The organism is Aeromonas salmonicida subsp. salmonicida (assembly GCF_001643305.1).
GTDB lineage: Bacteria > Pseudomonadota > Gammaproteobacteria > Enterobacterales > Aeromonadaceae > Aeromonas > Aeromonas salmonicida.
In genome coordinates this window covers 1-115,343 of the sequence record NZ_LSGW01000069.1, presented here as the reverse complement: position 1 = coordinate 115,343, position 115,343 = coordinate 1, and the positions used below count along the sequence as shown (strand labels likewise).

At 59.5% G+C, this 115,343-nt stretch carries 95 protein-coding genes, 1 tRNA gene and 3 pseudogenes (1 of these 99 running past the window's edge); 42 read left to right on the top strand and 57 right to left on the bottom strand.

Annotation, left to right across the window (positions count from 1 at the left end):
- Together asd and AXW79_RS12055 are read left to right on the top strand one after the other, a co-directional pair.
- Positions 1-131, top strand: the 3' portion of a protein-coding gene (gene asd / locus AXW79_RS12060) for an aspartate-semialdehyde dehydrogenase (protein WP_005310917.1). 985 nt of this gene lie to the left of the window's left edge; only the last 131 of its 1,116 coding nucleotides appear in the window; its start codon lies off the left edge, out of view; the stop codon is at positions 129-131.
- Between the two features lie 621 nt (positions 132-752).
- Entirely contained in the window at positions 753-3,533 is a 2,781-nt protein-coding gene (locus AXW79_RS12055; protein ID WP_011898797.1) for a M16 family metallopeptidase, read from the top strand.
- A gap of 138 nt (positions 3,534-3,671) precedes the next feature.
- Here AXW79_RS12055 and AXW79_RS12050 read toward each other — a convergent pair whose 3' ends face one another.
- The 3 genes from AXW79_RS12050 to AXW79_RS12040 form a co-directional block, all read right to left on the bottom strand.
- On the bottom strand, positions 3,672-4,835 hold the full coding sequence (locus tag AXW79_RS12050) for a trans-sulfuration enzyme family protein (RefSeq protein ID WP_005310919.1): 1,164 nt from the start codon (positions 4,833-4,835) through the stop codon (positions 3,672-3,674).
- Positions 4,836-4,931: 96 nt separating this feature from the next.
- Positions 4,932-6,002, bottom strand: coding sequence for an isopenicillin N synthase family dioxygenase (locus AXW79_RS12045; RefSeq protein WP_005310920.1), 1,071 nt, complete (start codon positions 6,000-6,002; stop codon positions 4,932-4,934).
- A 442-nt stretch (positions 6,003-6,444) separates the two neighbouring features.
- The gene (locus AXW79_RS12040) at positions 6,445-7,083 is read right to left on the bottom strand and encodes an NAD(P)-dependent oxidoreductase (protein WP_005310921.1); all 639 of its coding nucleotides are present in this window, start codon (positions 7,081-7,083) and stop codon (positions 6,445-6,447) included.
- Positions 7,084-7,184: 101 nt separating this feature from the next.
- Between AXW79_RS12040 and AXW79_RS12035 the strand changes: the two genes are divergently transcribed.
- Complete coding sequence (locus tag AXW79_RS12035; RefSeq protein ID WP_005310922.1) at positions 7,185-8,090, top strand: LysR family transcriptional regulator; 906 nt, start codon at positions 7,185-7,187, stop codon at positions 8,088-8,090.
- 85 nt (positions 8,091-8,175) lie between these two features.
- Here the strand turns inward: AXW79_RS12035 and AXW79_RS12030 are convergent, their stop codons facing one another.
- Positions 8,176-8,916 (bottom strand): SDR family oxidoreductase, encoded by a 741-nt coding sequence (locus tag AXW79_RS12030; protein ID WP_005310923.1) that lies wholly within the window; start codon positions 8,914-8,916, stop codon positions 8,176-8,178.
- A gap of 291 nt (positions 8,917-9,207) precedes the next feature.
- Here AXW79_RS12030 and AXW79_RS12025 point away from each other — a divergent pair, with 291 nt between their 5' ends.
- From AXW79_RS12025 to AXW79_RS12015, 3 genes are all read left to right on the top strand, one after another.
- On the top strand, positions 9,208-10,119 hold the full coding sequence (locus AXW79_RS12025; protein ID WP_005310924.1) for an AraC family transcriptional regulator: 912 nt from the start codon (positions 9,208-9,210) through the stop codon (positions 10,117-10,119).
- Between the two features lie 291 nt (positions 10,120-10,410).
- Positions 10,411-12,546 carry a TonB-dependent siderophore receptor gene (locus AXW79_RS12020; RefSeq protein ID WP_005310925.1) on the top strand — a complete coding sequence of 712 codons (2,136 nt, stop codon included), beginning with the start codon at positions 10,411-10,413 and terminating at the stop codon, positions 12,544-12,546.
- A gap of 95 nt (positions 12,547-12,641) precedes the next feature.
- Positions 12,642-13,406, top strand: a complete 765-nt coding sequence (locus tag AXW79_RS12015) for a siderophore ferric iron reductase (RefSeq protein WP_005310926.1) — start codon at positions 12,642-12,644, stop codon at positions 13,404-13,406.
- A 48-nt stretch (positions 13,407-13,454) separates the two neighbouring features.
- Here the strand turns inward: AXW79_RS12015 and AXW79_RS12010 are convergent, their stop codons facing one another.
- Entirely contained in the window at positions 13,455-14,375 is a 921-nt protein-coding gene (locus AXW79_RS12010; RefSeq protein WP_005310927.1) for a LysR substrate-binding domain-containing protein, read from the bottom strand.
- Between the two features lie 230 nt (positions 14,376-14,605).
- Between AXW79_RS12010 and metE the strand changes: the two genes are divergently transcribed.
- Together metE and AXW79_RS12000 are read left to right on the top strand one after the other, a co-directional pair.
- A complete protein-coding gene (gene metE / locus AXW79_RS12005) occupies positions 14,606-16,888 on the top strand; it encodes a 5-methyltetrahydropteroyltriglutamate--homocysteine S-methyltransferase (RefSeq protein ID WP_005310928.1) in 2,283 nt (760 codons plus the stop codon).
- A gap of 206 nt (positions 16,889-17,094) precedes the next feature.
- Positions 17,095-17,844 (top strand): substrate-binding periplasmic protein, encoded by a 750-nt coding sequence (locus tag AXW79_RS12000; protein ID WP_011898794.1) that lies wholly within the window; start codon positions 17,095-17,097, stop codon positions 17,842-17,844.
- 65 nt (positions 17,845-17,909) lie between these two features.
- On the opposite strand, the gene AXW79_RS11995 is transcribed toward AXW79_RS12000, so the two are convergent.
- The gene (locus AXW79_RS11995; RefSeq protein WP_005310931.1) at positions 17,910-19,076 is read right to left on the bottom strand and encodes a glycosyltransferase family 9 protein; all 1,167 of its coding nucleotides are present in this window, start codon (positions 19,074-19,076) and stop codon (positions 17,910-17,912) included.
- Between the two features lie 215 nt (positions 19,077-19,291).
- A complete protein-coding gene (locus tag AXW79_RS11990; protein WP_005310933.1) occupies positions 19,292-21,223 on the bottom strand; it encodes an amidohydrolase in 1,932 nt (643 codons plus the stop codon).
- Between the two features lie 179 nt (positions 21,224-21,402).
- Between AXW79_RS11990 and AXW79_RS11985 the strand changes: the two genes are divergently transcribed.
- Positions 21,403-22,083, top strand: coding sequence for a TetR/AcrR family transcriptional regulator (locus AXW79_RS11985; protein ID WP_005310935.1), 681 nt, complete (start codon positions 21,403-21,405; stop codon positions 22,081-22,083).
- Positions 22,084-22,162: 79 nt separating this feature from the next.
- Here the strand turns inward: AXW79_RS11985 and AXW79_RS11980 are convergent, their stop codons facing one another.
- The 3 genes from AXW79_RS11980 to AXW79_RS22285 form a co-directional block, all read right to left on the bottom strand.
- Positions 22,163-23,416, bottom strand: coding sequence for a D-amino acid dehydrogenase (locus AXW79_RS11980; RefSeq protein WP_005310937.1), 1,254 nt, complete (start codon positions 23,414-23,416; stop codon positions 22,163-22,165).
- A gap of 150 nt (positions 23,417-23,566) precedes the next feature.
- Positions 23,567-24,754 carry a cryptochrome/photolyase family protein gene (locus AXW79_RS11975; RefSeq protein ID WP_005310939.1) on the bottom strand — a complete coding sequence of 396 codons (1,188 nt, stop codon included), beginning with the start codon at positions 24,752-24,754 and terminating at the stop codon, positions 23,567-23,569.
- The gene (locus AXW79_RS22285; protein ID WP_005310941.1) at positions 24,754-24,897 is read right to left on the bottom strand and encodes a DUF2256 domain-containing protein; all 144 of its coding nucleotides are present in this window, start codon (positions 24,895-24,897) and stop codon (positions 24,754-24,756) included. The genes AXW79_RS11975 and AXW79_RS22285 overlap by 1 nt, the downstream gene beginning before the upstream one ends.
- Positions 24,898-25,351: 454 nt before the next feature.
- Between AXW79_RS22285 and AXW79_RS11970 the strand changes: the two genes are divergently transcribed.
- Complete coding sequence (locus AXW79_RS11970; RefSeq protein WP_011898792.1) at positions 25,352-26,737, top strand: tryptophanase; 1,386 nt, start codon at positions 25,352-25,354, stop codon at positions 26,735-26,737.
- A gap of 98 nt (positions 26,738-26,835) precedes the next feature.
- Here AXW79_RS11970 and pbpG read toward each other — a convergent pair whose 3' ends face one another.
- The 13 genes from pbpG to AXW79_RS11905 all read right to left on the bottom strand — a co-directional run bounded on the left by pbpG (position 26,836) and on the right by AXW79_RS11905 (position 41,954).
- Positions 26,836-27,756, bottom strand: a complete 921-nt coding sequence (gene pbpG / locus AXW79_RS11965) for a D-alanyl-D-alanine endopeptidase (protein WP_005310945.1) — start codon at positions 27,754-27,756, stop codon at positions 26,836-26,838.
- 428 nt (positions 27,757-28,184) lie between these two features.
- Positions 28,185-28,640, bottom strand: coding sequence for an NUDIX hydrolase (locus tag AXW79_RS11960; protein ID WP_005310947.1), 456 nt, complete (start codon positions 28,638-28,640; stop codon positions 28,185-28,187).
- Between the two features lie 122 nt (positions 28,641-28,762).
- Positions 28,763-29,953 (bottom strand): heme lyase NrfEFG subunit NrfF, encoded by a 1,191-nt coding sequence (gene nrfF, locus AXW79_RS11955; protein ID WP_005310949.1) that lies wholly within the window; start codon positions 29,951-29,953, stop codon positions 28,763-28,765.
- Complete coding sequence (locus AXW79_RS11950; protein WP_005310951.1) at positions 29,950-30,519, bottom strand: DsbE family thiol:disulfide interchange protein; 570 nt, start codon at positions 30,517-30,519, stop codon at positions 29,950-29,952. Before AXW79_RS11950 ends, nrfF begins: the two co-directional genes overlap by 4 nt.
- On the bottom strand, positions 30,516-32,465 hold the full coding sequence (gene nrfE / locus AXW79_RS11945) for a heme lyase NrfEFG subunit NrfE (RefSeq protein WP_005310952.1): 1,950 nt from the start codon (positions 32,463-32,465) through the stop codon (positions 30,516-30,518). The genes AXW79_RS11950 and nrfE overlap by 4 nt, the downstream gene beginning before the upstream one ends.
- Before the next feature lie 264 nt (positions 32,466-32,729).
- The gene (gene nrfD, locus AXW79_RS11940; RefSeq protein WP_005310954.1) at positions 32,730-33,680 is read right to left on the bottom strand and encodes a cytochrome c nitrite reductase subunit NrfD; all 951 of its coding nucleotides are present in this window, start codon (positions 33,678-33,680) and stop codon (positions 32,730-32,732) included.
- 36 nt (positions 33,681-33,716) lie between these two features.
- A complete protein-coding gene (locus AXW79_RS11935; protein ID WP_005310956.1) occupies positions 33,717-34,397 on the bottom strand; it encodes a 4Fe-4S dicluster domain-containing protein in 681 nt (226 codons plus the stop codon).
- On the bottom strand, positions 34,394-34,990 hold the full coding sequence (gene nrfB / locus AXW79_RS11930) for a cytochrome c nitrite reductase pentaheme subunit (RefSeq protein WP_011898789.1): 597 nt from the start codon (positions 34,988-34,990) through the stop codon (positions 34,394-34,396). The genes AXW79_RS11935 and nrfB overlap by 4 nt, the downstream gene beginning before the upstream one ends.
- A 53-nt stretch (positions 34,991-35,043) precedes the next feature.
- Positions 35,044-36,486 carry an ammonia-forming nitrite reductase cytochrome c552 subunit gene (nrfA, locus tag AXW79_RS11925; protein WP_005310960.1) on the bottom strand — a complete coding sequence of 481 codons (1,443 nt, stop codon included), beginning with the start codon at positions 36,484-36,486 and terminating at the stop codon, positions 35,044-35,046.
- 576 nt (positions 36,487-37,062) lie between these two features.
- Complete coding sequence (glpC, locus tag AXW79_RS11920) at positions 37,063-38,265, bottom strand: anaerobic glycerol-3-phosphate dehydrogenase subunit GlpC (RefSeq protein WP_005310962.1); 1,203 nt, start codon at positions 38,263-38,265, stop codon at positions 37,063-37,065.
- Between the two features lie 51 nt (positions 38,266-38,316).
- Positions 38,317-39,597 carry a glycerol-3-phosphate dehydrogenase subunit GlpB gene (gene glpB, locus AXW79_RS11915; protein WP_005310964.1) on the bottom strand — a complete coding sequence of 427 codons (1,281 nt, stop codon included), beginning with the start codon at positions 39,595-39,597 and terminating at the stop codon, positions 38,317-38,319.
- A complete protein-coding gene (gene glpA / locus AXW79_RS11910) occupies positions 39,594-41,288 on the bottom strand; it encodes an anaerobic glycerol-3-phosphate dehydrogenase subunit A (RefSeq protein WP_011898787.1) in 1,695 nt (564 codons plus the stop codon). Before glpA ends, glpB begins: the two co-directional genes overlap by 4 nt.
- Before the next feature lie 210 nt (positions 41,289-41,498).
- Complete coding sequence (locus tag AXW79_RS11905) at positions 41,499-41,954, bottom strand: YchJ family protein (protein WP_011898786.1); 456 nt, start codon at positions 41,952-41,954, stop codon at positions 41,499-41,501.
- 130 nt (positions 41,955-42,084) lie between these two features.
- On the opposite strand from AXW79_RS11905, the gene AXW79_RS11900 reads away from it, so the two are divergent.
- From AXW79_RS11900 to AXW79_RS11885, 4 genes are all read left to right on the top strand, one after another.
- Complete coding sequence (locus AXW79_RS11900) at positions 42,085-43,752, top strand: methyl-accepting chemotaxis protein (RefSeq protein WP_005310971.1); 1,668 nt, start codon at positions 42,085-42,087, stop codon at positions 43,750-43,752.
- A 105-nt stretch (positions 43,753-43,857) separates the two neighbouring features.
- The gene (locus AXW79_RS11895; protein WP_005310974.1) at positions 43,858-45,069 is read left to right on the top strand and encodes an ROK family protein; all 1,212 of its coding nucleotides are present in this window, start codon (positions 43,858-43,860) and stop codon (positions 45,067-45,069) included.
- Positions 45,066-46,649, top strand: a complete 1,584-nt coding sequence (locus AXW79_RS11890) for an ATP-binding protein (RefSeq protein WP_005310976.1) — start codon at positions 45,066-45,068, stop codon at positions 46,647-46,649. The genes AXW79_RS11895 and AXW79_RS11890 overlap by 4 nt, the downstream gene beginning before the upstream one ends.
- Positions 46,650-47,321 carry a response regulator gene (locus AXW79_RS11885; protein ID WP_005310978.1) on the top strand — a complete coding sequence of 224 codons (672 nt, stop codon included), beginning with the start codon at positions 46,650-46,652 and terminating at the stop codon, positions 47,319-47,321. It begins immediately after the preceding gene.
- Positions 47,322-47,402: 81 nt separating this feature from the next.
- Here AXW79_RS11885 and AXW79_RS11880 read toward each other — a convergent pair whose 3' ends face one another.
- The 6 genes from AXW79_RS11880 to AXW79_RS11855 all read right to left on the bottom strand — a co-directional run bounded on the left by AXW79_RS11880 (position 47,403) and on the right by AXW79_RS11855 (position 55,001).
- On the bottom strand, positions 47,403-48,935 hold the full coding sequence (locus AXW79_RS11880) for a tripartite tricarboxylate transporter permease (RefSeq protein WP_005310980.1): 1,533 nt from the start codon (positions 48,933-48,935) through the stop codon (positions 47,403-47,405).
- A 9-nt stretch (positions 48,936-48,944) separates the two neighbouring features.
- The gene (locus AXW79_RS11875; RefSeq protein WP_005310981.1) at positions 48,945-49,406 is read right to left on the bottom strand and encodes a tripartite tricarboxylate transporter TctB family protein; all 462 of its coding nucleotides are present in this window, start codon (positions 49,404-49,406) and stop codon (positions 48,945-48,947) included.
- Positions 49,407-49,448: 42 nt separating this feature from the next.
- A complete protein-coding gene (locus tag AXW79_RS11870) occupies positions 49,449-50,414 on the bottom strand; it encodes a tripartite tricarboxylate transporter substrate binding protein (protein ID WP_005310983.1) in 966 nt (321 codons plus the stop codon).
- Positions 50,415-50,654: 240 nt separating this feature from the next.
- The gene (locus AXW79_RS11865; protein ID WP_017412734.1) at positions 50,655-52,172 is read right to left on the bottom strand and encodes an MltF family protein; all 1,518 of its coding nucleotides are present in this window, start codon (positions 52,170-52,172) and stop codon (positions 50,655-50,657) included.
- Positions 52,173-52,466: 294 nt separating this feature from the next.
- Positions 52,467-54,152 carry an aspartate:alanine antiporter gene (locus AXW79_RS11860; protein ID WP_011898784.1) on the bottom strand — a complete coding sequence of 562 codons (1,686 nt, stop codon included), beginning with the start codon at positions 54,150-54,152 and terminating at the stop codon, positions 52,467-52,469.
- 773 nt (positions 54,153-54,925) lie between these two features.
- Positions 54,926-55,001, bottom strand: a tRNA-Asn gene (locus AXW79_RS11855).
- 133 nt (positions 55,002-55,134) lie between these two features.
- Here AXW79_RS11855 and uvrB point away from each other — a divergent pair.
- From uvrB to AXW79_RS11840, 3 genes are all read left to right on the top strand, one after another.
- Positions 55,135-57,147 (top strand): excinuclease ABC subunit UvrB, encoded by a 2,013-nt coding sequence (uvrB, locus tag AXW79_RS11850; RefSeq protein ID WP_005310988.1) that lies wholly within the window; start codon positions 55,135-55,137, stop codon positions 57,145-57,147.
- Positions 57,148-57,188: 41 nt separating this feature from the next.
- Complete coding sequence (locus AXW79_RS11845; RefSeq protein ID WP_085941618.1) at positions 57,189-57,413, top strand: YkvA family protein; 225 nt, start codon at positions 57,189-57,191, stop codon at positions 57,411-57,413.
- A gap of 175 nt (positions 57,414-57,588) precedes the next feature.
- A complete protein-coding gene (locus tag AXW79_RS11840; RefSeq protein ID WP_005310994.1) occupies positions 57,589-58,242 on the top strand; it encodes a DedA family protein in 654 nt (217 codons plus the stop codon).
- Between the two features lie 197 nt (positions 58,243-58,439).
- Here the strand turns inward: AXW79_RS11840 and dsbB are convergent, their stop codons facing one another.
- Both dsbB and nhaB read right to left on the bottom strand, forming a co-directional pair.
- The gene (gene dsbB / locus AXW79_RS11835) at positions 58,440-58,961 is read right to left on the bottom strand and encodes a disulfide bond formation protein DsbB (RefSeq protein ID WP_005310996.1); all 522 of its coding nucleotides are present in this window, start codon (positions 58,959-58,961) and stop codon (positions 58,440-58,442) included.
- Between the two features lie 392 nt (positions 58,962-59,353).
- Complete coding sequence (gene nhaB / locus AXW79_RS11830; protein WP_005310998.1) at positions 59,354-60,934, bottom strand: Na(+)/H(+) antiporter NhaB; 1,581 nt, start codon at positions 60,932-60,934, stop codon at positions 59,354-59,356.
- Between the two features lie 333 nt (positions 60,935-61,267).
- Here nhaB and fadR point away from each other — a divergent pair, with 333 nt between their 5' ends.
- Positions 61,268-61,981, top strand: coding sequence for a fatty acid metabolism transcriptional regulator FadR (fadR, locus tag AXW79_RS11825; RefSeq protein ID WP_005311000.1), 714 nt, complete (start codon positions 61,268-61,270; stop codon positions 61,979-61,981).
- A gap of 58 nt (positions 61,982-62,039) precedes the next feature.
- Here fadR and AXW79_RS11820 read toward each other — a convergent pair whose 3' ends face one another.
- The 4 genes from AXW79_RS11820 to AXW79_RS11805 form a co-directional block, all read right to left on the bottom strand.
- Positions 62,040-63,557 carry a SpoVR family protein gene (locus AXW79_RS11820; protein WP_005311011.1) on the bottom strand — a complete coding sequence of 506 codons (1,518 nt, stop codon included), beginning with the start codon at positions 63,555-63,557 and terminating at the stop codon, positions 62,040-62,042.
- A 10-nt stretch (positions 63,558-63,567) separates the two neighbouring features.
- Positions 63,568-64,839, bottom strand: coding sequence for a YeaH/YhbH family protein (locus AXW79_RS11815; protein WP_005311013.1), 1,272 nt, complete (start codon positions 64,837-64,839; stop codon positions 63,568-63,570).
- 25 nt (positions 64,840-64,864) lie between these two features.
- Positions 64,865-66,787, bottom strand: coding sequence for a PrkA family serine protein kinase (locus AXW79_RS11810; protein ID WP_005311015.1), 1,923 nt, complete (start codon positions 66,785-66,787; stop codon positions 64,865-64,867).
- A gap of 568 nt (positions 66,788-67,355) precedes the next feature.
- Positions 67,356-69,281: a RecQ family ATP-dependent DNA helicase gene (locus tag AXW79_RS11805; protein ID WP_005311017.1), complete on the bottom strand. Its 1,926-nt coding sequence runs from the start codon at positions 69,279-69,281 to the stop codon at positions 67,356-67,358.
- A 338-nt stretch (positions 69,282-69,619) separates the two neighbouring features.
- Between AXW79_RS11805 and sstT the strand changes: the two genes are divergently transcribed.
- The gene (gene sstT, locus AXW79_RS11800; protein ID WP_005311019.1) at positions 69,620-70,870 is read left to right on the top strand and encodes a serine/threonine transporter SstT; all 1,251 of its coding nucleotides are present in this window, start codon (positions 69,620-69,622) and stop codon (positions 70,868-70,870) included.
- A 514-nt stretch (positions 70,871-71,384) separates the two neighbouring features.
- Here the strand turns inward: sstT and AXW79_RS11795 are convergent.
- From AXW79_RS11795 to pabB, 3 genes are all read right to left on the bottom strand, one after another.
- Entirely contained in the window at positions 71,385-72,683 is a 1,299-nt protein-coding gene (locus tag AXW79_RS11795) for a serine/threonine transporter (RefSeq protein WP_005311021.1), read from the bottom strand.
- 215 nt (positions 72,684-72,898) lie between these two features.
- Complete coding sequence (locus AXW79_RS11790) at positions 72,899-73,465, bottom strand: CoA pyrophosphatase (RefSeq protein WP_005311022.1); 567 nt, start codon at positions 73,463-73,465, stop codon at positions 72,899-72,901.
- Between the two features lie 119 nt (positions 73,466-73,584).
- Positions 73,585-74,877 (bottom strand): aminodeoxychorismate synthase component I, encoded by a 1,293-nt coding sequence (gene pabB / locus AXW79_RS11785; protein ID WP_034281672.1) that lies wholly within the window; start codon positions 74,875-74,877, stop codon positions 73,585-73,587.
- Positions 74,878-75,172: 295 nt separating this feature from the next.
- Between pabB and AXW79_RS11780 the strand changes: the two genes are divergently transcribed.
- Positions 75,173-76,696 (top strand): fumarate hydratase, encoded by a 1,524-nt coding sequence (locus AXW79_RS11780; protein ID WP_005311025.1) that lies wholly within the window; start codon positions 75,173-75,175, stop codon positions 76,694-76,696.
- Between the two features lie 303 nt (positions 76,697-76,999).
- Here the strand turns inward: AXW79_RS11780 and AXW79_RS11775 are convergent, their stop codons facing one another.
- A complete protein-coding gene (locus tag AXW79_RS11775) occupies positions 77,000-77,491 on the bottom strand; it encodes a cell division inhibitor SulA (RefSeq protein WP_005311027.1) in 492 nt (163 codons plus the stop codon).
- 23 nt (positions 77,492-77,514) lie between these two features.
- Here AXW79_RS11775 and AXW79_RS11770 point away from each other — a divergent pair, with 23 nt between their 5' ends.
- The 3 genes from AXW79_RS11770 to AXW79_RS11755 all read left to right on the top strand — a co-directional run bounded on the left by AXW79_RS11770 (position 77,515) and on the right by AXW79_RS11755 (position 80,786).
- A complete protein-coding gene (locus AXW79_RS11770) occupies positions 77,515-77,721 on the top strand; it encodes a hypothetical protein (protein ID WP_005311029.1) in 207 nt (68 codons plus the stop codon).
- A 2-nt stretch (positions 77,722-77,723) separates the two neighbouring features.
- On the top strand, positions 77,724-77,921 hold the full coding sequence (locus AXW79_RS11765; RefSeq protein ID WP_005311031.1) for a DUF4250 domain-containing protein: 198 nt from the start codon (positions 77,724-77,726) through the stop codon (positions 77,919-77,921).
- Positions 77,922-78,308: 387 nt separating this feature from the next.
- On the top strand, positions 78,309-80,786 hold the full coding sequence (locus AXW79_RS11755) for a glycogen/starch/alpha-glucan phosphorylase (protein ID WP_005311034.1): 2,478 nt from the start codon (positions 78,309-78,311) through the stop codon (positions 80,784-80,786).
- A 63-nt stretch (positions 80,787-80,849) separates the two neighbouring features.
- Here AXW79_RS11755 and AXW79_RS11750 read toward each other — a convergent pair whose 3' ends face one another.
- Both AXW79_RS11750 and trxC read right to left on the bottom strand, forming a co-directional pair.
- A complete protein-coding gene (locus AXW79_RS11750) occupies positions 80,850-81,920 on the bottom strand; it encodes an SLC13 family permease (RefSeq protein ID WP_005311036.1) in 1,071 nt (356 codons plus the stop codon).
- Between the two features lie 164 nt (positions 81,921-82,084).
- Positions 82,085-82,513, bottom strand: a complete 429-nt coding sequence (gene trxC / locus AXW79_RS11745; protein ID WP_005311038.1) for a thioredoxin TrxC — start codon at positions 82,511-82,513, stop codon at positions 82,085-82,087.
- Positions 82,514-82,654: 141 nt separating this feature from the next.
- Between trxC and AXW79_RS11740 the strand changes: the two genes are divergently transcribed.
- The 4 genes and pseudogenes from AXW79_RS11740 (at position 82,655) to AXW79_RS11725 (ending at position 89,778) form a co-directional block, all read left to right on the top strand.
- The gene (locus AXW79_RS11740; RefSeq protein WP_005311040.1) at positions 82,655-85,468 is read left to right on the top strand and encodes a response regulator; all 2,814 of its coding nucleotides are present in this window, start codon (positions 82,655-82,657) and stop codon (positions 85,466-85,468) included.
- A 129-nt stretch (positions 85,469-85,597) separates the two neighbouring features.
- A pseudogene (locus tag AXW79_RS11735) lies at positions 85,598-87,321 on the top strand (ABC transporter transmembrane domain-containing protein).
- A gap of 76 nt (positions 87,322-87,397) precedes the next feature.
- Entirely contained in the window at positions 87,398-89,149 is a 1,752-nt protein-coding gene (locus AXW79_RS11730) for an ABC transporter transmembrane domain-containing protein (RefSeq protein WP_005311041.1), read from the top strand.
- Between the two features lie 155 nt (positions 89,150-89,304).
- Entirely contained in the window at positions 89,305-89,778 is a 474-nt protein-coding gene (locus AXW79_RS11725; RefSeq protein WP_005311043.1) for a DUF4442 domain-containing protein, read from the top strand.
- A 145-nt stretch (positions 89,779-89,923) separates the two neighbouring features.
- Here AXW79_RS11725 and ybcJ read toward each other — a convergent pair whose 3' ends face one another.
- The 4 genes from ybcJ to AXW79_RS11705 all read right to left on the bottom strand — a co-directional run bounded on the left by ybcJ (position 89,924) and on the right by AXW79_RS11705 (position 92,968).
- Positions 89,924-90,157, bottom strand: a complete 234-nt coding sequence (gene ybcJ / locus AXW79_RS11720) for a ribosome-associated protein YbcJ (protein ID WP_043151090.1) — start codon at positions 90,155-90,157, stop codon at positions 89,924-89,926.
- Between the two features lie 175 nt (positions 90,158-90,332).
- Positions 90,333-90,743 carry a MaoC family dehydratase gene (locus AXW79_RS11715; protein ID WP_005311047.1) on the bottom strand — a complete coding sequence of 137 codons (411 nt, stop codon included), beginning with the start codon at positions 90,741-90,743 and terminating at the stop codon, positions 90,333-90,335.
- The gene (locus AXW79_RS11710; RefSeq protein ID WP_005311048.1) at positions 90,740-92,524 is read right to left on the bottom strand and encodes a class I poly(R)-hydroxyalkanoic acid synthase; all 1,785 of its coding nucleotides are present in this window, start codon (positions 92,522-92,524) and stop codon (positions 90,740-90,742) included. The genes AXW79_RS11715 and AXW79_RS11710 overlap by 4 nt, the downstream gene beginning before the upstream one ends.
- A gap of 93 nt (positions 92,525-92,617) precedes the next feature.
- A complete protein-coding gene (locus tag AXW79_RS11705) occupies positions 92,618-92,968 on the bottom strand; it encodes a phasin family protein (RefSeq protein ID WP_005311051.1) in 351 nt (116 codons plus the stop codon).
- A gap of 306 nt (positions 92,969-93,274) precedes the next feature.
- Between AXW79_RS11705 and AXW79_RS11700 the strand changes: the two genes are divergently transcribed.
- The 3 genes from AXW79_RS11700 (at position 93,275) to pdxY (ending at position 95,835) form a co-directional block, all read left to right on the top strand.
- Entirely contained in the window at positions 93,275-93,838 is a 564-nt protein-coding gene (locus AXW79_RS11700; protein ID WP_005311053.1) for a VC2662 family protein, read from the top strand.
- 78 nt (positions 93,839-93,916) lie between these two features.
- Complete coding sequence (locus AXW79_RS11695) at positions 93,917-94,672, top strand: DUF429 domain-containing protein (RefSeq protein WP_011898780.1); 756 nt, start codon at positions 93,917-93,919, stop codon at positions 94,670-94,672.
- A 377-nt stretch (positions 94,673-95,049) separates the two neighbouring features.
- Entirely contained in the window at positions 95,050-95,835 is a 786-nt protein-coding gene (pdxY, locus tag AXW79_RS11690; protein WP_005311058.1) for a pyridoxal kinase, read from the top strand.
- 24 nt (positions 95,836-95,859) lie between these two features.
- Here pdxY and AXW79_RS11685 read toward each other — a convergent pair whose 3' ends face one another.
- The 6 genes from AXW79_RS11685 to cyaB all read right to left on the bottom strand — a co-directional run bounded on the left by AXW79_RS11685 (position 95,860) and on the right by cyaB (position 99,938).
- A complete protein-coding gene (locus tag AXW79_RS11685; protein WP_005311060.1) occupies positions 95,860-96,201 on the bottom strand; it encodes an antibiotic biosynthesis monooxygenase family protein in 342 nt (113 codons plus the stop codon).
- A gap of 117 nt (positions 96,202-96,318) precedes the next feature.
- Positions 96,319-97,437, bottom strand: a complete 1,119-nt coding sequence (locus tag AXW79_RS11680) for a glycerol dehydrogenase (RefSeq protein ID WP_005311062.1) — start codon at positions 97,435-97,437, stop codon at positions 96,319-96,321.
- Positions 97,438-97,682: 245 nt separating this feature from the next.
- On the bottom strand, positions 97,683-98,189 hold the full coding sequence (locus AXW79_RS11675) for a GNAT family N-acetyltransferase (RefSeq protein WP_005311064.1): 507 nt from the start codon (positions 98,187-98,189) through the stop codon (positions 97,683-97,685).
- A gap of 196 nt (positions 98,190-98,385) precedes the next feature.
- A complete protein-coding gene (locus tag AXW79_RS11670; RefSeq protein ID WP_005311066.1) occupies positions 98,386-98,778 on the bottom strand; it encodes an NUDIX hydrolase in 393 nt (130 codons plus the stop codon).
- Positions 98,779-98,803: 25 nt separating this feature from the next.
- Positions 98,804-99,316, bottom strand: coding sequence for a DUF4823 domain-containing protein (locus AXW79_RS11665; RefSeq protein WP_005311069.1), 513 nt, complete (start codon positions 99,314-99,316; stop codon positions 98,804-98,806).
- Positions 99,317-99,395: 79 nt separating this feature from the next.
- A complete protein-coding gene (gene cyaB, locus AXW79_RS11660; RefSeq protein WP_005311071.1) occupies positions 99,396-99,938 on the bottom strand; it encodes a class IV adenylate cyclase in 543 nt (180 codons plus the stop codon).
- A gap of 79 nt (positions 99,939-100,017) precedes the next feature.
- On the opposite strand from cyaB, the gene AXW79_RS22925 reads away from it, so the two are divergent.
- From AXW79_RS22925 to AXW79_RS11640, 5 genes and pseudogenes are all read left to right on the top strand, one after another.
- Entirely contained in the window at positions 100,018-100,326 is a 309-nt protein-coding gene (locus AXW79_RS22925) for a hypothetical protein (protein ID WP_129712415.1), read from the top strand.
- A gap of 41 nt (positions 100,327-100,367) precedes the next feature.
- On the top strand, positions 100,368-101,213 hold the full coding sequence (locus AXW79_RS11655) for a DUF5718 family protein (protein ID WP_005311073.1): 846 nt from the start codon (positions 100,368-100,370) through the stop codon (positions 101,211-101,213).
- A 139-nt stretch (positions 101,214-101,352) separates the two neighbouring features.
- Positions 101,353-101,685, top strand: coding sequence for a YnfA family protein (locus AXW79_RS11650; RefSeq protein WP_005311075.1), 333 nt, complete (start codon positions 101,353-101,355; stop codon positions 101,683-101,685).
- Between the two features lie 46 nt (positions 101,686-101,731).
- Positions 101,732-102,173: pseudogene (locus AXW79_RS11645) on the top strand (GNAT family N-acetyltransferase).
- 32 nt (positions 102,174-102,205) lie between these two features.
- Entirely contained in the window at positions 102,206-102,652 is a 447-nt protein-coding gene (locus AXW79_RS11640; protein WP_005311079.1) for an acetyltransferase, read from the top strand.
- A 71-nt stretch (positions 102,653-102,723) separates the two neighbouring features.
- Here AXW79_RS11640 and AXW79_RS11635 read toward each other — a convergent pair whose 3' ends face one another.
- The gene (locus AXW79_RS11635; protein ID WP_005311081.1) at positions 102,724-104,115 is read right to left on the bottom strand and encodes a DEAD/DEAH box helicase; all 1,392 of its coding nucleotides are present in this window, start codon (positions 104,113-104,115) and stop codon (positions 102,724-102,726) included.
- 228 nt (positions 104,116-104,343) lie between these two features.
- Positions 104,344-104,820 (bottom strand): glutathione peroxidase, encoded by a 477-nt coding sequence (locus AXW79_RS11630; RefSeq protein ID WP_005311083.1) that lies wholly within the window; start codon positions 104,818-104,820, stop codon positions 104,344-104,346.
- Between the two features lie 277 nt (positions 104,821-105,097).
- Here AXW79_RS11630 and AXW79_RS11625 point away from each other — a divergent pair, with 277 nt between their 5' ends.
- Both AXW79_RS11625 and AXW79_RS11620 read left to right on the top strand, forming a co-directional pair.
- Entirely contained in the window at positions 105,098-105,706 is a 609-nt protein-coding gene (locus AXW79_RS11625) for a 2OG-Fe(II) oxygenase (protein WP_005311085.1), read from the top strand.
- 191 nt (positions 105,707-105,897) lie between these two features.
- Complete coding sequence (locus AXW79_RS11620) at positions 105,898-106,887, top strand: D-alanine--D-alanine ligase (protein ID WP_005311087.1); 990 nt, start codon at positions 105,898-105,900, stop codon at positions 106,885-106,887.
- A gap of 62 nt (positions 106,888-106,949) precedes the next feature.
- Here AXW79_RS11620 and AXW79_RS11615 read toward each other — a convergent pair whose 3' ends face one another.
- A complete protein-coding gene (locus AXW79_RS11615; protein WP_005311088.1) occupies positions 106,950-107,363 on the bottom strand; it encodes a VOC family protein in 414 nt (137 codons plus the stop codon).
- A 165-nt stretch (positions 107,364-107,528) separates the two neighbouring features.
- Between AXW79_RS11615 and AXW79_RS11610 the strand changes: the two genes are divergently transcribed.
- Positions 107,529-108,293, top strand: a complete 765-nt coding sequence (locus AXW79_RS11610) for a tRNA-uridine aminocarboxypropyltransferase (RefSeq protein WP_005311089.1) — start codon at positions 107,529-107,531, stop codon at positions 108,291-108,293.
- A 198-nt stretch (positions 108,294-108,491) separates the two neighbouring features.
- Entirely contained in the window at positions 108,492-109,271 is a 780-nt protein-coding gene (locus tag AXW79_RS11605; RefSeq protein ID WP_005311090.1) for a TSUP family transporter, read from the top strand.
- A 48-nt stretch (positions 109,272-109,319) separates the two neighbouring features.
- Here AXW79_RS11605 and AXW79_RS11600 read toward each other — a convergent pair whose 3' ends face one another.
- The gene (locus tag AXW79_RS11600; RefSeq protein ID WP_005311091.1) at positions 109,320-110,207 is read right to left on the bottom strand and encodes a LysR family transcriptional regulator; all 888 of its coding nucleotides are present in this window, start codon (positions 110,205-110,207) and stop codon (positions 109,320-109,322) included.
- A gap of 57 nt (positions 110,208-110,264) precedes the next feature.
- The gene (locus tag AXW79_RS11595) at positions 110,265-111,182 is read right to left on the bottom strand and encodes a DMT family transporter (RefSeq protein WP_005311092.1); all 918 of its coding nucleotides are present in this window, start codon (positions 111,180-111,182) and stop codon (positions 110,265-110,267) included.
- A 122-nt stretch (positions 111,183-111,304) separates the two neighbouring features.
- On the opposite strand from AXW79_RS11595, the gene AXW79_RS11590 reads away from it, so the two are divergent.
- The 3 genes from AXW79_RS11590 (at position 111,305) to AXW79_RS11580 (ending at position 115,036) form a co-directional block, all read left to right on the top strand.
- Positions 111,305-112,225, top strand: coding sequence for a helix-turn-helix domain-containing protein (locus AXW79_RS11590; protein ID WP_043151092.1), 921 nt, complete (start codon positions 111,305-111,307; stop codon positions 112,223-112,225).
- Between the two features lie 262 nt (positions 112,226-112,487).
- A complete protein-coding gene (locus tag AXW79_RS11585) occupies positions 112,488-114,125 on the top strand; it encodes an ATP-dependent endonuclease (RefSeq protein ID WP_005311094.1) in 1,638 nt (545 codons plus the stop codon).
- A gap of 191 nt (positions 114,126-114,316) precedes the next feature.
- On the top strand, positions 114,317-115,036 hold the full coding sequence (locus tag AXW79_RS11580; protein ID WP_005311095.1) for a hypothetical protein: 720 nt from the start codon (positions 114,317-114,319) through the stop codon (positions 115,034-115,036).
- Between the two features lie 109 nt (positions 115,037-115,145).
- Here the strand turns inward: AXW79_RS11580 and AXW79_RS11575 are convergent.
- A pseudogene (locus tag AXW79_RS11575) lies at positions 115,146-115,343 on the bottom strand (IS630 family transposase); the annotation flags it as partial.

Genomic DNA, 115,343 nt, shown 5'->3' with positions numbered 1-115,343 from the left:
CGGTCGGTCGTCTGCGCAAGCTCAACATGGGCCCGGAATACCTGGCCGCCTTCACCGTGGGTGACCAGCTGCTGTGGGGCGCCGCCGAGCCCCTGCGCCGCATGCTCAACATACTGCTAGCCCGTGGCTGACGTTGATAGGCAATGGATAATGAAAGGACAGGGGGCTCAGGCCCCCTGTTTTTTTGCCTCTTTTTTATATCGACGCTGTGTGCCAGCCAGGGCAGGGCTATGTCGGCGGTGTTGTCCCTTGTATTGACACCGACTGTTTCGTTATTAAGTGAACGGGTAGCATCACTTCGCAACCCATTATTTTTCTCTGGCTCAATAGCCATGTTTCACTATTTTTCATGCAGTATCCGTTCACGGCCTGAGTTGCCGAAAGCAGGGATGATTCATCTTTATTTGAAATAATGGACGGGCTGGCCGCTATTAAGCTGCTGCCCTTGTTATCTTATGGTTTGTTACAAATGAGGGCGCCCGCAGGATATCCCTCAAGACTCCGATTGATTACACTGGCGGCCTTGGCCCCTCGTGCCCTTTGTATGCCGATATGTCACCACGAAACTATGCATCGATGTGGCATCCCTGTGGCTGTCAGTGAGGCGAGGGCGTGCTGATCGGGCACCATGGCCAGATATCCCTGCAGATAAGCAGATAAATTGCGGCGCAGCTGGCGACTGATATGAATATGAAATAAGTGCAACAACAGAAAACAATAATAATGTTCAGGCTTGAGAATTGGGACATAACATGAGAGTCGTGTGGAGTGTATTGTATTTCTTCAGTGTTGTTGCCCTCGCTGGTCCAGTGCTGGTCAAGGAGCAGAAAAAGGGCAGCAATCCGCTGATGGTACCCTATCAGCAATATCGGCTGGATAATGGCCTGACGGTGATCCTGACGCAGGATCACTCCGATCCTCTGGTCTATGTAGAGATGAATTATCGGGTCGGGTTGGCCGAAGAGGCGCCGGGCCAGTCCGGTATGGCCCACCTCTTTGAACACATGATGTTCCAGGGCTCGGCCCACGTGGGGAAGCTGGGGCATACCCGTCTGTTGCAACAGGTGGGGGGGCGCGGCATCAACGGGCTGACGACGCGGGATCAGACCCGCTATTACCAGACGGTGCCGGCCAACCAGTTGGAAAAAGTGCTCTGGCTGGAGTCGGATCGGATGGGCTTTCTGCTCGATAACCTCTATCAGCAGAAGTTTGATGCCAAGCGTGACGTCGCCAAAAACGAGCGAGCCGAGTTTGTCGACGGGCCAGCCTATGGTCGGGTGCCGGAGGTGCTGAATCGGACCCTCTATCCACCCAATCACCCCTACTTCAATACGCCATTCGGGCGAGTCGAGGATCTGGATCGTCTCACTCTGGAGGATGTACGCCAGTTCTTCCTGCGCTGGTATGGCCCCAACAACGCCACTCTGGTGATAGGTGGCGATATCCAGCCGGCGCAAACCCTGGCCTGGGTCGAACGGTATTTCGGCACCCTGCCTACAGGCCCCAAGCTGTCCCGTTCAGTGACCCGGCCTGTTGCCCTGAAAAAGAGCCGCTACCGCACTCTGGTTGATCAGGTCGCTGAGCCCATGCTGGTGCTGGCCTATCCCACCATCTCTGCCCGGGAACCCGGCTTTGAAGCCCTGGACCTGCTGGCCGATCAATTGGGTGGCTCAGCCAGTGGCGTGCTGCAACAACAGCTGCAACAAAGTGGCAAGCTGGTATCTGTCTTTGCCAACCATGAGTGCGGTGTGCTCGCCTGCATGCTGGTGATCAGGGCGATCCCCAATCTGGCGCAGGGGGCGGAGCTTGGGCCCATCAAGAACGAAATAGACAATGTCATCGCCCGTTTTGCTCGGGATGGGGCCTCCAAAGCCCAGATCGACCACTCGGCCAATGCCTTGCGTGCCGATCTCATCTGGTCGCTCGACAGCGTGGCCGGCAAGGCCGAGCAGTTGAGTACCGGGCATAGCCTGTTTCAGGATCCCAATTATTTTCATCGCTATCTCGAGCGAATAGCGAGGGTAACACCCGCCGATCTGCAGCGGGTGCTGCAGCGTTATGTACTGCAAAAACCCAGGGTGGTGCTGAGCGTAGTGCCCGGGGATCACCTCGAATGGCAGGCAGGCCCGGCCAATTTTGTCGAGCCGCCCCCCTTGCCACCGAGCTTGTCCCACACCCGGCTGGTCCCTCGTCTTGTCGAAGAAACTCTCGACAGGCGCAAGATGCCCGCAAGTGGCGGGGCTCTGGCGGTGCCCATACCGACCCTGTGGCAAGCCAGCCTGGGGGATAGGGTCTCACTGCTCGGCCACTACAGCGACGAGGTGCCAGCTTTTGTCATGAGCATACATTGGCCCGGCGGACGCAGGGCCGAGCCGGATGGCAAGGCCGGACTGGCGGAGCTGACAGCCGGCATGCTCTTCCAGGGCAACGAGCATTGGCAGCTGGCCTCCATTGAGGAGCGGGCACGTCAGTTGGGCGCCAGACTCAGTTTTGGTCATGATGGTAGCCACAGCACTGTCTGGATACAGGGCGTGACCTCCCACTTTGACGAGACGCTGGCCCTGGTGCGGGAGCTGCTGCTTCAGCCTGCCTTGCGCCCGACGGACTTCCAGCGCATCAAGCTCGAGACCCGGCAATGGCTGAAACAACAGGCAAGGGATCCGCAGTGGCAGGCCGACCAGCAGTTTTATGCGCTGATTGACGGCCTGGCCAGGGTACCAGATCCGCAGGCCCAGTGGCAGACGCTGACCCTGGATGACGTGCGAGCCTTCTATCACTCCGTGTATCGCAGCGGTGAGGCCCGGGTCGTAGTGAGCGGCGATCTGGCGCAGGAGAAGGTGGTGAGTGCACTCTCTTTTCTGGTTGAGCCAGAGGGGCAGTCGCCCACCTTGCAGCCACTCGGGTTTACCGGCCAGCAGGCCAGACGCGCCATCTATTTGGTGGACAATCCCGGTGCCAGCCAGAGCCTTGTTCGCATGGGCCGTCGTGCCATGGCGAGCGATGCGGTTGGCGAGCAGTTTCTGGCCCGGTTGATGAACGCTTCTTTGACTGAGCGTCTCCATATTCGGCTGAGGGAAGAGCTGGGGTATACCTATGGCATCCACCCCTCATTCAATGGCAACAACAAGGCGGGTTATTTCTTGCTGGAGAGCAGTGTGCGCACCGACGTCACTCGGGCCGCCTTGCAGCAGATCTTGCAGGAGCTCGATAAATACCAGCGGCAGGGCCCCACCCGGCTGGAGGTGCGAACCCTGCGTGAAGGTGTGCTCAACCGTCAGGCGCTGGATTACGAGACACTGCCCCAGGAGGTGGATTACATGTTGCCCATCTTGCTGGATCAGTGGCCGCAAAATTACGTGGAGCAGCGGGTGCAGGCGGTCAGCCAGCTGTCGGCGTTGACCCTGAGAGACCTTGCCCGGCGCTGGCTCGATCCCGATGACATGGTGATAGTGGTCGTGGGGGATGCCAAGATACTGGCCCCTGAACTCGCGACCTTGGGCTGGCCGGTGAAGCGGGTGGCGCTCGGTTTCTGACATCGACTGTTGGCTCGCCACGCCATCAGCTCGTGCCGGCAGTCAAGTAGCCATAAAAGAGCCCGCCCCATCACAGCGATGGGGCGGGCTCTTTGTACGTCAGATTGTCTGTCAGCCGTAAAGGTTAGCCTTTGTCCGTCAGACGAGGGCCAGTGCCGCTGCCAGATCGGCGATCAGATCGTCGGCGTCCTCCACGCCAATGCTGAAGCGGATGAGATCGTCATTCACCCCGGCGGCGAGACGGCTCGCTTCATCCATGGCGGCGTGGGTGGTGCTGGCCGGATGGCAGGCCAGGCTCTCGAGATCGCCGAAGCTCACCGCCTGCACGAACAGTTGCAGGTTGTCGAGCAGGGTGGCGCAGCGCGCAAAGCCCCCTTCCAGCTCGATACTGATCATGCCGCCAAAGCCGCTGGCGAAGGCGCCGAGGGCATCGTGGCCCGGGTGGCTGACGAGGCCCGGGTAGATCACCTTCTTCACCGCCGGGTGAGCGGCCAGGAAGTCGGCCACTTTCTGAGCGTTGTGCAGGTGGGCATCCATGCGCAGGGGTAGGGTCTTGACTCCGCGCTGCAGCAGGTAAGCCTCCTGCGGGCCTATGGGGGATCCAATGTGCTTGAGCGCCACGGTGCGGATGGATTTCATCAGCGCGTGGGAGCCGGCCACTACCCCGGCGATGATGTCGCCGTGGCCGCCTAGATATTTGGTGCCGCTGTGCATCACTATGTCGATGCCAAGCTCGAGTGGGCGCAGCAGATAGGGGGTGAGGAAGGTGTTGTCACACACGCTGATGGCACCCACCTTGCGGGCCGCTTCCACTACCACCCGCGGATCCACCACCTTGAGGGTGGGGTTGGTCAGGGTTTCGAACAGTACCACCTTGGTGGCGGGACGAATGTTGGCCAGCAGATCCTGATCGCTCTCATAGGCGGTGACCTTGATGCCGGCACGGCTGAAGGTCTGTTTCAGGAAGGCATCTGTGCCGCCGTAGAGCGGACCTATGTAGGCCACCTCATCGCCGCTGTCGGCCAGGGCATACATGATGGCGCTCACCGCCGCCATGCCGCTTGCCACCACCAACGCCTCGTCGGCGCCCTCAAGGGCCGCCAGTTTTTGCTCCAGCTCGGCTGTGGTGGGATTGCCAAAGCGGCTGTAGATGAAGCCGGGGGCCTGACCCGCGAAACGCTCCTTGCCCGCCTGGGCATTGAAGTAGCTGAAGGTGCTGCTCTGGTAGAGGGGGGTGGTGAGGGCGCCGGTCTGGGGATCGATCCGTTGGCCGCTGTGCACGCTCATTGTCTTGAATTTCATTCTATTACTCCGTCATTGCCAGGCTGTGGCTTAACTGCTTGTGTCATCCGGGTGGCGGGACGCCACGGCATCCCCCGTTTAATAGGTATGGCAGAGTCAGGCTGGCTGCGGTTCGCGCCGCTCGCTGCTTGTTGTCTGCCCGCTTGCCATCTGTTCGTTGGCTGAAGCCGGGTCGGCGGTATAGTGGCGCGCCGCCACATCCGGGTGGGAGCGCAACCGTCCTTTCAGCACGTTTTCCCCCACCTGATAGAAGAGCGGGTTGGCGGGGTCGCTCTCGGGGCCTTGCGCCTGCGCTGCCAGACTCGGCGACAGGGTCAGCAGCGGCACAGTGGCATCGAGCCGCGCCGCCATAAAGAAGGCGCAGGAGAGGCGCGATACCCCCGGCGGCGGGCTCACCACCCTGTGCAGGGTGGCCTTGAGGTAGCCGTTGGAAGCCAGCTCAAGCAACTCGCCGATGTTGACCACCAGGGCCCCCGGCAGGGGCGGCGCAGGGATCCAGCCTGCCGCCGTCTCCACCTCAAGCCCTGAGTGATCGTCCTGCATCACCAGGGTCAGGTAGCCGGGATCCTTGTGGGCGCCCACTCCCTGGCTGCTGCTACCTGCTTCGCGCCCCGGATAGTGGATGAGCTTCATGTGCTGGTAGGGCTTGCCGCGAATGCTGGCATCGAACACGCCTTGCGGCTGCGCCAGCACCTCGGCGAAGGCGTCGAGCAGGGTGAGGGTGATGTCGCTGAGGCGCTCCTGCCAGGCCAGCAGCTGCGCTTTCATTTCGGGCAGGGCTGCAGGCCACTGGTTGGGGCCTATCAGCCGCTGCCAGGGGGCATGGATCTCGTCTTTTGCCAGCGCAGGCGTCTCATTCATGATGTCGAACTGCTCGCGCCGGTCCGGCCGCTGGCGGGTGAGTTCGGCGCCCACCTGGTTGTAACCGCGAAAATGGGGAGAGTGTACCATCTGCACTGCCCGTTTTTCCTGTTCCGGCAGGGCGAAGAAACGGGCCGCCAGCGCCAGGGTCTCTTGCTGTTGCGCCTCGCTCAGGCCATGGCCTGTCAGATAGAAAAAGCCGATGTCGCGGGCCGCCCGGCCAAGCTTGGCCAGCATGTGGCGACGAGCCTCGGGGTCGCCACCAAGGGCGGCGAGATCGATGAGCGGCAGTGGTGAATGTTCCATGTGCACCTCCTCATTTTCTGAGTATCGGGGCTTTCCCGACGACTCAGTGCAAACATGACAGCGCGGGTCGGTGGTGATACACCGGGCCGACCGGTAAAGATGGCGCCATTTGGATTGAGGGTGATGCTACTGTTCGGTGCTGTAAGACGGAAACAACAAATTATTCTTAGTTATATACAAAAATCGAAATAGAATTCGATGCCCGTTCGGGTGGGTGTTTATTGAGCGGTCCACTGAGCTGTGTTCCGACTGCCCCATCAGCACAGCGGGCCCCCGGCTATTGCGAGAACAAGCGGCTGGCTGGCATAGCGTTCACTGGCGGGAGTGGGCCGGGCTATCGGAGACACGAAACAAGAAGGGAGGCTGATGCCTCCCTTCTTGTTTCGTGCTTTGAGCAGGGATCAGGCAATGGCCTGATCGGTGAGGGTGCTCAGTTACCCACTCAGTAGCCCAGAGTAAAGCGCTGGCGCAGGTGAGCCGGTTTTTCCACCTCGTTCAGCACGCCATCGGCCAGATCGCCGACCGTGATCCCGGCAGGCTTGTCACCGCTAAAGAGCACCTGATCGCCACCGAGGTGATAGCTACCGCGCTTGTCGCCGGGCTCGAGGAACACGGGCGGGGAGACGAAACGCCAGTCGAGGGTGGTTTCACGGCGCAGGGCGGTGAGACCGTCGCGGGCCGCCAGTGCGCCCTGCTTCCACTCGGCCGGGAAGTCCGGGGTATCCACCAGCTGTACGCCGGGGGCGACTTCCAGACTGCCGGCACCACCGACCACCAGCAACCAGCTGTGGGCGGTCACGGCCGCCGCGACTATGGCCTTAGCTCCTTTGAGGTACTGGTCGTAGATGTCCGGTGCGGTCCAGCCCGGGTTGTAGGCGCTGATCACCCGGTCGTTCCCCTTGAGCACCTCGGCCAGTGCCTGTGGGTTCTGGGCATCTACCGCCACGGCGGTGACCTGCGGGTGGGCAGTGACTTTGCTGACATCGCGGACGATGGCGGTGACGTGATGGCCGCGGCTGACGGATTCATTGAGGATGGCTGTACCGACAAAACCGCTGGCACCGATCAGGGCAATTTTCATGGGTGATTCTCCTTCACTGTTGGAATGGGGCTATCCTACTCCGCCAAATGTGATTTAATAATCGACTGTAAAAGTGATTCACTTGTAAGCTGGATTTAATAATGGAACAGCTCAGACGTTACGCCATCTTCGCCGCCGTGGTAGAGGCGGGCAGCATGACGGGCGCCGCCAAGGCCCTTGGCATGACCCCCTCCGCCGTCAGTCAGCATATCAGCCAGCTGGAGAGCCTGCTCGGCCTCACCCTGCTGCACCGTTCCGCTCGTCGCCTCAATCTGACCGAGGCGGGGGAAGTGGTGTGGCAGGGGTGCCAGTCGCTGCAACAGACGCTGAACCAGACTGAGCTGCGCCTTTCCGAGGTGCGCGACAGCCTGCTCGGCGAGGTGCGGATCACGGCGCCCGTGGGGATGGCGGGTCAGCCGCTGGCGCGGGCCTTGTCGCCCCTGTTGCAGGCCCATCCCGGCCTGTGCATCCAGATCATCGCCGACGACGAGAAGCGGGATCTCATCGCCGAGCGAATCGACGTGGCGCTGCGGGTCGGTACCCTGTCCGACTCCAGCCTGGTGGCACGCAAGCTGGGTCAGACCCGTATGCTGCTGTGTGCCTCACCCGCCTATCTGGCGCGCAAGGGCACCCCACGCAGTCCGGCAGATCTGCTGGAACACGACTGGCTGGCGGCGGACATGCTGAGCGGGGGCCTGACCTTCTTCGACGACAAGGGGCAGGGTCACAAGGTCAAACCCAAGCCCAGAGTGGTGTGCAACAACGTGCTGCCGCTGCGCCAGTTCACCCTGGCGGGGCAGGGGGTCTCGTTGCAACCCGAGGGGGAAATCGCCGAGGATCTCGCCCAGGGGCGGCTGCTGGAGTTGCTGCCGGGCTTTCGGGTGCCGCCCATGGAGATCCACGCCATCACCCCGCAGCGGGAGATCCCGGAGAAGGTGCGGCGGGTGATCACGGCCCTGCGCAGCCACTTCGCCGAGCCCTCGGGGGCCGTGCCGGCGCGCCCCTGAGCCGGGTGGCAACTATCTCGTCCCGACTTGCAAACACAGAGGGCAGCCTGTTGGCTGCCCTCTGTCATTCGCCTTGATCCCGGCGCTATTTCATATAAAGGCCGCCGTTGATGGCCAGGGTTTCCCCCGTGATATAGGCGCCCGCTTCGCTCGCGAGAAAGGCCACTGCGGCGGCGATCTCCTCCGGCTTGGCGAGGCGGCGCATGGGAATGTCGGCCTTGATGCTGTCGAGGATATCGCTGCGGATCGCCTCCACCATGGGGGTGGCTGTGTAACCGGGGGCGATGGCGTTGACCGTGACCCCGAAGCGGGCCCCCTCTGCCGCCAGCGCCTTGGTAAAGCCCAGCATGCCCGCCTTGGCCGCCGAGTAGTTGACCTGACCAAACTGTCCCTTCTGGCCGTTGACCGAGGAGATGTTGATGATGCGGGCATCGCGCTGCTCGCACATGGCGTCGAACAGCGGCTGGGTCACGTTGTAGAGGCTGCACAGATTGGTGTGGATCACCTCGAACCACTGCTCCGGCGCCATGCGCTTGAAGGCGCCATCCCGGGTGATGCCGGCGTTGTTGACCAGCACGTCCACTCGGCCCTCGTCTTGCAACAGGCGGCCCAGGGTTTCACGACACATGGCGGTGTCGGCCACGTCCAGCGGCAGCAGCCGCACCTGATCCGGCCGATAGCCCTGCTCCCCGTACCAGTCGTGGGCCGCCACACTGTTGCCGCTGGAGTGGGTGGCGATGATGCGATACCCCTGAGCCAGCAAGGCAGTGGTGATGGCGGATCCGATGCCGCCACGGGCTCCGGTGATCAAGGCAATTTTTTTCATCTTGGCTCTCCCTGATAAAGATTCGAACGAGGACTTTATGGGCTTTCAAATCTAATTGATATATTTGTTTTCAAACAATCTGACAGGGAAACGCGTCACTTTTGTGACAGTCTGACAACCTGGCTTGACGGCCTCGTTGAAGGTATAGGTGAGCGCGCGGGGTTGAGCCACAAACAGGACGTGCGCTGTTCACCGGTGGCAGCAGACCACTTGCCGCCGGGGCAGCGGCCATGTTTAATGTGGCCACTTGGGCGAGCGTGCCCCTCTGCTGGCAGCGATCCCGACCACCCAATGACACCGACCTTCCCCCTCGCATCCCCTGGCCATGCGCCACAGGCGAGCGCCCATTTCACCCGCATCGAGCGGGTGCTCGACTACATCCACGGGCATCTGGATCACCCCTTGTCGCTGGAGCAGCTGGCCGAGCAGAGCTGCTGGTCGCGCTGGCAGTTGCAGCGGGTCTTCTTGCACGAGACAGGGCTGACGGTGGCCCACTATGTGCGCGAGCTCAAGCTGAGCCTGGCGGCGGAGGCGCTGCTCACGAGCCGCCAGCGGGTGCTGGATCTGGCGCTGAACTACGGATTTGGTTCCGAGGTGAGCTTCAGCCGTGCCTTCAAGCAGCAGTTCGGCTGCTCGCCGCTGGCCTATCGCAAACGGGGTCTGCGGCTGGGATTGCGCACCCCGCTGGTGCGAGCGCCTATGCTGCTTGCCAATACTCCCCGACTGGTGCAGGTAAGGGTCGAAAGCCAGCCGGGTTTCATGCTGCAGGGGGTCAAGGGGCTGATCCGCGGGCTCTTTGCCAGCTCACCCGATTTTCAGCAGACGGTGCCCGCCATCTGGCGAGCCTTGCGCAGTGCTGGCGGCCTGGACAGGGCCCGCGATCTGATCGGCGTGGTGGATGTGTCAGGGGCTGGGGAGCAGCTGGCCTACTGGGCGGGCGTGGCGGCAGAGGAGGGGAGAGAGCCGCCGAGCGGGCTGGCTCGTCTGGCCATCCCGCCCCAGGAGTACGCCGTGCTTACCCACGTCGGCCCCATCAGTCAGCTGGGGCAGACCCTCAACTGGTTTATCCTGCACTGGCTGCCCGCCTCGGGTTATCGGGGGCTGGATGGTTTCGAGCTGGAGCGTTACGCCTTAGGCTTCGATGGTCTGCAACCCGATGCCCAAATGGAGTACTGGTTGCCCATAGCCCCCCGCCTGGGCTGAACCCAGTGAGTCGTTTAGCGGCAGGGCGCCATCGTCCGGCCTGTATCAAGCACAGTGGCACCCCGCCATTGGCTGCCATCTCATTAAAGCCTGCCTTTAGAAAAGATATCCATTTGAATTCAGTGTCTTCCTCCATCGACATAACAGGTCGTCGAATGGGGCTTTTCTTGTCCCTCTTTTGCCCTTCTTCCTGCCGACATGCCCCAAATTGTTAATTCGAGAGCAAATTTGCACAATAAAATGCAAATGAGATTTGTTACCATTAACTTGTGCCAAGCAGTCGAGGATCAGATGCAACTTGTTCACCCCCCATTGACCCTGGTCGCCGCGACCATCTCCGCCCTGTTGGCCGGCCCTGTGCTGGCCGCCCCCACGTCCAATGCGCAAGGCGCGGTGGCCGATGAAACCCTGACGGTACTGGGCCAGACCTATCGCAACACGGCGACCAAGACCCGGCTCGACCCCATGGAGACGCCCCAGGCCATCTCAGTGGTGGACGGCGAGACCCTGGAGCAGCGTGGTGTGAGCTCGGTGAGCGAGGCGCTGCGCTATGTGCCCGGCGTCAATACCGAGCTGCGCGGCGGGGCGGTCAACCGGCTGGACCTGTTCAATATCCGTGGTTTTGACAACTACCAGAATTTCTACGACGGCCTCTTGTTGCAATACAACGACTGGAACCTGCAACCCCAGATAGATCCGGTGGCCATCGAACAGCTGGAAGTGTTCAAGGGGCCGACCTCGGTGCTCTACGGCAGCATGCCGCCGGGGGGCATGGTCAACCTCATTGCCAAGCGGCCGCAACGTGAGGCCAGACACAGCCTCAGTGTGGCGACGGGCACCGGCACCCTCAAGGAGCTGACCCTCGACAGCACGGGCGCCATCAATGAGCAACTTGCCTATCGGCTGGTGGGACTGGCCCGCCAGAAGGAGGGGCAGGCGGTGACCTCACAGGAGGAGCGCTATGTGTTCGCGCCATCGCTGGACTGGCAGTTGAGTGATCGCACCCTGCTCAACCTGAATCTCTACTACCAGAAAGATCCGCAAGCGGGCATCTACACCACAGTGCCGGCCAGCGGCTCGGTCAAGTTCAATCCCCTGGGCCAGCTTGGCAGTGACAGCTTCCTCGGCGACGAGAACTGGAACCACTACAGCCGGGAGGTGACCCTGCTTGGCTACAAGCTGAGCCACGACTTCAACGACAACTGGCAACTGCTGCAAAACGCCCGCTACATGGACGCCTCTGCCAACCAGCAGAACACCTATAACGCAGCGCTGGCGGCGGACCACCGCACTCTGGCCCGCAATGCCTATCTGACCGATGAAGAGTCCAGAGGCTTTGTCATCGACAACCAGTTGGCAGGCAAGGTGATGACCGGCAGCGCCCGGCACAACCTGTTGCTCGGGGTCGATTACCAGTATCTGGATGCCCGCATTCTCTACCGGGACACCCTCGACTATTCCGCCCCCGCCATCGACATCTTCAACCCGAACCACAGCCAGATAGTGCCGGGGGCGCTCACCTTCAACTATCAGGACAGCAAGACCATTCGCCAGTCCCAGACCGGCGTCTATCTGCAGGATCAGGTGCGACTGAACAGGCTGGTGGCCATAGGCGGTGCCCGCTACGACAGCTACCGGATGGACACCGACAGCCAGACCCTCTATCAGGGAGCGGCGAGCAACACCCTGGCCCAGATTGATCAGGACAACCTCTCCTTCCGTCTCGGCGCCCTCTATGAGCTGGATGGCGGCTTTTCCCCCTATGTGAGCTATGCCGAGAGCTTCGAGCCGGTAGCGGGGGCGGACAAGAGCGGCAAGGCTTTTGATCCTGCCACAGGCCATCAGTGGGAGGGGGGGCTCAAGTATCTTTCCGAGGACATGAGCAAGACCTTTACCGCCTCGGTCTTCCACATCACCAAGCAAAATGCGCTGGTGACGGATCCGGACAACGTCTATGGGCCCAAGCAGCAGACCGGCGAGATGGTCTCCAGGGGCGTCGAGCTGGAGGGGCGCGTCGATCTCACCAGCCAGCTGGATCTGGCGCTGAGTTATACCCGCCAGGACATGGAGATCACCCGCGATACCACCAGCCTGCAGGGCAAGACCCCGGTCTGGGTGCCCAAACAGATGGCATCCCTCTGGAGCAACTACCAGCTGGATAACGGTTTACGGCTGGGGGCGGGTCTGCGTTACGTGGGGGAGGCACAGCTTGATGCAGCCAACACGGACAGGGTACCGGATTACCTGCTGATGGACATGGCGGCGTCCTACGATCTGGCCCAACTCAGCCAGCGTCTGAAGGGGGTGGAGGCCTCGGTGAGTGCCAGCAACCTCTTTAACAAGACCTACTACTCCTGCTATGACCAGAACAACTGCTGGTTCGGGGCAGAACGCAATATGGAGGCGCGACTCAAATACGTATTCTGACCCTGCGCCCCGGGCCAGTCCCGGGGCCCGCTGCACCACTGGCAGTCAGCGATAATCGCCAGTTTACTGGGGCCGGTGGACTTGAGGAATTGACCATGGATACACAGGCTAGTGCGCTTGCGGATCATGGTGCCCTGTTTGCCGTCGCGGCCGGGGTTATTCCTTCGCTCAAGGGGCGGCTGGCGGGAGTGGGGGACAGGCCTCATCTGCTGGCGGCTCCCCCCCATTCAGCCCCTGCCGAGGTGGCGGCGGCGCTATATGATCACTGGCGGCTGGCGCACCCTGAGGCGGGGCCGGCCTACTGGCTGACCCGCAGCTGGGGCATGCTTTGCTGGCAATCCCTCTATCTGACCATGGCGGCTGTTTATCGGTTGAGCGCCGTCCCCGCCGTCGATCGCATGGGGCAGGACTATCAGGATGGCGTGGTATCCGGTTTTACCCTGCCGGCCGACCCCATGATCAAGGGGGACGTCAGTCTGTTGATCAAGGTGGCTGGCGAGCGGCTGCAAGCCCACTGGCAGGCGCTGTTCGCGCTGCTGGGCGGGGTGCAGCGTCTCAGACCGGGTTTCGTGCGCCCGCTGCTGGCCGATGATCTGCTGGCGGCCCTGGTGCGGGTGCCTGACTTTTTCACCCATGTCAGCCGTGAGGAGGTGAGCGAACATGCGCCGCGCTGGCTCGCCGCCTGTGGCCTGCCAGCCGAGCATCTGGCGGGGTGGCGTCCGGCATCGATCCCGGCCGATACGCTGTCTCCCGGTTATGTGCGCCAGCGCTGCTGCCTGCACTACAAGCGCCGCGATGGCGAGCTCTGCGCCAACTGCCCGAGGCGACATGGCGCCACCCACTGCCAGGACGAACCCTGAGGGTGCTGGCTCCCCGACTCATCGCAAGCCGCCTCAGGGGCGGCTTTTTTACGCCTCCTTCTGCTCACCCATCTTGCTGCGAATGCGCTCGAACAGGCTCTGCAAACAGGGCTGATCCTTGTCGGCGGCGCGCACGGCCCCATACATGTGGCGGCGCACACCATTGCCGAGTGGCCTGGCCTCAAGCAGTCCCTGGCGCACGAACTCCTCGCTGGCCCAGCGTGGCAGGGCGGCGACCCCGAGCCCGGCGGCGGCCATCTGCAGCATGACGGAGGTATTGTCCACCAGCTTGCAGCGGGCGGGCTCGACCCCGGCCGGTTGCAGGAAGCGGCTGAACACGTCCATGCGGGCCCGCTCCACCGGGTAGACCAGCAGCACCTCCTGCTTGAGATCCTCCGGGGTGATCCGGCCCTGGTGGCATAGAGGGTGATCCGGCGCCATCACCAGGGTGAGATCGAAGGCGAACAGCGGCTCGAAGTGGAGATCCCCGCGGGCCTGTACATCCGAGGTGAGCAGCAAGTCGAGCTGACCGCCGAGCAGGGCATTGATTGCATCAAAGCCGGGCACCGATTCCACCTCCAGATCCACCCCGGGCCACTGGCGACGAAAATCGGGCAAGAGCGGCAGCAGCCACTGAATGCAGCTGTGACAGTCCAGCGCCAGGTGCAACCGGCCCGCGTCACCGCTGTGCAGGGCCTGCAGCTGTTTCTCGGTCTGTGCCAGGGCGGGCAGCACCTGGCGGGCCAGAGCCAGCAACTGCTGGCCCGCCGCCGTCAGCACCAGAGGGCGGCTCTTGCGAAGAAAAAGCTCCAGGCCAAGACGGGTCTCCAGCTCTTTGAGCTGATGGGAGAGTGCCGACTGGGTCAGATTCAGGCTCTGCGCCGCGCCGGCCAGCGACCCTTGCTCGGCCAATGCGGCCAGGGTTCTCAAGTGTTTGATTTCCAGGCCTGAATTGCTTGGCACTGCCATGACGTGGCTCCTTGTTGCATCAGTTGAAGGCTTTCTTGCATATCCGTTGAACGCTCTCTTACATGTCCGTTGAAGAGGCTCTTGCACGCTAGTTGCGGATTATTTGAGAGCCAGTTGAAGAGTATTCAATAGCCAAGGCCACCTTATCTTGTCATTTTGGATGTGTAAACATCTGGATGGCCAAATCATCCAGTTTCCCATCAGATGAATGAGCATAAGGAATTGGACCTATGACACGAGCACACACACTGGGCTTCCCCCGTATCGGCGCCAAGCGCGAGCTGAAATTTGCCCTCGAATCCTACTGGCGTGGCGAGACCACCCAGGCAGAACTCATCGCCACCGGCAAGAGCCTGCGTGAGCGCCACTGGCAGGCCCAGCGCACCGCCGGGGTCAACCTGCTGCCGGTGGGGGATTTTGCCTGGTACGACCAAGTGCTCGGCACCAGTTTGCTGGTGGATGCGGTGCCTGCCCGTCACCGCCATGGGGATACCGATCTCGATACCCTGTTCCGGGTGGCCCGTGGCCGTGCGCCGACCGGCCCGTCTGCCGCCGCCGCCGAGATGACCAAGTGGTTCAATACCAACTACCACTACCTGGTGCCCGAGTTCAGCCGCGATCAGCGCTTCAAGCTGGGCTGGAGCCAACTGTTTGACGAAGTGGAAGAGGCCAAGGCGCTGGGGCTGCCGGTCAAGGCCGTGCTGCTGGGGCCCGTCTCCTACCTCTGGCTTGGCAAGGAGAAAGAGAGCGGCTTCTCTCGCCTCGAACTGCTCGATCGCCTGCTGATCGTCTATCAGGAGATACTGGCCAAGCTGGCCGCGCAAGGGGTGGAGTGGGTGCAGATCGACGAGCCGGCCCTGGCGCTGGACCTGCCGGACGAGTGGCGCCTGGCCTACCTCAACGCCTATGAGCGCCTGAGCGGCCCCTGCAAGCTGCTGCTCACCACCTATTTCGGCTCAGTGGCCCATCAGCGCGACATCATCACCAGCCTGAAGGTGGATGGCCTGCACCTGGATCTGGTGGCCGCCCCCGAGCAGCTGGAGACCCTGGTCCCGCACTTGCCGGCCCAGTGGGTCCTCTCGGCCGGGGTGATCAATGGTCGCAACGTCTGGCGTGCCAACCTGGCCAAGCTGGCGCCGACGCTGAAAGCACTGAAAGAGAAGCTCGGCGAGCGGCTCTGGGTTGCCTCTTCCTGTTCCCTGCTGCACAGCCCGGTGGACTTGACCCTGGAGCACGAGCTGGATCCCCAGACCCGCAGCTGGTTCGCCTTCGCCCTGCAAAAGTGCTACGAGCTGGGGCTGCTCTCCGACTACTTGGACGGAGGGGATCTGGACAAGATCACCGCTTACAGTCAGCCCCTCGTGGATCGGGAATCCGATAGCCGGGTCCACAAGAAAGCGGTGCAGTCTCGTCTGGCCAGCCTGACCAACAGCGATTTCGACCGCCAGAGTGCCTATCCGGTACGGGCGCAGGCGCAGCGCAATGATCTCAAGCTGCCGCTGCTGCCCACCACCACCATTGGCTCCTTCCCGCAGACCTCGGAAATTCGGGTGCTGCGTCAGGAGTGGCGGGCCGGTCGCATCGACGACAGTGCTTACGAGGCGGGCATCCAGGCCCAAATCAAGGATGCCATCGAGCGCCAGGAGGCCATCGAGCGCCAGGAGGCCATCGGGCTGGACGTGCTGGTGCATGGCGAGGCCGAGCGCAACGACATGGTGGAGTACTTCGGTGAGTTGCTGGACGGCTTTGCCATCACCCGCTTCGGCTGGGTACAGAGCTATGGCTCCCGCTGCGTCAAGCCGCCGGTGATCACCACGGATATCGACCGCCCGACCCCAATGACCCTCGAGTGGACCAAGTTTGCCCAGAGCCTGACCGACAAACCTGTCAAGGGGATGCTGACGGGGCCCGTGACCATTCTCTGCTGGTCCTTCCCGCGGGAAGACGTGAGCCGCGAGCAGTCTGCTCTGCAGATTGGTCTGGCCATTCGTGACGAGGTGGCGGATCTGGAAGCCGCCGGCATCAAGATCATCCAGATCGACGAGCCTGCGATCCGTGAAGGGCTGCCCCTGCGCAAGCAGGATCACCAGGCATATCTGGACTGGGCGGTGCGCGCTTTCCGCCTGAGCGCAAGCCCGGTGGTAGACAGCACCCAGATCCACACCCACATGTGTTATAGCGATTTCAACCTCATCATAGAGGCGGTGGCGGCGCTGGATGCGGACGTGATCACCATAGAGACCAGCCGCAGCCAGATGCAGTTGCTTGAAGCGTTCGAGCGCTTCAACTACCCCAACGAGATCGGTCCGGGCGTGTATGACATCCACTCACCGAACGTGCCGAGCCAGGGCTGGATTGAGGATCTGATCCGCAAGGCAGCCAAGCAGATCCCGGCAGATCGGCTCTGGGTCAACCCGGATTGCGGCCTCAAGACCCGGGGCTGGGAAGAGACGGAAGCTGCACTCAAGGTGATGGTCAATGCCACCAAAGCGCTGCGGACCGAGCTGGCCTGATCCCGGCAAGCGTGCAAATCAGAGTGAGAATCTAGAGTGAAAAACTAGCGTGTAGACCAAAGAACAGATCTGCACATAACAAAAGAGAACGGGCATAACGAAAGAGGGAAGGCGCAAGCCTTCCCTCTGTTTTTGTTGCCGCTTGCCCGCACCCGGCCTGCTTGCACTAGGCTCAGGTCAGGCTGATGTCGATGGGGCTGGAAAAGATGAAACCAGGAGTCTGGATCGGGAGTCTATGGGCGCTGTTGCTGACGACCTGCCCGCTGGCAGCGCCTGTTCCTGTGCTCAAAATGGTCTATTTCGATGATTTTGCCCCCTACTCCTGGCGGGACGAGCAGGGCAAGATGCGGGGCATCATGGTGGATGTGATGGACAGGGTCGCCAGTGAACTGGATATCAGGGTGAGCCACGAGGGGTATCCCTGGCGACGGGCCCAGAAGCGGGTACGTTCAGGCCAGGCCGACGGCTTTGTCACTGTGCCGACCCTGGAGCGACGGGGTTATACCCGGATAGTCGAAGAGCCGATCGCCTTCTCTGCACTGACGGTGTTCACCCAGGCAGGACACCCCGGGATGGCGCAGATCCAGCAGGCAAAATCCCTGGCCGATCTCAAGGGGTTTACCATTCTCGACTATATCGGCAATGGCTGGGGCAAGGAGAATCTGGCGGGATTCAAGGTCCATCTGACCATGAATGTGGATAACGTCTTCAAGATGCTCTCGGCCGGTCGGGGCGATCTGATGTTCACCGATTCCATAGTGGCCAACTTCAAGCTGAGCCAGCTGGGGCTGACCGGACAGATAGTCGAGGTGCCGCTCCAGCTGGGATTGACCCCGCTGACCCTCTGCATCGCCAACACGTCTCCTTTCCACCGCCGGGCCGCCGAGTTCTCCCGCGTCCTGGTCATGCTGCGCCAGAGTGGCCAGCTGGCCCTCATCGAAGCCCGCTATCGATAAGGCATCATAGCGGGGGGATACCCCGCCGAGTCATTGTTTCTCTTCATGTTCTCCGGGTCCTGGCGTTAAAACGGCTGGCTTTGGCCGCCCGTTTTAACGCCAAGGGGCAACCCGGTGCCGTCCAGCAAGAGAGCCCCGGATGCTGGCTGGTACTGCACGTGAGAGAGAGGGGCTTGCCGCTCCCTAGGTGTTTGCTGGCGCGCCAGCGTCTCGGCAAGCCAGTAGGCATCGAGGGCAATGGCATTGCGATCGTCGACCACTTGGTTGAGGTGCCGGGCCCCGAGGCAGCCGTAGCGCGCGGGATCTGTCTGGGTAAAGAGCCCGAGGCAAGGCACACCGCTGGCGGCGGCCAGATGAAGGGGGCCTGTGTCGCAGCTGACAAAGAGGGTGAGGCCGCCGGTGAAGCGGGTCAGTTCGCTTAAGGTGTGAAGGGATACCTGCATGTCGCCAAGCGGCGGCAAAGGGGAGGCAGGATCCGTGAGCTGGATCAGCAGGGCATCCGGGCTGTGGCGGCGCAGATCCCCGAGCAGCCGCTGCCATTGGGGAAGGGAGAGCCACTTGCCCTTGCGTGCGCCGGTGAAAAAGCCGATGAGGGGGCGGCCGGGATGAGCCTGTGCCAGCGCGGTCAGGTGGGGGCAGGCGGCATGTAGCTGACTACCCAGTTCAATCTGATCGGCCTGGCTGGCCTGCATGCCCAGCAGCTGCAGCGGTTGGTGAGCGTAGTGGCAGTGAGTGTCGGGCGCGATCAGCCGGTCAAACAGCACATCGCCTCTGGCATCGTCAAACCCCACCTTCTCGCTGGCCCGTACCCAGGCGGCGATCAGGTGATCCGTGCTGGAGGCAAAGGGCACATAGACACTGTCATAGTGTTGGCGACGCAGATGCCACAACCGGGGTAGTGCCGGGATAAGGTGCTTGCCCTGCAACCTGATCTGATGGATGCGCTGCAACTGCTTGTCGCCAAGAAAGGGAAGCAGTTGTCCACCGCTGCACACCAGTTCTATCTCGGCAAAAGGATGGGCGCGGCGCACCTGTTGCAAAAACGGCAGCAGGAACAGATTGTTGCCGATCCGGTTGGTGCTGCGGATGATGAGGATCCGTTGGGGTGGCTGGTTTGAGGCCGGCAGCTTGCCTCGTCTGGCAAGCCAGGCGAGGAGGGATCGCTCAAGCCCGGCCGTCCAGCAACGGCGCTGACCGTCGAAACGACGCAGGGCATCTCTGAGGGTGCTCATACAGGGTGGCTCCGTTCATGACAATGGCTGCAAGGTGACAGGGGATCCTTAAGCCAGTGTTAAGAGAGGAGGAAAAGAGGAAGAAAAAGGGCGGTATCTCGCGAGCCAAAGAGAGGTTCATCTGACGCAATAAAAAGAGCAGCCTGGGCTGCTCCTGCTTTCTGGCGTTGGAAAGGCCTGCCGCCTGCATGGTGCACGGCAGGGGTCTTGATGGCTCAGCGAGAGTAGACGGTTTCCCCCTTGAAGACAGTCAGCTCGACCTCGGTCTCGGCTATCCTGGCCGGTGTTCCGGCCTCGACCAGGGCGAACAGATCCCTGTCCAGCACGATGAAATCGGCGGACTTGCCTGTCTCGATGGATCCTGTGACGGCTTGCTGGCGTACTGCCTTGGCCCCATTGATGGTATAGGCCGCCAGTATTTCGGCGAGGGAGGTGCGCTGATGGGGGCGGTAATCCTCGCCATCGCCCGCCGCTTTGGCGATCCCTGCTGCCATGTTGACGAAGGGGCGGGGGTCCCGGCTATCCACAGGTGCATCGCTGCCTGCCACCAGGATGGCGCCCGCCTTGCGAGCATTCTCGACCGGATAGAGCGCATCGTGCAGGTAGCCGAGGGGGTCATACAGTGCCTCGCTCAAGGATTGTCCTGCCCTGGTCGGCTGGATGAAGGGGGTGACCAGCATGTCATAGGCTATCTGGGGCGTGGTCCAGGCATAGGTGAAGGTGAGATACAGCCCCAGTTCCCCCAGCCTTTTCTGATCGTCAGGGTGGACAACCTGCAGATGGGCCAGGGTATGGGGGATCCCCTTGTCACCATTGCTGGTACGGGCGGCCTGCAAGGCATCCAGTCCGACCCGGGTGCTGCGATCGCCGATGCTGTGCATATGAATGCTGAAACCCGCGTTATCGAGGGCGGTGACATAGTCCTTGAGGTCGGCATCCCGGTAATTGACGATGCCATTGCTGCCAGCATCCTCGCTGTTGGCGGTGATGGTCACCTGCTCTGTGGCAAGATCCATGGTCAGATGGGGGTGGTGATAGTTTTCAAGCATGCCTGCATTGGGCAGAAAGGGCGGTGTGGTGAAGGGATCTCCTTCCAGCACGCCATCGAGGAAGATCTTCACGGCATCGGCCTTGATCAGCGGATTGTCGGCAAAGGCGCTCCTGACCTGGCTGGCCTTGGCGAGGTGGCCGGCAATATCCAGCTTGCCGCTGTAGTCATCCTGGTGAAAACAGGTGGCGGCAGTGACGCGCATGTGCAGCAATCCACGTTTCTGCATGTTGAGCAGGCGCTGGCGGATGAAATCGGTGGCGCAGGCATCCTGGATCCCGGTTATGCCACGGGAAGCCATCAAGGAAGAGACCGCAGGCAATATCTTGTCATACTCTGCTGCCGCCTGTTCATCGCTGGCGTTGAGCACTGTGGTTTCCGGCACAGGAATGGCGTTGCGAGCCCCCTCCCTGATCACGCCACTGGTCAGGTCAACGTAGGGCTGAAAATGTGCAAACACGCCCCCCGGTGCCAGGGTCACATCGTTGAAACCCACTGTATTGCCATCCTGATCCTGCGCACTGGCCAGCGCTTGCGAGTTGTAGGCACTGGCATGACCATCGACCCCAAAGAGCACCACCGGATTGTCTGGCGCCGCGACATCCAGCGCGGCCAGCAGGGTGGCATGGGTCGCCGTCGGCGTATTGCCGTCGTAGGGCGACCATTGATTGACCACCAGCCAGTTTCCCTTGCCCGGGGCATAACGGGGCAGACATGTTTTTATCTTGTCCGCCAACTGATCCAGCGTGACGCTCTGACCATCGAGATCGCACATATCCAGTGCCACTGTGCCGAGCAGATGGATATGGTTGTCGTGCAGACCTGGCAATACCATCCGGCCTTTCAGATCCACCGACTGACTGCCGGCCGTCTGATAGGCCTTGGCCCCTTGCAGCGTGCCCACATAGAGAAACTTGCCATCGGCAACCACCATGGCCTCGGCGACCCTGCGTTGCCCATCCTGAGTGTGGATCTTGCCGTTGAGATAGAGGGTCCGTTGCGCTGTTGGTTCCGTGCTCTCCTGGTTGCAGCCGGTCAGCAGTCCGGCCATCAGCAGCAGCGCCGCGCTCAGTGTAAAACCTTGTTGCTTGCCATCCATATGCGATTGCTCTCCCTGGTTAGAATGCAGTTTTTACTGCAAATATGAGCACCTCTGTTTATTGCAGCTTCCGGGATAAATGCCAGCAATTACTGAAAATATTCTTTTTGACTTATATTTTCCTTGTTTCATCATGCAGTTATAAAACCATGCTTGGTGACCAAGGTGAGGGAGTACTCATGTCAGAACCGCCATTGCCCACCGATCTCTGTATGCGGCGCCAGCCCAGGCAGCAGCGCAGTCAGGAGACGGTGACCCGGATAGAGCAGGCCACTCTGGCGCTGTTGCAGGAGCAGGGATTTCTGGCAATCAATACCAACGCCATAGCGGCGCGAGCCGGGGTAGGGATCAAGTCGCTCTATCATCTCTTTCCCAACAAGGAGGCCATCATCTGCCGGTTGGCCATGGACTGGCTGGCGGCCGTATGCGCGGCGCAGGAAGTGATCCGCCAGGAGGCCAGCAGCTGGCCACAAACCTTGCAACTGCTGGATCAGGCGCTGGATGAGCTGGATACCCGCTTCGTTGGCTATGGCGCCTTGTGGCAGGCAATGGATCTGGTGCCGGCATTGCATGAGCTGGAGTGTGAGCATGAACGAGGTCAGGTGGCATTCTGGTCCGAGCGGCTGCGCCATTTCGGTTGCCGTTGGCCCGAGCCCGAATTGACCGCTCTGGTGCGATACCTCTACCGAACGGCAGATTTGGTGAAGCAGTGCGCCAAGGAGCAGGGAAGAGAAGGGCCGCAGATGTGGTTATTGCATCGCCAGTGGCTGGAACAGCTGGTGGCGGCGGCCATTGCCGAGCCAGACCCCGCCAGGGTGTGGCAGGCCATGCCGGGTTTGATGGTCAAGGCCGCTGACTGATATTGGCTAAATGCAAAGAGGGAGTGACCATGCACTCCCTCTTTTGTGTGTCTAGTCGACGGTCGTGACGGGCGCAGGCTTACCCGTAGCGGGCTAGGGTCAGCCCCTCGTCGCTGATGGCCGTCGAGCTGCCGCTGATCAGATCGCTCAGCAGCTGACCCGAGCCGGCTGCCATGGTCCAGCCCAGGGTGCCGTGGCCTGTGTTGAGCCAGAGTCCGGGGACCGGGCTTGGCCCCACCAGGGGAGTGCCGTCCGGTGTCATGGGTCGCAGTCCGGTCCAGAACTCGGCGCGGCTGATATCGCCCCCTTCGGGGAAAAGATCCCCCACCACCATGGCCAGGGTGTCGTAACGCTTGGGATTGAGTGCCAGATTGAAACCCGACAGCTCTGCCATGCCACCGACCCGGATCCGCTCGTTAAAGCGGGTGATGGCCACCTTGTAGGTTTCATCCAGCACTGTACTGCGGGGCACCGCATCGGCATCTGTCATGGGCAGGGTCAGGGAGTAACCTTTGACCGGATAGACAGGCAGATCGATCCCAAGCGGACGAAGGAAGCCGGTAGCATAGCTGCCCAGCGCGCAGACGATGGCATCTGCCTTGAAACGCTGCTCACCGGCCCGCACCGCCACGGCGCGCCCCAAAGAGAGCTCAATCTCGTCGATGGCGCAGTTGAAGACAAACTCCACCCCGAGTTTTTGCGCCTCGGCGGCCAGTGCCTTGGTGAAGCGGAAACAGTCGCCGGTTTCATCTCCCGGCAGGCGCAGGCCGCCCACTATCTTGCCACGTACCCGTGCCAATGCCGGTTCAACCCCTTCACAACCACTGGCATCCAGTGACTGATAGGGGACGCCATACTCTTCCAGCACCTCGATATCTCGTTTGCTGGCATCGAGCTGGGCCTGGCTTCGAAACAGCTGCAAGGTGCCGAGCTGGCGTCCTTCGTAGTCCAGTGCAAGCTCGTCTCGCAGCGTCTTCATGCAGTCGCGGCTGTATTCGGCGAGGCGTACCATGCGTCCCTTGTTGGTGGCATAGGCTGCCGGGGTGCAGTTGGCGAACATCTTCAGCATCCAGCGCAGCTGGAAAGGATCCGAGGTCGGGCGCACCGTGAAAGGCGCATGTTTTTGCAGCAGCCATTTGGCGGCCTTGAGGGGAATGCCGGGCGCCGCCCAGGGTGCCGCATAGCCGGGGGAGATCTGGCCGGCGTTGGCATGGCTGGTCTCCAGCGCCACCCCGTCCCGTCGCTCCAGCAGGGTTACCTTGTGGCCCGCTTTGGCCAGATACCAGGCGCTGGTCACACCGACCACGCCACCACCGAGTACCACTATGTCCATCTTGTCTCTCCTTGACTGGGGCCATCACCATAATCAGCCGCCACAGGATATTCAACTGGTATAGATATAATCGGAATATACATCTGGTTACAATTATTTAACTGGTTTTCAATGTCGGAATTGTCTGGTTTGATGGCATTAACTGTGGCATCAGAGCTGCTCGATATGGATCAGATGATGGGCCGCGGTTGTCAGGGTGGCCTGCTGCTGCACTTCCGTTTGACCATCCCAGTTGGCATAAGGGAGGGCGAGGCGAGGATTGTTGCCAAGCTTGTCCCGATTGCGCCATAAAAAGTGCCAGTAGAGGCTGTTGAACGGGCAACTGGTGTCACCGCTGCGGGCCTTGACGTCATAGTGACACCCTTTGCAGTAGTGACCCATCCGATCCAGATAAGCGCCGCTGCTGGCGTAGGGTTTGCTGCCCATCAGGCCGCCATCGGCAAACTGGCTCATGCCTCGGGTGTTGGGCAGCTCCACCCACTCGATGGCATCCACGTAGATCCCCAGATACCACTCATCGACCTCGTCCGGATTGATCCCCGCCAGCAGGGCAAAGTTGCCCGTCACCATGAGCCGCTGGATATGATGGGCGTAGCCGTGTTCCAGAGATTGCCGGATAGCGTGCCCCACGCAGGCCATGCGGGTTTCTCCATTCCAGAAGTAGGCGGGCAGTGGCCGGCTGGCTGCCAGAAAATTGGTGTGGCCAAGCTCGGGCATCCGCTCCCAGTAGAGGGCGCGGACAAACTCGCGCCAGCCGAGGATCTGGCGGATAAACCCTTCGACCTGTGCCAGCGAGATGGTGGCCCGGTTTTCGCTGTCAAAGTTCCAGCGCCCGCCAAGGGGCTTGCCCCCTTCATCGAGCAACACACCATATTGCTTGCGCAGAGCGCGGTAGAAAAACTCCATCCGGCTGTGGGGATAGCGCTGCCAGCCATCCCTCGGTGTGAGGAAATGTTCGCTGTCGACCTGATGGGCAGGCATGGCGAGCCCCGCGGCCCACTGTTCAAGCTGCGTGGCCAGCCGCCACTCATCCGGGCTCTGCCAGGCAAAGCGGCTGGCCTGGTGGTGGATAATCTGGGCATCGAGCAGGGCCGGCAGGTTCGGCCAGTGCTTGGTTTCATCCAGGGTGAGATAGCAGACTCTGTGACCCGCCTTGGTAAGGGCCGCGGCGAAGGCGCGCATGGCGGCGAAAAAGGCCAGCACCTTCTGACGATGGTGGCGGCAGTAGTCGGTCTCCTGGCGCAGCTCCGCCAGCAGATAGCAGACGTCGGGATCCGGTGTACGAAACCAGCTGTGACTGGCGTTGAGTTGATCACCGAGGATTAAACGCAGTTCCATCAGGTACTGGCTCCTTTCTGGTGGCGACAGCGCTCGCTGCAATAGCGAACCTCCTGCCAGTTGCGTGCCCACTTGCGTCGCCAGGCGAAAGGCCGCAGGCAGACGGGACATATTTTCTCGGGCAGATGGGGTTTGCGATGCATGATGGCTTCCGGGCCTTGGGTAATGACTGATATGGGTTGCACGTACGGAGCTTAACGAACAAGGAGGGTGGGCGGATCATCTACAACCCTTGCTTGCCGCACGCATGCGTACTTTGTGAGCAGGCGCACAGCGTGTCAGCGTACCCGTTGTCTGCGCGTTAACTAGCCGTTAACGTGGCGAGGCTGCCAGTTGGCAGCACTGCTTGGCAATCAAGATGGTTTGCCACCGACACAGTTTGCAACCAATACGGAGGGGAGTGATGCCTGTCATGACAGCTAGGCCCCGGGCAGCTTGCCTGCTCGCCCATTGGTATACCCGAGATCCCATTCTCACCTTCGATTTTCCTCACCGCTGACACCCTGCCATGCCTGGCGCGAGCGCAGCTCGCCTCTGACAACCTCTTGAACTTCAATGTGTCTGCAACACTGGCCTCGCGCCGGTGAGGAGTATTATATGCGTCGTATACCCGAACCCTTTCGTATCAAGATGGTCGAGCCCATCAAACAGACCACTGGCGCCGAGCGCCGCGCCGCCCTTGAGGCCGCTGGCTGGAATCCCTTCCTGCTGCTGGCCGAAGATGTCTATATCGATCTGCTGACCGACAGCGGCACGGGCGCCATGTCCGATCGCCAGTGGGCCGGCATCATGATGGGGGATGAAGCCTATGCGGGCAGCCGCAACTTCGTCGAGCTGGAGCGTACCGTGCGCGAGTTGTTTGGCTACCAGCATGTGATGCCCACTCACCAGGGGCGCGGGGCCGAGCAGATCCTCTTTCCCGAGCTGGTCAAGCGTTGCAAGGGCAAGGCGCCGGTCTTCATCTCCAACTACCACTTCGACACCACCAAGGCCCATGTAGAGTTGGCGGGCGAGCGGGCCATCAACCTGCTCACACCAAAGGCCCTCGACACCACTGCGCCTTATGCCTGGAAGGGGGATTTCGATCTCGGTCGCCTGACCGACACCATCGAAACCCTGGGGGCCGACAACGTGGCCGCTGTCATCATCACTGTCACCTGCAACAGTGCTGGCGGTCAGCCGGTCTCGATGGGCAATATGCAGGCTGTTTCCGAGCTTGCACGTCGTCACCATATTCCTGTGGTGATCGATGCCGCCCGCTTTGCCGAAAACGCCTGGTTTATCAAGGCGCGCGACCCGGATTACGCCAAGAGCAGCATCAAGGAGATAGTGCGCCAGATGTTTGACTTGGGGGACATGTTCACCATGTCGGCCAAAAAGGACGGGCTGGTCAATATCGGCGGTCTTTGCTGCTTCAAGGAGGGTCTCGACCTGTTCCGCTCGGTGCAGGTGCGCTGCGTGGCGATGGAGGGGTTCGTTACCTACGGCGGTCTCGCCGGCCGTGACATGGCGGCGCTGGCCATCGGCCTGCGGGAAGGGATGGACGAGGAGTATCTGACCTATCGCATCGGTCAGGTGGCTTATCTCGGCGAGCGGCTGGCCGAGGCGGGCATCCCAATCCAGACGCCAACCGGCGGTCATGCGGTCTTTGTGGATGCCAAGAAGCTGCTGCCCCATATACCGGGGGAGCAGTTCCCGGCCCATGCCCTGGCCTGCGCGCTTTATCTGGAAGGGGGTGTGCGCGGGGTAGAGATAGGCTCACTGCTGCTGGGGCGCGATCCGGCCACCGGCAAGCAGGAGGCGGCGGACTTCGAGCTATTGCGTCTCACCATTCCACGGCGGGTCTATACCCGGGATCACATGGACTATGTGGCTGATTGCCTCATTGCGGTCAAGACGAGGGCCAGCGAGATCCGCGGTCTCACCTTCGACTACGAACCGCCCCTGCTGCGCCACTTCACAGCCCGGCTCAAGCCGGTCTAAACAGGGCCGGTTTCTTGACCGGCACCATTGGCCACGCCAACAGCAAAGCCCCCGCACCAGTGGTGCGGGGGCTTTTTACATTGGGGGATGGACGCGGATTACTGGCTGCTAAACAACTTGGTCTGGGGGCTGGATTGAGCCGTCAGGCTGGTGCGCCCCGAGCTCTCCAGCCAGGACTTGATACGCTTGGCATCCGCCACCCTGGCATTGGGAGTATCGGCATTGAGCAGCACCAGGATCACCGGTTCGCGGTTGATCTGGGTTGCCATCACCAGACAGCGACCCGCCTCGCGGATGTAGCCCGTCTTGGAGAGGGTGACCAGCCAGCTGCCTTCGCGCACCAGTCGGTTGGAGTTGAGATAGTGCAGCTGGCGCTTGCCATTGCGTACCATGCGCTGCTCTGTGGCGGAGTATTGCCGGATCAGCGGGTAGGCCGAAGCGGCCGCCACCAGCTTGGCCAGATCATGGGCGCTGGAGACATTGCGCGGATTGAGGCCAGTGCTGTCTGCAAACTGGGTGCTCCACATGCCAAGCATGCTGGCCTTGGCATTCATCGCTTCGATAAAGGCGCGTTGCCCCCCCGGGTAGTGTCTTGCCAGGGCCGAGGCGGCGCGGTTTTCCGACGACATCAAGGCGATGTGCAGCATGTCGGCGCGGCTGAGGCGTGAACCTACCGCCAACCGTGAACCCGTGCCCTTGAGGCGATCCACGTCGGCCATGGTAACGGTGAGCGTCTCGGAGAGACGCTGATTGGCATCGAGCACCACCAGAGCCGTCATCAATTTAGTGATGGAGGCAATCGGCATCACACGGTTGGCGTTGCGCTCGGAGAGCACCTCGCCGGTGCGCGGGTTGGCGACCACGAAGGAGGCCGAACTCAGGGCCAGATCGCTGCGTTGTTCGAGAAAGCGATTGGGGGAGGGAGATGCTGCTGAAAACGGGTTGGCCTGGACGCTCTCCATGCTGACGGGAACGAGAAAGGCACCGAGCAACAGGGTAAGAAAAGGGCGAATAATCATGATTTGACGCTTCCGTACGACTGACAGGGGTATTTGGCTAGTTATATGACGGTAATTGACGCTTCACAACGTTTAACGGCCCGATATTTCATTTTTATGGGGCCTTGCGCCTTGATATACCCACGTTCGGGGCTATATCGCGACCAGTTCCATGAAGTATCGAGCCATGTATGGGTCTGATGGTCGTCAGAACCCGCTGTCATTGTGACGTGCTATGGTGGCGCACTATATGCCTGTTATGGCCATTCGTTACCACTTTTTTGTGCCCTGGAGGAGGCTGTCGCTCCCGACAGCCTGTTTATCACCCTGGCGCCGGGTAAAACGGTACCAGCGGGCAACCCTGAACAGACAGGCCACCCCTCGGAGAGGGGCGGCATCTTATCGTCGGAGTTGTGTGATGGCGCAGACGAGAAGAGCCCCCTCTGCGGTTACGAAGGGATAGTCACTTGCATCAGTGCCGAGGGGCTGTTTTCGACAAAATAGTGCCAGATGTGGTCATAGAGCGCCTTCTGCCCGGGAAAGCTCACCAGCGCCTTGGCTTCGGTGAGCGAACACCAGCGATATTCGGTGTGCTCGTCGTTGAGGGTGACCGCTTGATTGGGTGGGCAATAGACCACAAAGACCGGCACCACCATCACGGTATTCGAGGCCGATTCGTAAAACTGCTCAAGGTATTCGCCGCTGTATAGCTCTGTGACGGCGATGCCTGTCTCTTCACCCATCTCGCGAATAATGGTCTGCCAGCCGGTTTCACCCGCCTCAACCGTGCCCGCCACATGGCACCAGAAGCCGCCCTTGACCCGCTTCATCAGCAGTATTTTGGCTTGGCCATCGATTTCCGATAACGCCACACCGGAGACGGCGTGACAGCGAATGGGGATCATGGGGAAGGCTCCGGCGGTGGAATAAAGGGCTCGTATTGTTTGTCCTGGATTGGCGTGATGGCAAGCCATTTCCTGTTGATATTGGCCTGGACAACAGGGTGAAGGATGGCTCCTCCAACCCGTCAGCCCCCCATCATTTTTGCCGTCTGGATCGCCTCAATCAGCGCCGCACGGCTGATACGAGGGCGCTCGCTATCCAGCAGTTGTTGCCACAGGTCGATGGCCTGGCGGTAGCGGCCGTGCAGGAAGTGATCGGAGGCGAGCAGCATCAGGGCGCTCACTTCCCCTTTATCCTGCTTGAGGGCGCTATCGAGCAAGTGGCGCGCCTCTGGGGTGATCTGCTGGCCTGCCTGGTAGTAGCGCACAGTCGCCTGGGCAGCCAGGGTGGCGGCACTGGCGCCCCCTTCAAGCAGGGCGAGGCGCTGATAGGCAAGCCAGGCGTTGTCGTATTCATCCCGATAGAGATAGAGCTGCCCCAGTGCCGCCCAGCTGTCGAGGTCTTGCGGGTTGAGCAGCAGGGTTTGATGCAGATCCCCTAGCTCCTTGTCCTGCAGATCCCGCGGACTCAGCCCCGCCAGCGGATCGGGGCGTGACTGATAAGCCTGCCATGCCTGGTAGCGGCCGCTGCCGGCATAAAAGGCGGCGAGCCCGCCGACCATCACGATTCCGAGCAGCAGAAGGACGCCCTTGTGCTGCGTGTGGCTGCCGCAGTTGCCAGATCGATGGGTCAGCCGCTCGCGCAGGGCCAGCTCCGCTGCCGGCGTGGCATTGTCAAGATTGGCTGCGGTCAGCTCCTGATAGAGGGGATGTTCTGGGGGGAGACAGGTCTGCTCCCTGAGCATGATCAGGCGATTCAACTCACTGCGCGGGTTGGCCGCTTGCCTGCTGACAGAGCCGTTGAGCCGGACGGCCTGATCCCCTTTGGCCTTCAGACGGCGTCCCAGAGTGGTCAGCGCCAGTCCCAGCAACAGGAGGGGACCAGCCCAGAGCAGCAGGGTGCTGGCCTTGAAGGGGGGATCGTAGCGCACGAAGTCGCCAAATCGACTGGTCATGCGGGCGATCACCTGCTCGTCGCTTTGCCCCTCGTCCACCCAGCGGTAGACCTCGAGCCGCAGATCCCGGGCGATGGGGGAGTTGGACTCCACCAGGTTCTGGTTCTGGCATTGGGGGCAGCGCAGGGCGCGGGCGAGATCCTGGGCGCGGCGCTGTCGCTCCGGGTGCTGGAACTGATAGGTATCGACCCCGCTGGCCAGGGCGCCCACGCTCATACCGAGTACAAGCAGCAGGGGGCAGAGGATGACAGGGGTCTTCATGGTTTGCCCTCCTGCCCGGTGGTCGTTGAGGATGTCAGGGTCGTGGCGCGGGCGGCCTTGAGCTTTGGCACAAACTGGCGCTGCCAGATATCCGTGGTCAAGAGACCCGTGTGGCGGGTGAGCAGGGTGCCATCGGCGGCAAACAGATAGGTTTCGGGCGTGCCGTAGACGCCGAGCTCCAGCGCCAACTTGCCGTCCGAGTCCGCCAGCACGGCGCGATAGGGGTTGCCTGCCTCACCAAGCCAGGCACGCGCCGCTTCGCCCTTGTCTCTGTAGTTGAGCCCATAGAGGGGAACCGTGCTGGCCAGCTCGGCGAGCAGCGGGTGCTCGGCGCGGCAGTTGGGGCACCAGCTGGCCCAGACGTTGAGCACAAAGGGCTCTCCCTTGAGCTGGTCGGTGTGGACAAGCCCCCCATCCAGCAGGTTTTCGCTCTGCCACTGGGGCAGGGTACGCCCCAGGGTCGCCTCGTCCTGGCGGTAGGGATTGTTGGCAAGCCCCAGCCAAAGCAGGGTGCCGAGGCCCAGAGTCAGCAGCAAGGGGAGAAAAAGACGCAGGCGCGGGCTCATGGTGCCTCCTGTTCGCGCAGGGGCTGCGGGATCTTGGCTGGACGGGATACCAGCAACGGCTTGCGCCTGGACAAACGCAGGGCACCTCCTGCCATCATCAGCATGCCCCCCAGCCAGATCCAGCGCACCAGCGGCTTGTAGTGAAGGCGCATGGCGTAGGCGTCCGGCTCCATCTTCTCGCCGAGCACCACGTAGAGATCCCCAAACAGACCCCACTGGATGCCGGGCTCGTTCATGTTCATGGTGCGTACGCTGTAGTGGTGCCGCTCCGGCATCAACCGCGCCACCTCCTTGGCGCCTTTGTGCACGCTCAGCGTAATGCGCTCGGCAGTGTAGTTGGGGCCGAGCAGGGGCTCGCTCCCCTCATAGCGAAAGGTATAGGCGCCAAGCTGGTAGGGGCTGCCCGCTTTTAATACTGTGCCCCCCTCCTGGCTGTAGTGGCTCACCTGATTGATGCCAAGGGCACATATGGCGACTCCCAGGTGGGCGAGCAAACTCCCCAGCCGGTTGGCACTCAGGCCATGGGTCTTGAATGAGAAATTGAGCAACAGGCTTGCCACCAGCCAGAGACTCAGCACGTTGGCGACAAGGCCAACCCAACTGAGGGCGCCAAGATCGCGATACCCCAGGCTAAGCAGGCCGCCCCCGAGCAGACCTAGCAGAGGCGGCACTATCCGTTTGATGGGGGGGCTGGCCGCAAGACATTGCCAGCGCAGGCGCGGGATCTGGGTCATCAGTGCCATCAGGGCCAGGGCCAGGGGTACGAAAACAGCGTTGAAATATGGCGCACCGACCGAGAGCGAGCCCAGGTGCAGGGACTGGAACACCATGGGGTAGAAGGTGCCGAGCAACACGCAGGCGCAGGCCACGCTGAGCAGAAGGATGGCGGCGCCCAAGAGTCCCTCTTTTGACCAGAAGCCGAAGCGGGCGTAGGGGGCGCGGGTATCTGCCCGCAGCGCAAACAGGGTGAGCGCCGTGGTCAATAACAGGCCGAGCAGCAGCAAGAGGGTGAGGCCGCGATTGGGATCCACCGCGAAGGCGTGCACCGAGGTGAGCACGCCGGAGCGCACCACGAAGGTGCCGAGCAGGCTCAGGGCGAAGGTGAAGATGGAGAGCAGCAGCACGCCGTGGCCGTAAGCGCCGCGCTTCTCGCAGACGATGAGGGCATGCAGCAGGGCTGTGCCGAGCAGCCAGGGCAGCAGGGAGGCGTTTTCCACCGGATCCCAGAACCACCAGCCACCCCAGCCGAGCTCGTAATAGGCCCACCAGGAGCCGAGCAGGATACCGGCGGTGAGAAACACCCAGGAGCCCAGCGCCCAGGGTCTGCTCCAGTGGGCCACGGCGCCGTCCAGCCTGCCCGAGTGCAGCGCCGCCATGGCGAAGGCGAAGTTGACTGCAAAGCCCACGTAGCCGAGATAGAGCAGGGGCGGGTGAATGATGAGGCCTATGTCCTGCAACATGGGATTGAGATCGCGTCCCTCCAGGGGCCCCGGGAACTGCCGGTCAAACGGGCTGGAGAAGACAAGGGTATAGAGTCCAAACAGCCCCACTATCAGCCCCATGATGGCGAGCACCCGGGCACGGATCAGCGAGTCGACCTGCTGCGAGCAGAGCGCCACCAGGGCGCCCCAGAGCGCCAGCGCAAACACGAAGAAGAGCATGGAGCCTTCATGGCCGCCCCAGACCGCCGCCAGCTTGAAGCCCATGGTCAGGGCGCTGTTGGCGTGCTGAGCCACATAACTGACGGTAAAATCATCCCGGGCAAAGCAGCTGGCGAGCAGCAGCAGGGCAGCCCCCAGCAGGGCGGCATTGAGCAGTGCCAGCGGCTTGGCACAGCCCAGCAGAGGGGGCGATGCCAGCCTCAGGCCCAGCCAGGGCAGGGTGCCTTGCACCAGAGAGAGCGCCGTTGCCAGCAACAGTGAGAGATAGCCGAACTCCGCCAGCACACAACCTCCGGTTCCATCATGGGTTCATGTTATGCCGCAGCGTCCGCAGCAGGCGGGCGTTGGGGCATGACCAGAAAACAATTCGCTTAAAACAGACAAGCGCCAGTCGCCCAAGGCGGCTGGCGCTTGCGATCAGTTTCTCATACCACCGTCATCTGGCCGGCATACGAGGATGACGCAGCATCAGTCAGCAACCTGCCCATCAGGGTCATGCTGCAAGCCGACGTCGTATGGTCGCTTTTGCTACCCATCATGTATCTCCCTTTATACAACAGTCATTTGACCTGCATAGAGCACGAAGTAACGCAGCAGCAGTATCCCCATCAGGGTCAGGCTGCACACCAGCACCAGATGACCGTTGCGCTGGCGCATTTGTGCTGGTAGCAGGGAGAGCAACTGGGGCAGCAGCATGCCGAAACCCACCACACCAAGCCAGAACACCTGGGCCCAGAAGCCGCTGCCGATGGCGGCCCACATGGCCACCTCTTTCTGGCCACCACCAAAGTAGAGGCCGGTAAAGAAGCAGACCAGCAGCAGCACCTCTACCGCCAGCACGGGTCGCTCGAAGCCGTGCACAAAGCTCACTCCCTGGCTGTGGTGATCCTCATTGAAGAGAGTCACCGCCAGCAAGATGGTGGAGGCAATGCCTGAACTGATGCCGGAGACCAGAAACAGCACAGGCAGCACAGGGTTGTTGAGCAGCGGATAAGTCTTGAGCGCAGAGAGCAAAAAGCCGGTGTAGGCGCCGAGCAGCACGGCCAGCAGCAACAGCAGCGGCGCCAGCAGACGTTCGAATCTGGCCAGCAGGACTATCGTGCTATCCACGAAGGCGAACGTCTCCTTGAACAGGTGCCTGCGCAGTTCCTCGATCTCGCTGCGAAATACCACCGCCAGCCAGGCAAACAGCACCGCCATATAGAGCTGGAACAGCATGACCCCCATCGACATCACTGAGTCGAACTGGTAGTGGAACATCAGCTTCCAGAAGGTCCAGGGACGGGCCAGGTGGAAGATGAGGATCAAGAGCCCCAATATCACGCTTAGCGGTGCCAGAATGGCGGTCGCCTTGATGATGCCGCTCTCGCTGCCAGCCCCTTTGCGGCGCAACAACACCGAGAGGCTGGTGGCCCCGGCGGAGATGCCGAGCAGAAAGAGGTAGATGGCGATGGGCCAGTCCCAGACAAGGGAAGGAAAATGAAATGCGTCATGCCACATGGTTATTCCCTCCTTGGGTTACTGCCGCTTGCATGGTCATGAGGTTATCTCCCCTTTGGGCACACGGTACATCTTGGGCGAGGTGCCGAGCGCCTGCTTGTAGCGATAGGTGGTCTCCTTCACCAGCCGTTTGGCGATGGGGCTATCGGGATCATCCAGATTGCCGAACACCAGCGCCCTGGTGGGGCAGGAGGCCACGCAGGCCGGCTCCTTGCCCTGGGCCAGGTTGGTCTTGCGGCAAAAATCACACTTGTCGGCGACCTTGGTCACAGGGTTGATAAAGCGCACCTGATAGGGACAGGCGGCCAGACAATACATGCAACCGACACAGAGGTCCGGGTCCACATCGACGATGCCATCTTCCGCTCTGATATGGGAGGCACCGGTCGGGCAGACATGCACGCAGGGGGCGTTGTCGCAGTGCTGGCAGGACTTGCGAAAGAAGTGGTACTCGGCATCGGGGAATGTGCCTATGGGGTCGGAGCGGATGATCTCGAGCCGCGAGACCCCTTCCGGTACCTGATTCACCTCCCGGCAGGCATCCATGCAGGCGGTACAGCCGATGCAGGCCGCCTCGTCATGGATCATGCCGTAGCGTACCCCGTCTATGGTCTGGCTGTGGGAGAGGATGGCCGCGCTGGCACGCACGGGGCCCGCCATCATGATCAGCGCCCCCGCGCTCATGCCCGCCATAAAGTCACGACGAGAGCAGCTCATGGTGCCTCCTTGCTCACGCTCGCCTGCTGAGCGGTTGCCTTGGCCTCATGCTGCTTGCTATGGCAGTCGACGCAGAGCTTGATGCGGGACTTTTCCGGTATGCCCACCATGGGCTCCTTGGCCGGGTGCAGTGCATGACAGCTGGTGCAGGTGAGCCTGGTGGCGTGCACGTCGTGGGCCCAAAGCGCCTCGCGCAATGGCTTGGGTTCGTGGCAGCTCATGCAGACCCCGTTCTGCTCGGCGATGGGGTAAGCTTCCTTGCCTTGCGGAGGGTTGAAGCTGTCACTGAACCGCATCACATCCTTGACCCCTTCCCTGTGCTGGGGGGAGGGCTGGCCGTGGCAGTTGGTGCAGGTGACCGGCGCCAGGTTGTTGGGGTTGGTTGTCTGGCCATGTTTGCCGTGCATGCCGCTTGCCTGCTCCTTGTGGCAGTCGGTGCAGGCCTTGTCGGGGCTGCGTAAAAACTCAACTTCATGCGTCGCGGGCATGGCAGCGGGCGCGATCGCGGCGTCGCCCGCCTGTCCCTGCAGGCTGGTGAGCAGCATGGCTGCCATCAGCATCAGTCGTAAAAAATCCATTGTTAAATCACCCATAGGAAGCCTCCATCAGCTGCGGGCCCGACTTGGGGCCGGGCCCGCAGTCGCCGTTACTGTGCCAGCCGTCCGGCCGCCTTGGCCTCGGCATCCCAGGCGGGAACTGTGGTCTTGAGGAACTGGGCCTTGTCTGAGTTCATCTGTTTCATATCCATGCCAAGGGCGGCTTGCGCCTTCTCCTTGGTGGAGATGTCCGGCAGGGCGATCTCGTGACTTATCCCCTTGGTCGCCAAGAGGCGTGCCAGCTTGGTGCGGGCATCGGCGGCTTTATCCAGAGCTGTACCCAGCATGCGCAGTGCCACTTCCGGGGCGTGCATCTGCACCCCGTGGGAAGCGATGGAGAAGTCCCAGCGCCATTGGGCGTGACGGATGTCTTGCAGTATGTCTTTCATCTGCGCCTCGGTGGCGCCTGCATCCCAGGCCGCCTTGGCCTCGAAGTGGGCGTGCACCAGCTGCTTCTCGACCTTCAACTTGATCTCGGTCACCGCATCCTTGCGCTGCTGGACTATGCCTTGCAGCATCTCCTTGCCCTGGGTATGGCAGTTGCGGCAGGTCTGCTCGAAGCGATCGAAGGGGTTGCCGACCTTGTGATCCGTGTAGACCTTGCCCTGCTCGTTTTGCACCTTGGGCATGTGACAGTCGACACAGGCGACGTTGTTCTGGCCGTGAATGCCTGCGCGCCAGGTCTCGTATTCAGGGTGCTGGGCCTTGAGCATGGGGGTCTTGGAGAGGGCGTGGGTCCAGTCGGCGAAACCAATCTCGTCGTAGTACTGCTCCATCTGCTCAACCGTGGTGCCCTTGTCCCAGGGGAATTTCACCGCCTTGGTGGGGCCGCTGAAGTAGTACTCCACGTGACACTGGCCACACACCTGGGATTGCTGATCGAAACGTCCCTGCTCTTTGAACGGCTTGCCGATGGCGGTCATGGCGCGGTCGGCATAGGGACGGGAGAGGTGCAGGGCGGGTTTGCCCTCCTTGAACTCTTTCGACGCCGTGTCGTGGCAGTCGGCGCAGCCTATGGTGTTGACTATTTCCGACCCACCCTTGGCCCACATGCCCTTGAAGTAGCCATCTTCGCCTTTTTCATCGATGACGCGGGCCACATCCGGGCCTTTGCAGCTCCAGCAGGCCATGGGCAGGGGGCCATCCTCGGCGGTCTTGGGAGCGCCGGTGCGCAGGGTTTCCCGTACGTCGGTCAGGGCATAGAAATGGCCGCGGGGCTTGTTGTAATCCTTGGAGAAGGGATAACCCCCCCAGAGCACCACCATCTGCGGATCTTCGGCCAGGGCATCGGTGCGCGTCGCGCTCTCGCTGGTGCCTTTCCAGCTGCTGAACTGGTCGACGTGATCCTTGGCGAACAGCTCGCTGCGTGCCTCTATCTTGCCCTTGGGGGTTGCCTCATCGGCCTGTGCCAAGCCGCTGGCGCCAAAGCAGGTGGTAAGCAGCAGGGCGGCGAGGCCCAGTCTGGTCAGTCTGTTGTGTGAACTCACGATCATCACTCCCGAATCGATCTCATTGCCAAGCCTGACCGTTCCATCCTGGATGTGGGCATCAGCCCCCGCACTAGGCAGGAGCAGGCAGGCCGATTAATTGTTATTAGTGAATAAAACCCATGTAATATGCGATTGCTCGGGTTGGATATTACCAAATGGGTAAAATGGATGATGATTTATCAGGACTGAGCTTGCGCTAGATCAATTGCCTGGGGGAGCAAGTGCCGGAAATGAGATCCCGGTTAAATAATGAGAAAACTCAACTTATTGACGCGCTTTGCCAGCATGTCGTTGCACCTTGTTGGCAATGTTGGTTGGCATACCTGATGTGGCAAGGGTTGGCTTGAAATCGAGCATGTGACTTATCTATTTATGGGTATAGATTTGGCGGTGAATATTTATTCTGTATTTGGGTGGGTTCTGAACCCGGTGAGAGGCACAGGAGAACCAGATTCAATCATCTCGCCTCTGCCTGTCATTCGCGGCAGTTTATTTGCACCGGGTACGTTTGATGAACTTGCTGAAATGAAAGAGCCGGCATGGGCCGGCTCGTTGCGTGTCTGTCTGGGTGATCTGCGATCAGACCAGGGCCTGGGCCAGCAGATGGACGGGATGTTCACAGCGAAACTCTGTACTCATCTCGATCTGCCACTTGCAGGTCTCGCAGTCCGTGATGACCAGATCAGGCTTGAGGCGGTTTATCTGATCAAACAACCCTTCGCCTATGGCCTGGCTGGTCTCGTAGTTCTCGGACTTGAAACCGTAGGTGCCGGCGATGCCGCAGCACTGGGACTCCAGTACCGTCACCTTGACCCCGGGAATGGCGCGCAGCAATTCGAGGGTATAGATGACGCCGCCCATTTTCTCCATGTGGCAAGGGGTATGGTAGGCGATGTGCAGGTCCAGCGGCTTCATGGCCGGTTTGTTGCCCTTGTAAAACTCGTTCCACAGGAAGCGGGTCACCAGTGAGATGCGATCCCGCACCTTGTGATTGTCCTGCTCCAGCAGGTGGGGGTATTCGTCCCGCAGGGTGAAGCCGCAGGTGGAGGAGGTGGCCAGCAGCGGCATCTCGTTGCCCAGCAGCGTGTTCTCAAGCTGCTTGATGTTGAAGGCCGCCTGCTGCTTGGCCTTGTCCATGAAGCCGTTGGCAATCAGCGGTACGCCGCAGCACTTCTCCCGCTCCAGCAACTGCACGCCTATGTTCATGGCGTTGAGCACCTGCACCAGCTCCTTGCCGAGCTGCGGGTGGTTGTAGTTGACGTAGCAGCCGTGGAAATAGGCTATCTGGCGCTGATATTGGGCCTGGCTGGCTTTCTGCTTCTTGTACCAGCCGCGGAAGGTGCCCTGAGAGTATTTGGGCAGATCGCGGTGGGAGGAGACTCCCAGCGCCTTGTCCAGCACCAGCTTCATGGGCTTGAGGCCGGTGGTGAAGTTGACCACGGGGGCCATCAGGGTGGACATGCTGCCCATCAGGTCGGTGTGGGAGAGCACGAACTCGCGGATCCCGGGTTTGAAGCCGCTGTACTTGTCTTTGGCCTTGGCGATGATGTCGCCGATGCGCACGCCGCTCGGGCAGGCGACTTCACAGCGCTTGCAGTTGGTACAGTATTTGAGAGCGCTGTCGAACAGCTCCGGGCTCTTGATCCGCAGCCGCTCGCCATCCGGGCCCGCCTGTTTGGGGCCGGGGTAGGCGGGGTTGGCCTTGGCCACAGGGCAGTAGGCGGTGCAGACGGTGCATTTGATGCACTGATCGAAAGTTTGGTTGGCGTGATCCAGTAGCATGTCAGTTCTCCTCCCGGCGATGATGAAGACACGGGATATGGGACGAAGTAATCATTGGGCCGCGCCCAGAATATGGCCGGCGGCCTGCCAGCCGGTGGCAACGGCGACGCCGGATCCGGAGCCCTCTTTGATGGGGTCATAGTGAGCCAGCACGCTGCCCGCGCCATAGAGGTTGGTGAGCGGTTTGCCGCCGCGCATCACTCTGAGCTTGTCGTCGGTCTTGACCCCGAAGCCCATGAAGGGGTGGTGGTCGAACAGGCGGCGACCGGCCCAGGCATCGCGCTCCTCCAGACTCAACACATCGGCATTGAAGATGGGCTCGCGAATACCGCGCAGACGGGATTCGAGGCCGCGGCTGAAGAAGCTGCCGGAGGCGAGCACGAAATGATCTGCTTCAAACAGCTGATCGTCGCCGTTCTGGCTGTGTACACCGAGCACCTTGTCCCCCTCGTAACGGGCGCCAAGCACTCGCTCGCTGGTGAGGAAGGTACCGCCCAGGGCCTGGAAGCGACGCTTGAGCGCCTCTTGCATCCGCATGCCGATGAGTGACGGCGGCATGGTCGCCACCTCCTTGATGGTGCAGCCGGTGCGTTTTTCCAGTTCCGCCAGACGGGGGCCGACCAGCCCCAGTGACAGGCAGGCGGGCAGCACCACATGGCGGCAGCCAGGATCGCTGCTCTCGTGCACCATGCGGCAGATCTCGCGGGCCAGATCTGCCAGCAGATCGGGCTGGTCGCCCTTTTGTTTGTCAAACAGGCGGGCTATGTCGGCGGAGCGAAACTCGTGGGGATTACGGCTGAACTCGGCGAGCTGGGGCAGGCGAATTTCCCCTGTCATGATGCGACAGTGGGCGAAGCGCGGATGGGTCGCCAGATTGGCGGCCGCGAGCGCCGGGTGAAAGTCGCGAAACCCTTCCAGGGTCGCCAGCAAGATGGCATCGGGAGCCGGCGCATCCGTCTGGCAGGCGCAGGTGTGGGGCGACAGCCAGGTGGATTTCAGGGTGCCTATGGGGGTCAGCCGCTGGTGGTTGGTTTCCTGGCGAAACAGGGGCAGCCCCTGCTCGTGGCAGTGGCGCTGCAGATCGGCAAGGCTCGCCTCTATGTTGGTCAGGCCTACTTTGCTGTAAGGGTGATCCGGGTGCTCCGCCATGAAGGCGGGCAGGGCAGCGCGGGGATCCCCCTCGCTCTCGAGCAGGTCGATGGAGCCGGAAGAGAAGTGCAGGGCACTCTGGCCAGAGGCCATCAGCAGCGTCTTCTGACCCGCTTCGGCGAGGCGCAGCGCCGCCGAGAGACCCGCCATGCCGCCACCTATCACGATACTGTCAAATTTCATGACTGCACTCCTTGAGTCAATGTGGCCTGGCTGTGATCCTCTGTCCTGGTCACAGGGTCGAGGGGAAAGGGGGGCTCGGCCACCAGATGGGGCGCAGTCCACTCTCCCAGACCAAACAGCCCTTCATAAATCCAGTAGGTAAACTCCGCTTCCCGCAGGGCATCGCCCCACAGCACGGGGCGGGTACCCTTGTAACGTTCTTCCAGGAACTGGCGCAACATGACACAGGCTTCGCGGCCATCGGCCTTGCCATACTCCTGCATCAGACCGGCGGCCCGGTAGGCGCACAGCTCTCCCTGACAGGGGCCCATGCCGAGGCGCGTGCGGCGGCGCAGATCCACCAGGTTGTCCACGTCGAGCTCCCGCAGGGCGTATTCGATTTCGCCGGCTGTCACCATCTCGCATTCGCAGATGAGGGCGTTGGCCTTGGGGTTGTCACGAAAGAAGGCGATGACCCGCTCGCCGTGGCGATACTGGGCCGAGCCTTCTGCCGGGGCCGACAGACCGGGGGCGGACACTTTCTCCGGATCCCGCGAGCCGGGCAGGCTGAGTTCGGCGGTGCGGCACGGCTTGGTGTTGCCTATCTTCCTGGCGATAAGGTCGGTGGCCCACTCGGCCATCAGCCGGTAGGTCATCAGCTTGCCGCCGGTGATGGTATTGAAGCCCTGTAGCCCATCGCGCTCGGCATGATCCAGCAGCACTATGCCGCGGCTGATGTTGCGGCCGGTCTCGTCGCCATCCACCGCCACCAGGGGGCGAACCCCGGCGTAGGCGCGCAGCAGACGGGTGCGGGCCATGATGGGGGCGAGCTTGATCCCCTCACGCAGCAGCACCTCCACCTCGTCCGGATCCACGGTGAGCTGATCAATCTTGTGATAGTCGATGCGGCTTGAAGTGGTGCCGATGAGGGAGATGGTATCGCCAGGCACCAGTATGTCCGCATCCGCAGGTTTGCGAGCGCGGTTGAGCACCATCTGGTTGATGCGGTAATCCATGATGAGCAACGAACCCTTGGCCGGGAACATGCGGATGCCGAGATCGGCGTACTCGCAGATCTGTTGGCCCCAGATCCCGGCAGCGTTCACCACCTCCTGGGCCTCCACTTCGAAGGCTTCACCGGTGCGGGTGTTGATGGCCTTGACGCCATAGACTCTGTCCTGATTGCGCAGCAGCCCCAGCACCTTGCTGTGGGTGAAAATGCGCGCGCCGTGTTCCTTGGCATCCAGTACGTTGGCGGCGGCGAGGCGGAAAGGATCCACAGTGCCGTCCGGTACTTGAATAGCCCCTATCAGGGCCGGGTTGACGTTGGGCTCGAGGCGCAGCGCATCGGCCGGATCCAGCTGGCGTGTATCTATACCCGCCAGGGCGCAGGCATCCATAAAGGTTTTTTGAAAATTGATGTCATCTTCCGGCAGGGTGACGAAGAGACCGCCCGTGTCCTCGACGCAGTGGCTGGCGATCCGCTTGAGGATGCGGTTTTCCTGAATGCACTCGCGGGCGGATTCCGGATCCGTCACCGCATAGCGGGCGCCAGAGTGGAGCAAACCGTGGTTGCGGCCCGTGGTGCCGGCGGCGATGTCATCGCGCTCCAGCAGGATGCAGTCGATGCCGCGCAGTGCGCAATCGCGCATGATGCCGGCTCCGGTTGCGCCACCCCCTATGATGACGACTTGTGTGGTTATTCTTTTCATTCTTGCCCGTCTCATCTCTTCCAGATGGGAACAGTGTCCCTTACTCATGGGATGAAATGTTTGATATGGGCCAAATTAATGTTCGTAAACGCGCATAAATGACAAGGATATGAGCATTATGTGACGGGAGTCACAAGAGACAGCCGCAGGCGTCACCGGCGAACAAAGAAAAAGGGCGCCGAGCGCCCCAAAAGCTGGATGGTCGAGCCTTTAACCGCAGCACTTCTTGAACTTTTTGCCGCTGCCACAGGGGCAGGGGTCGTTGCGCCCTGCCTGCAGCGGTGCCGGATCCTGCTCGCCATCGGCATAGACCCAGCGCCCTTGATGGCGCACGAAGCGGGAACGCTCATGCAGGCAGTGGCGTTCATCTCCCTCCCGGAACCAGGCCTTGAATTCTACCATGCCGGTGTCGTCCAGCGGACCACCCTGAGCGGCGAGGATATCCAACCCGTCCCAGCGGGTGTCGGTCTGGGAGAGTTGATCTGCCGTCAACCCACCCAGATGATCAGGGTGCCAGCTGTGTATCAGATAGTCGCCCAGCCCCAGCACGAAGGCACTGTAACGGGAGCGCATCAGCTGCTCCGGTGTGCGGGCTTCGGCCCCCTGGTGCAGTGATCCGCAGCACAGTTCGAGAGAAAGAGTGGAACCGCAAGGACATTTGTTCATGTGTCAGCCCATCAGGGTCGATAGATAAAGGTGCGGGGATTGTAGCGAAAGCGGGTCCACGTCGACCAGCATCCTATACTGGTCAGGTAGGAACGGAACACCAATAAAAACAGCAGCAAGGATGTGAAAAATGACGCTAAAACAGAAAATTCTGTTGTTGGGAGCCGTCCCCGTGCTCCTGATGGCTCTGGTAGTCAACCTCAGCAATTACATGATCTCCAAGAGCGATCTTGAAGCCGATCTGATCGTTGCGCGTGAGAATGCGATCAAGGAGCGGAAGGCACTGCTCAGCAGCTATCTGATGCTCGCCAAGACGGCTGTCGACACTGTCTACAACCAGCCAGATACCCCGGAAGTGCGCAAGCAGGTAGCCGAAATATTGCGGCCGCTGCGCTACAGCAGCGATGGCTATTTCTTCGTTTACGACTTTCAGGGCAATACCGTCTTGTTGCCGACCCGTCCCGAGATGGAGGGCAAGAACCGTTGGCAGGACAAGGATGCCAAGGGCAAGCTGCTGATCCAGGAGATCGTCAAAGCCGCCCGTCAGGGAGATGGTTTCTCCGAATACTGGACCGCCAAGCCTTCTATCGGGCGGGATGCGCCCAAGCTCTCCTTCAACCTGGTGCTCGACAAATATGAGTGGATTATCGGCACCGGCTTTTATATCGACGACATCGACAACGAGCTGGCGGCGCTGCGCACCGAGCGCGAGAACAACATGCACGACTCCCTGCAGAGCAGTGTATTGCTCATTCTGGTGATACTGGGCATCACCCTGGTGGCGACAGTGGTGATAGGCAACCGGGTTACCCGACCGCTGGCAGATGCCGTTCAGGCACTTAATGACATCGCAGACGATGAGGGGGATTTGACCCAGCGCCTCAAGGTGCAGAGCAATGATGAAATTGGCCAGCTGGCCACGGCGTTCAACCGCTTCGTCGAGCGGATCCAGTCGGTGGTGAGCCAGGTGGGGGAAACCAGCAATCATCTGTTCAGTGCCGTGGAGAAGTTGCACAGTTTGAGCGAACACTATGATCATCAGATGCAGGGCCACAGCAGAGAGACGGATCAGGTGGTCACCGCAGTGACCGAGATGAGCTCCACCGCACAGGAAGTGGCGGCCAGTGCCTCCAACGCGGCGACGGCCACCAGTGACGCGGCACGGGAGTCCGATGCTGCCCGTGGCGTGGTGGGCACCGCCATCAACAGCATCAACCGGCTGGTGGGGGAGGTGCATACCGCCTCCGGGGTCATCGAGCAGCTGGCCCATGAAACCGGCAAGATTGGTTCTGTAGTGGAGGTCATTCGCGGCATTGCAGAGCAGACCAACCTGCTGGCGCTCAACGCCGCCATCGAAGCAGCCCGGGCCGGTGAGCAGGGGCGCGGCTTTGCGGTCGTTGCAGACGAGGTGCGCTCCCTGGCGGGCCGAACCCAGCAGAGCACCAAGGAGATCAACGAGATGCTTCAACGGCTGCAAAGCGGCGTCAAACAGGCGGTAGACTTGATGCAGGCCAGCGAGGAGCGCAGCCAGGAGACGGTACAGGAGGCAAGCCATATCGCCACCTCCCTCGACAGCATGGTGATGGCGGTCAGCACCATCAACGACATGAATATCCAGATTGCCACCGCCGCCGAGGAGCAGCATGCGGTGTCGGAGGAGATCAACAAGAACCTGGTGGCCATCCAGCAGATCGTCAGCGAGCTGACCGATGCGGCTGTGGAGTCCAACAGCACCACCCGCGACCTGGCCAGCACGGGTGACAAATTGCGTAAACTCGTCTCCCAATTCCGTTATTGATCGCATTTTTGCCGTCTGGATGTCATTTCCAGACGGCAAATTTGGGGATCGGCAGAGAATGTGGGAAAATTGCCGCCATCCGTTCCTTTCGTTAACCCGTACCCTATGAATGAGATCGTGAAAGGCAGTATCGATTTGATCCGTCAGCTCAACTATGGCCTGGTCTACGCCAGCCTGGAGGAGCACAAGGAGCTGTCCCGTACCGATCTGTCCCGTTTGACCGGCCTCTCTCCGGCCAGCATCACCAAGATCACCCGTGAACGGCTCGATGGCGGTCTGGTGGTGACCTGTGGTGAAAGCTCGGTGGGGCGTGGTCGCCGTCAGACCCTGCTGCGCATCAACGAACGCCGCTTCCAGTTTCTCTCCATGCGCCTCGGCCGTGGCTATGTGGACATGGCCCTGTTCGATCTGGCCGGTCGCTCTCTCGCCCGTCATCGTCATACTTTCAGCGAAGCGGAACGTGCCGATCTGCTGGCCAGTCTGGTGCGAGCCATTGAGGGTTTCCTGCCAAAGAAGGCGTTGCGCCTTGCCTGTATCGCCCTCTGTCTGCCCGGGCAGGTGGAGCGTCACTCCGGCATGGTGAAACACTTCCCCTTCTATGATCTGCGCAACTGGCCACTTGGTCCGACCCTGCAACAGGCGTTCGCGGTACCCGTGCTGGTCAGTGGCGATGTGCGCACCTGGATCCAGGCTGAGCGTGAATGGGGCGCCGCCAAAAATTGTGCCGATGCTGTGCTGGTGTTCGTCCACAACGACATAGGTGTCGGCATGGTGGTCAACGGTCAGCTCATCGAGAGCGAGTCAGCCCTGCTCGGCGATCTCAGCCACCTGCAGCTCGAACCCTACGGCCAGCGCTGCTACTGCGGCGGCTTTGGTTGCGCCTGCACCCTGGTGACCAATCAGGCGCTGGAGGCACAATACCGGGATCTGCGCGAGCGCATGCAGGAGTATGATTTGCCGGAGAGTGTCACCATCCGCGAGTTGTGCGAGCTGGCGTTGGCGGGCAACAGCCTGTGTCAGGACATTCTCCATCAGGCGGCCGGTCGTCTCTCCCGGGTGCTCTCCAACCTCATCTGTCTGCTCAATCCGGGCAAGCTGCTGCTGGGGGGGGAAATAACCCGCGCCGATCGGCTGCTGTTCCCCATGCTGCACCAGTCTCTGGCCAGCCAGTTGCCGGCCGAATACCTGGTGCGGCTGCAGATCGAATCCACCCATTTCTACGAAGATCCCACCAAGCCCACCTCGGTACAGGTGCACAAGGCCCTGCGCGATGGCAGCCTGCTGCTCGACTTGTTGCGAGGCGACAAGGAGGCATGACGCTCGGGTTGCAAGGACGCTTCCTGCTCATGCTCTGTCTGGTCAGTCTGCTGCAACTGGTGTTGCTGAGCGGGGCCAGTTACTACTACGTTTCCGAGCAGCGCTACCAGGAGGTAGGCGATCAGGCCCTTGACGTGGCGCGGCTGGTGGCCCGTGAGCCCGGCGTCATTGCCGGGGTGAAGCGGGGGGACACAGCCCGGCTCAATGTGCTGGTTGAGCGGATCCGCGCCGAAGTCGGCGCCAGTTACATCGTTATCGGTGACAGCAAGGCGAGGCGGCTGGTGCACCCCAATGCGGATCGCATCGGCCAGCCCATGGTGGGGGACGATCCTGCCCGAGCCTTGCAAGGAGAAGCCTATATTTCCCGTGCCCAGGGGTCGCTCGGTGTCTCGGTGCGCGGCAAGGGGCCGATCCGCAACGAGATGGGACAGGTCATCGGCGTGGTGTCGGTCGGTTATCTGGTGCGCGACATAGACGCAGATCTACAGGATTTTCTGCGCTTTGGTCTGGCGATGACCCTGATTATCGTCTTGCTCAACAGCGCTGCTGCCGCCTGGCTGGCGCGGCGCTACAAGCGGGCGATTCTCGGGTTCGAACCCGAGCAGATCGGGCGCCTCTATGCCGAGCTGGATTGCACCCTGCGCACCGTACGCGAGGGGATCCTCACCATAGATGAGCAAGGCCGACTTACCTCCCTCAACCCGAACGGCATCCGGCTGCTGCGCCTCGATGAGCAGGCTGCCAGGGCGGCCATCGGCCAACCCGTCACCCAACTGTTGCCTGAAAGCCGCATGCTCTCCCTCATTCAGGATCCGCGCCCCCAGTATGACGAAGAGATAGTGCTCAATGGCCAGCAGCTCATCGTCAACCGGTTGCCGCTGGTGCGGGACGGCAAGCTGATCGGCGCCGTGTCGAGTTTTCGGCGCAAGGATGAGCTGGCCGAGCTCAGCGCCCAGCTCTCCCAGGTACAGGCATACAGTGACCTGTTGCGGGTACAGACCCACGAACACAACAACCAGCTCGGCACCATAGCCGGCATGATAGAACTGGGTGCTACCCAGGAGGCGCTCGCCTTCATCGGACGGGAAGCTGCTACCGAGCAAACCCTGCTCAGCTTCTTGATGGGGGCCATTGCCAAGCCCAAGGTGGCAGGGCTGTTGCTTGGCAAGTATCACAGGGCCCACGAGCTGGGGCTGGTGTTGGTGGTGGACCCAGATTCTCGTCTGCACGACATCCCTCTTCGTGTGAGCGGTTCCCAGCTGGTGACACTGCTGGGCAATCTCATCGACAATGCCTTCGAGGCGACCCGTCGCCACGGTGCGCCTTACCAGCCGATCCGGGTCTCGTTGAGCGATCTCGGCCAGGATCTCATCCTGGAGGTGGAGGACGGAGCCGGCGGCATAGATCCTGCCCTGGCAGACAGGTTGTTCGAGCGCGGGGTCAGCAGCAAGGTCGAGCCCGGTCACGGTATCGGCCTTGCTCTGGTGCGCAAGACGCTGGATGCCCTGCAGGGGACCATCACCATAGAAGCCACGACGCAGGGAAGTTGCGTCGTCTGTTACATTCCCAAGGAGGTGTGAGTGATCAAGATCCTGATCGTCGAAGATGATCCGGCCATCGCCGAGATCCACCGCCGCTTCGTTCAGCGGCTGGCGGGCTTCGAGGTGCTTGGGGTGACGCTCACCCTGTTCGATGCCAGAGAGCAGATTGGCATCCTCAAACCCGATCTGGTGTTGCTGGATGTGTGGTTGCCCGACGGAGAGGGTTTTGCCCTGCTGCGTGAACTGCGTCAGGCAGGGGCCTGTCTGGATGTCATCCTGCTCACTGCCGCGCGGGAGGCGGCGGCACTGCAAGAGGCGATGCGGCTCGGGGTGGTGGACTTCATTCTCAAACCCGTGGTGTTCGAACGATTGCGGGATACGCTTGATAACTATTGTCAGAGCCGCGCCGCGCTGGCTGACATCGATCAGCAGGCGGTGGATGCCCTGTTCGGTACTCCGCTGCAGCAGGTGGCGGCCGGCGGCCTGCCCAAAGGGATAGACGCGCTTACCCTGCAACGGGTATTGGCGGCGCTGACGGGGGTGGGAGCCAGTGCCGAGGAGATAGGTAACCGGGTGGGGGTGAGCCGCACCACGGCGCGCCGTTATCTGGAGTTTCTGGTGGGCCAGCAGCTGGCGAGCCCTGAGCTGGAATATGGCACCGTCGGGCGGCCGGAGCGCCGCTATCAGGCAATACAGAAGCGCCAACACTGACGCATCAGCATGTTACACCCATCTTTGATGTCATAAAAAGAGCGCCTTTGGGCGCTCTTTTACATTGCAAGCTCATGGTGATCAGGTCAGCTCCGAGTGCAGCGTTTCCACTGGCGCCCTGCGAGCCTGCCACCACTGCCAGATTGGCAACAGCAGCATCACCAGGGTGACCAGTGTGAAGCCGAGGGTGATGGGACGCTCCCACAGAAAACTCAGGGAGCCGTCGTTGATGACCAGGGCCCGGCGCAGGTTGTCCTCCAGCATACCACCCAGAATGAAGCCGAGCAGCATGGGAGCCATGGGGAAGTCCAGCAGGCGCAGCCCGATGGCGATCAGCGCCACCAGCGCCATCACATAGATGTCCATGGTGTTGAAAGAGACCAGGTAGACCCCGATCAGCGAGAACAGCAATACCATGGGAATGAGCACGGGACGCGGTACTTGCAGGATCTTTGCCAGATAGGGAATAAGCGGCAGGTTGAGGATCAGCAGTACCACGTTGCCCAGATACATGGAGATGATCACCGACCAGAAGACGTCTGGGTGCTCCATGAAGAGGCGAGGGCCCGGCTGAATGCCATAGGCGATGAGCGCCCCCAGCATCAGTGCCGTGGTGCCCGAGCCCGGGATCCCCAGAGTCAGCAGGGGCACGAAGGCACCACTGGAAGCCGCATTGTTGGCCGCTTCCGGCGCGGCTACGCCGGTCAGGCTGCCCTTGCCGAACTCCTCCTGCCTGCGCTTGCTGGCGAAGTTGCGCTCGGCACCATAGGCCATGAAGGAGGCGATGGTGGCACCGGCCCCCGGCAGCACGCCGATGAGAAAGCCCAGCACAGAGGAGCGCACTATGGGCGGCGCTATCTCTTTTACCTCGGTCTTGCTCAGCTTGAGGGAGCCGAGCTGCTGGATCTTGCTCACCTCCTCCTTGCTGGTGTCCTTGCCCGGGCGCAGCACCGTCATCAGGATCTCCGCCAGGGCGAAGGTGGCCATGGCCAGCAGCAGGAAGGAGAAGCCATCGCGCAAGTCCGGCAGGCCGAAGGTGAACCTGTCCACCCCAACGCTGCGATCGATGCCGACGGTGGAGAGCATGATGCCAAACAGCGCCATGATCAGCGCCTTGAGTACCTGTCCCTTGCCGGCGAAGGCGGCCACGGCGGAGAGTCCCAGTACCATGAGGGCGAAGTAGTCCGCCGACTGGAAGGAGAGGGACACCTTGGCGAGCAGCGGTGCCGCCACCATCAGGAAGATGGCCGACAGAGTGCCGCCGGTGAAGGAGGCGTAGGCCGCGATGGCCAGGGCCTTGCCGGCCTGGCCCTTGCAGGCCATGGGATAGCCGTCGATGGCGGTGATCATGCTGGCCGAGCAACCCGGTGTGTTGATCAGAATGGAGGAGGTGGATCCACCGAACATGGAGCCGTAGTAGACCCCGGCCATCAATATGATGCCGGAAGCCGGATCCAGCCCGTAGGTGATGGGGATCATCAGGGCGATGGCGGTGACCGGGCCCAGCCCCGGCAGCATGCCGATGAAGGTGCCGACGAAGCAGCCTACTATCACCATGAAGATGTTGATGGGCATCATGGCGGTGCCCAGGCCTTGCAAGATTCCGTCTAACATGTGATTTCCTTATCCCAGCAAGTAGGTGAACAGCCGACCCGGTTCGAGGTAGACGTTGAGCACCTTGGTCAACAGAGCCCAGAAAATGAGGGTGAGGGGCACACTCACCTTGCAGGCGAAGGAGAGGCTCCGCTCGCCCATCAAGCGGATCCCGCCGATGAGGAACAGGATGGTGGCGATGACAAAGCCGAGCCAGCCGAGGGCCACCCCATAGATCAGCATCAGCAGCAGCAAGGCAAATACCAGCCGCCAGTTACCGGCTTCCTTATGCAGTCTCTCTCCGCCAGGGAAACAGATCAGCAGCAGGGAGAGCAGGGCGCCGACGCCTGACAGGGCATAGGGCAAGGTGCTGGCGGTAAAGGGTTCATACTCGTCCCCGGGATAACCGGGGATCAGGGTGGCGTGATAGCCATAGGCGAGGGAGAGCAGCAAAAACAGCAGCCCCCCGAGCCGCTCCTTGGTCATGTGCATAACGGTGACTCCAATGGGCGGGCCTCGCCCGCCACTGAGGGATTATTTGATGAAGCCGAGCTCACGCATCAGGCTGCCGATTTGCTGCTCCTGGCTGTTGAGAAAGGCGGTGAATTCGGGACCAGACTGGTAGAGATTGGTCCAGCTGTTGCGGGCGCGGACCACTTCCCACTCCGGCTTGTCATACATCTGCTTGAGCAGGGCGGCAAACTCGGCGGATTTTTGCGCACTGACAGTGGGGGAGGCAAAGTAGCCACGCCAGTTGGCAAAGACAGTCGGATTGCCTTGCTCACTAAAGGTCGGGATCTGGCTGGCATCCGGCATCCGCTCGGGTGCCGTGACACCGAGGATCCGCATCTGGCCGGATTTGACCGCCTCCATTGCTTCGCCAAAACCGGTGGAGAGCACCTGTGTCTCTCCCGCCAGCACTGCCGCCATGGCGCTGCCGCCCGCATCATAGGCCACATAGCGCAGCTTGCTGGCATCTGCCCCTCCATTCTTGAAGGTCATGGCCGCCACCAGATGATCCAGGCTGCCACGGGCGGATCCGCCGGCTATCTTCACCTTGGCAGGGTTGGCTTCATAGGCCGCCAACAGTTGGGACCAATCCTGATATGGCGAGTCCAGCGGTACGGCCAGTGCCTGATAATCGGCAATAATGGCGGCGACCGGCGTGAGATCCCGGAAGGACTGCGGCAACTCCTTGGAGAGGGATTTGACGATGATGGGGGTGGAGTTGACCATCAGCGTCTTGTCGGACTGGGCCGAGGTCTCGATCAGGTGGGCGATGGCCTTGGCGCCACCACCGGCCGAGATGTTCTGATAGGAGGCGGTGGTGATGAGGCCGGACTTGGTCAGCGCCTCGCCGGTACCCCGGGCCGTGTTGTCCCAACCACCGCCGGCCCCGCCCGTGACCAGAAAGTGGATTTCATCTATTTTGGCCTGTACGCCGAGGCTGGCGCCAAGCAGGCAGCAGAGCAGGGTGCGCTTGAGGGTTCCTTGCAACATGATGTACTTCTTGTGATTGTTGCAAGGAGGTTAATTAATCGTGTCTGATTGGAGAATAATCTGACCGTAATGGCTATTAAGGCTGTTCTGGTCATTTTGTGCATTTTGGTCATGAGCAGACGCTTTGTTGTTTCAAGATGGCCTGATGTCGCGTTGGCAAGGAGCTGGAGGTAAAAAACATCAGGCTCACCGCGTAAAAAGTGGGGAGCCTGGTTCGTGCTGGCAGCGGCTTGGTCGCCGCTATGTTTTTGTCGCGGAGGAAACCTTGTCACCGATGGTCTCCTGCTGTTTGATGGTTTCAGTGGCCTGCTGTTTGAGCTGCAGCTGCTCCATCACCAGCTTGTAGGCGATGTAGTACTTGTAGATGTTGCCCACGTAGGTCACTGTTTCTGGCCCTATTTTCTCGGCCGCCACATACTCGACGTTATGAAACCAGATGTTGGGATCCAGTCCCCGTTTCTTGGCCTCTGTCCGCAGTCGTGCCACCCGTGCAGGGCCGGCATTGTAGGAAGCAAATGAAAACAAGGCCTTGTCGAGGGCCGTCATGGGCTCGTCGGCGTAGTAGTGATCGATCATCCAGCGCATGTATTTGACGCCTCCGTGGATGTTGGGTTCGAGCTGGCGAATGTCGCCTACCTTCAGACCTTTGCCGGTGGCGGGCATGATCTGCATGATGCCGATGGCACCGACTGGGCTGCGCGCCTTGTGGTTGAGTGCCGACTCCTGATAGCCCTGAGCCGCGATCAGCAGCCAGTCCACATCGAAACGATCGCCATACTGGCGAAACAGATCTACCAGCTGCAGGAATTTCTTGCGCTCAGTCTCGGCGGCAGCGCTCTTGACGAATTTGTTCTGCTTGAGGTAACGGGCCAGGATGTCCTCTCCTGTGGCCTTGCCCCGTTGGGCTGCTATCTGCTCGTTGAGCATGGCGAGCAACTTGGGACTCTCCTTGCGTACCGCCCAGGCGATGACCCCCCCTTCACGGAATGCGGGTTGTTCGTGGATCTGGATGGCGGGAAAAATCTTCTTCCAGAAACGAGCCTTGTGCTCATCCATGACGATGAAGGGCAGCAGGCCAGCATTGACCATCTCCACCAGATCCTCATCTTCCAGAGATTCCGGTGCCGGCTTGATGTCGATGAGCGGCTCTCCCGCGGCTTTGCGGGCCTGGTTATAGGCGATGAGGCTCTCGAAGTAACTTGAAGAGGGGCGCACATGGACAGTTTGGCCGCCGAGTTCGGCGACACTCTCCACCCTGGGTGAGTGAGGCCCCGAGATCAGCAGTTCCCGCACGTTTTCCAATAAGGGATTGGTAAACGCCACGCCCTGCTTTTTGCGCTGATCCGTGATGGTCAGGTTGGCTGCCGCTATGTCACCTTTGCCGTCGATCAGGGCTTGCAGCAGGGCCTCACGGGCAACCGGAATGAAGACGAACTGCAGCTTGAGGTGGCGCTTGATGGCCTTCTGTTTGCGCAGCTGATCGTTGAGCCGTTTTTCTACCTGCATGAAAGCGTCGTAGGTTACGCCCCGTTGGACCCCCTTGTTGATGAAGTAGCCGGTCTTGTTGTAGGTGGTGAGCACCCGGATGGTGCGTCGCGCCAGCATGTCATCGAGGTCACCCAACCGAGGGCGGGACAGTTCCTCTGCGCTAAATGCCAGGGACGCTGGTACTTCGTCGGGCGCTGCCGTCTGTTCAGCCGCCGTGGCTGGCGCCAGGCAGCACAGCATCCAGCCCAGAATGATCCATAACCTTTTCATGATGAGTACCTCACCCTTTTCATTGAGTGTAAGTGGCAGGCAAGGGGCTACTTAGCTCATTGAGTTTGGTGCAACGTGTCAGATAGCACCATTGGCTCTATTTTGTGGTGCCGCAGCCGTCTCGTTCGAGATAGTCAAGAATGCCTGTTGGGGCAGAGGTGTGATGCGGATGGCTGCAGGCACGAGATGTTGCGGTATCTGTCAGGGGACAGGGAATGGGGAAGCCGTGAAATTGAAATATAGAAGGGGAGCCATAACGGCTCCCCTTCTATTTGCAGCAAATCCGATGTGGCGTTAGAACCAGAAGCCGATGATGAAGGACCCCGCCAGGGTCAACATGACGTTGGCAACCGCATAGGTGCCCGCATAACCAAGCGCCGGAATGGAGCTGTTGGCCGCTTCGTTCACCACGTCCATGGCCGGGGCGCAGGTGCGGGCACCCGTGATGGCGCCCAGCAGCAGTGCCGGGTTCATCTTCAACACCCAGACCCCGAACAGATAGCCCACCAGTACCGGCAAGGTGGTCACCAGCATGCCGGAGAAGAGCACCACGGCACCGACCTGGCTCAGGTGATCCAGAATGCCGCCACCGGCTTTCAGACCCGTGCTCACCATGAAGACGGCAAGCCCCAGATCCTTGGCCAGACGCAATGCCCCGGGCGGCACATAGCCGACTGTGGGGTGGTTGGCGCGCAGGTAGCCCATCAGGATCCCTGCCAGCAGCAGGCCGACGGCGTTGCCCAGACCAAACTCGAGCTGGCCAAATACCAGGGAGACGGAGCCGATCAGCAGGCCCAGCACGAAGAAGGTCGTGAAGGCGACCAGATCCGTGGTCTGGCTGTGGATACTGATGAAGCCGATCTTGTTGGCCAGCAGCTTGACCCGCTGCTTCTCGCCGCTGATCTGCAGCACGTCACCCTTTTGCAGCATGATGTTGCGATCAAACGGCATCTCTATCTGGGAACGTACTACCCGGTTGAGGAAGCAGCCCTTCTCGGTGAGGTTGAGCTCCACCAGATGGCGCCCGACTACCCCATCGTTTTTCACCACTATCTCTTCGGTAACTATCTGAAGGTCCAGCAGGTTGCGGTCGAACACCTCTTTACCGTTACGGTAATTGACGTCGAGTTTCTCGTGGCTTTCCGGATAGCCTACCAGGGCGATCTCATCCCCCTCCTGGATGACGGCATCACCATCCGGGCTCGCCAGTATGCCGTTGCGGCGGATCCGCTCCACATAGCAGCCGGTATGGGGATAGATACCGGTTTCCCGCAGAGTACGACCACCAATCCAGGCTGCCAACTCGGGGCCGACCCGATAGGCACGGATGATGGGGAGGTAGGTTTTGCGGCTTTCGTTGTCCGACAGTCCACGTTCACGGGCGATCTTCTGCGCTTCTGTGCTCAAATCCAGCCTAGCCAGTGAAGGCAGGTAGCGCACCACCAGCATCAGGCCTACCAGGCCGACCAGATAGGTCAGCGCATAGCCAATGCCCATGTTGTCGAGCACGGACTGCATGTCTGTCTTGTGAGGCAGGTTGAGCAGGCCGCTGCGCAGGGCATCCTGCGCACCAACCAGGGCCGGGGTTGAGGTGAGCGAGCCCGCCAGGATCCCGGCGGCCATGCCTGGCCCTAGGTTGAAGAACTTGGCCAGCCCCACTGTCAGCAGCAACGCCGTCAGCAGGATCACCAGAGTGAGGGTGATGTAGTGAATGCCGTCCCGCAGGAAGACGCTGAAAAAGTGCGGCCCCGCCTCTATCCCCACGCAGAAAATGAACAGCATGAAGCCGACGTTCTCCGTGGTGGCGGTGAACTCGAAACCCATCTGGCCGAACAGCAGGGCGGTAAACAGCACGCCTATGGTGTTGCCAATCTGGAAATTGCCGAGCCTGACTTTGCCGAGCAACAGGCCGAAGGCCAGTACCACGAACAGCAGCAGGGAGTCGCTTTGATGTAACAGTGTCACGAAATCTATGGTCATGCCCGGAAAAACCGAGGAAAAAAGTGGGGCCGACATTGTGCCGGATCCCTTACCAATAAAGAAGCGCCAAAGGAGGATTAATCGGTAGCAAGCTGCCTGGTTGCCCCTTGGTTGAGGGAAAACACGGGGCAACCAGGAAGATCCGCTCTATTTCGCGCTGTCTGCCCCGCTGTCAATTAGTGATTCCTGCTATCTGTGATCCTTGTCCGCATGACCTGCTTGAAAATTTATTCCCTGCTGTTTGGGAGAGTCATTTCATAGTTTTTCAGCATATCTGACTGAAGAGCGGGGGTTGAGCCAGGAACCGGTTCAAGGGGCAGGTACGGATGCTGACCCAGTGTTCGCGGGATAGCGAAAAGATATCTGGAAAAGGCATCTGATGGCCGGAGTGTCGACCCATTTAGGGGGGCACTCAAAAACAGCAGAAAATGAGGTTGGGAAGAGAAATCGGAGCCGGTCGATGGCAATGGCCTGCCAAGCTAGGCAGTGACTGGGTTTGACTGACTTACCCACAGATTCTGTGGATAACCCTGTGTGTGAAACTTGGCGATCAGGCTGTAGGCCGCGCCAATACTGGGTTGCAAGGGCTGTTCAAAAAATACCGGAAGAAAAATGTTTCTATAAAAATCAGATAGTTAGATGCAACAGAACAAAACGCTGCTGGCATGGACAAGGAGAAAAATGGGGGATGTCACCGCAGTGAGCGGCTTGTGCATTAAAATCGGCAGAGGAAAGCACTAAAGTGGATAACTTGCACCGAGATGGTGAGGAATTGGCTCCCCCGACTGGACTTGAACCAGTGACATACGGATTAACAGTCCGCCGTTCTACCGACTGAACTACGGGGGAACATCAGGCAAGGAGGGGCATCATACAGAGGTCGCTTTTTGAGGTCAATAGCCGCTTGGGCAGGAGAGTGGATACCCAGGCTACCCCAACTCGGAGTACACTTCTTCCTTGCCGTTTTTTGCCGGGAGTCGTCATGAGCAAGTTATTTCAGTTGGCCAGCCAGTTTCAACCCGCAGGGGATCAGCCAGAGGCGATCGCCCGTCTGCTTGATGGCATCGAATCCGGCCTGGCCCATCAGACCCTGCTCGGGGTGACAGGTTCGGGCAAAACCTTCACCATGGCCAACGTGATCGCGACCCTGAACCGCCCCACCATGATCATGGCCCCCAACAAGACGCTGGCTGCCCAGCTCTATGGCGAGATGAAAGAGTTTTTCCCCGAGAATGCGGTGGAGTATTTCGTCTCCTACTACGACTACTACCAGCCCGAGGCCTATGTACCGACCACGGACACCTTCATCGAGAAAGATGCCTCCATCAATGATCACATCGAACAGATGCGGTTGTCGGCTACCAAGGCGCTACTGGAGCGGCGTGACGTCATCATAGTCGCGTCCGTGTCGGCCATCTATGGTCTGGGGGACCCCCAGGCTTACCTCAGCATGATGCTGCACCTCAAAGTCGGGGACGTGATCAACCAGCGGGATATACTGCGTCGTCTCGCCGAGCTGCAATACACCCGCAATGACATGGCATTCCAGCGCGGTACCTTTCGGGTGAGGGGAGAGGTGATCGACATCTACCCCGCCGAGTCGGACAAGCTGGCGTTGCGCGTGGAGCTGTTTGATGAAGAGGTGGAGCGGCTCTCCCAGTTCGATCCCCTGACCGGTGCCATCGAGCAGACGGTAGTGCGCTACACCATCTATCCCAAGACCCACTACGCTACCCCGCGCGAAACCATTCTGGGTGCCATCGAGCATATAAAGGAGGAGTTGAAAAGCCGCCGGGAACAGCTGCTGTCTCTCAACAAGCTGGTGGAGGAGCAGCGCATCAGCCAACGCACCCAGTTCGACATGGAGATGATGCAGGAGCTGGGCTATTGCTCCGGTATCGAGAACTACAGCCGCTACCTCTCCGGTCGTGCACCGGGGGAGCCGCCGCCCACCCTGTTTGACTACCTGCCAGGGGATGGCCTGCTCATCATCGACGAATCCCACGTGACGGTGCCGCAGATCGGCGCCATGTTCAAAGGGGACAGATCCCGCAAGGAGACGCTGGTGGAGTACGGCTTTCGTCTGCCCTCGGCACTCGACAACCGGCCCCTCAAGTTTGATGAGTTCGAGGCCCTGATGCCGCAGACGGTGTTTGTCTCGGCTACCCCTGGCCCCTACGAGCTGGGCAAATCCGGCGATGACGTGGTGCAGCAGGTGGTTCGCCCGACCGGTTTGCTTGATCCCGAGATAGAAGTGCGCCCGGTGACCACCCAGGTGGACGATCTGCTCTCCGAGATCCGGCTGCGGGTCGCGGTGGAGGAGCGGGTGCTGGTGACGACCCTCACCAAGCGGATGTCGGAGGATTTGACCGAATATCTGGCGGATCATGACGTTAGAGTGCGCTACCTGCACTCGGATATCGACACCGTAGAGCGGGTGGAGATCATTCGCGATCTGCGCCTCGGCAAGTTTGACGTGCTGGTCGGCATCAACCTGCTGCGAGAGGGGCTCGACATGCCGGAGGTCTCTCTGGTGGCCATCCTGGATGCGGATAAAGAGGGCTTCCTGCGCTCCACCCGCTCCCTCATTCAGACCATTGGCCGTGCCGCCCGCAACCTCAACGGCAAGGTGATCCTGTACGGGGATTCCATTACCAACTCCATGAGGGTGGCCATCGAGGAGACGGAGCGTCGTCGCACCCTGCAGCATGCTCACAACCTCGAACACGGTATCACCCCCAAAGGGCTCAACAAGTCGGTGGGGGATGTGATGGACATGGGGGGCAGCCGCAGTGCAGGCAAGACGGGCAGGGGAGGTCGCAAGGCTGCCGAGCCACAAGGGGAGTACCATGTTCGCTCCGCTGGCGAGATCGCCAAAGAGATCAAACGGATGGAAGAGCAGATGTTCCAGCATGCGCGGGATCTGGAGTTCGAGCAGGCAGCGGCGCTGCGAGACCAGATCCAGCAGTTGCGCCACGAGTTGATCGAGAGTTGAACAATAAGCCGAACGGCAAACGCTGGCTCATCTGGCGGCGCATGCGCCGTCTCTATCAGGGCTTTCGCCATCCTGCCACTCCCTGGTGGGCCAAGGGGCTGGTGATCCTCATACTGCTCTATGGCCTCAGCCCGGTGGATCTCATCCCCGATGTGGTCCCCCTGCTTGGCTGGTGCGATGACCTGACCCTGCTGCTGCTTTTGTTGTGGGGATGGGAGAAGTGCCTGCCCGAATATGTCAGGCTGACACTGGATAAACGAGACTGAATCAGTTTCCCCCTTAATCAGGGGTGAACAGGCGTTGGTTATTTATGATTTTTTGGATAAAAAGGGAATCGATTGAGTTTCGCCTTTCGTTGATTAAAAAGAGCTCAATGGGAAGATTGTGACCCTGAATGCATTGGCGTAGACTCCACGCCGTTCACTTCATGAGTATGAAAAAATGGATCTGATCCTGTTTGCGATTGACTTTATTCTGCACGTTGACGTGCATTTGAGAGAACTTTTTGAAAACTATGGCGTCTGGGTTTATGCCATCCTGTTCCTGATCATCTTCTGCGAGACAGGGCTTGTGGTCACTCCCTTCCTGCCGGGTGACTCACTGCTGTTTGCTGCCGGTGCCCTCACAGTGGGCAGTGTGCTGGATGTTCATACCCTAGCGGCCCTGCTGATCATCGCTGCCGTGCTTGGCAACGTGGTCAACTACACCATTGGTCACTTCTTCGGCGAGCAGCTGTTCCGCAACCCTGAATCCAAAATCTTCCGTAGGGATTATTTGGACAAGACTCACGCCTTTTACGACCGCCATGGTGGCAAGACCATTATCATCACCCGTTTCCTGCCAATCGTGCGCACCTTTGCTCCCTTCGTTGCAGGCATGGGTGCCATGACCTATCCGCGCTTCCTGGTATTCAACCTGGTGGGGGGGCTGCTGTGGGTTATTTCCTTCGTGTATGCCGGCCACTTCTTTGGCAATTTGCCCGTGGTGCGTCAAAACTTTACGCTGCTCATTTTCGGCATCATCTTTATTTCACTGTTGCCCATGGTCATCGGCATGGCAAGGGCCAGGATGCACGCCAGCAAGGCCGCATCCTGATCGGTGCGTCGCTGACGAGCAGGTCATGAAAATGGGAGCCACTGGCTCCCATATACACTGGCTCAGCCGCATTGGTTCCCCTTGAGCAGGTTGCTGATAGCCAGGATCACAAACGCCAGAGGCAGGCGGAAAAGATGGTATTCAGCCCCATGAAGAAGGGAGCCAATGGCTCCCTTTTTTATGCTTGTTACTCTGCATTAGCTGCAGCACCGTCCCTTGACCAGATTGCCGATGGTCACGACCACAAACACCAGCAGGTAGGCGGCGAAGATGGCGACAAGCCACTGAGGCATGGAGAAGCTCAGGAATTGCCAGCTGATCTCGCTGCAATCTCCATCCGGGAAGAATAGCCAGGGCAGCCACTGATCGAGAGGAGCCCAGCTGGGGAAGTCGGCAAAAGGGCTGCATACGTTGAATGGGGAAGGATTCATCTGATAATCCACGTGCTTCAGTGCCAGTTGAAGGCCACGGAAGGCACTGTAGCCCCAGAGCAAGAGGGCACTCCAGCGGAGATACCACTTCTCTGGCGCTACCATGCCGAGCAATCCTGCCGAGAGTACCCCCAGGATGGCGAGGCGCTCGTACACGCACATGACACATGGGTGCAGACCCAGCACATATTGGAAGAAGAGGGCACTCAACTCAAGGAACAAAGCGGACGCGGCAAGCAGACCCCATGCCAGTCGATGGGCGGCAATACGACGCAGGAACTCAATCATCTGGTTGATCTCACAGAAAAAACAGTGGCTGAATTAGAGCAGAGCAGGGGATAAAAAGAAAGGTGCTGTCCCAATCCCGCATTGTGAGACGAATCCATTGTTTGTTGCAAGACCCATCCTGGGGTAGGCAATTGCTTTGAAGACCGTGTCTAACCGTCAAGTTGAGCGAATACCAGATCCAACATGTGAACAAGTAGCACCGTCAGTTGAAAGCACGGATGGAGTGATGCCATGTAGTGGCACCCATGGCCTGAGAAATTGTCTGGATTGGCGCAGGATGCTGGAACGTTACTGAAAGAGGGGGAATATAAGGCATTGTTTGTATGCGGTGCCCCATACAACAGATAATTGGGAATAGCTAAAAGAAAGGGCCCCTGCGGGGCCCTTGGTCTTTAGTGCAGAGCAGGCAATACAGCGGGGGCACCGCTGTGAGGCAGAAGCCACCCGGCCTGATAAAACCACTCGGTGGCAGGACCGAGCAGCAGCTCTACCGAGAAGAAACCGACCAGACCCAGCACCAGGGTGTAAGGCAGCGCCATCCACACCATGCGACCATAGGAGAGCCGCAACAGGGGGGCCAGCGCCGAGGTCAGCATAAACAGGAAAGCCGCCTGGCCATTAGGGGTGGCGACCGAGGGCAGGTTGGTGCCGGTATTGATGGCGACCGCCAACAGATCGAACTGTTCGCGATTGATGGCATTGTTGAGCAGTGCTGTTTTCACCTCGTTGATGTAGACAGTGCCGACGAAGACGTTGTCACTGACCATGGAGAGCAGGCCGTTTGCCAGATAGAAGAGGGCGAGTTGATCATCCGGTTCTGCGGCCAGTACCCACTGGATCACGGGCCGGAACAACTGTTGATCGATGATCACGGCGACCACACTGAAGAAGACGGCAAGCAGGGCAGTGAAGGGCAGAGCTTCCTGAAAGGCCTTGCCCAGAGAGTGTTCGTCGTTGATGCCGGTCAACGAGGTAGCCAGCACTATGACCGACAGCCCGATCAACCCCACGGCCGCAAGGTGCATGGCGAGACCCAAGATCAACCAGATGGCTATCACTGCCTGCACGATCAGCTTGGCTTTGTCCTGCGGGGAGCGCCCGGCTTCCTCGTAACGGTTGTAATCTTCCATTATGTGACGCACGGCATCCGGCAACTTTGCGCCATAGCCAAACCAGCGGCACTTTTCCACCAGAATACAGGTGAGCAAGCCACAGATGAAAACGGGGATGGTCACTGGTGCCATGCGAATGGCAAACTCGCCGAAGCTCCAACCAGCCTGCTCACCAATGATCAGGTTTTGTGGCTCACCCACCAGAGTGCAGACACCCCCCAGCGCCGTTCCGATGGCGGCATGCATCATCAAGCTGCGCAGGAAGGCGCGAAAATCGTCCAGGTGTTGGCGACTGAGTTCGTGAACAGAGTGATCGTCGGTGTGATCATGTTGATGGCCAAATTCCTTGCCGGAGGAGACCTTGTGGTAGATGGCATAGAAACCGGTCGCCACACTGATCACTACCGCGATCACGGTCAGGGCGTCGAGGAAAGCTGACAGAAAGGCAGACACCAGGCAGAATGCCAGAGATAGCAGGGTCTTGGAGTGGATCCGGATCAGCAGTTTGGTAAACACATAGAGCAGCAACTGCTTCATGAAGTAAATACCTGCCACCATAAACACCAGCAGCAGCAGCACTTCAATGTTGGCTACCAGTTCATGTTTGACTTGTTCTGCGGAAGTCATGCCAATGAGCACTGCTTCAATGGCCAGCAGGCCACCGGGTTGCAACGGATAGCATTTGAGCGCCATGGCCAGGGTGAAGATGAACTCGACGACCAGCAGCCAACCGGCAGCAAAGGGATCGAGATAAAAGGCGATCGGATTGATCACCAGAAATAACAGAATTGCGCTCTTGTACCACTTTGGCGCATTACCCAAAAAGTTCTTGGCAAATGCGTTCCCTAAGCTGATTGGCATAATAATGGGTCTCTGTTTTGTTGTTGATTTCTGCGTCTATGCAGTCGAGGCTAGCTCGACCCGAACATCCGGATGCTGTCCCATATCAGATTGATTCTTCATGATTTTAATCAAAAAGAGCTTTAACTATAAATAACATAGTGCCCCTTGCCCAAGATAATGTCGGTTTTATCTACAGGCAGTGGGGTTGGTTGGCACCCACCACGATATTTAATACATTTATTTAACATCAAGTTCTGCTTATGTGAGCAGAGGACTGACCTTCTGCTTGCCAGCCTTTCCTGCTTTGCTATTATTCGTGGGCCTTTTTACGCACTACAACAGAGTCACTACATGGTCATAAAAGCGCAGAGCCCTGCAGGGTTTGCCGAGGAATACATCATCGAGTCCATCTGGAACAATCGCTTTCCTCCAGGATCCATACTGCCGGCCGAGCGTGAGCTGTCCGAGCTTATCGGGGTGACTCGTACTACCTTGCGCGAAGTGCTTCAGCGTCTGGCCCGTGATGGCTGGCTCACCATCCAGCATGGCAAGCCGACCAAGGTAAACAATTTCTGGGAGACCTCGGGTCTCAACATCCTGGAAACCCTGGCCCGTCTGGATCAGGACAAGGTACCGGATCTGGTGGCCCAGCTGCTGTCGGCCCGCACCAATATCTGCACCATCTTCATCCGTGGTGCTATCCGCAATAATCCTGATCAAGCCGCAGAGATACTGCGCGGTGCCAATGCGGTAGATAGCACCCCGGAAGCGTATGCGGAGTTTGATTATCGCCTGCATCACCAGCTCTCCTTTGCCTCCGGCAATCCCATCTATGCCCTCATCCTCAATGGTTTCAAGGGATTGTATAGCCGGGTCGGGCGTTACTACTTCTCTGACAAGCAAGCTCGTGAAACGGCGGATGCCTACTACAAGACCTTGCTGGGGCTGGCCGAGACCAAGAATCATGAAGCCGTGTTCATGACAGTACGTCAGTACGGTATCGAGTCTGGCAAGCAGTGGACCCGTCTGCGTCAGGATATGCCGAGCAATCTGTGTGACAACTGATTGTTGATGCATAAAAAAACGCGCCAGATGGCGCGTTTTTTTATGGTGGAAAGTGGCCTCAGAGCGGTTTTTTATCAGGACAGCGACCGATAATGTCGGCAGGCAAGTCGCCGTTATCCTGCTCCAGTACCACATCAAATCCCCACAGCTGGTGCAGATGCTTGAGCACCTCGTGGCGTGAATCACCAAGAGGGATCCGGTTGTGCGGCACATAGCGCAGGGTCAATGAGCGATCTCCCTTCACCGCTACGTTATAGACCTGAATATTGGGCTCCAGGTTGCTCAAGTTGTATTGAGCTGACAGGGTATTGCGTACAAGCCGATAACCCTCCTCATTGTGAATGGCAGATACCTTGAGATAGTTCTTCAAGTCATCATCGTCGATGGCAAACAGCTTCATTTCCCGCATCACCTTGGGACTCAGGAACTGACTGATGAAGCTCTCGTCCTTGAAGTTCTGCATGGCAAAATGCAGGGTATCGACCCAGTTGGTGCCGGCATAATCGGGGAACCAGTATCTGTCCTCCTCGGTCGGGTTTTCGCAGATGCGGCGCAGATCAGTGAACATGGCAAAGCCAAGGGCGTAGGGGTTGATCCCCGAGTAGTAGCGGCTGTTGTAGGGGGGCTGGTATACCACGTTGGTGTGGCTGTGCAGCACCTCTATCATGAAGCGATCGCTGATCTTGCCCTCGTCATACAGGTGGTTAAGGATGGTGTAGTGCCAGAAGGTGGCCCAGCCTTCATTCATCACCTGAGTCTGTTTCTGCGGGTAGAAGTACTGGCTGATCTTGCGCACTATACGCACTATCTCGCGCTGCCAGGGTTCGAGCAGAGGGGCATTCTTCTCGATGAAGTAGAGAATGTTCTCCTGGGGCTCGGCCGGGTAGCGTCTGTCTTCAACACCGGAGGCTTTGTGCTGCTTGGGCAGGGTGCGCCACAGCTCGTTCACCTGAGTCTGCAGATAATCTTCCCGTGCCTTCTGGCGGCGCTTCTCCTCTGCCAGCGAGATCTTCTGGGGCCGCTTGTAACGGTCCACTCCGAAGTTCATCAGGGCATGACAAGAGTCGATCAACTTTTCCACCGCATCGATGCCGTGTTTCTCTTCGCACTCTGTGATGTAGTTCTTGGCAAACAGCAGATAGTCGATGATGGAGGAGGCATCGGTCCAGGTTTTGAACAGATAGTTGTTTTTGAAAAAAGAGTTGTGACCATAACAGGCGTGCGCCATTACCAGCGCCTGCATCGGCATCGTGTTCTCTTCCATCAGGTAAGCGATGCAGGGGTCCGAGTTGATGACGATCTCATAGGCCAGTCCCATCTGGCCGCGTTTGTAGTTGCGCTCGGTGTGGATGAAGCGTTTGCCAAATGACCAGTGTTGATAGCCGATGGGCATACCGACACTGGAGTAGGCATCCATCATCTGCTCGGCGGTGATCACCTCGATCTGATTGGGGTAGGTATCCAGTCGATAAAACCTGGCGACCCGGGCTATCTCCTGATGATAAGTCTCCAGCAGATCGAAGTTCCAATCCGGGCCATCGTCCAGTGGCGGTATTTTTCTTGCGGTTTCTACCATATGACCTCCCTCACGCCGCTTGCTTCTTGAACAGCTCCCGGAATACCGGATAAATATCCTCGACCTTGCGAATGTGCTCCATCGCGAAGTGGGGGAACTGGCTGGCCACCGACTCGTACTCGTGCCACAGGGTTTGGTGGGCGCGGGTGGTGATCTCTATATAGGAGTAGTACCGTACCCGCGGCATGATATCCCGGGTCAGGGTCTCCCGGCATTGCGGCGAATCATCAGCCCAGTTGTCACCATCGGACGCTTGCGCCGCATAGATGTTCCACTGGTTGGCCGGGTAACGCTCGTTGATGATGTCGTTCATCATCTTGAGTGCGCTGGAGACTATGGTGCCGCCCGTCTCCTGGGAATAGAAGAACTCGTGTTCGTCCACTTCCTTGGCCTGGGTGTGATGGCGAATGTAGACGACTTCCACGTTCTTGTAGGTCCGGCTCAGGAACAGGTAGAGCAGGATATAGAAGCGCTTTGCCATCTCCTTGGTGGCCTGATCCATGGAACCCGACACGTCCATCAGGCAGAACATCACAGCCTGGCTGGAAGGCACGGGCAGTTTGACAAAGTTGTTGAACTTGAGATCGAAGGTGTCGATGAAGGGCACAGCTGAGATCCGCCGTTTCAGCTCTCGGATCTCCTTCTCAAGCAGGGCAATTTCGGCGAAATGCTCGTTGGGATCGGTTGCCAGCAGGGCCATCCTCTCTTCCAATTCATGCAACTGGCGTTTCTTGCCGGCTTGCAGCGCCATGCGCCGCGCCAGCGAATTTTGCAGAGAACGCACCACGTTGATATTGGCTGGCACCCCGTTGGAGGTGTAACCCGCCCGGTAGGTCTTCATCTCCATTAACTGGTTGAGCTGGGTTTTCTGCAAGCGAGGCAGCTCCAGATCTTCAAACAGCAGATCCAGATACTCATCTTTGGAAATCTGGAACACGAAGTCATCTTCGCCTTCCCCCTGATTGGATGCCTGACCTTCGCCCGCACCCTGACCACCGCCCCCTCCTTTGGGGCGGTCAATCTTGTCACCGGAGACGAACTGGTCATTGCCGGGATGCACCATTTCCCGCTTACCGCCTTGCCCCTGATGGAAATGGGGTTCGCCTATATCCTTGGTCGGTATGCTGATGCTCTCGCCCTTGTCCACGTCCTGAATGCTGCGCTTGGAGACAGCATCCGAGACCGCTTGTTTTATTTGCTTCTTGTAGCGGCGGATGAAGCGCTGCCGATTGACAGCGCTTTTGTTTTTGCCGTTGAGCCTGCGGTCGATAAAATGCGCCATAACTCCCCCTTGAACCACGGCAGGGTCAGGATGACTTGCGTACCCTGAGATACCATTCGGAGAGCAGTCGCACCTGTTTCCGGGTGTAGCCTTTCTCCATCATCCGTTCGACAAAGTTATCGTGCTTCTTCTGCTCCTCAGCCGAGGTTTTGCTGTTGAAGGAGATAACCGGCAGCAGCTCTTCCGTGTTGGAGAACATCTTCTTCTCGATCACGGTGCGCAGCTTCTCGTAACTGGTCCAGTTGGGGTTACGGCCTGCATTGTTGGCCCGGGCTCGCAGCACGAAGTTGACGATTTGGTTGCGGAAATCTTTCGGGTTGCTGATCCCGGCGGGTTTTTCAATCTTCTCCAGCTCGCTGTTGAGCGATGCACGGTCAAACAGCTGGCCGGTCTCGGGGTCTCGGTACTCCTGATCCTGGATCCAGAAGTCTGCATAGGTGACGTAGCGATCGAAGATGTTCTGGCCGTACTCCGAATAGGATTCGAGGTAGGCGGTCTGGATCTCCTTGCCGATGAACTCCACATAGCGCGGAGTCAGATAACCCTTGATGAACTCAAGGTAGCGATCGTGCAGCTCCTGCGGGAACTGTTCGCGCTCTATCTGCTGCTCCAGCACATAGAAGAGGTGTACCGGGTTGGCCGCCACTTCCGCGTGGTCGAAGTTGAAAACGCGAGAGAGGATCTTGAACGCAAAGCGGGTGGAGAGACCATTCATGCCCTCATCCACACCGGCGTAGTCACGGTACTCCTGATAGCTCTTGGCCTTGGGATCCGTATCTTTCAGGCTCTCGCCATCATAGACCCGCATCTTGGAGTAGAGGCTTGAGTTTTCCGGCTCTTTCAGTCGGGAGAGGACGGAGAACTGGCCCAACAGTTCCAAGGTGCCAGGTGCGCACTTGGCGTCAGTCAACTCGCTGTTGATCAGCAGTTTTTCGTATATCTTCACCTCTTCCGAGACGCGCAGGCAGTAAGGCACCTTGACGATGTAAACCCGGTCGAGGAAGGCTTCGTTGTTCTTGTTGTTACGGAACTGCTGCCACTCTGATTCGTTGGAGTGAGCCAGCAATATACCGTCGAAGGGCAGGGCGGAGAGCCCTTCGGTGCCGTTGTAGTTCCCTTCCTGGGTCGCGGTCAGCAGAGGATGCAGCACCTTGATGGGGGCTTTGAACATCTCCACGAACTCCATGATCCCCTGGTTCGCCTTGCACAGCGCACCTGAGTAGGAGTAAGCATCTGCATCATCCTGGGCATAATGCTCCAGCATGCGGATGTCGACCTTGCCGACCAGAGAGGAGATATCCTGGTTGTTGTCATCACCCGGTTCTGTCTTGGCGATGGCAATCTGATCGAGGATGGATGGGTTGACCTTCTCTACCTTGAACTTGGAGATGTCGCCACCGAACTCGTGCAGTCGCTTGGCTACCCAGGGTGACATGATGGGTCGCAGATAGCGGCGTGGAATGCCGTACTCTTTTTCCAGCAGCTCGCCATCCTCTTCGATGTCGAACAGACAGAAGGGGTGGTCATTGACCGGTGAGCCCTTGATGCGATAGACCGGCACTTTTTGCATCAAGGATTTGAGCTTCTCAGCCAGAGAGGATTTGCCGCCGCCAACCGGTCCCAGCAGATAGAGGATCTGCTTCTTCTCTTCCAGCCCCTGGGCAGAGTGCTTGAGGTAGGAGACGATCTGCTCGATGGCCTCTTCCATGCCGTAGAAATCTTTGAAGGCGGGATAGCGTGCAACGACGCGGTTGGAAAAAAGGCGACTGAGTCTGGGATTGACCGAGGTATCGATCATTTCCGGCTCGCCGATGGCGACCAGCAAGCGTTCGGCAGCGGAGGCGTAGCAGGCTTTGTCCTGCTTACACATATCCAGAAACTCCTGGATACTGTACTCCTCTTCCCTGGCTTTCTCGTATCGCTGTTGATAATGCTCGAAGATGCCCATAACTTTGCCCTCGTTATAGTCGCTTACCCTGAAAAGAGTGGATCACTACTTTTGTTCTGTTTACCTCATTAATCCTAGTCAACAGCCCCCAGTAATCCATCACCATCTATTGGTTTAAATTTGCAAGGGTACTTCCCGATCCTGATGCGGGAAGGCGCAATCAGTGACACACCTATGTTACTGACTGTTAAATTATTTTTGCCACGATAGTGAGGTAAATGTCAAAGAGATAAAAAATAAATGTTTGCCAGAAAATGGAAAGGACAACGCATTGTTCGGGTCAGTTGGCTGTAACACAGACGGGGCAAGGGAAGGAGGAAAAGCGAATGGAAATGGTTGTTACGTTTACGTCAGCGGAATGGTGCTTGTTTGGTGTTTAAGCTCTAATTTTCACATTGACGTTACATTTTTGCTGCTCTAGATTGGCCCTGTGTCGGCAGCCATCGCTTTAGCAAGAGAGTGATGGCTACTGATACAAAGCTCTGTTTAAGCACGTTTCCGTTGGCTTGACCCTCGCATATGCGAGGGTCTTATTTTTTCAGCGGGTTGTTGATGTGCACTGGCATGATCAGTTGTTATGGGTGGGGTAGAACCGTGATACCGCTGCCAGCACTTCGGCGAATGGATGCGCCGCCAGCTGGCCAAATCCAGCCAGGCTTTTTGCCTTGACCCGGGTGGTCAATGGCGTGGCGATACCGCACAGAAAACGGGTCAGAATGCGAGGATGGCGGGTGTGGCACAAGGCTATCAGAGGATCGCACCAGGCACGCAACCCGTTTTCGTTGGGCAGGGTGAGGGTTGGCAATGGCGGCAGTACGGCAACCTCGCCACGGCAGACGGAGCAGTGCCCGCATTTGCTGGGTGCCTGCTCGTTGGCAAAATATCGGGCCAGTTCCTGACTCAGGCAGTGGCTTGATGTAAAAAAGGCCAGCAAGGCCTGTAGCCGGGCCAGTTCACTCAGCTCCTTCTTCTCGAACAGGGCATAGAGCTCGTCTGCCAGTGCATTGATATCAACATCTTGACGCAGCACCCGATAAACATCGGTCATCTGCTTGCTTTCCAGCTCTATCCAGCCCTGTTGTTGCAGATAATCCAGGGCTGCTGCCGCACGGTGCCGTTCCCCCTGATAACCCTGCCAGAGGGCATCGAAGTCCATGGTGCACCAGCTGCGCGCCTGCGATGCACAGGCAAACAGCTGCTCCAGAAACTGGCGTCGGTCGGGATTGAAACGGGTCAGGATCTCGGCCTTGTCCAGCACGAACTTGAAGCGATATTCGGCGAAGTAGCTGTAGGCTGGCATTATGATGCCCGCCATTTCCAGATAGACCAGCAGAGTCTTGAGCGGCAACTGGCGGATGTTGGTGTCGTTGGAGAGACGCAGCAGACCAAACTCCCACTCGCTGCCACTTTGCGACAGGATCTCGAGCAGCGCCACTATGGCGGCGCGATCGGGCGTATCCCCGTACACGAAATTCTCCAGCACGGGGAGCTGGGCGCGATTGGCCAGCACTATGCAGCGGGAAGGGAGCCCATCCCGCCCGGCACGGCCAATTTCCTGACTGTAGTTCTCGATGGATTTAGGTAGATCGTAGTGAATGACCCGGCGAATATCCGCCTTGTCGATCCCCATGCCAAAGGCGATGGTGGCGACAATGCAGTCCACCTTGCCAGCCATGAAGTCATGCTGGATCTGGCTACGCAGGGCCGAGTCGAGCCCGGCATGATAGGCACGCGCCCTGATCCCCGCCCGTTGCAGCAGGTCGGCACAATGCTGCGCGGTGTGCTGCAAGGTGACATAGACGATGGTGGGGGCAGTGGGCTCTCGTCGTACTTCTGCTTGCAGCCAGTTATCACGCGCCTCGGCAGGCTGCGGCACGACCGCCAGATCCAGGTTGGCGCGATAAAAACCCGTGACGATCAGTCCCTCATCCTCGATGTCGAATTTGGCCTGCATGTCGGCCATGACAGCCGGGGTGGCAGTCGCGGTCAGCAGCAATACCTGAGGGATCTTCAGCTCACGGCGATAAGCCGGCAGCTTGAGGTAGTCGGGTCGAAAGTTGTGGCCCCACTCCGAGATGCAGTGCGCTTCATCCACCACCAGCATCGACAGCGGTACCTGCTGGATGAAGCGACGGAAACGCTCGTTCTTGAGCCGCTCCACCGAGATCATCAGGATCTTGAGCTGACCGTCACTGGCCTGCTGCATCACGCGACGACTCTCCTCCGGTGTCTGGCTCGAATCCAGGGTAGCCGCGGGAATCCCTTTGCTGTGGAGAAAAGCGAGCTGGTCGTGCATCAGCGCTATCAGGGGGGAGATCACCAGGGTCAGGTGGGGCAGGGCGAGTGCTGGCAGCTGATAGCAGAGGGATTTGCCGGAGCCGGTGGGGAAGATGGCAGCCGCACTCTGGCCTGCCAGCAACCGGCTGATCACCGTTTCCTGACCGGGCCTTAACTGGTCGAAACCGAAGTGACGGGTCAACAGGGATGAGATCATGGCAGGGACTCCAGCGCAAAACCACCATAATACCACCGCTCGGGAGTGCCTGAACGGCCCTTCAGAGGAAAACAGCGCCCATTTGGGCGCTGTTGATATTGTGTTATCGCATTGTTGTAGTTTTTTTGTGAGGTAAACCGGATATTTTTCAGTGATTATGTGGAAAAAAGCGATTGCAGATGGGATATTCCTTGTCCGTAACCCCGTGTGTCTCCGGACTGGCTCAATAGAAGGCTTGCCGGGGCAGACGACGCCAGCCTGTGACATGGGTGTCGCCTGGTGTAGTGGTTGCCAACAGGACTAATGATTCACGCACTTCGGTGCTCAGGGACTATTTGATGACACAACAACACCCCCTCATGAGACTGGTCAACAGCACCAGTCTGGTAAGCCAGATCCTGGTCGGTCTGGTATTCGGTATCCTCCTTGCCATGTTCATGCCGGAATGGGCCAAAGCGGCGGGTCTGCTTGGCAGCCTGTTCGTCGGTGCCTTGAAGGCGGTTGCTCCACTGCTGGTCTTTGTACTGGTAATGGCAGCGATCATCGGCCACAAGCAGGGCCAGAAGAGCAACATGAAGCCGATCCTGCTGCTCTACCTGCTGGGCACTTTCCTGGCTGCTGCGGTTGCCGTCGTGGCCAGCTTCCTGTTCCCCTCCAACCTGCATCTGGTGGCAAGCAGCGCCGAGATCACCCCGCCGGGCGGCATCACAGAGGTGCTGCAGACCCTGCTGTTCAACGTGGTGACCAACCCGGTCAAGGCGCTGATGGATGCGAACTATATCGGTATCCTGGCCTGGGCCATCGGTCTTGGCATCGCCATGCGCCACGCCAATGACAGTACCAAGGCGATGATCACCGATCTCTCCCACGGCGTCTCCACCATCGTCAAGGCGGTGATCCGCTGCGCGCCGCTCGGTATCCTGGGGCTGGTGGCGTCCACCCTGGCCGAGACCGGCTTCGATGCGCTGTTTGGCTATGCTCATCTACTGGTGGTGCTGATCGGCTGTATGCTGTTTATCGCTTTCGTGGTCAATCCGATCATCGTGTTCTGGAAGATCAGACGCAACCCTTATCCACTGGTGCTGACCTGCCTGAAAGAGAGCGGCGTGACCGCCTTCTTCACCCGCAGCTCCGCCGCCAACATTCCGGTCAACATGACCCTGTGTGAAAAACTGCGCCTGCCGGAAGACACCTATGCGGTCTCCATCCCGCTGGGTGCCACCATCAACATGGCCGGCGCCGCCATCACCATTACCGTGCTCTCCATGGCGGCGGTACACACCTTGGGGATGGAAGTGGATCTGGCTACCGCCGTGCTGCTCTCCGTGGTGGCCACCATCAGTGCCTGCGGCGCTTCCGGTGTGGCTGGTGGCTCCCTGCTGCTGATCCCGCTGGCGTGCAGCCTGTTTGGCATCGGCAACGACATCGCCATGCAGGTAGTCGCCGTGGGCTTCATCATAGGTGTGTTGCAAGATTCTGCCGAGACAGCTCTCAACAGCTCCACAGATGTGCTGTTCACCGCTGCCGCCTGTATGGCCGAAGATGAAACCCTGCTGGATGCCGCGTCGCTGCCAAGCCGCGAAGCTTGATAGCCAGCTTCATCAAACCATTGAAAGCGCCCTCTTGTGAGGGCGTTTTTTTATGTGCGTTATCGATGGCCGAGTGCATCAGGATGTGAGATCCCTTCAATTGGAGGGATGCGTGTGGGCTGAAGATCATGGCGTAAATAGGGGCCAGTTTGCCAACAGACATACCCGCCGGATGGACTAGCTGTCAGCCGCTTATCTATGTTCGGCCAGCATACGACCACCGGGAGCCTGTCATGAAAGGAACAAGGCGTGGGGCTGTGGTGTTCAAGGGAGATGCACGCTGCGAGCCGGCCTGTCAATTCGGTAAGCTGGGCCGAGCCATGCTTCTCTAAGGCGTCCTGACTGAGCTAGGTTCGTATCGTCAAAGGCTGGACCTGGTGCGCTCGTGGATGACGGCATTGTCGCGCCATTGCCACTGAAGAGTGCAGTTTAGCATTACAGGAATGGGTTATTTGTGCATAAAAAATGCCCGCCATCACTGGCGGGCATTTGCTTTGCCGTTATGGTCTGGTGATTAGCCAAACAGCTGGTAAAGGATGGCGGAGATGGCAATGGTACCCATCAGAGCAACAAACGCGTTGCTGATGTGTCCCTGGTATTTTGCCATGGCTGGTACGCGTTTGATGGCGTACATCGGCATGATGAAGAGGATGGTGGCGATGATGGGGCCACCAAGAGATTCAATCATGCCCAGGATGGAGGGGTTGGCGATGGCCGTGCCCCACAGGGTGAGGATGAAGAAGGCGATGATGAAGATCTCAACCTTCTTGTGGTTCGGCTCTTTGCCGGATTTGCGCATGTTCTGGACGATCATCCCTTTCAGACCTTCACGGGCACCCAGGTAGTGACCAAAGAAGGAGGATACGATGGCGACGAATGCAACCAGCGGACCGAAGTAAGAGATGATGGGGCTTGCATGCTGGTTTGCCAGATAAGAGAGCACGGCAATATTCTGTGACTTGGCTTCAGTCAGTTGTTCCGGGGTCAGGCTCATGACACAGGAGAAGACGAAGAACATCACGAAGCCCAGCAGTATGGTGGCAGTGCGCTTGAGAATGGCATCGGACTTCTCGACTGCATGGTCGCCATGATCACGACGCTGGGCCAGAGAGAAGCTGGAGATGGCCGGGCTGTGGTTGAAGGAGAACACCAGTACCGGGATGGTCAGCCACAAGGTAGTGGCGAAATCCTTGGCAGACGGCACCTGGGACAGGGCGGCGCCAGTCCAGTCGGGGATCAGGTAGAAGGAGATACCTACCAGGATGGCGATGAGCGGGTAGACCAGAAACTCGGTGACCTTCAGCATCAGCTTCTCGCCCGCCAGCATCACCGACATCATGCCCATGATCAGCACGATGGAGAGGAGCCAGCGCGGTGGCGCAACCATCTGCAACTGGTTGACCATGAAGCTTTCGACCGTGTTGGTGATACCGACACCGTAGATCAGCACTATGGGGTAGATGGCAAAGAAGTAGAGCAGGGTGATTAATTTACCGGCGCCCACCCCGAAATGCTCTTCCACCACTTGTGTGATATCGGCATTGGGTTGCTTGGACGAAAGTACAAAACGGGCGAGGCCACGGTGGGCCAGATAAGTCATGGGGCCGACCAGCAGCGCCATGACCACCAGTGGCCAGAAGCCACCCATGCCAGCGTTGATGGGCAGGAACAGGATACCCGCGCCGACGGCAGTGCCGAACAGGCTGATAACCCAGGTAGTGTCTTGTTTGCTCCAACCGCGAGATTGGATTGAGCTCGTTCCTTGCTCCTGTGAGGCTGCAACTTCCTGTGCGCCTATGACTGTATTAGACATGTGTCTCACCCCGAATGTGTGTTTTTTGTTGAGTCGGCGCAAGGATACGGTTTTTCTAATCAAAAATGTTAATCAAATTCACCTTTGTGAGGGATAAACCCTCACTCTTTTATGGAAATGTGATCGAAAGAATAAAAAATCAATTTTTTTTATAAACCTATACGTTAGTTTATTGTTAGCGCGCAAATATTGCACTGGAATATGTTTGCAAAATGTTACGTGGCAAGTTGGCGAGATAGCTGGCGGATCATGCTGGCAGTCGCCCCCCAGATGAAGTGATCCTGCCAAGGTATCCAGTAGATGGTGTGTAGCTGATCGGCCCTTGGAATGGTCATGGCTATGTGGTGGCGTGGGTCCAGCAGATGATGGAGTGGTACTTCAAAGGCCTGAGCCACTTCATCCTGGCTCAAGGTGAGTTGATAATCGGCGGCAACCAGCCCCAGCACGGGTAGCACATCGTATTGGGAAATGGTGTTGAGCGGGGCCAGGGTCCCGATGATCTCGACCTGAGCCGGTATGATACCCAGCTCCTCCCAGGTTTCCCGCAATGCCGTATGGATCCGGTTGTGATCGTCCGGATCCTGTCGCCCGCCAGGAAAGCTAATCTGTCCCGCGTGATGACGCAGGTGTGCGCTGCGGCGGGTCAGCAGCAGTTGCAAGCCGTCGGCCCGCTCCACCAGCGGCAGCAAGACGGCGGCAGGTTTGAGCCCTGTCACCGTCAGTCGATGGGCGGGGGCAGGGCGTTGCAGTAAAAAGCGGGTCAGCAGTTCGGCGCGGTCCATCTTGTTTATTCTCTCGAATCGTCTCTCAATCCTGCGCTGGGGTCTCTTTCATGGTCACTCCGTTATCCATTCTGTCAACTTCTCAACTTCTCAACTTCTCAACTTCTCAACTTCTCAGCTTATCGGCTTTTCAGCGTCTCCAGCAACGGCAGTATGCGGGCCACCTTGTCATAGGTTTCCTGATATTCACTGTCCACATCGGAGTCGGCAATGATTCCCCCCCCGGCCCAGCAGTGTAGTTGGCGGTCTGCCGCAATCAGAGTGCGAATGCAGATGCTGGTGTCCATCCGGCCATGCTGGCTCAGATAGCCGATACTGCCACAGTAAGCGTTGCGGCGCTGGGGCTCCAGCTCCTCAATGATCTCCATGGCCCTGATCTTGGGGGCGCCGGTGATGGAACCGCCCGGGAAACAGGCGCGCAGCAGATCCACCGCCTGCCAGCGGTTATCCAGCTCGCCGTGGATGGTGGACACCAGATGATGCACCGCCGGGAACGACTCCACGGCAAACAGGCTGGGCACGCTGACGGAGCTAGGACGGCTCACCCTGCCGATATCGTTGCGCAGCAGATCCACGATCATCAGATTCTCTGATCTGTCCTTGTCGGCGCCAGCCAGCTCGAGGGCGCTGGCCTGATCTTGCTGCGGATCGGCAAGTCGGGGGCGGGTACCCTTGATGGGCTTGGTTTCGATATGGCGATCATCAAGCAGCAGAAACCGCTCGGGGGAGAGGCTTAGAATGGCGCTCTGCGGCAGGCGAACAAAGGCCGAAAACGGAGCCCGGTTGGCGCGGGACAACACCTGATAAGCCTGCCACTCATCGCCGCAATAGGCGGCGCTGAAGCGCTGGGTCAGGTTGATTTGATAACAGTCCCCGGCACTCAGGTAAGCCTGTACTCGCGCAAATTTCTCGCCGTACTCGGCGCGGCTCATGTTGCTGCGCCACTCGCTCTGCAGGGCAAATGGCGGTGTTGGCATCTCGTGCTGTGCGGCCAGCCACTGCAGCCGGCGATGGAGGCCTGCTTCATCACCCCAATGCACCAGCTGCCAGGTGCCGCTTGCTACGTTGCGCAGCAGGGCCCAGTCATAGATGCCGACTGCCATGTCCGGCACGGACACATCCTGCGCGGCCAGTGTCGGCAATCGCTCGAAGCGACGGCCAAGATCATAGCCAAACAGCCCGAGGGCGCCGCCAATAAAAGGCAATTCGTCACAGTGCGGTGCTTTCTCGCCCAGCAGATCACGTTGCCATTGTGCCAGCAGGGTCAGGGGATCCGTGTCAAACGACAGACACTGTTCGCCCCGGGTTATCCAGGTCAGTGGCCCCTCTGTCTGCAGGGTTGCCAGCGGGTCGGCGCTGATGATGTCAAAGCGGTTGTCCGCTCCCTGCGGGCCGGCCGATTCGAGCAACATGGCCCAGGGCTGATGATGCAGACGGGCAAACAACGCATGCAGCGCTGTCTGGTGATCAAAGTGGTGGATATGAAGAGTTGGTTTCATTTTTTGTTACACAGGCAACAGTTTGCACCCTGCTCCCTAGCCGGTATGGGGGGGCAAGCGTATCATAGGCATCGGAATTTTTAGAACAAACACGCCGTTGTCTATCGGGCCGACAGGCATACCGCCTGACATTATGACACCGAAGCACGGCTCATATGGAAGCCCTTGCTCTGCCACCACGACGGAGACAAGGACCAGTGAGGATGATATGAGCATCATTAAAAAACAGGATTTTATCGATTCCGTCGCCGACGCCCTGCAGTACATCTCCTACTATCACCCCCTTGATTTCGTCCATGCTGCCAAGGCTGCCTATGACCGTGAGGTCAACCCGGCCGCCAAGGATGCCCTGGCCCAGATCCTGATCAACTCCCGCATGTCAGCCGAAGGGCATCGTCCCCTGTGCCAAGATACCGGTATCGTTACCTGCTTCGTCAAGATAGGCATGCAGGTGCAGTGGGACAGCGATATGACGGTGCAGGAGATGGTGGATGAGGGGACGCGCCGCGCCTACACCAATCCGGACAACCCGCTGCGCGCCTCCGTGCTGGCCGACCCGGCTGGCAGCCGCAAGAACACCAAGGATAACGCCCCTGCTGTCGTGCATATCGACATGATCCCGGGCAACAAGGTGGAAGTGAGCATAGCGGCCAAGGGCGGCGGCTCCGAGAACAAATCCAAGATGGTGATGCTCAACCCATCCGACGATGTCGTCGAGTGGGTACTGAAAACAGTGCCGACCATGGGCGCCGGCTGGTGCCCGCCCGGTATGCTGGGCATCGGCATTGGTGGCACCGCCGAGAAGGCGGCCGTGCTGGCCAAGGAAGCCTTGATGGAGCACATCGACATTCAGGAGCTGATCGCCCGTGGTCCCAAGACCACCGAAGAGAAGCTGCGGGTCGAACTCTATGACAAGGTTAACAAGCTCGGGATCGGTGCTCAGGGTCTGGGCGGCCTCACCACAGTGCTGGACGTGAAGGTCAAGAGTGCCCCGACCCATGCCGCTTCCAAGCCGGTGGTGATGATCCCCAACTGTGCGGCCACCCGCCATGTCCACTTCGAGCTGGATGGCTCGGGGCCTGCCGAGTTGACCCCGCCGAAACTGGCCGATTGGCCGGAGATCACCCGCGAAGCCGGGGCCAATGTGCGCCGTGTCAATGTTGACGGTATCACCAAGGCGGAGCTTGCAAGCTGGAAGAGCGGCGACACAGTACTCCTCTCCGGCAAGATCCTTACCGGTCGCGATGCTGCCCACAAGCGCATTGCCGACATGTTGAAAAATGGCGAGGGTCTGCCGGAAGGGGTAGATTTCACCAACCGTTTTATCTATTACGTTGGTCCGGTCGATGCGGTTCGTGACGAAGTGGTTGGCCCTGCTGGCCCCACGACTTCCACCCGAATGGACAAGTTCACCGACATGATGCTGGGGGAAACCGGCCTCATCGGCATGATCGGCAAGTCCGAGCGTGGCCCCAAAACAGTCGAGAGTATCAAGCAGCACAAAGCCGTTTATCTGATGGCCGTAGGGGGCGCAGCCTACCTGGTCGCCAAGGCGATCAAGAAGTCGCGGGTGGTGGCTTTTGCCGACTTGGGTATGGAAGCCATCTACGAGTTCGAGGTGGAGGATATGCCAGTGACGGTGGCTGTTGATTCTCAAGGCAACAATATCCACGAGACAGGCCCGGCCTACTGGTCGGCCAAGATTGCCGAGCTGGATGGCAAGCTCTCCTGATTGTCGTGTCGTCTCGTCGTGTCGAACCAGGGCCAAGGATACTCGTATCATTCCTGTGGGGTGGCACGAGCAAACGACCAGGCCGTCTGTGACATTGGGTGACCGCGTAAAAAGGCGACCTTAGGGTCGCCTTTTTTATCGTCCCGCAGGTTGGCGTTGGTACTGGCTCAGGTGCACAGACCAGACGGGTCACTTCTGCTTGGTCACTCTTCTATTGCTCTTTTCTGGCGCTCTTGCCTGATCCCTTCTCCCCTTGTTCCATTTCTTCACGGCGATTTCGAGTCTCCAGGCTGTTCTGGACCATCAGTGGTTGAGATAGACATCCTGTCCGCCGTAGGCCAGCGGGCCGCTGTGCACGGGCAGTAGTTTTCCTGCAGGCTCGAAAAAACGGGTCAGCACCCCGAAGCGTTGCCCCAGTTTGCTCAGCTTGACGCGATCCAGCGAAACCTGTGCAGGCAGCCAGGTCAAGACGGCTGCGCAGTGACCATTGCCCAGACTCTGCTCCAGCATTAGCTGCCAGTTCTTGATCTTGGGACTGTGAACCACCAGCACCCGAGCGGGGTTGATCCCCTGAGCCTGCAGCTGTTTGGCCACTGGCAGGCCTGGCGGGGCAATCAGCAGGATCCAGCCCGTGTCACCATGGCTCAGTCTCACCAGCTCGTCGAGCAATGGTCGCTCATCGCTGGCAGGTGCGGTGTGGCACGCTTCTTCCACCTTGCTTTGATGGCGGGTTGGCCAGGGATTGCTCATGCTGACAGACGCGGCGAAAGGGAGGTGACTCATGGGCTGGCTCATATGTTTGTCCTGTATGGATAACCATGCTGTATGTGTATGCAGTAGTTGCAACTCAGGTCAGTGACAAGCCATTTATGGCCAAAAATGTGATCAAGCTGGCAGGGGATGAACTCATATTATTGATTGTAAAAGATATTTTATTTTTACCGGGGTGCTTGTTTTTTAGGCTATGGACAAAGAGGGAGGTGGCGCCCATGGTTATACAGTATCTGGATGAAGAGGAGAGATGAAGATGGACGTCAGTACCTTGCAACGGCTGGATGCCAATATCCTGCTCGGGATCATCAATGAAAAGTTGCGGTTGGAGTGTGATGGCCTGGAGGAACTACTGGCTTATTACGACATGACGGAGGATCAACTGGCGACCCGGTTAATGCAGATAGGCTATCACTACGACCCCATGAGCAATCAGTTCAAGGCCCATGGTTGAAGGGGAGTCGATCGTCATCATCGGGGAGCCAATCATGCTTTATGAACAGCGCACATTGAAATCGTTTTCAATGTGCGCTGAATTTTCAGCTATTTTCATGGATTTTCAGTACTTGGCAATGATTGAAAACCTATTCACGGATTTATATTTGCATTTATTTGTTAAGTGGCTGATTTTAAATGAAATGAATGTTCCTGATTAATAAGTTTCAGGAAAGGGTTTTCAAGCTTGAACTGTCATTTTTATACGTTAAAGTGTGACTTGCGTTAACTTTTAAACCATCGGCTTTAGCTAGTATGCCCACGCCGGAACATATTCTGAGATAACAACAGCACCGGTCCCTGATGGGATAACAATTTTATTATTCTGTAACGAAGGAAATGGTTTATGGCTACCAAGAAGAAGACAGACCAGGATCTCCAACTGGATAAAGATCAGCTCAAGGCGAGTATCGTGCGTCACCTGCGTTCTACCTTGGGCACAAGCGAACAGAAAGCCTCGCCAGAAGCGTGGTGGAAAGCGACCGCAGCCGCCGTCAACGAACAGGTGTACGAGCGCCTGACCCGTACTCAGCAGACTCATTTCAAGAAAGATACTCGTGCGATTCATTATCTCTCTGCTGAATTTCTGATGGGGCGTTTGACCTCCAACAACCTGCACAACCTCTCCCTGTACAAAGTGTGTGAAGAGGCGTTGGGTGAACTCGGTCTGGAACTGACCGATTTGTGTGAACAAGAGCCGGACATGGCGCTCGGCAACGGTGGCCTTGGTCGCCTGGCTGCCTGCTTCATCGACTCCCTTGCCACCCTGAATTACCCGGCTGTCGGTTATGGCATCCATTACGAGCACGGCCTGTTCCGTCAGGAGATTAAGGATGGTCGCCAGATCGAACGCCCGGACTCCTGGCGTGAATATGGCAATCCCTGGGAGATCTGCCGCCCGGAATCCGTGCAGGAGATCCCGCTCTACGGCTATGTGGAAACCGTGTTCGGCGACAAGGGTGGCCTGAAGAAGGTATGGCACGCAGGTCGCAAGATCAAAGGGGTGCCTTGGGATATCCCTGTGGTGGGCTTTGGCGGTCACACCGTCAATATCCTGCGCCTGTGGGAATCCCGCGCCTCCGAGTTTTTCGACTGGGACGTGTTCAATGCCGGTGGTTACATCGATTCCCAGGCTGAAAAAGCCCAGGCCGAAACCATCTCCAAGGTGCTCTACCCGAATGATGAAACAGATGCGGGTAAAGAGCTGCGCCTGATCCAGCAGTACTTCTTCTGTGCCTGCTCCATCAAGGACATCATGCGCCGCTACAAGCGGGTGCATGGCAGCGACTTCAGCAATTTTGCCGCGCAAATTGCCATTCAGCTCAACGATACTCACCCGACCGTGGCTATCCCCGAGCTGATGCGGGTGCTGGTGGATGAGGAAGACTTGAACTGGGATGCCGCCTGGGCCATCTGCTATCGGGTCTTCTCCTACACCAACCACACACTGTTGCCGGAAGCGCTGGAGAAGTGGTCCGTCAGCCTGTTTGAGAAGGTGCTGCCCCGTCACCTGGAAGTCATTTACGAGATCAACGCCCGCTTCCTGAGCGATCTGGTCGAACCCAAGTGGCCAGGCAACGATGCCATCAAGGCCAAACTCTCCATCATTGAAGAAGGGGATGTACGCAAGGTGCGCATGGGCAACCTGTGCGTGATCGGTTCGTCCAAGGTGAACGGCGTGGCCGAGATCCACTCCAAGCTGGTGAAAGAGGATCTCTTCCCCGAGTTCGCCGAGCTGTGGCCAGAGAAGATGTGCAACGTCACCAACGGCGTGACGCCCCGTCGCTGGCTGTTGGCCTGCAACCCGGAGCTGGCCGAGCTCTATAACGAAGTGGTGGGCAAAGAGTGGCCGCTGCAGCTCGACAAGCTGCGCGCCGTCACCAAGTTTGCCGACGACAAGGCATTCCAGCAGCAGTTCATGACCATCAAGCGTCATAACAAGGAGAAACTGGTCAAGGTCATCAAGGCCGAAACCGGCATCGATGTGAGTGCCGAGGCGATCTTCGACGTCCAGATCAAGCGTCTGCACGAGTACAAGCGCCAACAGCTGAACCTCATCCATATCATGGCGCTCTACCGTCGTCTGCTGGCGAATCCTGACTATGACATGCACCCGCGCGTGTTCATCTTCGGCTCCAAGGCGGCGCCCGGTTACAAGCTGGCCAAGGACATCATCTACGCCATCAACAAGCTGGCGGAACGGGTCAACAACGATGCTCGCATCCAGGGCAAGCTGAAAGTGGTGTTCATGCCGAACTACCGCGTGAGTCTGGCCGAGAAGCTGATCCCGGCGGCCGATGTCTCCGAGCAGATCTCCACTGCAGGTTACGAAGCCTCCGGTACCGGCAACATGAAGATGGCACTGAACGGCGCCATCACCATAGGGACACTGGATGGGGCCAACATCGAGATCGCGGAAGAGGCGGGTGCCGAAAACTGCGCCATCTTCGGTCTGAACGTGGATGAGGTGAAGTCTCTGAAGGCGCGCGGCTACAACCCGTACGACTTCTACTATGCCAACTCAGAGCTCAAGGCCGTGCTGGATTGGTTCGACACCGACTACTTCACGCCGGGCCGTCCGGGCGAGCTGGCCTCCATCAAGCGCTCCTTGTTGGAAGGGGGTGATCCCTACCTGACCCTGGCCGATTTTGCTTCCTACTCCGATGCGCACAAGCTCATCGATACCTGGTACCGGGATCCGGCGCTGTGGGCGAAGAAGGCCATCATCAACTCGGCTACCATGGGCAAGTTCAACTCGGACCGTTCCATCCAGGACTACGTGGATCGGATCTGGAATCTGACGAGCTGCAACGTACAAGGTTGATAACCTCTTGATATGAAAAAGCCCTCGCAATGCGAGGGCTTTTTGTTTCAGGGCATTTGGGGATCAGAGAATGTCCCCGACAAAGTAGGCAAGCCCTGCCAGCAGCACTGTGAACACGACGTTCAGTGCCATACCGGCTTTCATCATCTCTTTCTGGCGGATATGACCGCTGGCGAAGACGATGGCATTGGGTGGGGTGGCGACCGGCAGCATGAAAGCGCAGGAGGCACCTATGGCGATCAGCACCGCCATGACGATGGGGGATACGCCCAGCGCTTCAGCCACCCCGGCAAACAGCGGGATGAGCAGGGCTGCGGTGGCGGTGTTGGAGACCAGTTCGGTCAGGAATACCACGAATGCCGCCAGCATCAACAAGATGATGGTGACATCCTGGATCTCCACTCTGTGGTTGAGCTGCGGACGGGTCACCAGATAGAGCAGGGCAATGCCGCAAGGCATCAGGATCAGCACCACAGGCACACCAAACTTCATCCAGTCGGTGAAGCCAATCCCCATCTGGGCGGCAGCGATGGCATTGGGTGGACTGCCGACCAGGGTGCCTATGCCACCAATGCTGGCGCTATAGGCGATACCCAACAGTACGAAGACGAAGGTGGCCCGTTCCTTCTTGCTGTCGAGCCGTGCCAGCATACCGATGGCCAGTGGCAGCATCATGGCGGTGGTGGCGGTATTGCTGATCCACATGGACATGGCCGCCGTGATGGTAAACAGCAATATTATCCCCCAGCCCAGATGACCGTTGGCCAGGTGCATCACCTTGCCCGCCATCAGGGTATCCAATCCCTGTTTGGAGAGGGCGGCTGCGAGGGCGAAACCACCAAAAAACAGGAACAGAATAGGATTGGCAAAATCGGTGAGGGATTTGCTCATGTCAAGCACCCCGAGCACTGTGGCCAGCAGAGGTACCAGCAGGGCCGTGATGGTGACGTGCAGGGCTTCGGTAAGCCAGAGAATGGCGATGAAGACCAGGATCCCCAGCCCTTTGTTGACCATGGGATCAAACGGCAGCCAGGCCAGCATGGCACAGAGCAACAGCACATCCAGGATGACAATCCCGGATTTGATGTCCAGCCAGCGAGATGGGGTAGTAGAGGGTACAGCCGATGTGTGCATAGTGTTCTCTCGGTTAATTTATGGTTGTTGTTGTGTTGCCGAGATTACAATTATTCCCCTGTTTGAAACAGGGGGAAGTCGTCAAATCATGCCGGGACTCACAGACTCAAAGCAGCGCGAAACACTTGAAAAACAAAAATTAAATAATTATTTATCAATTGAAGCTATGCCACAGAGGCAACCCACTCCTTGAACAGGCTTTTGGGCAGAGAGCCGCTGCGTTGTGCCACCATCTTGCCCTGTTTGAATATCATCAGGGTGGGAATGCTGCGGATGGCGTAACGGGCTGCGATGGCAGCTTGTTGTTCCGTGTCGACTTTGACAAAGCGGAAGTGGGGCTTAAGTTCGCTGGCAACCTGTTGAAAAATTGGTGAAAATTGTAGGCATGGTCCGCACCAGCTGGCCCAGAAGTCCACCACGACCGGAAGATCGGATTGGATAAGAATATCGAATTGATCCTCACGGCCGATGACAGGTGTGATACCAAAAAGCGAGGACTTGCAACGACCACATTTCGCGTTTGAATCCATTTTTTCGGCGGGCAGGCGGTTTCTGGTGAAGCAATGACTACAATAGGTAGTGATAAATGACATAATTGATTCCTGTAAGCATAAGCCCTGCAACATCTTTATTGCACTGACAGGGCAGAGTAACGGTAACATAGCAGTCAGTTATTTTTCACAGCCAGTGGTCCGTTAGCGGATACACGGTCATGACATGAGAATCGAGACGGGATGAATAATGTGACACGGGTCAATCGTGTTGTCCTGAGCCTGATCATCGTCGCGCTGCTGGCGTTTGCCGGCTATTGCTGGCAACTGCTCAGCCAGCAACACAAGGCCTCCGAGCTGAGTGTGGCAGCGGAATTGATCCTCAATCGGGTCAATACCGACACTATTTATCTGCTGGGGCGCGAGAAAGCCAATGATGGCAATGTACAGCAGCGCCTCAACCAGTTGTCGAGCAACCTGGACAGCTTCGTGCGCCAGGTGCGCAACGATCCGGATACGGCCGATAGTCCCAACTCCCAATCCCTGCTGCACGATATCGACAGCTACCTGCTGGACTTGGCCAAGCTCTACTCCATGGAGATGGCTATCCAGTATATAGAGCAGCCTTTTCAGAAGCAGCTCAATGCCTTGCTGGCAACCCTGCCTGCCAGCTCTGCGCTGGCCATTGATCTGGTCGAACTGGCGCAGCTCAGCCACTACCTCAAGCGCAGCTGGGACAGGGGTGAGCAACGGCAACTGCAAGCGCTGCAGCAACGACTCAAGACTGCCTATCCCGAGTATCCCCAGGTGGCCGGGCTTGCCCAGTTGAGCGAGGACGTCAGCCGTCAGGTGGTGGATTACCATGTGTTGCGCAACCAGGTTATCGACATGCATGAGCTGGATGGCTTGTCGGTCTGGAAACAAAGCAAAATGGAGCAAGCCTCCTCCCTCAAGAGCCGTTTCTACCTGATGGTGCTCGCGGGTGCAATGGTCTGCTTCGCGCTGGTGGCGGTGACCCTGTGGCGTCGCAACCAGAAGTTGAGCGAGCTGTCACGCCAGACCGGCTTGCTGGCGCAGGCAAAAAGCGATTTTCTGGCCAACATGAGCCACGAGATCCGCACTCCCATGAATGCCATCATAGGTTTCAGTTCCTTGGCGCTGCAAACCGAGCTGGATCAGCAGCAGCGGGATTACCTCAGCAAGATCAAGTCTTCGTCAGATACCTTGCTGCTGCTTATCAACGACATTCTGGATCTGACCAAGGTGGAGTCCGGCAAGCTGACCCTGGAAGAGATCGATTTTGACTTGAGCGAGCAGATAGATTCGCTCGCCGGCATGTTTGCCGATCTGGCCGAGCGCAAGCAGGTCGAGGTCATCATCAACAAGTCCCCGGCCGTGCCCGATTTCCTGCGCGGCGATCCGCTGCGCCTGGGCCAGGTACTGGTCAATCTGGTCAACAACGCCATCAAGTTTACCGAGCGGGGCGAGGTGGAAGTGGCCATCACCCTGGTCAACCAGCATCCCATGCGGGTGCGTTTCAGCGTGCGGGATACCGGGATTGGCATCGCCGAGGATAAGCAGGACCAGCTGTTCCAGCCTTTCACCCAGCTGGAGGCGGGCAACACCCGCAAATATGGTGGCTCAGGTCTTGGCCTCAATATCTCCCAGCGTCTGGTCGAACTGATGGGCGGGCGGATCACTGTGCAGAGCAAGCCGGGGTCCGGCTCTGTGTTCCAGTTCGAGATCCCCATGATCAAGGCGGTGTACGGGGTATCGGGCCGCCGGGTCTTTTTCGAGCATCAGCCGCTCATTCTGGTGATGGATGACAATGAGCTGGTGCTGGACCTGGCCAAGGATATTCTCGGCCGGGCCGGTGTCCGGGTCGTGGCTGTCAACAGCCTCTCCCGGGCGCGTCAGTTATTGCGGGAAGAGGGGCAGAATATCCGGCTGGCCATTCTGGACTGGCGCATGGGGCAGGAGGATGGCCTGGATCTGGCCCTCGAAATGTACCAGCACAGCCAGTGGCGGCGACTGCCTATTCTGATGACCAGTGCCTGGGCCAAGGAGGGACTGCACGGGCGGATGGAGAGCATGGGCCTGACCCACTTTCTGCCCAAGCCCATGACCGAGAATTCCCTGCTGGCCAAGGTGGATGAGCTGCTCAATGGCAGCTCCCATGATCATCAGGTCCGCCAGGCCGAAGCCCAGGGCGATCAGCAGCACTTTCGTGAGCTGCTGCAAGGTGTCCGGGTCTTGCTGACGGAGGACAACAGAGTCAACCAGCAACTCATCATCGAGTATCTGCGCCGGATCGATGCCGTGGTAACCGTGGTAGGTAACGGGCGCGAGGCGGTCGAACGGGTAGCCGAGCAGCCTTTTGACGTCATCCTGATGGATTTGCAGATGCCGGTACTCGATGGGTTGGATGCGACCCGCCAGATCCGCAAGATGGTCGACAAGCATGACGTGCCCATCATAGCGCTGACTGCCAGCGCCATGCCCGGTGACAGGGAGCGTTGCCTCGGTGTCGGCATGAACGGCTATGTCACCAAGCCGGTCAGCAAGCTGGATCTCTACAACAACCTGTTGCAGTGGGTGAAGAGCGCCAGCGGCGAGCGCCGGATCCCGCTGGAGGTGAAACCCCCTGATCTGATGGGAGTACTGGATCTGGAAGATGCCCTCAAACGGCTGGAGCAAGACAAGGAGGCGCTGCAGATCCTGTTCAAGCTGTTCATGTCCGAGCACAAGGATGATCTGTGGGAGATCCGCTCCGCCTTGCGTCGCCAGCAACCCGAAGTGGCCTGTCGTCTGTTGCATACCCTGAAGGGGGTGTCAGCCAATATCTCCGCTGCTCGCCTGCAGATCATGGCCGGTGATTTGGAGTGGCGACTGCGCCAGCAAGAGGAGTTGACCGAGCCGGATCTGGAGCAGCTGCAACAGGTATTCAGCCAGACCCGGGAGGAGGTGTCTCACTTTCTGCTGACCGGAGAGCAGCATGAATCACCATACAGCCCCGTGGGGCAGCGAGATGATCGCTTATTTCAGGGAAACAAATAGCAATAATTCTCAAGCCAGCCACTTCAGGCTATCATGACCCTCTCGTATCGCCCCCTTCTGGGGGCGATTGCATTACGTTTCCCCGTGACGGGCGGCAGCCTTGGGCTGGCCGCGACAAAGGACATCTACGTGAGTGTATTCTCAAGGCTGGGCTGGTTCTTCAAGGAGCAGTGGCGGCGTTATCTGATCGCCATCTCCTTGCTGATGATGGTGGCACTGTTGACCGTGATCCCGCCCAAAGTGGTGGGTTGGGTGGTGGATGGCATCGCCAAAGGTTCTCTCGACAACGACACCCTGATGGGCTATCTGGCGGGGCTGTTTGTGCTCGGTCTGCTCATTTATCTGCTGCGCTACGTATGGCGGGTCATGTTGTTTGGTGCCTCCTACCGGCTTGCCTATGTGCTGCGCAACCGACTGTTCAGCCACTTCACCCGCATGAGCCCCGATTTTTACCAGCGCCACCGCACCGGCGATTTGATGGCTCACGCCACCAACGATATCCAGGCGGTGGAGATGACAGCCGGGGAAGGGGTGCTGACCCTGGTGGACTCCATCATAGTCGGGGTGCTGGTGCTCTCCATCATGTGCAGCCAGTACTCCTGGCAGCTGACCCTGCTCTCCCTGCTGCCCCTGCCTGTGATGGCATTCTTCATGAACCGCTTCGGCACCCAGATCTACAAGGAGTTCAAGGCGGCGCAGGGGGCCTTCTCCCGTCTCAACAACAAGACCCAGGAGGCGCTCTCTGGCGTGCGGGTGCTCAAGTCTTATGCGGTTGAATCCCTGGAAGACAAGGGCTTTGCCGAACTGACCCGACAGGCGGGGGCGTGCAACATGGCGGTGGCACGCATCGATGCCAAGTTCGATCCTGTCATCTACCTCTGTATCGGGTGCTCCTACCCGGTGGCAGCGTGCTGGTGGTGCGTGACGAGCTGACGCTGGGGGAGCTCACCAGTTTCACCATGTATCTGGGTCAGCTCATCTGGCCCATGTTTGCCATCGCCTGGCTGTTTAACATCATAGAGCGGGGCAGCGCCGCCTATTCACGCATCGAGAGCATGCTGGCCGAGCGCAGCGACATCGAAGATCCGATGGAGCCGGCGGTGTTTGTCTCTCCCTTCCCGCTCCAGGCCAAGGGGGTGAGCTATCAGCTGGAGCAGCGCACCTTGCTGCGCAATATCGACTTCACCCTCCACAGCGGTGGCATGCTGGGGATCGTCGGGCGCACCGGGGCTGGCAAGAGCTCGCTGCTCAAGCTGTTGATGCGCCTTGCCAATCCCACGTTTGGTGAGCTCACCATGGGCGCAGTGCCCATAGCGCAGCTGGCCCTTGGCGATCTGCGCGGCCAGTTTGCCTATGTGCCCCAGGAGCCGTTTTTGTTCTCCACCACCATAGCGGCCAACATCGCCCTCGGCAGGCCCGATGCCAGCCAGGAGGAGATAGAGCGGGTGGCGCGCATCGCCTGTGTGCACGATGACATCTGCCGCTTCCCCAAGGGCTATGAGACCGAAGTGGGGGAGAAGGGTGTGACCCTCTCCGGTGGTCAGAAACAGCGACTTTCCATTGCCCGCGCCCTGCTGTTGGCGGCGCCTATCTTGGTGCTGGATGATGCCTTGTCGGCGGTGGATGCTCATACCGAGCAGCAGATACTGCAAGCGCTCAAGGCCCATAGACGCACGCTGATCCTGGTCAGTCATCGCATGACGGCAGTGGAGCAGGCCGACGAAATCCTGGTGCTGGAGCAGGGCCACATCAGTGAGCGGGGCCGCCATGGCGTCCTGATGGCCCACAACGGCTGGTATGCAGACATGGTTCGTTACCAGCGACTGGAACAAGATGTAGAGGAGAGTTTGTGAACCCGACCATTGAATGGCGACTGACTGCCTGGTTGCGCCCGTTACTCGCGTCTGAAACAAGATGTGGGGAGACGCTGTGAATCCAACGATCAAACGCCTGCTCGCTTATTGCGCCCGTTATCCTCGCTGGCTGGTTCAGGCGGGGATCTGCCTGCTGCTGGCCACCGGCGCCGAAGTGGCCGGCCCTCTGCTCATCAAGCTCTTTATCGATGACTATCTGGCACCGCGCCAGCTGGTGTGGCCTCCCATTGCTGCCATCGCGGCTGGGTATCTTGGCCTGCAAGTGCTCTCGGCGGCGGGTTTCTATCTGCAATCCCTGCGTTTCAACCGCATCGCCCAGGCTGTGGTGCAGACCTTGCGCGAGCAAGTGTTTGCCACCGCCATCCGGCTGCCGGCCCGCTACTTTGACCAACATCGCTCCGGCTCGCTTATTTCCCGTATCACCAACGACACAGAGGCCATCATGAACCTCTATGTGCAGGTGATCGGCCTGCTGGTACAAAAAGTGGTGCTGCTGTGTGGCATCCTTATCTCCATGGCCCTGCTGGATGTGCGGTTGATGCTGGTGTGCGCCTGCTTGCTGCCGGCAGTGGCGGCTGTGATGTGGCTCTACCAGAAATTGAGCGTGCCCGTGGTACGGGCGACCCGCAGCCTGCTCTCCGACATCAACAGCCGCCTCAATGAGTCGCTGCAGGGAATGCCGGTCATTCAGGCCATGGTACAGGAGCGCCACTTCGCCAACGCCTTTGCAGAGGTGAACCAGCAGCACTGGTCGGCGCGGCTCAAGAGCCTCAAGATCAACGGTATTCTGCTGCGCCCCCTCATCGATTTGTTCTACATGATGGTGCTGATAGGCCTGCTGGCTCTGTTTGCCCGCGAGGGCTTGAGTGCGGGTGGCGCCATCCAGGTGGGGGTGCTCTACGCCTTCATCAGCTATCTGGGGCGGATGATAGAGCCGCTCATCGAGATGACCAACCAGCTCAACCAGCTGCAGCAGGCCATGGTAGCCGGGGAGCGGGTATTTGCTCTGCTCGACGAGTCCCGTGAGAGCACGCAAGGCGAGAGTCCTGCGTTGCAGGGGCGGGTCAGCTTCGACAAGGTGAGCTTCTCCTACGATGGCCAGCAGCAGGTGCTGCGGGAGGTGAGCTTTGCCGCTCGCCCTGGCCAGATGCTGGCGCTGGTGGGTCACACCGGCAGTGGCAAGTCCACCATCATCAGCCTGTTGATGGGGTTTTATCCGCAGGATCAGGGCACCATCCGTTTCGATGATCACCCCATGGCTGAACTGTCGCTGGCGGCGGTGCGCCGCAGCATAGGTCTGGTGCAGCAGGATCCCTTTATCTTCGTTGGAACTTTGGCGGAAAACCTGCGGCTCGGCCGTGACGGCATCGACGAGGCCCGCCTCTGGCAGGCATTGACCGAGGTACAGCTGGCAGACTTCGTGCTGAGTCTGCCAGAGGGGATCAACACCCTGATGGAGGAGGGGGGCAAGAACCTCTCCGCCGGTCAGCGGCAGTTGCTCTCCTTCGCCCGCGCCCTGGTGGGGGATCCGCGCATCCTCATCCTGGATGAAGCCACCGCCAGCGTGGATTCCCAGACCGAGCTGGCGCTCTCCACAGCGCTGGCTGCAGCCCGCCGTGGCCGCACCACCATCGCCATCGCTCACCGGCTCTCGACCATAGTCGATGCCGACGAGATCCTGCTGCTTTCTCGTGGTCAGGTAAATGAGCGGGGCACCCACGGTGAGCTGATGACGCAGGGAGGACACTACGCCCAGCTGTTCGAGATGCAGAGTCAGGGGGCCTGGTTGGAGGAGAAACGGGCCTGATCGCAAGGCCCGTTGTAAAAAAGAGAGGGAGCCCGAGGGTTCCCTCTTTTTTTGTGTTCACCGACAAGCAGCAGAAGCGTGATCGGCAACCTTGTAGAGAAGGGTGGTTGCGTGGCAACATGCTGTTTACATTAACTCATCGGATCAGTTTGCATATGGACCTGCAACGTTTCAAAGCCAATCTGGCGCTCCGGCTGTTTGCCTGGCGCTACATTCCCGTTATCGGCTTTTGTGCCCCCGTTATCGAACGGATGGATGCGAAGGCACTGCGTATTCGCATTCCTCTTGGCTGGCGTACGCGCAACCATCTGGGCAGCATGTATTTCGGCGCCCTGGCGACCGGTGCCGATCTGGTGGGGGGATTGCTGGTAATGGAGAAAGGGCGGACGAGGGGCAAGAAGGTACATTTTGCTTTTAAAGATGTGCAGGGGGAGTTTCTGAAGCGGCCCGAAGGGGATGTGCAGTTTGATTGCGCCGCCGGGGAAGAGATAGATGCCATGATCGACGAATCATTGGCGACGGGGCAGAGAGTCAATCGTCCTATCCAGGTGGTGGCGACTTGCCCGTCACTGAATGGGGATGAGGCGATGGCGCGCTTTGTGCTGACCTTGTCGATCAAGGCCAGCTAGTCAGCAACCGGCTCACTTGCACCTCCAGGCAGGAGGGAAGCGGCCGGTCTTCTGGCTCGGTTCCGCTTGCATCACGACTGTCATGTCGCGGATGCCAGCCACTGACTAGGTCATTTTTCTGATCTGCTGGTAGTGCTTGCGGGGATCAGAGGATCTTAGGGCTTACGCCCTCTTTTACCACGACTTTCATGCCGTTGAAGTTGACCACTTGCTCGGCCACTATCTTGCAGCGTTTGCGGGTCTCGACCTGACCGTCCACTTCCACCAGACCGTCGGCGACGAGCGCCTTGGCCGCGCCGCCACAATCGGCCCAACCCTGATGCTTGATAAGGTCACACAAGGCAACGAAGGGGTGGCCTTCGAGCAGAAACGTCTCCATGGGAAATCCTCTAGATGGATGAATGGCTGAAACAGCAGGGCGAGTATTTTAGGCAGTTCAGGCCAGCAATGAAAGGGCGGGGTAGAGAAGGCATCATAAAAGCAGCGTGACAGTGTGAACGACAAGCGTCAGCCCGGCGGGTGCCGGGCTGACTCAGGGAGTGCAAGTATTGAAGTCAGCCCACCTTCACCACGGCTTCTCCGGTCACGGCGAGGGCGAGGGCGCCGCCAGCGGCCAGGATGCGGGTGGCCAGGGTGATGATGGGCTTGTCACTGCGCATGGCGATGATCTCCACCTCGGCCGTCACCTCATCCCCCACAAACACCGGTTGCTTGAAGGAGAGGCTCTGCCCCAGGTAGACGGTGCCCTTGCCCGGCAGCTGCTGGCCCAGCAGCCCGGAGAAGAGGCTGGCCAGCAGCATGCCGTGCACTATGGGGCGCTCGAATGGCGTGGTAGCGGCAAAAGCCGAGTCCAGGTGCAGGGGATTGAAATCCTCCGACAAGCCGGCGAAGGCCTCGACTTCGGCTGCGCCGAACCGTTTGGTCAGGCTGGCTTTTTGCCCAATTTCAAGGGGGAGTGTGTTCATGCGGGCTCCTCCACCGGGGTGTTGGCAAAGACAGGGTTAAGCCGCACCTTGACATAACCGCCGGGGGCCGCCTCCAGTCCCTCGCTCGGGATGCGGGCGGGCACGGGCGTGGCCTCCTCTTCACGCCCCTTGATGAAGGCTGCCATCTCGGGCCACCAGGAGCCGCTTTGATGGGTTGCCTGCTCAAGCCAGGCGTCCGGGGTGTTACTGCTCGCATCGCTGTGCCAGAAGCCGTACTTGTTGGCCGCAGGCGGGTTGATGATGCCGGCAATGTGGCCCGATTCGGCCAGGATGAAGCGCTGCTCGTCGCCAAACAGCTTCATGCCCTGCCAGGTGCCCTGCCAGAGGGCGATGTGATCGTCCATGGCCGAGACCAGCAGCACAGGCGTCTTCACCTTGGCCAGGTCGATGCGGGTGTTGCGGATCTTGAGCTCCCCCTTGACCAGCTGGTTCTCCAGATAGAGACGACGCAGCAGACTGTTGTGGGTCTTGCCCGCCACGTTGGTGCTGTCGCTGTTCCAGTGCAGCAGATCGAACGCCACCGGGCTCTGGCCCTTGAGGTAGCTGTCGATGTAGTAATTCCAGTAGAGGCTGTTTTCCCGCAGCAGGCTGAAGGAGACCGCCAGCTGGCGTCCATCCATGATGCCCTTGGCCTCATTCTGGGCCTCCAGCGCCGCTATGATGGGCTCGTGGATGAAGATGCCAAGCTCCCCCGGCTGGGAGAAATCGAGCAGTGTGGTAAACAGGGTGGCGGAGCGCCCCCGCTGTTTCTGGCGCCGCGCCGCCAGCCAGCCCATGGCGAGTGACAGGGCGGTACCGCCGATGCAGTAACCGATACCGTGCACCTCACGCTCGCCGGTGGCCGCTTCCACGCCGTCCAGCGCAGCGATCACCCCATCGACCACATAGTCGTCGAGATCGATATTGGCCTGCTCCACCCCCGGGTTGCGCCAGGAGATCATGAATACCGTCTGGCCCTGGGCGACCAGCCAGGCGACCAGAGAGTTCTGGGGCCGCATGTCCATGATGTAGTACTTGTTGATGAAGGGCGGCACTATCAGCACCGGCGTCCTGGCCACGGTTTCCGTGGTCGGGCTGTACTGGATAAGCTCGTAGAGCTCGGTGCGTTGCACCACCCGGCCCGGCGTCAAGGCCAGATCCCGCCCCAGTTCGAAGGCGGACTCGTCGGTCAGGCGGATGTTGAGCTGATCGGCGCTGCGCTCCAGATCCTCGGCCAGCAGGGCCAGTCCGCGCACCAGATTCTGGCCGTCGGATTCCAGGGTGAGCCTGAGCAACTCGGGGTTGGTGGCCAGAAAGTTGCTGGGCGCCATGGCATTGAGGTATTGACGGGTAAAAAAGCGCAGTCGCTCCCGGCTCTTCTGGGGCACCCCTTCCAGCGCATCTACCGAGGCCAGCAGGTGCCTGGCGGTCAGCAGATAGGATTGCTTGAGGTAGTCATAAAGGGGCTGGTCACGCCAGGCGTCGTCCTTGAAGCGGCGATCGCTGCGCTCCGGCGTGATCACCGGCTCGCTCTCCTGGCCTGCGCTTTTGAGCAGGGTATGCTGCATCAGTTTGAGCTGATCCTGCCACCAGTTCATCTGGGCATTGATCAGTTGCCAGGGTTGCTGAGTGCCCTGTTCCAGTACCTGGCCCAGATCGTCCAGATTGGTCTGCAACAGCGCCTGCGCCGTGCGCTCTGTCTGTGCCTTGGCCATGTCCAGCAACTTGTCGTTATAGTGGGCCAGGGCCTCGAACAGCGGGCCGTAAGATGATTGGCTCATGTTCTCTCCTTCACCCACACCCGTGACAGGGCGAGCCTGTCGTGTCGGGTCATGGGGAGATGTGGCTGCCCGCATCGGGCAGCCAGGGGGATATCAGGCCTTGCCCGTGCTCTTTTTGATGCCGTCGGCCGCCAGGGTATCCAGCTCTTCCTTGAACTGCAGACCCAGTGCATTGAGCTTCTGGATGTCATCCAGCATCTGGCGGGAGAGCTGGCTGGCTGTTTCCAGCTGCACAGTGCCGAGGGCCGCCAGGCTCTGGGTATCCTGCACCTTGCCAACCGCCTGCAACTGGCTCAATCCCAGTTCGGCATAGGCATTGGCGGAAGCCAGCTGCAACCGGGTCAGTTGTTCAATATTGCTGGCCAGCAGCTGGTTGTAACGGGTGAGGGGGGCAGCAAAGCCTTGCATCTGCTCGGTAAAGGTCTTGATTACGTCCATATTCATCGCGCGTCTCCGTGGTTGACAGCAGGGTATTGCAAAAGGCCGACAGGCCCATTCTTTGGTTACATCAGTTCGACTACATCCTGAAGTCGTTGCGTGTCGTTTGCTCTGTTCAAACGCACGTTTGAGCATTGTGTTACCAAATGAGGCTTGATGTAAATAATATAAATGTTAATTTTTGATTCTGGTCTGGCCAGGTGGCCGAGTGAATTCAGATGGGGAATGACGCAGCCACGCCTGCCCGGTCTCGTTCCTTCCTGCCAGTACTGATAGGCTGGCGCCACTCTCTGACCGTCAAGGAAAGCCCCAATGAAACCTGCCCACCTCTTGCTTGCCTGTGGCTCTTTGGCCCTGAGCGCTGTCTCCCATGCCAGCACCCCGATCCAGGTCTCTCTGCCCGGTGTCAATCTGCCTGCCTCTCATCAGGTTGAAGGCGCCAGAGCCTCCTTTCTCTATGGCCGCACTGGTCAGGTAAAAGGGATAGATCTGCCCATCTTGGCCCTCTCCGACGTGGATCAGTTCAGCGGCCTGCAGCTTGGCGTCTTCCTCGGCGCCGGACGGGTGCGCCACCAGTTCAATGGGGTGGCCATCAATGCCGTCAACTGGCACGAGGGACAGGACAAGGGGGTAAACCTTGGCTTCGTCAACCTGACCAACAATGTGCAGGGCCTGAACTGGGGCGCCGTCAACATCGCCAAGGGCAATGCTCTGGCCAACGTCGGGTTCGTCAACTATGCCGAACGCACCACCTTCCAGCTGGGTTTCATCAATGCCACCAAGCATCTGGACGGGCTGCAGATAGGCCTTGCCAACTACGCCGAGAACGGTATTTTCCCCATACTGCCGCTGATCAATTTCAAGAAATCCTTCTAAGGCGCGCTCCCGGCCTTGCTTTAGGGGGCGCAGCCATTACCCTGTGCTCCATTGATAGCGCGCAGAGGTGACACGGGCATGACAATGGAACACATGGATGCCATCGGCATCGGCTGGGATGTGAGAGGCTGGCAGGGGAACGCCCAGGCGGTGGCCGTGGTGGGCTGGCAGGCGCGCGAGCAGCGTCTGCACTGGTTTGGTGTGTCGCCCCTGTTCCGGTTGAGCTCGCGGGTGGCGCCGGATCTGGATGCCCTGCTGCGCCCGGCGCTGCAGGATGAGATGAGCCTGATGCAGGTGCTGGCTTGCCCGCAGCTGGCACTGGGTATCGATGCGCCGCTTGCCTTTCCACGTGCCCTGGGCGATCTCCTGGCGGGGAGGGCAACCGAGTGCGCCGTGCCCCAGCGCGAAATTGACAACCCTTATGCCTATCGTGATTGCGAGCGCTGGCTGCACCGGCAATATGGCAAGAAGCCCCTCTCCGCGACCTTCGACCGGCTCGGCAACAACGCAACGCTGGCGCTCTCCATGCTGCCCCGGCTGGGGGATCTGCAACTCGTACCCAAGCTGCAGTCTCAGGCCGATCGCGCCGTGCTGGAGGTCTATCCCGCTTTGGCCAAAGTGGGTGGCAAGGCATCCGCTGTCAGGGCCGAGCTGCAACCCCATCTGCCTGCAGAGTTGGCGACGGGCACGGATCGCTATGACGCTGCCATCTGCGCCCTGATGGCGCTGCAATACGCCGCCAAGGGGACTGTGTCTCTGCTGCCACCCCTGATACAAGCGCCTGCCGACATGGTACTGGATGAAGGCTGGGTCTATCACTTCGCGCACCCTTGAAAGCAGGGCCGAGTACTGACCTCTCGGCCTTGTTCTGCTCCTTTTCTGCAGGGTGTTATACAGGGCACCCGGGTTTTTCTTTGCTTTCCTCAATGCCATCACGCAGCCAGACCAGATGCTGGTTTATTGCTCTCATATGCCATCAAACAAAAGCATGGGATCACCCTGTGAAACTCGGTCAAGCCAGGGGGAACCGCCCCTGGTCTGGCAGGGCAAAAACGGCACTAACAGGGCATGGGGTGGGATTGTGATGACAAATTCACCGTTTGATGGTGATTTCCAGGGCTAAATAGCGGTTTGTGCCGCACAAAAGTAGAAGTGCAATCTCCTCATCCGATATATTGCGCCTTTCCCTGTTCTTCTCTGCGGTGATGTTGATGAAACGCATTCTCTCTATCCAGTCCCACGTGGTGTTTGGCTGTGCCGGTAACAGTGCCGCCGTGTTTCCCATGCGCCGTCTCGGCATGGAGGTGTGGCCCGTCAACACGGTGCAATTCTCCAACCACACCCAGTACGCGGCGGGCTGGCAGGGGATGGCGATGCCTGCCGGTCATATCAGCGCCCTGGTAAAGGGGTTGAGTGATATCGAGGTGCTGGGCCAGTGTGACGCAGTGTTGAGCGGTTATCTCGGCTCGGCCGAGCAGGGGGACGAGATCCTGGCGGTGGTGGCCGCGGTCAAGGCCGCCAATCCCAATGCGGTCTATTTCTGCGATCCCGTCATGGGGCACCCGGAGAAGGGGTGCATAGTCGCCCCGGGCGTCACCCGTTTTCTCACCGAGCAGGCGCTGCCGGTGGCCGACATCATGGCACCCAACCTGCTGGAGCTGGAAACACTGTGTGACACCCACCTGGCGGATCTGGCCCAGACCCGGGTGGCTGCCCATCAGCTGCTGGCCACCCCCGAGGGCGACTATCTGATCGCCCGTCCGCTCTATGCGTTTGCCCGCCAACCAGTGGGGGTAGGGGATCTTATCAGTGCTCTGATGCTGGCCAATCTGCAGACCGGCTACGATGCCGTGACTGCCTTTGAGCGAACCAATGCGGCGGTGGACACTGTGATGCTGCACACCTGGCAGGCAGAGGCTTACGAACTGCAACTGATTTCAGCCCAGGATGCGTTTGCCGAGCCAGTGATCAAGGTGCGCGCCGAGCGGTTGGCCTGATCATCCCGGCTTGCGAGCCGATGATCACACGGCAGGCAGGGCCGCCGTGTTCACTCCCAGCGCGACAGCCTGACAGTGTTCCACTGCCTGATAGTGTTCCACTGTGGGGAAGGGGTCGTAGAAATGGTGCAGCAGTGCCTTCCATTGCTGGTACTGAGCGGAGCCGCGAAAGCCCTGGGTGTGATCTTCGAGCCGCTGCCAGCTGACCAGCAACAGATAACGGTGAGGATCGGTCAGCGAGCGCTGCAACTGGTGCCCGGCGTACCCTGGCATGGCACTGATGATGGTCTGGGCTTGCCCAAAAGCCTGTTCGAAGGCGGCGGCCTGACCCGGGATAACCTGCAGATGGGCGACTTCCAATATCATGATGACTCCTTGTCTTGACGGGGGAAGCGCCATTTCAGCAGTTCAGACCACAACGAACAAGGCCAGCCGTCAGGCTGGCCTTGTTCGTTGTCGATCATCAAGGAGTTTTATCCCGGATCAATCCCGCGGATAACGGGCCCGATAGCGCTCGGCCATGGCGTTGGCCGCTATCATGGCGTTGTAAACATCCTGCTCGCTCACGGCCATCGGCATATTGACCATGGTGTCGAGGGGATCGCAGGCAAGCGCTGCCACCTTGCGCCACTCGCTCTCGATGAAATGGGTCAGCCCCATCTCCTGCAAGGTCATGGGCAGACCGGCAACCTGAATGATTCGCATCACCTCATCGACCTCGGTCTGGGGCGCACGCTCCAGCACCAGCTGGGTCAGCAGACCGAATACCACCTTCTCCCCGTGCTGTGCACGGTGCAAGTCAGGTACCACCGACATGCCGTTGTTGACCGCATGTGCCGCCGCCAGACCACCGGCCTCGGCGCCGACGCCACTCAGGTAGATGGTGGCTTCAATGATCTGCTCGAGCGCCGGTGTGGTGACATGATGGTGAATGGCATCCATCGCCATTTCTATGTTTTCCCCCAGCAGCTCATAGCAGAGTTTTGCCAGGCCAAGTCCGGTACGGGAGGGGCGCTTGCCCACCAGGTTGATGCCATCGGCCCGATAGCAGGCGCGGGCCTCGAAATAGGTGGCCAGGGCATCCCCCACGCCAGCGGCGAAGAAGCGGGCAGGGGCCGCCGCTATGATGGCGGTATCGGCGATCACCACGTCCGGGTTCTGGGGGAGGAACAGGTAGCGCTCGAACTCGCCCGCCTGATTGTAAATCACCGCCAGTGCGGTACAGGGCGCATCGGTGGAGGCAATGGTGGGGAACAGCACAACGGGACGGCGCAGGTAGAAGGCAACCGCCTTGGCCACATCCAGGGTCTTGCCGCCGCCGATACCGACGATCACGTTGGCGCCCTGCTGTTCGGCGAGATCGCAGAGGCGACGGATCTCGATATCGGTGCATTCGTAGTTGAACTTCTCGACCCGTCCTTTCAAGCCTGCTTGCAGCAGACCGGCCAGCGCCTCTTCGCGCACCCGCTCCAGGATGAACTCATCGCTGACGAGCAGGGCGTTGTCGCCAAAATCTTTCACATGATCATGGAGTTGAGGCAGAAGGTCGTGACCTATGATGAACTTTTTGGGGGAGGTGACGGTACGAGGCAGAATAGGCATGCAGGATTCCTCAAGGCAGTGAGTGACACCCGTTAGGTATGCAAACGGGTCTTCCTGCCACACCATACGCCTCGCTCGCCATCAGGTGAAGGGGTAATGGCGCAGGCTCCTTGTCAAAATTAATCAACTGGCGTTTTTGATTGTTTTTTCAAAGGGGCTTGCCCTGCTTGAACAAGCGCGCAACGCCGCAGCACAATGCGCCCTCCGGGGAAAGAGTGGCGCCTTGCTTTCCCGGAGGGCATTCATCAGAGCTGCTTGTAGAAGAAGAGGGTGGCGGCCAGGGTACCGTCGGCATTGCGGGCAAAGTCCGGGATCTGGCCAACTTCCTGATAACCGAGCTGGCGATAGAGGCTTGATGCCACGTCGCCGACCCGGGTATCGAGCACCAGCAGCGTGCGTCCCTTATCCCGGGCGCCTTGCTCCATTGCTGCCATCAGGGCGCGGCCGACGCCCTTGCCACGGGCGTGGCTGTGCACCATCAGTTTTTCTACCTCGGCCCGGTGGCGGCCATTTGCCTTGGTGCAAAGCGCCAGTTGCAGGGCCCCGACAAGGTGGTGCTGCTCGAAGGCAACCCAAAGCCGACGCCTGCCAGCTGCCAGCTCAGTCTCGATCCCTTGCCAGTATCCCAGTCCCTGATCTTCTGTCAGTGGCGGCAAAAATCCCACCGAGGCGCCATTGGCCACGCTGTCTTGCAGCAGGGTGATGAGCGCAGGCTTGATGCCCAGGGTGGTATCAACCTCAACTATGTCCATCGAGAGTCCTTGTCAAACGTGGTCGCGACAGCGGGTCTTGCCCGCTGCGGCTGAATGCACAGATACAATCCAGTGTCATCAGCATGACTGGTCAGATTCGCCTTTTCTGGTGCCGATTTCAAGTCGGGCACCTCTGCAGGGTGCGCAGGATCACGCTTGTCCATCAGCCCCACCACGGGTTCATCAGCCGCACGTCTTAGCGGATAAGGTTTTGCTCTGCCAGCCAGGCGAACAGCAGGCGGGACACGGGGGAAATCTGTTCGAGGTGGCGGCTATCGAGCCAGCGCAGTTCGGCGATCTCGGCCGAGGCAACAGGTGTACCGCTGGCTTCACCGGTGTAACAGCGCAATCGGACCTGCACGCCTTCAGGCTTGCCATCGGCCTGGGCGCTGAATTCGCAGGCAAGGCGCAAGGTGTCGGCTTGCAGGGTCACGCTCAGCTCCTCCTCGATTTCTCGCATCAGCGCCGCTTCATCGCTCTCTCCCGCCTCGCGTTTGCCGCCGGGAATGTAGTAGATGGCCTTGCCGTGGGAACGGGCGCAGAGCAGTTGCTGATCCTTGAAGGTCAGCCAGGCGAGTTTGTCGATCATGATTGTGTCCCGGTGGTTCAAATGGTCAGTAGAGAGCATTCACGTATTTTTCAGTCGGTTCCGGCAGCAGATCTTGTGGATGATCGCCACCAAATGTAGCCCATTTGCTTTTTCCCTTAAATGAGCTGTTGGCTATGCTCTTTTTGCTCAAGGTATCGTAGATAACTACCTGAATTTCAATTACATCCGGTTTTCCAGACCATTCTGTTGCCCGTTCCTCCCAATGTAGAATGACGGGTTTCACATAATATCTGAACTGAGTCGGCTCAATGTTGGTCAGGCAAGGATCTCCATGACAACTGGTCGTGATCTCGACTCTGTGAGCCTTCTTGGAAAATGCCGTATAGATTGCCTGGGCCGTCATTTGCCCCGAATTCTGATACTGCGTAGTTTCATATGACCCATCTTGGGGTTGCGAAATGAGTACCCCCTGACTGGCATCGAGTTTATTGGTCATCGTTTGTACATTGGCTTGTTGATAGGTCGAGCTGCAGCCGACAGCAAGCAAGGAAAAAAGGGCACCGAGATAGGGTTTCAAAATACATTCCTTTGTTTAATCAGTTGTTTTTTGATGTTTAGATAAAGCGTGATTTTTATACCAAAGTTAAAAATATAACTTATTGATTAAGCTCACATAACTCCTTATAGGATCGATATTCTCGCTGCTTCAAGCCCAGCTTTATCGCCAGATGCTCCAACTCGGCTCTATATTCCTCCAACCGATCTTCGTCATCGGTCATGATGGCCAGCTCGGCAAAGTCGCCGAGCCCGTCCAAGTGATCCAGCGTGACGTGGAAGGGGCCAACGAAGTAAATGCTGCGACGCTTGCTGATGGCCAGCACCTGCTGATAACCCAGGGTCTGCAGCATGCTCGCAGCCTTGTCGGCGTCCGTGATATTGACCGCCTCGCAGCGATCCCGCTCGGGCCCCTTGACGATCCAGAGCTTTATGCCGGAAGGCTGCATGGTACGGATCACCAGGCTCTTGCCCTCTGTGGCCAGGGTCGGTTCCGGTGTGTCGAAGTAGCTGTCCTGTTCCAGATTGTTTTCCAGCATGACTTCCGGATCCAGCGTCTTGAGCGTGGAGATTAAGGCGGGTCTGTCATCCAGTCGATATTTGAATTCGACTTCATAGCGGCCCTGAAAATGATCCTGTGACATTGAGACTGTCCTTGTAAGCTGCTGGCGTGTGCTGGATGGCAGCCTACCAAAGTTGAGGGGTTGGCCCAAGGTGTGAGCCTTGCTGGAGATGGAAATGCTCTGTTTCCCGTCGGGCTCGTTTGCGCTTTGTGATTTTCCAGCAGAGCGCTTTTCTGCAGGCGTTGCTGATCGGCGGATTGCCTTTGTCAGTGATCCGGCTGGCCGCCAGTCTGTCAGTAAGAGAGGGAATGAAAAACGGGTGTTAACAGGTGGTGAGTCCCTGGTTAGAGAGTCGCCAATGGGCGCCAAAAAGTTCGCGCTGGCGCACAGGATAGGGCGCCCGGACTGGGCGGGAACAGGCCCCTGTGGTTTAATCCTTGCCACTTTCGCGGTAGCTGCTCCCGCTTGATGGGCCAGCTACCCCCGCTTTGGCAAGATGCAGGTGATCAGATGCAAGTGACAGCAGAGAGCAAATTTATCGGACTCGGGGTGGCGGGCAACTTCGCCGGCCACCTGGAGCAGGCTGGAGAAGCCTCGGATTTCGTGGCTGTGGTGGTGCGTGATACCACAGCGCCCAAGGCGCTGTTTCCCTTCTATGTGCCGGGTCACCCGGGTCAGCTCGGCGTCTTCCCCCTGAGCGAGAAGGCCATCTTGCTGCCAGAGGCGGCGGTCAGTGGTGACGAGAAGGTGCAGATCGAGCCGGAAGTCGCGCTCTGGTGCGAGCTGGAGTACGCAGGCACCCAGGTGGTTGCCATCCATCCTCGCGCTTTTGGGGCCTATAACGACTGCTCCATTCGTCGTCCCAATGCCAAGAAGATCAGCGAGAAGAAAAACTGGGGGGAAGAGAGCAAGGGGCTGGCAGCCAATCTGCTGCCACTCACTGGTTTTACCGCGGGTTGCGAGCTTGATGACTATCGCATCGCCTGCTATCTGGAGCGCAATGGCGAGCTGCACGTTTACGGGGTAGACAGCGCCGCCGTTGATTACAGCTATTTTCATCGACAGCTGCTGGACTGGGCCATCGACAAGTTCAACCATCAGCAGGATGAGGGCCCGGCAGAACATATCCAGGGGCTGCTGGCCCAGGCTGGGCACCCTTCACATGCACTGATCAGCATAGGCGCCACCCGTTATACCCCTTTTGGTGAGACCCACTTCCTCAAGCCCGGCGATACGTCCTGTGTGCTGGTCTATCCGGCCAGCCGTTATAGCGAAAGTGATATCCGCGAGGCCATTCGCACCCGCCAGTTCGGGCCGGATGTGTCAGCCCTGCTGCAAGCGGTCAAAACCCGCTAATACCACCACCTTCCCCCGTGCTCGCGGGGGAAGGCTCGCCTTCTTGCCATTCCAATCCCGTCTTTTTTCGCTGTGCTTACATAACTTGATGATTTATTTTAACATTCAGCCTGTTTAGCAAGGGCGATAGAGACACATCATGGTAGAACTCAAAACGATTGGGCTGTTTCTGATCACTGCGGTGGCCGAAATCGTCGGCTGTTATCTGCCCTATCTCTGGCTGACACAGGGCCGGAGTGTCTGGCTGCTGTTGCCAGCGGGTTTGAGTCTGGTGCTGTTTGCCTGGCTGCTTTCACTGCATCCGACCGCTGCTGGCCGTGTCTATGCCGCCTATGGTGGCGTCTATATCTTTGTCGCCATCCTCTGGCTCTGGCTGGTGGACGGTATCAGACCCACACTCTGGGATCTGGTGGGTTCGCTGGTGGCGCTGTTCGGCATGGCCATCATCATGTTTGCACCAAGGCCGGCTTAGGGCCCATGGGTGACGCTGCATCGGGAACAAGATCAGGAGGATCCCCATGGTGGTGATCAGAACGTGCAATGAACAAGACGTAGCGGGTTTGCTGACCCTTTATCTTGGTTGAAGCCGAGGTGGCCCTTGCCTCCTTGCTGGCCCAATCCCATGTACGGCTTATCGTCGCCGAGGTGGATGGACAGCTTGCCGCCACCTGCCAGCTGGGGGTGATCCCCACCCTCACCAACGGTGGCAGGCCGTTTGGCATCATAGAGCACGTGATCACGGCGGCCCGCTTTCGGCGCCAGGGGTTGAGCCAGCAAGTGCTCGAGCAGGCGCTGGCCATCGCCTGGCAACAGGATTGCTACAAGGTGATGCTGCTGTCGGGGGAGGGCCGTGAGGCGGCCCACCGCCTGTATGAAAAGCTGGGTTTCAAGGCCGGCATCGAGAAAGGATTCATCATCAAGCAAGTGGATGCCAAAGGCACAGCCGAGCCTCTCCGGTAAGGCTGTTCACGCCACACAACAAGAGTCATGTCATGAAGATTGAACAAGCAAAGACGCGGGATCACTCGACCCTGATCAGCCTCTGGGAAGCCTCGGTACGCGCCACTCACCACTTTCTGCCAGAGGCGGAGATAGATGCCCTCAAGCCGCTGATCCTGGAGCACTATTTCGCGGCCGTCGATCTGGTCTGTGCCAGGGACGAGACAGGTATCACCGGTTTTTGCGGCGTGCACGATGGCAATATCGAGATGCTGTTTCTCGCACCCGAGGCAAGAGGCCGTGGCATCGGACGCCTGCTGGTGGCCCATGCCATCAGCCGCCAAGGGGCAACCAGGGTGGACGTCAACGAGCAGAATGTGCAGGCGCTCGGCTTCTACCAGCGCATGGGGTTCGTCGTGACGGGGCGCTCGCCACTGGATGGCCAGGGCAAGCCCTATCCGCTGTTGCATATGGTGCTGGCAGATTTCGAAAAGGTGTGATCTATCCCGCCAATAAAAAACCGCCTTTCGGCGGTTTTTTATTTTTCAGTGCGGGCAGCTCATGTCCGGCCTTACTCCTCGTTGGAGTTGTCCTGATAGCTGTCGCGCTGGGCCCGGGGCAGGCGGCGCATCGGGGTGAGCCCTGCGTCCACGCCACCGCGATCCTTCTGGCGCGCCGGCGCCGGTTGCTTGCTGCCATCGGCTTTGGGCTTGCCTTTGCTGCCTTTGGCGGGCGCCTTGGCATTGTGCTTGGCGTTGGCATGGCCGCGATCCCGCGGCGGGTTTTGTACCGGCTTGCTGCCCGGCAGGGTCTGGCGAGTCGGTTTGCCGCTCGGCTCATAACCGGCCAGGATCTCGCTCGGTATGCTGAGGCCGATCAGGGACTCGATGGCCTTGAGTTGATCCTGTTCATCCTGGCTGACCAGAGAGATGGCTTCGCCGCCACGACCGGCACGGCCGGTACGACCGATGCGGTGGATATAATCCTCGGCCACTTGCGGCAGCTCGAAGTTGATCACATGGGGCAGCTGATCGATATCGAGACCACGGGCGGCGATGTCGGTGGCGACCAGCACCCGTACCTTGCCTTCCCGAAAATCCGCCAGCGCCCGGTTGCGGGCACCCTGGCTCTTGTCACCGTGGATGGCGACGGTATTGAGGCCGTCTTTTTCCATCTGGTGGGCGAGACGGTCGGCGATCTGCTTGGTGCGCACGAACACCAGCACCCGTTGCCAGTTGTTGCGGCCGATCATGTGGGAGAGCAGCTCGCGCTTGCGCTCGCGGTCGACCTTGATGATGCGCTGGTTGACCTGCTCGGCCGTGCTGTTGCTCGGGCTCACCTCGATCAGGGTCGGGCTCTTCAGCAGATCGTCGGCCAGCTCCTTGATCTCGTTGGAGAAGGTGGCGGAGAACAGCAGGGTCTGCCGCTCTTCCGGCAGCGCCTTCATGATGCGGCGAATGTCGGTGATGAAGCCCATGTCGAGCATGCGATCCGCCTCATCCAGCACCAGCACTTCCAGCTCGGTCAGGGTGAGGGCGCGCTGGGTCAGCAGATCCAGCAGGCGGCCCGGGGTCGCGACCAGGATGTCGACGCCGAGCTTGATGGCCTCCAGGTTGGGCTTGATGCTGACGCCGCCGTAGGCGATCAGGGTGCGAAACGGCAGGTGATGGGCGTACTTGATGATGCTTTCGCCCACCTGGGCGGCCAGTTCACGGGTCGGGGTCAGCACCAGGGCGCGTACCTGACGACGGCCACCACGGCCATGGTTGGCCATCAGACGGTGCAACATGGGCAGGGTGAAACCGGCCGTTTTACCTGTGCCTGTCTGGGCGCCGCCCAGCACATCCTGGCCTGCCAGCACAGCCGGAATGGCTTGCTGCTGGATGGGGGTTGGCTGTTCGTAACCCAATTCCTTGACGGCCCGCAGAATGTGCGGTGACAGACCCAGTTCGTTAAATGACATGTTCGAGAGAGACTCCTGAGGTGAGCCTTGGGCTCAACGAGTGACAGACAGGCGCTAACGCCTGGCCTGCCACAACATAAGACGCAGCGGACCACCTGGGCAGCCAGCCACGACATAGAAAAGATAATGGGGGCGTAATATAGCAGATGTGCGGCCTGCACGCAGCAGCCGTGTCACTTGCCCGGGCCGCTGCGTGAGTCTGGTCCCGCATCAACCTGCTGGCGAGGCTCAGAGCAGTGCGCTTATCTCGTCCAGCAGGCTCTCTGGCTTGGTCTGGGGGGCGAAGCGCTCCACCACCTCACCCTCACGGTTGATGAGGAACTTGGTGAAGTTCCATTTGACGTTTTCCAGCCCCAGCAGCCCGGGTTTTTGTTGTTTAAGCCAGCGATAGAAGGGGTGGGCGTGCTCGCCGTTGACTTCGCACTTGGCCATGATGGGGAAGCTGACCGGATAATCCAGCGAGCAGAAGCGGGCGATTTCGTCCGCATCCCCCGGCTCCTGATGGCCGAACTGATCGCAGGGGAAGCCCAAGATCACCAGCCCTTTGGGTCCCAGCTGCTGGTAGAGTGCCTCCAGGCCCGTGTATTGGGGGGTAAAACCACAGCGGCTGGCCACGTTGACCACCAGAATGACCTGACCTTGCAGGGCGGTGAGAGAGAATTCGGTACCATCGAGGCGTTGCAGGGGAAGATCGGGCAGAGACATGGTGCACTCCAGAGAGGATGGGGCCCATTCAGGGCAGTGGTTATGCACGTTAACGGGCCCGGGATCCCGAGGCAAGCAGCAAGTGCCGGGTTTGCCTCCCCTCATGCATCCTTTTGTCGAGCCAGATCACAGAGCGGCGAGGCCGGTACGATAAAGGGCGCCTTCTGTGGCGGGATAGCGTATTGATGGTGGGACTTCTCAGGAGAAGCAAACTGGTTTGTGCCCAGGCCAGGAAGTCGCTAAAAAGCGCCCTCTCTCCACTTATTGCGAGCCAATCTTGGACTATCAAGCCGTCATGGATGCCATTTACACCCGGGGATGGGTGATTGTGGATGACTTTTTAACCGCTGTTGAGGTGGATGCCCTCAAAGCCTGCTTGCCCCATGCGTGGCATCCGGCCGGGATTGGACGGGAAAGTCTGCATCAGGGCAATCCCGATATTCGCCGTGATCAGATCCACTGGCTGGAACCTTCCCTTGGCGCGCCAGTGGCGGACTATCTCGGTCGCATGGAGTCCCTGCGCCTCACCGCCAACCGCATGCTGATGCTGGGACTGTTCGATTATGAGGCCCATTTTGCCCGCTATCGCAGCGGGGATTTTTATGCCACCCATCGGGATGCTTTCGCCGGTCGGTCGAACCGCCGTCTCACCTCGGTTTTTTACCTCAACAACGACTGGCAACCTGAGGCGGGTGGTGTGCTCAGGGTCTATGACAACGATGAGCAGCTCTTGATGGATGTCTCTCCCAAGGGAGGGCGGCTGGTATTGTTCCTGTCGGAGGAGTTCCCCCACGAGGTACTGCCCGCCAATCGTGAGCGTTACAGCATAGCCGGCTGGTTTCGGGTCAATGGCAACGGCATGGGGCGGGTAGATCCGCCGCGCTGAGCCCTTTTCGTCCAATTTTTGACACAGGCAGGAATTTTTCAGGCTGTTGTCGGCGGATGGGGCTCCCATCGGCTGACAAGGCTTGATTTCCCTTGCTACACTGGCCCGCACTTGGCTTCGTCCGGTTTTTCAGTACGGTTGGATTATCAGATGGTCATGACGAGGCCGCTTTTCCCAAGGGATCACATCTAATGAAGAACATGCATGTCTTGCTGCTGTGCGGCGGCGGTGGCTCAGAACACGAAGTCTCTCTGCGCAGCGCCAATTTCCTTGAGCAACAACTCGGTTTGGTGCCCGGTGTCGAAGTGACTCGGGTCGAGATGTTCGCTGACCGCTGGTTCTCTGCCGACGGCCGCGAGTGCAAGCTGGGGCTGGACAAGCTGCTCTCGTTTGACAGCGTGGCCCGTCCGGTGGACTACGTGGTGCCCTGCATCCACGGCTACCCGGGTGAGACGGGCGATCTGCAATCCTTCCTCGAGCTGGCGGGCCTGCCTTATCTCGGTTGCGATGCCGAGGCGAGCAAGATCTGCTTCAACAAGATCAGCACCAAGCTGTGGCTCTCCGCCATCGGCATTCCCAACACACCCTATCTGTTCCTGACCGAACAGAACGACGCCGCCCTGACCGAGGCAAAAGCCGCCCTGGCCAAGTGGGGCAAGGTCTTCATCAAGGCCGCCTCCCAGGGTTCTTCCGTGGGCTGCTACTCCGCCAGCAACGAAACCGATCTGCTGCAGGGCATCAAGGATGCCTTCGGTTACTCCGAGCAGGTGTTGATCGAAAAAGCGGTCAAGCCCCGTGAGCTGGAAGTGGCTGTCTACCAGTACGGTGACGAGCTGATTGCCACCTACCCTGGCGAGATCTGCGTGCCGCAGGACAAGTTCTACACCTATGAAGAGAAGTACAGCAGCGCCAGCCACACGGCAACCAGCCTCAAGGCCGAAGGCCTGACCCAGGCGCAGGCCGATGCAATTCACGAGTATGCCCTCAAGGCGTTCCGTCAGCTCAAATTGACACATCTGTCGCGCATCGACTTCTTCCTGACGGAAGAGGGCGAGATCCTGCTGAACGAAATCAATACCTTCCCCGGCATGACTTCCATCTCCATGTTCCCGAAACTGCTGGAGCATCATGGTCACAGCTTTGCTCACTACCTCGAGCAGATCCTGCGCAAGCCCGCCTGACGGTTTGCCGAAAACAACAGAGGGGCCCACGGGCCCCTCTGTTGTTGTTGCGATTGGCGATGTCACATGGATTCCGGGGTGAACAGCCAGATATGCGCCCCTTGTGGATCGGCAATCAGGGCCATGCGCCCGACTTCCGGGATATTCAGGGCCGGCACCACCACGGATCCTCCATGCTGGCTGACTTTGGCCACCCTGGTGTCCACGTCATCCACCGCTATGTAGGTTGCCCAGTGCGGCGGTACGCCGGCCATCTCGGGATTGCCCCGGGTGGCCTGTACTCCGGCGATTGGCCTGCCATTGGCAACCAGCATGGGGTAGTTGCCTCCCTCCATGGCCATGGTCTGGCTCTCCCAGCCAAGCACCTCGGTATAAAAGCGGATCCCGGCCTCGGCGTCCGGAACATAGAGCTCGTGCCAGGTGAAGGCCGTGCCTTCCGCCAGGGCATGTTCTCTTGCCATATCTTGTTCTGCCATCGTCGTCCTCCAGTATCCCATGCGTGGGCGCATGGGTTGACGACCAAGTATAGAGAGGCGTGGCACCCCGGCTTGCCCGGATGGGGGGCCTTGCTGCGCGGCGGACGGCTCGTTACAATCTGCCCCCTTTTTTCCCGCAATGTGCACCGCCAGAGCCGCGCCCCCATGAAGCCAATCCCAGATCACGCCGTCAATCGCCTGCGCGTATGGCGCAAGAGCATCTCCACCCGTCCTTTTCTCGCCCGTGGTGGCACTGTGCCCCGCTGCGAGGCATGCCAGTTGCGCTCTGACTGGTGCGCCTGTGAATGGCGGCCCGAGCTCAAGGCCGAGGCCGGCTTCTGTCTGCTGATGTATGACAGCGAGCCCATGAAACCCTCCAACACGGGTCGCCTGATCGCCGACGTCCTGCCGGATACCACCTGGGCCTTTCTCTGGAAGCGTACCCAGCCCCATCCTGAGTTGCTGGCCCTGCTGGCCGATCCCGTCTGGCAGCCCTATGTGGTATTCCCCGCGTGCGAGAAAAACCCGGCGCGAGTGACCGAACAGGTCATGCTCGCCCCCGGCAAGAAGCCGCTCTTTATCCTGCTGGACGGCACCTGGCCCGAGGCGCGCAAGATGTTCAACATGAGCCCTTATCTGGATGGTTTTCCCGTGCTGGCGGTCAAGCCGGATGCACTCTCCACCTATGGCATGCGGGTCGCCAATTGCGACGAACACCTCTGTACCGCGGAAGTGGCGGCCTGTGTGCTGGAGGTGGCCGGTCAGCTGCAAGCCGGACAAGCGTTGCAGCTCTGGTTCAATCTGTTCAGCCGTCGCTACATGGCGGGCCGTGTCAGCCGCGCACCCGGTGAGGATGAAGTGCAGCTGCAACAGGCGTTGGCGATACTCAAGGGAAATGTTCCGAATGAACGGGCCGATAGCGCCGCCTGATGGCGGGGCAGGGGCAAACAAGGCGAGACCAACCAGACTGATGAAAATCAGGAATCAATTGGCTGCCACTGTTTCGTTAGCCTCATGAACCCACGGCCTTTAGGATAGCGGCCAAGTCAGCTTGTCCTGCTTGTTTACACAGCAAATTCAACAAGGGGCCCCTCTTTTGTGGGCAACCCTGTCTCGAGAGGTCTATGGATGGAATTGGAACTGTTTACCCTGCTCGCCCTGTTCGGGGTGGCGCTGATTGCCGGCTTTATCGATGCCATTGCCGGCGGCGGTGGCCTCTTGACCGTCCCCGCCCTGCTGGCGACCGGCATGCCGCCGGCGCTGGTACTGGGCACCAATAAACTGCAGAGCAGTTTTGGCTCCTTCTCGGCTACCTGGTTTTATGCCCGCAAGGGGTTGCTGGAGTGGGCCATGATCTGGCCTGCGGTGATCTGCACCTTTATCGGTGCCGCCATCGGCACCCTGGCGGTGCAGACCATAGACGCCGCCATTCTGGAACGGCTCTTGCCCTTCCTGCTGATGGCGTTTGCCTGCTACTTCTTTTTCTCCCCCAGAGTGAGCGATGCAGAGAGCGCACGCCGCCTGACCCCCATGGTGTTTGCGCTGTTGGTGGGGGGTGGAGTGGGCTTTTATGACGGCTTCTTCGGCCCGGGCACAGGGTCGTTTTTTGCCATCGGCTTCGTGGCGCTGGCGGGTTTTGGCATGGCGCGGGCCACAGCACACACCAAGCTCCTGAATTTAACCTCCAACCTTGCCTCCCTGCTGTTTTTTGCCCTGGGTGGCAAGGTGGTGTGGAGCGTTGGTTTCTGCATGGCGCTGGGGCAGTTTATCGGTGCCCGTGTTGGCTCCAGACTGGTACTGAAGAAAGGGGTCAAGCTCATCAAGCCCCTGCTGGTGACCGTCTCTGTGCTGATGTCAGCCAAATTGATGTGGAGCCAGTATCCCGAGCTGTTTGCCTGGATCCAGTGAGACGGCAGATCTGCTTATAACCACGTGCTCTCTACTGCTTGCACGGGTTTATTGACTCGACCCGCTGAAATGATGAAAGTGCCTGCGCAGCGCACTCACCAGCTGCGCAATGCGTTCCCGCTTCAGACTGCTCTGGCGATAGACCAGATGCAAAGGGCGCCCCAGCCCAGGCAAGGGGCGCGCCGTTTCCCCCTGTTCTCCCACCAGTGCCAGCAGACCTGCCGGCAGCAGCACAGGGCCTATGCCTGCCTTGGCGAGTTCTATCAGCGCCAGATAGGAGTCCAGCTCCATGGCGGGCACCATGCCCAATTGTGTCAGGGGTTCGCGCAGGTAGCGGTTGGAGGGGTTATCCAGATCCATGGTCAGGATCTTGAGCCTGTGCCCCTGACCCAGCTCGAACGGCCGCTGATCTGCCGGTATCCCCTCATCCTGATCGCTTCCAACCAGATAGAAGGGCTCCTCCAGCAATAGCTCGGCTCCCAGGCCATGGCCGGGAGGCAGCCGACCGGCACAGATGCCGAGCAGGGCGTCGCCACTGCGCACCCGGGCCAGGATCACCGGGGTGTGATGGGTGGAGAGGGCAATATGGGGATCGCGGCCCAGATAGTCGTGCATGAAGCGGGCGAGGTAGCCCGCCAGCAGGGTTTCGGAGCAGGCGATCGGCAGGGGAGTCAGGTCGGTGAGGGTCTGGCTGTCGGCCAGCACCCCCTTCATCTCGGCGAGACTCGGTGCCACCCGGTCGAGCAGCTCCCGCGCCTGGGGGGTGAGCCGGATCTGGCGGCCATCCGGCTCGATCAGCTTCTTGCCAAGGCGGAGCTCCAGCTGACCAATGCGCTTGCTCACCGCCGACTGGCTGATGTAGAGGCGGCTGGCCACCTTGGCCATGGTGCCCTCGCTTGCCAGCAGGCTGAGTGTCTCCAATCCTTCCAGTAACATTAGGGCCCCTGGTGTCTCACCGTATATCGAATGGCGTTACCTTAGGGGCTGATGGCGTCAGGAGCAAGTGTCGTTCACCGCCTTGGCAGGCCGCCAGCGCCACTCCCGCAAGGGTGGGGTGAAGATCACCAGATTGCCGAGCAAACTGATCACAACGCCCACCACTGAGACCGTCTGCCAGACAAACCCTTCATAAAACGTCGAGAGCGTGAGCGCTACCAGCGGGAACAGCACAGTGGCGTAGGAGGCCTTGCTGGCGCCAATCCTGCCCACGAGTGTGAGGTAGGCAGTGAAGGCGATGACAGAGCCGAACAGGGCGAGATAGAGCATGGCCGCCAGATAATGGCCGTCGGTCGGTATGGTCAGGGATTGGCCGAGCAGGGTGACCCAGCCCAGCAACAGCACGACGCCGTATACCATGCCCCAGGGCACCAGTTGCAGCACGTGATAGCCGTGACGCTGGCCGCGGGCAGAGACCAGGTTGCCCAGCGAGAAGCAGAGGGTGCCGCCACAGGCCAGCAGCAACCCCTTCCAGCCGTTTGCACCCAGTTGCGCATCCGCCAGCACGGGCCAGAACAGCAACAGGGTGCCAAACAATCCCAGCACGGATCCTTGCAGCCAGCGCAAGTTTGGGCGTTTGCCCTCGAACAGCCAGAGATTGAGGCCGTTGAAGATGCTGGCACTGGCGAAGATCACCGCCGACAGGCCACTCGGTATGTAGAGGGTGGCATGATAGAAGCAGAGAAAGTTGGTGGAAAAGAGCAGGGCGCCGAGCAGGGCCGCGTAGCGCTGGCCCGCCCAGGGCAGGCGCGGGAAGCGGCCGCTGACGGTGAGCAGGGCAAACAGCGCAAGCGCCGCCAGCAGGAAGCGATAGAGCACGGACACCTCGATGGGAATGGGTCCGAGCTGCCAGGCGATGGCGATCCAGGTGCTGCCCCAGATAAGGACGGTGGCAAGATAGAGCAGGAGATTCATAACACATCCGGTGAAGTGGGAATGGCATGGACCACAGCATGGGGCGGGCAAGGTTGTGCTGGCTTACACCATCTTGCGGTTATTTCAGCCGGGCGCAGCCTTTGGCGTGCTGGCGCGGTAAGATGGCCGCAAGGCATGATGGGCGAGGTAGCAAGGTGCAACAGATAAGACAGGCGGGCGTATTCGATGCACTGGTCAGCACGGGAGCGCGGCTGGAAGACTCCTGCTGGCTAGAGCCGGGCCTTGGGGTGGCCAGCTGGCGCAACTGCTACGATCAGACTCGCTATCACAAGCCGGGTCACCATACCCTGAGCGTCTATTTGCAGGGGGGCGAGCAGACTGAGCGCCTCGATGGTCCCGGCGGCCATGGCGGCACCGGCAAGGTGTGCATCATGCCGGATCACCACAGATCCGAGTGGCTGGTGCGCGAAGAGTTCCGTTTTTTCCACCTCTATTTCACGCCGGCCCATCTCACCCGCATCGCCGAGCAGGTCTGCGACAAGGAGGGGCGCCATCTGCTGCTGGAAGACAAGACCTTCATCGATGACCCCCAGGCATCCGTGCTGGTACAGACACAGTTGATGAAGCTGGAGTGGCAGCACGGCATCGACCGTATGGCGCTCTCCCACGGCGTCTGGATGCTGATGCTGCATGCTTATCGCCACCACACCCGGGAGGCGCCGGGCCTGCCCGAGGTACGTGGCGGCCTGGCACCCGGTGTGATCCGGCGGGTACAGGAGTACCTGCAAGCCCATCTGGCCGAGCCGGTTACCCTGGCTGAGCTGGCACAGCAGGCTAGCCTCAGCGAATATCACTTCGCCCGCATGTTTGGCCAGAGTCTGGGGTGTCCGCCCCATCGCTATCTGCTTGGGCTGCGGCTCAAACGGGCCAAGCAGTTGCTGGCAGGATCCGACTCCCTGGCCAGCATCGCCATCCTGTGCGGTTTCTCCTCCCAGGCGCATTTCGGCAATCGTTTTCGCGAGGCATTTGGCATCACGCCGGGCCAGTGGCGTACACAATTGTCATCTTCTCGTCACAGATAACGCTGAGACTCTGGGCAAAAGAGGTGTACCATCTGCCACTTACCCATTGAAAGGAATGCCCATTGAATTATCGCAAACGCCAGACCCGTACTCGTCACCTTTGGTTCAGCCACTGGAATGCTCCCCAAGATCGCACCTGTATTCCCACCCCTCCCGAACCCGTAGTGCCTCACAGTTCCCGCTGAAAATCGATACGACCCGATAGGTTTTTTCCGGCAACTTTGCCACTATTGCGCCATCTGAATGGATTGGATATGGCTGCATGTTTCTGGAACGCATTGAAGTCAAAGGTTTTCGCGGGATAAATCGCCTCTCGCTCGGGCTGGATAACACCACGGTTCTCATCGGTGAGAACGCCTGGGGCAAATCCAGCCTGCTGCGCGCCCTCTGGTGTCTGTTGGGGCAGGATGCCGAACCCTATCAGTTCAGCAGCGATGATTTTCACCAACCGGAAGATCCCGAGCTCGCACCCGCCCGTCATCTGCAACTGGTGCTCACCTTCAGTGAACACAGACCCCAGATGTGTCTGCACTCCCATCGCCTTGCCCGTCTTGGTGCCTCCTGGGTCAAGCACAAAGACAAATTCCACCGTATTCACTACCGCGCCAGTGCCGAATTGCAGGCCGATGGTTCCGTGCTCACCACCCATGATTTTCTCGACGGCATCGGCAAGAGCCTGCCCATCGACAATGCCCATGAACTGGTCTGCCTGCTGATCACCATGAACCCTGTGTTCCGGCTGCGGGATGCCCGCACCGCACGCAACGGGGTCGAGATGTTGCAGTGGGGGGATTTGTCACAGAACCGGTTGAGCCAGCTGGCCGACAAGCTCATCGACGAACCCCAGCGCATCGGTGAGGCTGAGCTGAAAGAGGCGCTGCAGGCCGTGCGCCAGCTTATGGATCACTACTTCAACGCCCTTGCCCCCATGAAGCACAAGCCTCGCAGCCAGCGGGACATCGTCAATCGCCCCATGACACTGCGCAATCCCGGCAATCTGCAGACGCTGCTGCGCAATGCCGACAACCGGGCGCTGCAATTGGCGATGGCAGGCATGGCGGCCACCCTGCTCAACGCCCGTGGCAACCGCGAGCTGGAACAGGGGGCGCGGCCCATCATGATCCTGGAAGACCCCGAGAGTCGCCTGCACCCCACCATGATGGCGCTGGCCTGGGGTCTGCTGGAGCACCTGCCGGGCCAGAAGCTGCTGACCACCAATTCGGGTGACCTGCTCTCCTCCTTGCCTTTGAATCAGGTGCGCCGTCTGGTGCGCCGCCAGCAGGACATCGTCTGTCATCAGCTGGGGGGCGAGCGTTACAGCAGCGATGATTTGCGCAAGATTGCTTTTCATGTGCGCATCAACCGCCCCATGTCGATGTTTGCCCGTTGCTGGCTGCTGGTGGAGGGGGAGACCGAGATCTGGCTGCTCTCCGAGCTGGCCCAGATCTGCGGCTACAGCCTGCGGGCGGAAGGGGTGCGCATCATCGAATTTGCCCAGTGCGGTCAGTCGCCCCTCATCAAGGTGGCGCGCGACTTTGGCATCGAGTGGCATCTGCTCACCGACGGTGACGAGGCGGGGATCAAATACGCCACCTCGGCCCGGGCGCTGCTCAAGGGGGAGCGGGAGCGAGACCGGCTGACCCAGTTGCCGGCGGCTGATATCGAGCATTACCTCTATCACAACGGCTTCGAAGCTGTGTTTCGGCGCGAGGCCGGGGTCGGTGGCCGCTCGACCCTCAATGCCGGGCGCATCATCAACAAGGCCATTCATCATCGCAGCAAGCCCGGCATGGCGCTGGCGGTGGTGGAGGAGGCGGAGCGCCTCGGCGGCGAGCATATACCGCCTGTGATCAGGCAGATGTTTGCCAAGGTGGTGGCACTGGCGCGCGGTCAGGGCTGATGGCCTGTGCTGGCCGGCGTCTCCAATGATGCTGGCCAAGAGTGATCCCGCCTTGTCATCCAGATGGTGCTGAGCGTCAAATCCCTCGCAAGGCGCTTGCAGAGATTGGGGACGGGGCTGGGTTTGGGTATACTCGGCCCCTTCTCTGGCGCCCCACAGGCGCATCCCGAATCTTTGCTGCTGGAGGCGTCATGTTCGTCCAACTCCCTTTTTGGCTTTTTCCCCTGACAGGTTTGATGGCGCTGGGGGCCCTCATTGCCCTCGGCATAGTGTTGTGGCGCGGTGATCTCTGCCCGGGCCAGCGCTCGCGGATCACGGCCCAGCTCTTCTCCATCTGGGTGATCACCGGGCTCTCGCTGATGCTGGCGGTGGAGGCCAAGGTGGCGAGCTGGCTCGTCTGGAGCGGTGGCGCCGCCCTGATCCTGGGGATAGTGCTGTCCCTTGCCCAGTCACGGCTGGAGGGCAAGCGTGCCATTCCGTCCACCCTGCTCTGGCTGCCTGCCATGCCGCCGCTGGTCTATGGCGTCGGCCTGCTGCAGATCCAGGGCTGGCTGAGCGGCCTGCTGCAGATGACCTTGCTGGGGGCGGCCTTCGCACACCTGATGCTGCTGCGGGCCCGCCACCGTCTGCAGGCGTTCAATCTGTTGCTGCCACTGGCGGGGCTGGTGGCTGCCATGCTGAGCCTGCTCTGGCTGGCTGTGCTGGTGGGCTGGCAGGGCAATGGTGCCGCGCTTGATGCCCTGATCCCCGGTGTGTTGACCCAGGCCATCTTGCTGATTGCAGCCCTGCTGCTCTGGTTCAGTCCCATCTACCTGCAAAAAGAGACGGTGCCCGTTGTGGTCTCCACCGCCCTGTGCGGCCTCGTCATTGCCCAGATAGCTGCGACCAGCGTGCTGCACCAGCTGACCTGATAGCGTACCGCACTGCATGAATAGAAAAGCCCACCCCGAGTCACTCAGGGTGGGCTTTTTGATGGCCGCAATAGTGCAATCCGGGCCTAAATAACTGATCCTAATAGTTCTACACCTTCGCTGTGCCATAGCCATTCCCGGGGAAAGGAGACACGGTATCCATGAAGTATTTCACTCGAGCCAGCAGGTTGGCCATCCCTCTGCATTGATGATTGCGCGTGATGGTTTCATGTAACTTGTGCCACAGCCGTTCGATGTGATTAACCAAAGGACTGTAAACTGGCTGGAATACCAGGCAGAATTTGGG

Coding starts and splice junctions, on each gene's coding strand:
- AXW79_RS11770 (WP_005311029.1), top strand. CDS start 77,515: ATGCTGTATGTGTATGCAGTAGTTGCAACTCAGGTCAGTGACAAGCCA.
- AXW79_RS11975 (WP_005310939.1), bottom strand. CDS start 24,754: ATGGAACTGCGTTTAATCCTCGGTGATCAACTCAACGCCAGTCACAGC.
- metE (WP_005310928.1), top strand. CDS start 14,606: ATGACACGAGCACACACACTGGGCTTCCCCCGTATCGGCGCCAAGCGC.
- AXW79_RS11905 (WP_011898786.1), bottom strand. CDS start 41,954: ATGAACAAATGTCCTTGCGGTTCCACTCTTTCTCTCGAACTGTGCTGC.
- AXW79_RS11990 (WP_005310933.1), bottom strand. CDS start 21,223: ATGGATGGCAAGCAACAAGGTTTTACACTGAGCGCGGCGCTGCTGCTG.
- AXW79_RS11900 (WP_005310971.1), top strand. CDS start 42,085: ATGACGCTAAAACAGAAAATTCTGTTGTTGGGAGCCGTCCCCGTGCTC.
- nhaB (WP_005310998.1), bottom strand. CDS start 60,934: ATGCCAATCAGCTTAGGGAACGCATTTGCCAAGAACTTTTTGGGTAAT.
- dsbB (WP_005310996.1), bottom strand. CDS start 58,961: ATGATTGAGTTCCTGCGTCGTATTGCCGCCCATCGACTGGCATGGGGT.
- AXW79_RS12035 (WP_005310922.1), top strand. CDS start 7,185: ATGGAACAGCTCAGACGTTACGCCATCTTCGCCGCCGTGGTAGAGGCG.
- AXW79_RS12050 (WP_005310919.1), bottom strand. CDS start 4,835: ATGAAATTCAAGACAATGAGCGTGCACAGCGGCCAACGGATCGATCCC.
- AXW79_RS11950 (WP_005310951.1), bottom strand. CDS start 30,519: ATGAGCCCGCGCCTGCGTCTTTTTCTCCCCTTGCTGCTGACTCTGGGC.
- AXW79_RS11595 (WP_005311092.1), bottom strand. CDS start 111,182: ATGAATCTCCTGCTCTATCTTGCCACCGTCCTTATCTGGGGCAGCACC.
- AXW79_RS11610 (WP_005311089.1), top strand. CDS start 107,529: ATGAAGCCAATCCCAGATCACGCCGTCAATCGCCTGCGCGTATGGCGC.
- AXW79_RS11650 (WP_005311075.1), top strand. CDS start 101,353: ATGGTAGAACTCAAAACGATTGGGCTGTTTCTGATCACTGCGGTGGCC.
- AXW79_RS11725 (WP_005311043.1), top strand. CDS start 89,305: ATGGACCTGCAACGTTTCAAAGCCAATCTGGCGCTCCGGCTGTTTGCC.
- AXW79_RS11600 (WP_005311091.1), bottom strand. CDS start 110,207: ATGTTACTGGAAGGATTGGAGACACTCAGCCTGCTGGCAAGCGAGGGC.
- AXW79_RS11705 (WP_005311051.1), bottom strand. CDS start 92,968: ATGAATATGGACGTAATCAAGACCTTTACCGAGCAGATGCAAGGCTTT.
- AXW79_RS11960 (WP_005310947.1), bottom strand. CDS start 28,640: ATGATCCCCATTCGCTGTCACGCCGTCTCCGGTGTGGCGTTATCGGAA.
- AXW79_RS11880 (WP_005310980.1), bottom strand. CDS start 48,935: ATGTTAGACGGAATCTTGCAAGGCCTGGGCACCGCCATGATGCCCATC.
- AXW79_RS11750 (WP_005311036.1), bottom strand. CDS start 81,920: ATGCACACATCGGCTGTACCCTCTACTACCCCATCTCGCTGGCTGGAC.
- glpC (WP_005310962.1), bottom strand. CDS start 38,265: ATGCTACTGGATCACGCCAACCAAACTTTCGATCAGTGCATCAAATGC.
- nrfF (WP_005310949.1), bottom strand. CDS start 29,953: ATGAAGACCCCTGTCATCCTCTGCCCCCTGCTGCTTGTACTCGGTATG.
- AXW79_RS11755 (WP_005311034.1), top strand. CDS start 78,309: ATGGCTACCAAGAAGAAGACAGACCAGGATCTCCAACTGGATAAAGAT.
- AXW79_RS12000 (WP_011898794.1), top strand. CDS start 17,095: ATGAAACCAGGAGTCTGGATCGGGAGTCTATGGGCGCTGTTGCTGACG.
- AXW79_RS11875 (WP_005310981.1), bottom strand. CDS start 49,406: ATGCACATGACCAAGGAGCGGCTCGGGGGGCTGCTGTTTTTGCTGCTC.
- cyaB (WP_005311071.1), bottom strand. CDS start 99,938: ATGTCACAGGATCATTTTCAGGGCCGCTATGAAGTCGAATTCAAATAT.
- AXW79_RS11715 (WP_005311047.1), bottom strand. CDS start 90,743: ATGAACACACTCCCCCTTGAAATTGGGCAAAAAGCCAGCCTGACCAAA.
- AXW79_RS11655 (WP_005311073.1), top strand. CDS start 100,368: ATGCAAGTGACAGCAGAGAGCAAATTTATCGGACTCGGGGTGGCGGGC.
- AXW79_RS11935 (WP_005310956.1), bottom strand. CDS start 34,397: ATGAGCTGCTCTCGTCGTGACTTTATGGCGGGCATGAGCGCGGGGGCG.
- AXW79_RS11795 (WP_005311021.1), bottom strand. CDS start 72,683: ATGTCTAATACAGTCATAGGCGCACAGGAAGTTGCAGCCTCACAGGAG.
- AXW79_RS11605 (WP_005311090.1), top strand. CDS start 108,492: ATGGAATTGGAACTGTTTACCCTGCTCGCCCTGTTCGGGGTGGCGCTG.
- pbpG (WP_005310945.1), bottom strand. CDS start 27,756: ATGATTATTCGCCCTTTTCTTACCCTGTTGCTCGGTGCCTTTCTCGTT.
- AXW79_RS11845 (WP_085941618.1), top strand. CDS start 57,189: ATGCGCCGTCTCTATCAGGGCTTTCGCCATCCTGCCACTCCCTGGTGG.
- nrfA (WP_005310960.1), bottom strand. CDS start 36,486: ATGATCGTGAGTTCACACAACAGACTGACCAGACTGGGCCTCGCCGCC.
- AXW79_RS12040 (WP_005310921.1), bottom strand. CDS start 7,083: ATGAAAATTGCCCTGATCGGTGCCAGCGGTTTTGTCGGTACAGCCATC.
- AXW79_RS12045 (WP_005310920.1), bottom strand. CDS start 6,002: ATGGAACATTCACCACTGCCGCTCATCGATCTCGCCGCCCTTGGTGGC.
- AXW79_RS11670 (WP_005311066.1), bottom strand. CDS start 98,778: ATGATCGACAAACTCGCCTGGCTGACCTTCAAGGATCAGCAACTGCTC.
- AXW79_RS11765 (WP_005311031.1), top strand. CDS start 77,724: ATGGACGTCAGTACCTTGCAACGGCTGGATGCCAATATCCTGCTCGGG.
- AXW79_RS11815 (WP_005311013.1), bottom strand. CDS start 64,839: ATGGCGCATTTTATCGACCGCAGGCTCAACGGCAAAAACAAAAGCGCT.
- AXW79_RS11870 (WP_005310983.1), bottom strand. CDS start 50,414: ATGTTGCAAGGAACCCTCAAGCGCACCCTGCTCTGCTGCCTGCTTGGC.
- AXW79_RS11635 (WP_005311081.1), bottom strand. CDS start 104,115: ATGTCATTTAACGAACTGGGTCTGTCACCGCACATTCTGCGGGCCGTC.
- AXW79_RS11580 (WP_005311095.1), top strand. CDS start 114,317: ATGTTCGTCCAACTCCCTTTTTGGCTTTTTCCCCTGACAGGTTTGATG.
- AXW79_RS11985 (WP_005310935.1), top strand. CDS start 21,403: ATGTCAGAACCGCCATTGCCCACCGATCTCTGTATGCGGCGCCAGCCC.
- AXW79_RS11895 (WP_005310974.1), top strand. CDS start 43,858: ATGAATGAGATCGTGAAAGGCAGTATCGATTTGATCCGTCAGCTCAAC.
- AXW79_RS11630 (WP_005311083.1), bottom strand. CDS start 104,820: ATGTCTCTGCCCGATCTTCCCCTGCAACGCCTCGATGGTACCGAATTC.
- AXW79_RS11820 (WP_005311011.1), bottom strand. CDS start 63,557: ATGGTAGAAACCGCAAGAAAAATACCGCCACTGGACGATGGCCCGGAT.
- AXW79_RS11585 (WP_005311094.1), top strand. CDS start 112,488: ATGTTTCTGGAACGCATTGAAGTCAAAGGTTTTCGCGGGATAAATCGC.
- AXW79_RS11970 (WP_011898792.1), top strand. CDS start 25,352: ATGCGTCGTATACCCGAACCCTTTCGTATCAAGATGGTCGAGCCCATC.
- pdxY (WP_005311058.1), top strand. CDS start 95,050: ATGAAACGCATTCTCTCTATCCAGTCCCACGTGGTGTTTGGCTGTGCC.
- AXW79_RS11620 (WP_005311087.1), top strand. CDS start 105,898: ATGAAGAACATGCATGTCTTGCTGCTGTGCGGCGGCGGTGGCTCAGAA.
- AXW79_RS11865 (WP_017412734.1), bottom strand. CDS start 52,172: ATGAAAAGGTTATGGATCATTCTGGGCTGGATGCTGTGCTGCCTGGCG.
- AXW79_RS11640 (WP_005311079.1), top strand. CDS start 102,206: ATGAAGATTGAACAAGCAAAGACGCGGGATCACTCGACCCTGATCAGC.
- nrfD (WP_005310954.1), bottom strand. CDS start 33,680: ATGTGGCATGACGCATTTCATTTTCCTTCCCTTGTCTGGGACTGGCCC.
- AXW79_RS11890 (WP_005310976.1), top strand. CDS start 45,066: ATGACGCTCGGGTTGCAAGGACGCTTCCTGCTCATGCTCTGTCTGGTC.
- AXW79_RS11590 (WP_043151092.1), top strand. CDS start 111,305: ATGGCCGCAAGGCATGATGGGCGAGGTAGCAAGGTGCAACAGATAAGA.
- ybcJ (WP_043151090.1), bottom strand. CDS start 90,157: ATGGAGACGTTTCTGCTCGAAGGCCACCCCTTCGTTGCCTTGTGTGAC.
- AXW79_RS11675 (WP_005311064.1), bottom strand. CDS start 98,189: ATGGACATAGTTGAGGTTGATACCACCCTGGGCATCAAGCCTGCGCTC.
- AXW79_RS11840 (WP_005310994.1), top strand. CDS start 57,589: ATGGATCTGATCCTGTTTGCGATTGACTTTATTCTGCACGTTGACGTG.
- uvrB (WP_005310988.1), top strand. CDS start 55,135: ATGAGCAAGTTATTTCAGTTGGCCAGCCAGTTTCAACCCGCAGGGGAT.
- AXW79_RS12030 (WP_005310923.1), bottom strand. CDS start 8,916: ATGAAAAAAATTGCCTTGATCACCGGAGCCCGTGGCGGCATCGGATCC.
- AXW79_RS11740 (WP_005311040.1), top strand. CDS start 82,655: ATGAATAATGTGACACGGGTCAATCGTGTTGTCCTGAGCCTGATCATC.
- nrfB (WP_011898789.1), bottom strand. CDS start 34,990: ATGGGTGATTTAACAATGGATTTTTTACGACTGATGCTGATGGCAGCC.
- AXW79_RS11805 (WP_005311017.1), bottom strand. CDS start 69,281: ATGATCTCATCCCTGTTGACCCGTCACTTCGGTTTCGACCAGTTAAGG.
- sstT (WP_005311019.1), top strand. CDS start 69,620: ATGACACAACAACACCCCCTCATGAGACTGGTCAACAGCACCAGTCTG.
- pabB (WP_034281672.1), bottom strand. CDS start 74,877: ATGTTGCTCGAATCGGCCGGCCCGCAGGGAGCGGACAACCGCTTTGAC.
- AXW79_RS11680 (WP_005311062.1), bottom strand. CDS start 97,437: ATGCCTATTCTGCCTCGTACCGTCACCTCCCCCAAAAAGTTCATCATA.
- AXW79_RS11685 (WP_005311060.1), bottom strand. CDS start 96,201: ATGATATTGGAAGTCGCCCATCTGCAGGTTATCCCGGGTCAGGCCGCC.
- AXW79_RS11995 (WP_005310931.1), bottom strand. CDS start 19,076: ATGAGCACCCTCAGAGATGCCCTGCGTCGTTTCGACGGTCAGCGCCGT.
- fadR (WP_005311000.1), top strand. CDS start 61,268: ATGGTCATAAAAGCGCAGAGCCCTGCAGGGTTTGCCGAGGAATACATC.
- AXW79_RS11790 (WP_005311022.1), bottom strand. CDS start 73,465: ATGGACCGCGCCGAACTGCTGACCCGCTTTTTACTGCAACGCCCTGCC.
- AXW79_RS12015 (WP_005310926.1), top strand. CDS start 12,642: ATGGATACACAGGCTAGTGCGCTTGCGGATCATGGTGCCCTGTTTGCC.
- AXW79_RS11775 (WP_005311027.1), bottom strand. CDS start 77,491: ATGAGCCAGCCCATGAGTCACCTCCCTTTCGCCGCGTCTGTCAGCATG.
- AXW79_RS11710 (WP_005311048.1), bottom strand. CDS start 92,524: ATGAGCCAATCATCTTACGGCCCGCTGTTCGAGGCCCTGGCCCACTAT.
- trxC (WP_005311038.1), bottom strand. CDS start 82,513: ATGTCATTTATCACTACCTATTGTAGTCATTGCTTCACCAGAAACCGC.
- AXW79_RS12055 (WP_011898797.1), top strand. CDS start 753: ATGAGAGTCGTGTGGAGTGTATTGTATTTCTTCAGTGTTGTTGCCCTC.
- AXW79_RS11695 (WP_011898780.1), top strand. CDS start 93,917: ATGACAATGGAACACATGGATGCCATCGGCATCGGCTGGGATGTGAGA.
- AXW79_RS11980 (WP_005310937.1), bottom strand. CDS start 23,416: ATGGACATAGTGGTACTCGGTGGTGGCGTGGTCGGTGTGACCAGCGCC.
- AXW79_RS12025 (WP_005310924.1), top strand. CDS start 9,208: ATGACACCGACCTTCCCCCTCGCATCCCCTGGCCATGCGCCACAGGCG.
- glpA (WP_011898787.1), bottom strand. CDS start 41,288: ATGAAAAGAATAACCACACAAGTCGTCATCATAGGGGGTGGCGCAACC.
- AXW79_RS11780 (WP_005311025.1), top strand. CDS start 75,173: ATGAGCATCATTAAAAAACAGGATTTTATCGATTCCGTCGCCGACGCC.
- AXW79_RS12010 (WP_005310927.1), bottom strand. CDS start 14,375: ATGGCAGTGCCAAGCAATTCAGGCCTGGAAATCAAACACTTGAGAACC.
- AXW79_RS12020 (WP_005310925.1), top strand. CDS start 10,411: ATGCAACTTGTTCACCCCCCATTGACCCTGGTCGCCGCGACCATCTCC.
- AXW79_RS22285 (WP_005310941.1), bottom strand. CDS start 24,897: ATGCATCGCAAACCCCATCTGCCCGAGAAAATATGTCCCGTCTGCCTG.
- AXW79_RS11700 (WP_005311053.1), top strand. CDS start 93,275: ATGAAACCTGCCCACCTCTTGCTTGCCTGTGGCTCTTTGGCCCTGAGC.
- glpB (WP_005310964.1), bottom strand. CDS start 39,597: ATGAAATTTGACAGTATCGTGATAGGTGGCGGCATGGCGGGTCTCTCG.
- AXW79_RS11860 (WP_011898784.1), bottom strand. CDS start 54,152: ATGACCATAGATTTCGTGACACTGTTACATCAAAGCGACTCCCTGCTG.
- AXW79_RS11810 (WP_005311015.1), bottom strand. CDS start 66,787: ATGGGCATCTTCGAGCATTATCAACAGCGATACGAGAAAGCCAGGGAA.
- AXW79_RS11615 (WP_005311088.1), bottom strand. CDS start 107,363: ATGGCAGAACAAGATATGGCAAGAGAACATGCCCTGGCGGAAGGCACG.